Source organism: Streptomyces roseoverticillatus, assembly GCF_000719265.1.
Taxonomy (GTDB): domain Bacteria; phylum Actinomycetota; class Actinomycetes; order Streptomycetales; family Streptomycetaceae; genus Streptomyces; species Streptomyces roseoverticillatus.
The window spans coordinates 229936-334328 of record NZ_JOFL01000003.1; the positions used below are offsets into that span (position 1 = coordinate 229936).

The window sequence follows — 104393 nt, forward strand, 5'->3', positions numbered from 1 at the left end:
CAGCGCCATGGCGAACATCAAGGACGTCGCCGAGCGGGCAGGCGTCTCCGTCGCCACCGTCTCCCGCGTCCTCAACGGCCGCTCCCCCGTCGCCGGGACCCGCGAGCGGGTGCTGGCCGCCGTGGCCGAGCTCGGCTACCGGCCCGACGCCGTCGCCCGCGCCCTGCGCACCGCGCGCACCCGTACGCTCGGGCTCGTCATCAGCGACCTGCGCAACCCCTTCTTCACCGAGCTGGCCGACGCCGTCGAGCAGGAGGCCCGGCGGCTGGGCTACAGCCTGATCATCGGCAACGCCGGCGAGAGCACGCGGCAGCAGGACGACCACATCCGCACCCTCCTCGACCGGCGCATCGACGGCCTGCTGGTCAGCTCGGCGGGCACCGGTTCGGCGATGCTCCGCGAGGCCGCCGACGCCGGCACGCCGCTCGTGCTCCTGGACCGCACGGTGCCGGGCGTCGCCGCCCCGTGCGTCCGGGCGGAGGGCCGGGCCGCGCTGACGGAGCTCGCGGCGCACCTGGCGGCGCTGGGGCGGCGCCGGCCGGCCGTCATCGTCGCGCCGGCCGGGACACCCGTCGGGGACGAGCGCCTGGAGCTGTTCCGGGCGGCCCTCGCCGCCCACGGCATCGCCCTGCCGCCGGAGCGCGCCGGCGCCTCGCCGGACCTGCGCCCGGAGGGCGGCCGGCAGGTGATGCGGCGGCTGCTGGACCTCCCCGAGCCGCCGGACGCCGTCCTGGCCACCGACAACCTGATGGCGCTCGGCGCCCTGGACGAGGTGCGGGCGCGGGGGCTGCGCGTCCCCTCCGACGTCGCGCTCGTCGCCTTCGACGACGTGGCGTGGTTCGCCCACCTCGACCCGCCGCTCACGGCCGTCGCCCAGCCGACGCGCGCGCTGGGCGAGGCCGCCGTGCACACGCTGCTGGAGCGCGTCGAGGGGCGCGAGGCCCCGTCCGTGCTGCTCCCCGCCCGGCTCGTCAAGCGCCGCTCCTGCGGCGAACCGGCAACCGACTGACATCAGGAGAGGGGCAGCGCATGACCGGCGTCGACGACGACGTTCCGGACGGCCGCGAGCTACTGCGGGTCGAGGGCGTCACCAAGGCGTTCCCGGGCGTCCGCGCCCTGGACGGCGTCGACCTGAACCTGCGCGCGGGCGAGGTGCACGTCCTCCTCGGCGAGAACGGCGCCGGCAAGAGCACCCTCATCAAAATGCTCGCCGGCGTCCACCGGCCCGACACGGGCCGCGTCCTGGTGGCCGGCCGCGAGGTCGCCGTCCGTTCCGCGCAGGACGCGCAGCGGCTCGGCATCGCCACCATCCACCAGGAGTTCAACCTCGTGCCCGGCCTGACGGTCGCCGAGAACATCTTCCTGGGCCGCCAGCCGCGCACCCGCCTCGGGCTGATCGACAAGCGCACCATGCGGGCGCGGGCCGCGGAACTCCTGCGCCGCGTACGCCTGGACGTCTCCCCCGACGCCCCGGTCGCGGAGCTGGGCATCGCCCGCCTGCAGATGGTGGAGATCGCCAAGGCCCTGAGCCTCGGTGCCCGCGTCCTGATCATGGACGAGCCGACGGCGGTGCTCACCTCCGAGGAGGTGGGCACGCTCTTCGGCATCGTCCGCGAGCTGCGCGACAGCGGCGTCGGCATCGTCTTCATCACCCACCACCTGGAGGAGATCGCGGCGCTCGGGGACCGGGTGACGGTCCTGCGCGACGGCCGCTCGGTCGCCGAGGTGCCCGCCGGCACGGACGAGGACGAGCTGATCCGGCTGATGGTCGGCCGCGACATCGCCGAGCAGTACCCGCGCGAGCGGCCCGCGGAACCCGGCGCGCCGCTCCTGCGCGTGCGCGGGCTGACCCGCGAACCCGCCTTCCGCGACGTCGGCTTCGACGTCCGGGCCGGTGAGGTCGTGGGGCTCGCCGGCCTGGTCGGCGCGGGCCGCACGGAGGTGGCGCGGGCGCTGTTCGGCGTGGACCGCTACGACGCCGGGACCGTCGAGGTCAGCGGCGAGGAGCTGGCGCGCGGCGACGTACGAGCGGCGATGCGGGCCGGGCTCGGGCTCGTCCCCGAGGACCGCAAGGGCCAGGGCCTGCTGCTGGACGCCTCGCTGGGCGACAACCTCACCCTGGCCCGGCTGGAGCGGGACACCCGGGGCGGCTTCGTGGACCGGCGCGGCCCGCGGCGGGAGGCGGCAGCGGTCGCCGAGCGGCTGAAGGTGCGCATGAGCGGCCTGGAGCAGTCCGCGCGCACCCTCTCCGGCGGCAACCAGCAGAAGATCGTCATCGGCAAGTGGCTGCTGGCCGGGGCCCGGCTGCTGATCCTCGACGAGCCGACGCGCGGCATCGACGTCGGCGCGAAGGTCGAGATCTACCGGCTCGTCAACGAGCTGACGGCCGCGGGCCACGCCGTGCTGATGATCTCCAGCGATCTGCCCGAGGTGCTCGGCATGAGCGACCGGGTCCTGGTCATGGCCCAGGGCCGGATCGCCGGGGAACTGGCGGGTGAGCGGGCCACGCAGGACGCGGTGATGCAGCTGGCCCTGCGGCCGGCGAACGGCGGCAACACGTACGAAGTGAGCGCGATGGAGGGCTCCGATGTCGGCTGAGGTGCTGCGGGCGCCCGGGGGTAGCGCCCTCGGGCAGTGGTTCGCGAGGGCGGTGCTCCGCAACGGCCCGCTGGGCGGGCTGGTCGCCCTGGTCCTGGTGATGGCGGTGCTGTCCCGGGACTTCCTGAACGGGCAGAACCTCCTCAACGTGGGCGTGCAGGCGTCGGTGACGGCGATCCTGGCGTTCGGCGTCACGTTCGTGATCGTGTCGGCGGGCATCGACCTGTCCGTCGGCTCGGTCGCCGCCCTGTCGGCGACCGTCGTGGCGTGGTGCGCGACGACGGAGGGCCTGCCCGTCTGGCTGTCGGTGCTGCTCGGCCTGGCCGTGGGCGCGGCGGCGGGGCTGGTCTCCGGCGCCCTCGTCGCGTACGGGAGGCTGCCCGCGTTCATCGCCACCCTGGCGATGCTCTCGGTCGGCCGCGGCCTGGCCCTCGTGATCTCCGGCGGCTCACCCATCGCCTTTCCCTCCGCCCTCGGCGGGCTCGGCGACACGCTCGGCGGCCGGCTGCCCGTGCCCGTCCTCGTGCTGGCCGCCATGGGAGCGGTCGCGGCGCTGATCCTGGCCCGTACGTACACCGGCCGTGCGATGTTCGCGATCGGCGGCAACGAGGAGGCGGCCCGGCTGTCGGGGATCGACGTCCGGCGCCGCAAGCTCGTCATCTACGCGCTGTCGGGGCTGTTCGCCGCCGTGGCCGGCATCGTGCTGGCCGCCCGGCTGACGTCGGCGCAGCCGCAGGCCGCGGTCGGCTACGAGCTGGACGCCATCGCTGCCGTCGTGATCGGCGGGGCGAGCCTGTCGGGCGGCTCCGGCAAGGTGTCCGGCACGCTGATCGGTGCGCTGATCCTCGCGGTGCTGCGCAACGGGCTCAACCTGCTGAGCGTGTCGGCGTTCTGGCAGCAGGTGGCGACGGGCCTGGTCATCGCGCTGGCCGTGCTGCTGGACACGCTGCGCCGCCGGAGCGCACGATGAGGCGGCGGGTGCTCGCCGTGGCGGCCGCGCTGGCCGCGTCCCTGTCCCTGTCCGGCTGCGACCGCGGCGGGAACACCGACCTCGGGCTCGCCCTGTCGACGCTGAACAACCCGTTCTTCGTCGGCATCAAGGAGGGCGCACAGGCAGAGGCGGAGGCCCGCGGCCTGAAGATCAACATCACGGACGCGCAGAACGATCCCACCCAGCAGATCAACCAGATCGAGACGTTCACGAGCCAGAACGTCAAGGCCGCTGTCATCAATCCGGTCGACTCCGACGCCGCGGTACCGGCCGTGGGCGTGGCCAACCGGGCGAAGGTGCCGGTGATCTCCATCGACCGGGGCGTGAACGGCGGCCGGGTCGGCTCGACGATCGCCTCCGACAACACCGAGGGCGGCCGGCTGGCGGCCAGGACGCTCGCCGCGTCCCTCGGCGGCAAGGGGAAGGTCGCGTTCCTGGAGGGCCAGCCGGGGACGTCGGCGGCGCGCGAGCGCGGCAAGGGCTTCGAGGAGGGCATCAAGGCGTACCCGGGCATCGAGGTCGTGGCCCGCCAGCCCGCCGACTTCGACCGCACCAAGGGCATGGACGTGATGGCGAACATGCTCCAGGCGCACCGGGACGTCGCGGGCGTCTTCGCCGCGAACGACGAGATGGCGCTCGGCGCGGCCAAGGCCCTGGGCTCCGCATCGGGCAAGAGGGTGAAGGTCGTGGCCTTCGACGGCACGCCGGACGGGATCGCCGCCGTCCGGGCCGGGACGCTGACCGCGACCGTCGCCCAGCAGCCGCGGCTGCTGGGCCGGCAGGCGGTGGACTGGGCGGTGAAGGCGGCGCGGGGCGAGCGGCTGCCGGTCCGGGTGAAGGTGCCGGTCGTGCTGGTGACCAAGGAGAACGCGGACGGATTCGATGGGTGACGACAAGATGCGGGACGAGATGCGCGAGAAGACGTACGACGTACTGGTGGTGGGGTCCGCCAACGCGGACCTGACGGTCCGGGTGGAGCGGCGGCCCGGCGCGGGCGAGACCGTGCTGGGCACGGATCTGGTCGAGTCGGCGGGCGGCAAGGGCGCCAACCAGGCCGCCGCGGCGGCCCGCCTCGGCGCCCGGACGGCGCTGCTGGCCAAGGTCGGTGACGACGCGTTCGGCGAGCTGCTGCTGGCCGGGCAGCGCGAGGCCGGCACGGAGCTGCGGCACGTGCTGGTCGAGGCGGGCGCCCGGACGGGCACGGCGATGATCGTCGTCGGCCCGGACGGGGACAACAGCATCGTGGTCTCGCCGGGCGCGAACGCCCGGCTCCTGCCGGAGGACGTCGAGGCGGCGCGGGACGTCATCGCCGCCTCGGCCGTGGTCTCCCTGCAGCTGGAGATCCCGCCCGCGACCGTGCGGGCGGCCGCCGAGACCGCCCGCGACGCGGGCACGCGCGTCGTGGTCAACCCCTCGCCGGCGCCGGACCGGCTGGACACCGAGGTCCTCACGGCGGCCGACCCGCTGGTCGTCAACGAGCACGAGGCCCGGCACCTGACGCAGCTCGTCGACGGCACGCCGGACGCGTGGGCCCGCTCCCTGCGCGACCAGGGCGCCCGCTCGGTCGTGGTCACCCTCGGGGCCGAGGGGGCGCTCACCCTGGACGCGGGGGCCCGGGAGACGGTGGCGGTGCCCGGCATCGAGGCCGAGGCCGTCGACACCACGGGCGCCGGGGACGCCTTCACGGGTGCGCTCGCGGCCCGGCTGGCCGCCGGCGCCTCGCTGGCCGGGGCGGCGCGCTTCGCCGTACGGGTCGGCGCCGCGTCCGTGACCCGGCCGGGTGCGCAACCGTCGTACCCGACCCTGGCGGAACTGCCCCCGGAGCCGGGACAGTTCACCTGATTCCCGGCATGGAACCGTCACCCGCCGGGATGAACCGCCGTCCCCGGCGGGTGAAGTCTTCGTGACGGGAATTGTGCGGGCGCCATACGCCGGGTGGGGTGAACGCACCGGGAGTGGGGTACGTGGGTGCCCGACCCGTCCGTACGAGCCGGAGGTGCCCGATGCGTTTGATGCGCCGCCAAGCCGCCGCCGTGGCTGCTGCTGCCGCCGTGGCCGCCACTGCCGCCGCCGTCGCCCTGCCGTCACCGCAACCCGCCGCGGCCGACGGGGAGAAGACCCTCGCCTGGACCGCCGTCCACCGCACCGGGAGCCCGCCCGAACACCCCAGGGCGGGCGACACGTGGGCCGTCTACGCCGACCTGCAGGGCCCGTCCGGCGAGCCCGCCGGGGACGGCAGCGCCGTCTGCACGGTCGTCCTCACCCGGTACGAGGGCGTGGTCGCCCAGTGCCGGTACGTGCTGCGGGGGACGGACGGCACCCTGGTCCTGGAATCCATGGAGAACCGCTTCGGCCGCGGCCCGTACCGCACCGACGCGGCCGTCGTCGGCGGCACGGGAGCCTACGCGGGCGCCAAGGGCCAGGTGCAACTCACCGTCGAGAGCCGGCGCACGCTCTACCAGGTCCGCCTGAAATGACCCCGGCAAGGCCCTGAGACGACCCCGGCAAGGCCCTGACCGGCGCCCGTCCTACGCTCGTACGATGGACACCGCCGAGACCACCGGGGCCGCCGGGGCCGCAGACCCTGCCGCCCTCCCGCGCCCGTTCGACGCCGCGTTCTTCACCGATCCCTACCCGGTCTACGCGCGGCTGCGGGCGGCGGGTTCCGTGCACCGGATCGCGCTCCCCGACGGCTCGCCCGCCCGGCTCGTCACCCACGAGGCCGACGTGCGGGCCGCGCTCACCGACCCGCGGCTGTCGGTGAACAAGGCGCATTCGGGCAGCGGTTACAAAGGCTTTGCCCTGCCGCCCGCCCTCGACGCCAATCTGCTCAACATCGACCCGGCCGACCACCTGCGGCTGCGCCGCCTGGTGTCGAAGGGCTTCACTCCGCGCCGCGTCGAGGAGCTGCGCGGGCGCGTCCGGGCCACGGCGGACCGGCTCGCCGACGCCCTCGCCGGGCGCATCGCGGAGGAGGGCAGCGCCGACCTGGTCACGGAATTCGCCAATCCGCTGCCGCTGACCGTCATCGGCGACCTGCTCGGCGTGCCGGAGGCGGACCGGCGGCCGTTCTCCGCGGACGTGGGCACGATGTTCGCGCCCGAGCACCCCGCGCAGGTCGGTGAGGCCGTGGACCGCATCCACCGCTTCCTGCTGGACCTCGTCGCGGTGCGCCGGGCCGCGCCCGCGGACGACCTGCTGTCCGCGCTGATCGCCGCGCGCGACGACGGCGACCGGCTCGGCGAGGACGAACTCGTCTCCCTGGCCTTCCTGATCCTGATGGCGGGCAGCGAGAACGCCCAGCACCTGATCAGCGGCGGCCTGCTGACCCTGCTCGGCCACCCGGACCAGTTGGCCGAGGTGCGCGCGGACCCGTCACTGTGGCCCGGGGCCGTCGAGGAACTGCTGCGCCACGGCCACCCCAACCAGATGGCAGTCCGGCGCTTCCCGGTCGAGCCGGTCGAGCTCGGCGGCGTCCGCATACCGCCGGGCGACACCGTGCTGCTCTGCCTCGCCTCCGCCCACCGGGACCCGGACCGCTACCCGGACCCGGACCGCTTCGACATCCACCGCGAGGACAAGGCCCACCTGGCCCTCGGCCACGGCATGCACTACTGCCTCGGCGCGCCCCTCGCCCGCATGGAGATCCGCATCGCGCTCGCGGCCCTGCTGGACCGGCTGCCGGGCATCGCCCTCGCGGTCCCCGCCGGCGAGCTGCGGTGGCGGGCGTCGTTCCGGTCGCACGCGCTGACGGCGCTGCCGGTCACGGTCACGGGACGGCAGGAGGCGCCGGGACCGCCCGGGCGATGAGGAGGGCCACGTCGTCCTGGTCGTTGCCGGGGCGCAGGGACGTCAGGAGGAGGTCGCAGGTCGCCTCCAGGCCGGCGGGGGCGTCCTCCAGGACGGCGAGGAGGGCTTCGAGGCGGGCGTCGATGGCCTCGTCGCGGGTCTCCACCAGGCCGTCGGTGTAGAGGACGAGGCCGTCGCCGGGCGCGAGGTCGACGGCCGTGTTCTCGAAGGGGACGCCGCCGACGCCCAGCGGGGCCCCGGCGGGGAGGTCGACGAGGGCCGGGGGGCGGGCGGGGCGGAGGTGGACGGGTGGGAGGTGGCCGGCGTTGGCCACGCAGCAGCGGCCGCTCCGCGGGTCGTACACGGCGTACAGGCACGTCGCGATCATCTGGTCGAGACCACTGGCGGTGTGGTCGAGGTGGTGCAGCACCTGGGCCGGGTCGAGGCCGAGCTGGGAGAGGGTGCGGGCGGCGGTGCGCAGCTGTCCCATGGCGGCCGCGGCGTTGATGCCGCTGCCCATGACGTCGCCGACGACCAGGGCGCTCTTCTCGCCGTCCTGCGGGATGACGTCGAACCAGTCGCCGCCGACCCTGCTGGCGGCGCCGGCGGGCTGGTAGCGGAAGGCGATCTCCAGGCCGACGGGGTCCTGGGGCCGCTGGGGCAGCAGGGTGCGCTGGAGGGTGAGGGCGGTGGCGCGCTCGCGCTGGTACCAGCGGGCGTTGTCGATGGAGACCGCGGCGCGGGCGGCGAGCTCGGCGGCGAGGGCGGCGTCGTCCTCGTCGAAGGGGCGGGGGTTGCCGATGCGCTTGAGGTCGAGGGCGCCGAGCACCTCGCCGCGGGCGATGAGCGGCACGGCCATGTAGGAGTGCAGGCCGGCGCGGGCGAGCAGGCGGGCCGCGTCGGCGTCGCGGGCGATCTCCGGCAGGTCCTCGGCGTGCACGCGGGACACCCTGACCGGGCGGCCGGTGCGCACGCAGCGGGCGACGAGCCGGTCGTGGTCGTACTTGGCGATCCGGCCGGGCGGGTCGGCGGCCCGTACGGCGTCGGCGCAGGCCGCGGCCGTCGTGGCGTCCGTGCCGCGCGCGGCGGCGACGGCCAGGGCCCGGAAGACCGCGGCGCGGCCCGCCGGGGCGCCGGTGCGGTCGCCGTCGACGACGCTGTCGAGGACGTCGACGGCCGCGACGTCGGCGAGCCGTGGCACCACGACCTCGGCGAGCTCGCGCGCGGTCTGCTCCAGCTCCAGCGTGGTGCCGATCAGCACGGAGGCGTCGGCGATGAGCGCGGTGCGGCGGCGGGCCTCCTCGTTGGCGCGGTGGCGGTCGCTGACGTCGACGAGGGAGGTGGCGACTCCGAGGATCTGGCCGCCGGGGTCCTCCAGGCGGTAGTACGAGACGAGCTGGGCCTGCTCCTCGCCGGCGCCGCCGCCCTCGTGGCCGACGGCGAAGCGGTCGAGCAGCGGGGTGCCGGTGGCGAGGACCTCGCGCATGGCGGCCTCGATGGCGCCGGTGTCCGCGCGGGGCAGCACCTCGCGGACGGTGCGTCCGGTGCACTGCTCGGCGCGCAGGCCGTAGATGCGTTCGAGGGCGGGGTTGACCATGACGTAGCGCAGCGCGGTGTCGAGGACCGCGAGGCCGATCGGGGACTGGGTGACCAGGCCGAGGGAGAGGGCGAGGTCGCGCTCGACCTTGCGCAGGACCTCCCGGTCGGTGGCGATGCCGAGGGCGAAGAACTCGCCGTGCCGGTCCTCCAGGCGTACGTTGCGGAACTCGACGAGCCGGGTGCCGCCGTCCTTGTGCCGGGCGGGGAAGACCACGGCGAAGGTCTCGCCCTCGCCCATGACCTCGGCGAACAGCTGCAGCACCGCGTCGACGTCGTCCTCGGAGACCAGCAGCCGGGCGGCGTACTGGCCGAGCGCCTCGGCCGCGCTCCAGCCGAAGAGCTGCTCGGCCTGCGGGCTCCACAGCACGATCCGGCCCTCGCGGTCCAGCACTCCGGCGGCCACGCCCAGCACGTCCAGCAGGCTGCCGGGCACGTACGGCGCGCGGCCGGAGGTCTGCTGGACGGGGCGGGCCCCGAATGCGTCGGTCGCGCCCATCGAGGACCTCCTTCCGCCCGCCGCAGCGACTCCATGGTCTCTCCGAACCGGGCGGGTGCGCCTCCGCGGGCGGTCGGGCGACGGCCGTGACGGGGCGCGCTAAGGGAAGCGGAGGGTGAACCAGACGGTCTTGCCGTTGCCGGAGGCGTGGTGGCCCCACTGGGCGGCGATCTGCTCGACGAGCCACATGCCGCGCCCGTTCTCGCTGTCGGGCCCGGCCTCGCCGCAGCGGGGCAGGTAGCCGCCCGGGTCGGTGACCTGGGCGACGAGGTGGCCCTCGCCCCGGCTCAGGACGAGCTGGATGCCCTGGGGCGTCCCCGGCACGTGCACGACGGCGTTCGTGACGAGCTCGGAGAGCAGGAGGGCCGCGTCGTCGGCGAGCTCGTGCAGGCCCCACTCGGCCAGCAGCGCCCGGGAGAACCGGCGGGCGGCCGCGACGGAGCGCTCCGTCGCCGGGAGGGCGAGGGCCTGGGTGGCGCGGCCGGGCGGCCGGGTGCCGGGCGGCAGGCCGGGGTGGGGATGCCGCCGGGAGAGCGGGCCGTGCATGCACAGGGGGATGTGGGGGCCCCAGGGAGCGGGAAGCTTCCGCGGGGAGGCGGCCCAGAGGGCGATCGCCGGGTCGGTGGCGCTGGTGAAGGCGTCAGCCGAATGCAAGGGGCTCGCGGTGTCGCGGCTGGTCGCATACATGTGGCTCACGTGCAATCGGGATAGCGCTGAGGGGCGCTGGATGTGGTTCCCCCCACAGTCGCCTGCTTTTCGCCAGAGGTCTATACCCACTTGGTCACGGTGTCCGAGCGGAGTGCTATCACCGCAGGTGGGGGTCGGTGAGGGCGGCGCAAATTCGCGCCGCCCCGGTGAGCGGCGCCGCTACTTCCTCGGGCACTCCTTCCAGGCCAGGTGGTAGATGGTGTTGAGGTCACCGTCGGTGGAGTCCATCGTCATGAAGCTGGTGGTTCTGGACGGGTCGGAGCTGCCCGCGTTGACCCGGAGCTCCGTGTTGATGTTGAAGTTCCGCTTCTCGCCGCAGGGGGCCCAGACCAGCGCGGCCACGTCGACGCGGTCGGTGGCCTGCCAGTTGTCCGCGTAGTTGCCGCGGAAGGTGTGGCTGATGGGCGTGGTCACGGAGGACCCCTGGAAGTAGTACGAGGCCTTCTCCGTGCCGCTCGCCCCGGGCTCCAGCTTCGCGTAGCCGCGGTAGTCCGCGCTGGCGATGGCGTACGTGAAGCCCTGCGGGACGTGCACGATCAGGTTGAGCTGGCAGTTCTTGCGGAAGTCGGTCGGCTTGGACCCCACGCCCACCTGGGCGAGGTAGTCGCTGTAGGTGACCGTGAAGGCCGTGTTGTCGGGCGCGACGGCCACCGCGGCCGTGCCCGCGGGACAACCGGAGCCGTTGACCGTGGCGATCTCGATCACGATCTTGTCCGGGGGCGGATTGACGATGATCGACGCGTCGTACGTGGATATCGGTGAGGCGAACAGTGCCGCGAGCGCGGCTCCTGCGATAAGGCCACCGGGCATGGCTCTCCAATCGGTTGTCCTCGGAATGAGCGACTTTCATTTCGGCCGGGATCCCGGAGGACACCGGACCGGAATGGGTGGGAGCATGGTTCGGTTAGGACATGGACATGCCATGTCCTGCCTCCCAAGAACCCCTGGGGACGGGGAGCGTTCGAATGGTAGGAGGCGCCACCCGAGTGCGCCAGACTCCGCGTAGGACAACCGTTCCCCGGTTCCCGTCACCCGGCGGAAGCCCAGGTGGACGGGGGCGGCGGGCCGTCACAACCCCGCCGCGCCTGTAGACACTTGCTCAATACAGGGAAAACGGCGGCACCGGGCCGCACCCGGAACCGTGAATTCACCCCGATTTTCCCGGCGCCCGCCGGCGGCCACGGAAGCGTTCCGGAATTCGGGCGGGCGCCGGGCGTAACCCGGAAGGGCCTCAGGGCGTTCCCCTTAGCCCGGGAAAGGCCTGGCCGAGATGGACACAGAGCATGGAGATGAGAACCGCGGCCGTGATCACACCCAGGCACCCCAGCACATCGCGCAGGGTGCTCGCCAGCGGGCCCAGCCGCTCCGGCGCGGCCGGCAGCGGCGCGGGTGGGGCGGGCGGGGCGGCCTCGCGGTCCTCAGGTCTGGGCGGGCTGTGCATGGGGCGAACTCGTGCGCCGGGCCTTGGCGGTGGCCGCGGAGGGAGCGGGAGCCGGGCCGGGGGCGGCACCGGCGGCGGACTGCTGCGCACCCACGCCGTACTGGGCGGCCTGGAGCTCGTACATCGACCGGTACAGGCCGCCCTCGACGGCCATCAGCTCCTCGTGCGTGCCCTTACCCACCACCCGCCCGTGGTCGAGGACGTAGATGAGGTCGGCGGTGGCCGTCGCGGCGAGGCGGTGGGTGATCAGCAGGACGGTCGTGCCGTCGTCGGTCAGCGTCCGCAGCGACTGGAACGCCTCGGCCTCCGCGCGCGGGTCGAGGGCCGAGGTCGGTTCGTCGACGATCAGCAGGGGCGCGCGGCGGTAGCGCGCGCGGGCGCTGCCCAGGCGCTGCCACTGGCCGCCGGAGATCTGCGTGCCGCGCTCGAAGCCCTTGACCACGAGGCTGTCCCACTGGTGCGGCAGGGACGAGACGACGCCGGTGGCGCCGGACTCGGCGGCCGCGCGCTCGATGCGGGCCTGGTCCGGGGGCGTTCCGGGGCGGCCGATGTGCACGTTGGCGCGGGCGGTCATGGGCCAGCGGGGGAAGTCCTGGGAGAGGACGGCCACGTGGTCGAAGAGCTGGTCGCGGTCGGCGTCGCGGATCTCGACGCCGTTCCAGTACAGGTGCCCGGAGGTGGGCAGGTACAGCCCGGCCACCAGCTTGGACAGGGTGGTCTTGCCGGAGCCGTTCGCGCCGACCAGGGCGACGACCTTGCCGGGCGGGACGGTCAGGCTCACGTCGCTGAGCGCGGCCGCCGGGGCGCCGGGGTAGACGAAGGTGACCTTCTCCAGCCGGATCTCCTTCACGCCGCGCGGCAGCGGCGTGCCGCCCGCGGGGATGGCGTGGCGCTCGGCCTCCGTGCAGGCGCGCTCCAGGTCGCCGAGGTACATGGCCTCCTCGTAGAGGCGGTTGGTCTGGGTCACCAGCGCGGTGAGGCTCGCGCCCGCGGCCCGTACGGCGATGACCGCGGTGCCGGCGACGGCCAGCGGCATCCCGCCGGAGGCGAGCAGCAGCCACAGCACGCCGTAGACGGCGAGCGCGCCGCCCCCCGAGAGGGCGGACGCGGCGCTGCGCGTGACCGCTTCGGCGCGGGCGAGGCGCTGCTGCTCCTTCTCGACGGTGGCGGCCATGTCGTCGTAGGCGCCGACGAGCATGCGGCCGGCGCCGTGCACGCGGATCTCGGCGGCGGTGTCGTGGCCGGTGAGCGTGGAGGTGATGACGGAGATGGCTCGCCGGTGCTCGATCCAGGCGTGCCGGGAGGCGTACTGGCGCCGGGCGGTGACGACCGCGCCCCAGCCCTTGGGGGCCGCGACGAGGAGGAGCATGAAGACGAGCGAGGGGTGCAGCAGCGCGAGCACTCCGGCCGAAGCGGCCAGTCCCACGAGGGCGTTGACGACCGTGACGGACGAGCCGATCATCAGGCGGACCGAGTCGGTGCCGAAGCGGCCGGCGTCGAGGAGGCGGTGGAAGTCCTTGTCCTCCAGCACCGCGAGCTCGACGCGGACCGCGCCGCGGTAGAAGCGGGCGGTGCACACCCGCTCCACCTTCGGCTCCAGCTGTCCGGCGGCCGCCAGGGAGACCGCCGAGAGCAGGGCGGTGGCGGCGGCGACGGACGTGACCGCGAGCAGCGAGGGCAGGGCTTCGCGCAGCCGGGCGGGGGTGGGGCCGGCGGTGAAGAGGGCGGTCAGGGCCCGGTTGGCGGCGACCAGCCCGAAGGCGCGGGTGAGGCCCTGGCCCAGTTCGGCGCCGAGCAGCGTGCACAGCGCCCGGGGGTCCTCGTGCCAGGCGGCCCGGGCGACGGTGGCGACCATGGCGGGCAGCTGACGGGCCATCGCCCAGAAGGACAGCCGCAGCAGCGGCCGCTCGTGGGTGACGAAGGCCTTGTCGGGCCGCAAGGCACCGCCGAACAGCAGGAGTTCACTTTCGGACACGGGGAACGTGCGCGGCGGACGCCGCGCGGAGGGCGTCACCGTGGCTCCGGTGCGCGGTAGGCTCGCGGGCCGGTCGCGGGCGCGGCGGGTGGCGCGCCGTGTGACGCCGCGGGGGACGCGGGGCGGGACATGGAAGCCTCCTGAGGGCGGTGGGGCTGGCCGGCGGGTGCGGGCAGGGAGGCGCTGGTGCTTGGCGGCGAGACGCGTCGGTGAACCGATCCGCGCCAAGGGCATGGCCGAGGGGCACGCCGGGGCTGCGGTACGCGGCGGCGTGCCGTGGGAGTCGGACTGAGGGTGGTGGACGGGACCCCGGCGGACGGCTGCTCGTCCGGTGCCGTCGGGGTGTCCGCGGCTTTCCGGTGCCCGTTTCCGGACAGGTAGGACTCTAACCGCCCCGGCCCGCGGGAGAGTTCGCCAACCCACAGTTCCCCGCAGACTGTTCACTCGTTCAGGTATAAACAACCGCCGGTTCCCAGGAGTTGATAGAAGGCGAGCCCGGACCCCCGACGGGGTCCGGGCTCGTGAGCTCGGGGGGGGCGGGCGGTCAGTCCTCGTGCGCCGCGGAGGGGAGCCGGCGCAGGTTCAGGGGCGTGTGCTTCTTGAAGGCGTAGTCGAGCATCTTCGCGGCGTCCGGGTAGCGGTTCGCGGCGTCGTTGAGGATGACGCCGACGACGGTGCGGCCGCCGTTCCGCGCGGCGAACACCAGGCAGGGGCCCGCGGAGGAGGTGGTCCCGGTCTTGACGCCGGTGACGCCGCCGTACGAGCCGAGCAGCTTGTTGGTGTTGTACCAGGTGTAGAGCCGGTTGACGTTCTTGGCCTTCTGCTGGGTGTTCAGCGCGCTCGTGACCGTGCGGAAGGTGCTGTTACGCAGGGCGTGCAGGGAGAGCCTGGCCAGGTCCTGCGGGGTGGAGTAGTTCCGGCCCGCGGAGGAGATGCCGTCGAAGGAGTCGTAGTTGGTGCCGCTCAGCTTGAGCTGACGGGCCTTGGCGTTCATCTTGGCCACGAACGACTTCGTGCGGGCCTCTTCGCCGGGGCCGGTGCCGAAGGCGTCGGCGAGGGCGTAGGCGGCGTCGCAGCCGGAGGGGAGCATCAGCGCGTAGAGCAGCTGACGCGCGGTCAGTTTGTCGCCGGTGCGGAGGTCGGCCGTGCTCGCTTCGGTGCGCTGGACGTAGTCGCGGTAGGACTGCTTGATCTCGATCTGCCGGTCGAGGTCCATGCCCGGGGTGTCGAGGACGACCACCGCGGTCATGATCTTCGTGGTGCTGGCCATGGGCCGCCTGACCGTCGCCGCCTTGCCCCACAGGGAGCGCCCGGAGCGGGCGTCCATCAGGTAGGCGCCCTTCGCGCCGACCGAAGGGCCGGGTGCGGCCTGCGCGGCCGGTGCCGGGAGGGCGGCGGCGACCGCCGCGGCCGTCGCCGTCACCGTTGCCGCCAGGGGCGCTCCCCACGCTCCCCGGCGGCGGTCCTGCTCTCCCCCACGTCGCTGCATCAAGGCTCCATTCCTCGGGTGTCGGGTCGGGGCGAGCGGCATCGTCGCACCGGGCCGCGCGGGGGAAGAAATCCGAACCCCTCACGAGTGAACGGGACTTCAGAGGCTGACGGGACGCGCGGCGGTGGCTGTGGTACGAGGAAGAGCCCGTCCGGGTGACCCGGGCGGGCTCTTCCTCTCAGCGCGGCGATGCAGGGTGGCCGGTCGCGGGCCGCTGCTCAGCTCGCCGGCGCCGCCGTCCGTGCCTTCTCCCCCGGCGCCCCGGCCCGGGGGGCCAGGAGCCGCTCGGCGAAGTGGCCGAAGACGAGGCCGAATCCCGTCCACAGCAGGAGCTGCATGGCGAGGGCCGACAGGCGGAACTTCCAGAGCAGGCCCGCCGGGAAGTCGTCGGGCAGCTCGTTGACCGAGGGCAGGAACGCGTAGGCGAGGCCGACCGCGACCACGAAGGCCGCGCCCGCCGCGACGGTGGCGTTCCAGTTGCCCAGGCGGGGCGCGAGGCGCTTGCCGAGGATGACCGCGGCGACCGCCAGCAGGACGCTGAGCGCGATCATCAGGAAGTACAGCGCGGTGCGCTTGCCGATCGTGTCGGGGTCGCCGACGGACGGCGGGTTCGCCGGGTACTTCAGGAACGGCACGAGGTAGACGGCGACGAGCGCGCCCAGCGAGACCAGCGCGGCCGTGGCCCGGGGGCCGAAGCGGCCGATGCGGCCCAGCGCCACGCAGAACACCAGCGAGGCGATGCCGCCGAGGGCGACGCCGTACACGAGGATGCCGGTGGCCAGCCCGGCGGTGGACTGCATGGTGCGGCTGACCGGGTCCTCACCGCCGCCGTGGTCGTGGGGGCTGTGCGCCTCCTCGAAGGCGATGGCCGAGTCCACATGGGGCTCACCCAGCAGATAGGCGACGACGAGGGCCAGGACGCCGGCGGCGAGGCCCGCGAGCATGCCGCGGACGAGCAGGGCTCTGACGGAGATCGAGTTCACGGTGGTACCCCCGGCCGGTCGTCAGTGGCAGGGGAAACCGAGCAGGTGGCGCCCGTCGTGAACCCACTCGTGCACGTTCTCGCCGGAGATGACGGAGGTGGCGCCCTGCTCGGCACCGACGAAGTACAGCAGGACGAGCATGAGGATGCCGACGAAGAGCGCCCACGGGGCGATCTCCTTCAGCGAGATGGGCGCTACCGCGGGTATGGCGGTGGACGCAGCGGGGGCCGGAGCGGCGGACTGGGCCATGGCAGAACCTCCTGGGAAAACACGCGTCCCAATAATCGGGGCCTAGGACGACAGTGCGGGGTCTGACTTCCCTGCGGGCGTTCCGCCGGGTACACAGTGGCGCGACCGTGCCGGGTTCTCACCGGACTTCCGTCACACCGTCGTCATTGCCACGTGACCGTACCGCGCGCCGGTGGCCTGCGCCACGGCGTACGGATGCGCACCCCGGCGCGCGGCCCCGGCAGTGTCCGTGATCTGCTGATTCGCGGCGGACACCGCCCGTTGACAGGCCCGTCGGCCAAGGGAGATGACGACCACCATGACCGTCCGTGTGATGCTGATCTCACCCGCCGCAGTCGCCGCGCACGAGGCCCGGTTCGGGGGCGACGGCCCGCTCGACGCGGCGGCGCTGCGCCGTACGAGGGCGGCCGGACGGCTGCCCGCGGCGGGCCGGGTGCTGACCGCGCCGTCCCCCGGCTGCCGGGAGACGGCGGCGGTCCTCGGCGCGGATGCCGCCGAGGCCGAGCCCGCCCTCCGCGACCTCGACGCGGGCCGCTGGCGGGGCCGGGAGCTGATGGACCTCGGCGCCTGCGAACCGGAGGCGGTCGCCGCCTGGTTGACGGATCCGGGTGCGGCGCCGCACGGCGGCGAGTCGGTGCGGGACGTCATCGCCCGCGTCGGGAAGTGGCTGGACGGCCTGGAGGACGGCAGGATCCTGGCCGTCGCCGCCCCGGCGGTGATCCGGGCTGCGGTGGTCCACGGCCTGGCGCTGCCGGCGCAGTCGTTCTGGCGCCTCGACGTCCAGCCCCTGTCCCTGACCGAACTGACGGGCCGCGGCGGCCGCTGGAACCTGCGCTGCGGGGTTCCGCTGGCGCAAGGGCAGGAAGGAACCGAGGGCGATCGAGGTCACCCCACCTCGCCTGCGGGAACGCAAAGTTCTTAGGCTAGCCTTACCTTATGACTGTCTCGCAAGTGGGCCCCCCGGAGGTGCAGCCCGCCGGCCAACAGGCCCCGGCGGGGCGCGTGCACGGCAACCGGGCCGTCCTGACCGCCTCGGCCGCGCTCGTGCTGGCGGTCCTCGTGCTGTCCGCCCTGTCGCTGTCCGTCGGGGCGGGCGAGGTCGGGGCCGGGGACGTGCTGGACTACGTCCTCGGCCGGCACGGGGCGCGGGACAGCTCCCGCCTGTCGCTGGTCGTGGGCGACCTGCGCCTCCCCCGCACGCTCACCGCGCTGGCCGTCGGCGCCGCCCTCGGCACGGCCGGCTGCCTGCTGCAGGCCGTCACCCGCAACCCCCTGGCCGAGACGGGCCTCCTCGGCGTCAACGCGGGCGCGTCGCTCGGCGTCGTCGTCGGCATCGCCTTCCTCGGCGTGCACAGCGGCTACGGCTACCTGCTGTGGGCGTTCGGCGGCGCCGTCCTCGCCAGCGCCCTGGTGCTGCTCATCGCGAACCGCCGCGGCGGGGGCTCCCCGATGCGCCTGGTGCTCGCCGGGTCCGCGCTGGGAGCCACCTTCGGCGGCATCACCAGCGTGCTCATCGTGAACTCCGCGGAGACCTACGACCGCTTCCGCTTCTGGGTCCTCGGCTCGCTCGCGGGCGTCGAGGGCTTCACCAAGCTGACGAGCCTCGTGCCCGTCCTCGCCGCCGGCTTCGTCGTGGCGCTCCTCATCGCCCGCCCGCTCTCCGCCCTCGCCCTCGGCGACGACCTCGCCAAGGGGCTGGGGCACCGGCCCGGCGTCATCCGCGTCGTGGTGGCCGTGGCCGTGACCCTGCTCACCGCGGCGTCGGTGGCGCTTGTCGGCCCCATCTCCTTCCTCGGTCTGCTCGCCGGATTCCTCGCGCGGGCCGTCACCGGGCCCCGCCTGACGGCGCAGCTCGTGCTCGCCGGCCTCATCGGCGCGGGCGTGCTCACCGGCTCCGACGTCCTGGCCCGCGTGGTCTCCCGCCCGTTCGAGGCGCCCGTCTCCGTCATCATCGCGCTCTTCGGCGCCCCCGTCCTCATCGGCATCGTCCGCTCCCGGCGGATGGCCTCGATGGGCATGACCGACCCCGCCGCGGACGAGGGCCCGAAGGGCGGCCGGGCGGCCGCCGTCCGGCTGCCGCTGCCCCGCAAGGCAGAGGGCGGCGACAGCATCGTCGTCCGCACCGGCTCCCTGTCGCTGCTCGTGCACCGCCGCGCCGCCGTCGCCGCGTTCGCCCTCGCCGCCGTGCTCGTCGGCGCCGTCGTGCTGTCCGCGTACGCCGGGCAGAGCGAGATGAGCCTGGGCCGTACGTTCAGCGCCGTCTTCGGGTCGGGCGACCGCTTCGACGTCCTGCTCGTCCAGAAGTTCCGGCTCGGCCGGATCGTGGCCGGGCTGGCCGCGGGCGCGGCCCTCGGGCTCGCCGGCTGCCTGACGCAGACCCTCGCCCGCAACCGGCTCGCCACACCCGAGCTGCTCGGCGTCAACGACGGCGCCACCGCCGCCGTCCTGCTGTCGGCCACGCTCAGCGGCACGTTCGGCGCCTGGTGGGCCGGGCCGCTCGGCGCGCTCGCCGCCGTCCTCGTCGTCACCACGGTGTCCGGCGGCCTCGGGCAGCGCGGCTACCGCGTCCTCGTCGTCGGCCTCGCCATGTCGGCGCTCGCCTCTGCGGTCACCCAGGTCGTGCTCTCGTGGCGCTCGCTGAATTCGGCGAGCTCGCTGTACGTGTGGACGTCCGGCAGCCTCAACGGCCGCAGCTATTCGGTGGCCGTCCCCGTCCTCATCGGCCTCGCCGTGCTCGTGCCGCTCGCCCTCGTCGTCGCCCGCCACCTCAACGTGCTGCGGTTCGACGACTCCACCGCGGCGTCGCTCGGCGTCGCGCCGGGACGGGTGCGGCTGGTGTGCATGCTGCTCGCGGTCGGCCTCGCCGGCCTCGCGGTCGGCATCTGCGGCCCGGTCGGCTTCATCGCCCTCGCCTCGCCCGTGATCGCCGGCCGGCTGGCGGGGCCGCTGCGGGTGCCCGTCGTCGGCTCGATGCTCGTGGGCGCGGCGCTCGTCGTCCTCGCGGACACGGTCGGGCGCGTCGCGCTCGACGGGGCGGAGATTCCCGTCGGGATCGTCAGCACCGTTCTCGGCGGACCGTTCCTGCTGTGGGTGCTGCTGGGGAGGTCGGCTGCGACGCGGGTGTAGGCCCTGCGGGGCTCCTTCCCCACCCCGCCCCTTCCCGGCTGTATCGATGTGCGGCTCCGCCGCGTGAGGGGGCTCCGCCCCCGGACCACCCCGTATCGCACTGAACGCGCCCGGCCTCAATCGACGGCCGGGCTGAAACAGGGAGCCCCATGCCATTGCAGAGTCCCCTCCTCCGCGAGCTCGCCGCCGCCGTGCGGCACGGTGTGCCCGACGCCGCCGGCACCTTCTGGCGGCATGCCGCCACCAAGGGCACGCCCCTCGTCGAACCCGACCCCGAAGGCGACCCCGCCTGGCGGCTCGTCACCTTCCTCTGGCGCGACGACGCCGCCCGGCCCGCCACGGACGTGCTGGCCCTCCTCCACACGGTCACCGACAAGGACCGGCACGCGGGGGACCTCGCGCCGCACCTCATGGACAAGGTGGACGGCACGGACGTCTGGGCCATCAGCCACCGGCTGCGGGCCGACCACCGGGCCTCGTACCAGTTCTTCGTGGCCCACGGCCCGCGCGAGGAGACGCTGCGCGCGGACCGCGGCTCCTGGCTGCGCGTCCTGGACGCGGCGGTGCCCGACCCGCTCAGCACGCGCCCGCAGCTTCCCTCGCGCGACGGGCGCAACCCGTCCTCGGTGATGGAGCTCCCGGACGCGCCCGTCCAGGAGTGGGCCGCCCCGCGCCCGGGCGCGGCACGCGGCGAGCGGACCGAAGCCGTCGTCGACGGGCGGCGCGTCCACGTGCACCTGCCCGCCGGGCACCGGGCGGGCGGCGGCCCGTACCCCGTCGTCGTGCTGCTGGACGGCGAGATGTGGGGGCCGGTCCTGGACTTCGGCACCGCGCTCGACAACCTGTACGCGGACGAGCGCCTCCCGGAGGCCGTCACGCTGATGGTGGACACCATGGGCCGCGCGCGCCGCATGGAGGACCTCAGCTGCAGCGAGGAGTTCGTCGACTGGCTGGCGGACGTGCTGCTGCCGTGGGCCGCGCGGTCCTACGGGGCGGCGGACGACCCGGCGCGCACGGTCGTCGCGGGCCAGAGCGCGGGCGGGCTCACGGCCGCGTTCGCGGTCTTCCGCCGGCCGGAGCGGTTCGGCAACGCCCTGTCCCAGTCGGGCTCCTTCTGGTGGCCGGACGGCACGGAGTTCGACGACGGCAGCGAGTGGCTGACCCGGCAGTTCGCGGTGAGCGAGAAGCTGCCCGTCCGCCTCCGCGTGGAGGTTGGCCTGCAGGAGTGGATGCTCCTCCCGCAGAACCGGCACCTGCGCAACGTGCTGGAGGCCCGGGGCTACGACGTCGCCTACGGCGAGTTCAACGGAGGGCACGACTACGCGTGCTGGCGCGGGGGGCTCGCCGCGGGGCTGGCGGCCCTGCTGGCACCGAGGTAGGCCTGCCCGGCGGGTCACGACGCACGCGTCGTTGCGGCAGTCACGCATTCCGCCGGACCCTCACGTGGTACCGCCGTTGCGGCGGAAAGAAAAGCCCGCCGCAACGGCGGTACCACGACGCAGCCGTCCGGCGGTGCCGTCCCGGGCCGCAGCGCAGTCCGACGACGGCCCCGCCGGGCCGGCCCGTGCGTCAGGCCGCGGCCTGTATCTCCTCGTCCCGCGGCTCGTCGTCGAACGGCGGCGGGCCGGGCGCCTCCTTGGGCATCCGCAGCGCGGCGAACACGCCGAGGGCGACCAGCCCGGCCGTGACCAGGATCGCCGCCCGGTACGGGCCGGGGTCCGAGTCCTGGCCGTGGGAGCCGCCGGACGCGGCGATCACCGCGGCGGTCGCGGCGATGCCCAGCGCGCCGCCGAGCGTGCGCACGATGGTGAACAGGCCCATCGCCTGGCCCATGGCCGGCGGCGGGACGTCCGCGAACCCGGCGATCTGGACGGTCAGCACGGCCGTGCCGAGCACGAGGCCGACACAGAACATCAGCGCGCGCACCCCCCACGCGTGCTCCGCGACGCCCGGCACGGCCAGCGCGGCGAAGACGCCCGTGGCCAGCAGCAGGGCGGGCACGGCGAGCAGGCGCGGGCCCAGCTTCGGCATCAGCCGGTCGGCGACCTGGGAGGCCAGCATCAGGCCGAGCGCCTCGGGGAAGACGCTCAGGCCCGCGTCCAGGGCCGAGGCCCCGAGCGCCGCCTGGTAGAGCAGCGGGAACGCGAAGAGGACGCCCATGAGGCCGGCCGAGGTGACCAGGGCGAGCACCGTGGCCGAGGCGAACACCTTGTCGGCGAGCAACCGCAGCTCCAGGAGCGGGTTCTTCGCCCGGAGCAGGTGCACGCACCCGGCGACGAGCAGGATCAGCCCGAGCGGGCCGGCCACGGCGACGGACGGCGAGGTCCAGCCGTGCGCGGGGCCGAAACCCAGCGCGTAGGTGAGCAGGCCGAGCGCGGGGGTGGCGAGAAGGAAGCCCTTGAGGTCGAATCCGCCCTCCACGTCCTCCTTCTCCTCGCGCAGTCCCACCACGCCCAGCAGCACCGCTGCCGCGCCGATCGGCACGTTGACGAAGAACAGCCAGTGCCAGGAGAAGTGCTCGGTCAGGAAGCCGCCGAGCGGCGGGCCGAGGGCGGGCATCAGGGCCGTCGGCACGATGAGCACCTTCGACAGCTTCATCCGCTCGTGCGGCGGGAAGGCGCGAAAGAGCAGCGTCATGCCGACCGGGGTGAGCAGGCCGCCCGCGATCCCCTGCACGACGCGCGCGAGGACGAGCGCCGTGAGGCCCTGGGAGAGCCCGCAGGCGGCCGACGCCGCGGTGAAGACGGCGAGGGCGCCGAGGAAGACGCGCTTGGTGCCGAAGCGGTCGCCGAGCCAGCCCGCGACGGGCAGGGCGACGGCGAGCGCCACCAGGAAGGCCACCTCGACGGTGTTGGCGGCGGAGACCGGCTCGCCGAAGTCCCGGGCGATGGTGAGCAGCGCCGGGTTGACTATGGTCGAGTCGAGGCCGTTCATGCACATCGCCGCCGTGTACACGATCACGACGGCGATGCGCGGGTTCACGCCCTTCACCCCTGGGCCGCCGGGGTCAGATCGGTCCAGTGCTCGGTGATCCAGTCGAGGGCCTGCTGCCGCTCGCAGGGGCCGTGGACGGTGGTCCAGCCGTCCGGTACGGCGGCGAAACCCGGCCAGAGGCTGTGCCGGCCCTCGGCGTTGACGAGGACGAGAAAGGGTCCGTCGCCGTCGAAGGGGTTGGCGGGTGCGTCGCTCATGGGGTCAGTTCTCCAGGTTCTGCAGGCGGTCGGCGATGACGCTCGCGATGTGCGCGATCGGTTCGGGCAGGGTCATGTCCTTGTGCGAGCACTTGACGTTCGTGTTGTCGATGCGCCCGGTCACGTAGGGGGTCCAGGTGTCGGGGGTGAGCTCGTCGTCGATGGTGTCGACGGTGGCGCGGAAGAAGAGCACGTCGCCGTCGTAGACGCGGTGGTCGAAGGCGCGCACCAGGTGGTTGGTGTTGAGGTAGGTGCGGTTGAGGGCCTCGATGGTGGCGTCGTCGAGGCTGGCCAGCGGGGAGCCCTCGCGGCGCAGCACCTCGGTGACGTGGGCGAGTTCGAAGGGCTTGCCCTCCAGGCTGTCGGGGCCGTAGCCGCCCATGGCGAGGAGCGCTTCCAGGGCCTCGGCCTGGTCAGGCACGGGCAGCTCGCGGAAGCCCTCGGCGGGGTAGGCATCGAGGATGGCCAGCAGCTCGACCTCCTGGCCCAGGTCCTGCAGACGGGTGGCCATGGCCTGGGCGATGATGCCGCCGGTGGACCAGCCGAGCAGGCGGTACGGGCCTTCCTGCTGGACCTCGCGGAGCCGGTCGGCGTAGTGCGCGGCGAGCTCCTCCAGGGTCTGCGGCAGCGGCTGCGCCGCTGTGGCCGGGCCGACGCCCTGGGCCTGCAGGCCGTAGATGGGCACGTCGGCGGGGAGGTGGCGGATGAGGCCCGCGTAGCACCAGCTGAGGCCGCCGGCGGGGTGGACGCAGTACATCGGCGCCTTGTCGCCCTCGGCGGCCGGGCGCAGGGGCAGCAGGACGTCGAGGGCGTCCGTCTGCCGGGAGGCCTCGATCGCCGCGTCGAGGGCGGCGACGGTGGGCGCCTGGAAGATCGTGCCGATGCCGACGTCGGCGCCGAGGACGTCCTTGACGCGTCCGGCGAGGCGGACGGCGAGCAGGGAGTGGCCGCCGAGGTCGAAGAAGTTGTCGTCGACGCCGACCCGGGGCAGGCCCAGCACGTCGGCGAAGACCGCGCAGAGCTGTTCCTCGCGGGGGCCGCGGGGGGCGCGGCCCCCGGTGACGGCGGACGCGAGGTCCGGGGCGGGGAGGGCCTTGCGGTCGAGCTTGCCGTTGGCGGTGAGCGGCAGCCGGTCGAGGAGGACGACGGCCGAGGGCACCATGTGGGCGGGGAGCCCGCCGGCGGCGTGCTCGCGGAGCGCGGCCGGGGTGGTCTCGCGGGCGGGGACGGCGTAGGCGACGAGGCGCTTGTCGCCGGGGGTGTCCTCGCGGACGACGACGGCCGCGTCGGCGACGTCGGGGTGGTCGGCGAGGACGCCCTCGATCTCGCCGAGTTCGATGCGGAAGCCGCGGATCTTGACCTGGTGGTCGGCGCGGCCGAAGTAGTCGAGGTTGCCGTCGGGGCGCCGGCGTGCGAGGTCGCCCGAGCGGTACATGCGGGTGCCGCTCTCACCGAAGAGGGCGGCGTACGGGTCGGCGACGAAACGTTCCGCCGTGAGGGCGTGCCGGCCGAGGTAGCCGCGGGCCAGGCCCTCGCCTGCGACGTACATCTCGCCGGTGACACCGGGCGGCACGGGCTGCAGGTACGGGTCGAGGACGTAGACGCGCAGGTCGGGGATGTTGACGCCGATGGTGCTGGAGGCGCCGACGGCGGCCTTCTCCCGGTCAAGGGCGATGTACGAGACGTGCACGGTCGTCTCGGTGATGCCGTACATGTTGACGAGCGTCGGAGCATTCTCGGGGTGGCGCTCGTACCAGTCGGCGAGACGGGCCAGTTCCAATGCCTCGCCGCCGAAGACGACGTAGCGCAGGGCCAGTTCGCTGCCGGGGTTCTCCTTGTCGGCGGCCATCAGCTGGTAGAAGGCCGAGGGCGTCTGGTTGAGGACCGTGACGGACTCGGCGGCGAGCAGGCGCAGGAAGGCGGCCGGGTCGCGGCTGACGAGGTGGGGCACGACGACGAGGCGGCCGCCGTGCAGCAGGGCGCCCCACATCTCCCACACGGAGAAGTCGAAGGCGTAGGAGTGGAAGAGCGTCCAGACGTCGGTGTGGCCGAAGCCGAACCACTGGTCGGTGGCGGTGAAGAGCCGCACGACGTTGTGGTGGGTGACGGGGACGCCCTTGGGGCGGCCGGTGGAGCCGGAGGTGTAGATGACGTAGGCGACGTCGTCCGGGCGCACGGGCCGGACGCGCTCCTCCGGGGCGAGGTCGGCGGCCCCGTAGGCCTCGGCCTCGGTGCCGTCGACGAGGACGACCGGCAGGTCGTGCGCCGGGATGCGGGCGGCGGTCGCGGTGTCGGTGACGACGGCCGCGGGGGCGGCGTCGGCGAGCATGTAGGCGAGCCGGTCGGCCGGGTAGTCCGGGTCCATGGGGAGGTAGGCGGCGCCGCACTTGGCGACGGCCAGCAGGCCGGTGACCAGCTCCAGGGAGCGGGGCAGGGCGAGCGCGACGATGGAGCCGGGGCCGATGCCGCGGGCGGCCAGCAGCCGGGCGAGGCGGTTGGCGCGGGCGGACAGCTCCGCGTAGTCCAGCGACGCGCCGTCGCAGGTGACGGCCGTGCGGTCCGGGTGGCGGCGGGCGGCGTCCTCATAGAGCTCCACGAGGGTCTGCTTCGAGGGCGCGGGGGCCGGGGTGCCGGTGTTCCACCCGACCAGCAGCTGGTGGCGCTCGTCGTCGCCGAGCAGCGGCAGCAGGCCGACGGGCGTGCCGGGGTCGGCGGCGGCCGCGGCCAGCAGGCGGGCCAGGTGGGCGGAGAGGCGCTCGGCGGTGGCGCGGTCGAAGAGGTCGGTGCGGAACTCCAGGAAGCCGGCGATGCCGCCGCCGGGCTGCTCCCCCGCGTTCAGGGTGAGGTCGAACTTGGCGGTGCCGGACGGGGTGGCCGCCATCTCGGCGGTCAGGCCCGGGCCCATGGCGAAGGCGGCGTCCGGCAGGGACTGCCAGGCGAGCATCACCTGGAAGAGGGGGTGCCGGGCGAGCGAGCGCGGCGGGTTGAGCTCCTCGACGAGCCGGTCGAAGGGCAGGTCGCCGTGCTCGTACGCGCCGAGGGTGGCGGTGCGGACGCGCCCGAGGAGGGTGCGGAAGTCCGGGTCGCCGGACGTGTCCGCGCGCAGGACAAGGGTGTTGACGAAGAAGCCCACGAGCCCGGCGGTCGCGTCGTCGTCGCGCCCGGCCACGGGGGTGCCCAGCGGGATGTCGGTGCCGCAGCCGTAGCGGGTCAGGAGGGCCGCGAGGGCGGCCTGGACGACCATGAAGACGCTGGTGCCGGTGGTGCGGGCGAGCGCCTCGACGGCGGCGTGCGCGTCCGCGCCGAGGTGGAAGGGCACGGTGTCGCCCGCGTAGGCGGCCACGGCGGGGCGCGGCCGGTCGGTGGGGAGTTCGAGCTGGTCGGGCAGGCCGGCGAGGGCCTGCTTCCAGTGCTCCAGCTGGCGGGCGGCGAGCGCGGTGGGGGCGTCGGCGCTGCCGAGGAGCCGCTGCTGCCAGGCGGTGTGGTCGGCGTACTGGACGGGCAGGGGGGCGAGTTCGGGCGCGCGGCCGGCGGCGCGTGCGGTGTAGGCGGCGGCGAGGTCGCGGGCCAGCGGCGTGGTGGAGGCGCCGTCGCCGGCGATGTGGTGCAGGAGGAGGAGCAGGGTGTGCCGCTCGCCCCCGTCGCTGAAGAGCGTGACGCGCAGCGGGGGTTCGGCCGCGAGGTCGAAACAGTGCCGGACGGCGGCGGTGACGTCGGCCGTCAGCGGGGCGGTTTGCAGCTCGGGGTACGCCTCGTCCGGCGTGAGGATCCGCTGGTGGGGCTCGTTGTCAGTGGCGGGGTATACGGTCCGGAGTGTTTCGTGACGCTCGGTGAGGTCCCGGAGGGCGAGGCGGAGTGCGTCCTGGTCCAGGGGGCCGGTGAGGGTGAGGAGCAGGGGGATGTTGTACGTGGGGCTGGGGCCTTCGAGCCGGTGCATGAACCACAGCCGCTTCTGCGCCGGGGAGAGCGGCATCCGCTCGGTGCGGGGTGCGGGCACGAGGGCGGGGCGCTCGTCGGCGGCGGGGGCTGCGGAGGCGCTCTCCAGGAGGGCGGCGAGGGCCGCCGGGGTGGGGTTGCGGAAGACGTCGGCGAGGCCGAAGCCCTCGTCGAGGGCCTCGCGGATGCGGGCGGCGAGGCGGCCGGCGAGCAGCGAGTGGCCGCCCAGCGCGAAGAAGTCGGCGTCGGGGGACGCCGGGGCGTCCAGGCCGAGCACGTCCTGGAAGAGGCCGCAGAGCGCGGCTTCCCGCGGGGTGCGGGGCTCGCGGGCGGCCGGGCCCGCGGTGGGCTCCGGGTCGGGCAGGGCGCGGTGGTCGAGCTTGTCGTTGGCGGTGCGGGGCAGGGCGTCCAGGGCGAGGATCGCGGCGGGCACCATATGGGCGGGCAGCTGCCCGGCGAGGTGGGTGCGCAGGGCCTCGGTGTCGAGTTCCGCGGCGGACGTGTCCTCGGCGGGGACGGCGTAGCCGAGGAGGCGCTTGCCGTGCGCGGTGTCGCGGGCGATGACCGCCGCCTGAGAGACCGCGGGGTGGGCGGCCAGCGCGGCCTGGATCTCGCCGAGTTCGATGCGGAAGCCGCGGATCTTGACCTGGTCGTCGGCGCGGCCGAGGAATTCGAGGGTGCCGTCGGGGCGGCGGCGCACCAGGTCGCCGGTGCGGTACATGGCGGCGCCGGGGTCGCCGTGGAGGGCGCCGAAGGGGTCGGCGGTGAAGCGCTCGGCGGTGAGGTCGGGGCGGCCGAGGTAGCCGCGGGCCAGGCAGGCGCCGGCGATGTACAGCTCGCCGGTGACGCCGTCGGGCGCCGGGCGCAGCGAGTTGTCGAGGACGTAGGCGCGCGAGCCGCGGACGGGGCTGCCCTGCGGGGTGCCGTCCTCGCCGGGCAGCCAGTAGTAGGCGTCGACGGTGGTCTCTGTGGGGCCGTAGAGGTTGACGGGGCCCAGGCCCTCGGTGCCGGCGAGGCGGCGCCAGAGCGGGTCGGGCACGGTCTCGCCGCCCACGACGACGACGGCCGGGCGGTGCCGGCCCGGGTCCAGCAGGCCTTCGGCGAGGAGGGCTTCGGCGTAGGAGGGGGTCACGTCGAGGTAGTCGAGGCACTCGTCGTGGACGTAGGCGGCGAGGGCGGCGGGGTCGCGGTAGCCGGCGTCGTCGAGCAGGTGCAGCTCGTGTCCGTGGACGAGCCAGATCAGCGGGTCCCAGGAGGCGTCGAAGGCGAAGGAGGCGCTGTGGCCGATGCGCAGGCGGTCGCGGCCGGTGCGGGCGGTGGCGCGGGCGATGTGGTCGCTGCCGTGCCCGGCGTGGAGGTTGGCCAGCGAGGCGTGGGTGACGACGACGCCCTTGGGGCGTCCGGTGGAGCCGGAGGTGTGGATGATGTACGCGTCCTGGCGGAGCGCGGGCGCGGCCGGTGCGGTTGACGGCCGGGCGTCGGTGCGGGCGCGGGTCGCCGGGTCGTCGAGCAGCAGGACGGGCACGGCGTGCGGGGGCAGTCCGCGGACGGCGTCGGCGGTGCCGATGAGGCAGCCGGGGCGCGCGTCGTCGAGGACGGCGGTGAGGCGCTGGGCGGGGTGGCCGAGGTCGAGGGGCTGGCACACGCCGCCGGCCTTGAGGACGGCGAGGAGGGCCACGACGGTCGATGCGCTGCGGGGCAGGGCCAGGGCGACCGCGGTGCCGGGCGTGACGCCGGCGGCGGCGAGTTCGTGGGCGAGGCGGTTGGCTGCGGCTTCCAGCTCGGCGAAGGTGAGGGTCTCGCCGGCGCTGCGGACGGCGGTGGCGTCCGGGGTGCGGGCGGCCTGCGCGGTGAAGAGCTCGGGCAGGGTGTGCTCGGCGGGCGGCTCGCCGCGGCCGGCGGTGGCCCTGCGGATCGCGTCGGCATCCAGCAGGTCGAGGGTGCCGACGGGCCGCTCCGGGTCGTCCAGGAGGAGGGCGGTGAGCGCGTCGAGGTAGCGCAGGAAGGCTTGTTCGTGGGCGGCGAGGTCCTCGGCGGTGTAGCGGCCGGGGTTGGCGTCGAGGCCGAGGATCAGGGAGTCGCCGGGGCCGGGGACGACGGTGACGGCGAGGTCGTCGACGGGGCCGGCGGCGAGGTTGCGGACGGTGCCGGGCAGGCCCGCGAAGTCCAGGCCGCCGTCCTCGAACGGCTTGATGTTGACCATCGGCCCGAACAGCGGCCGGTCGCTGCCGGCGAGCCCGAGGTCGCGGCGCAGGTCCTCCAGGCGGTAGCGCTGGTGCCGGCCGGCGGCGCGCGCTTCGAGGACGACGCGGCGCACGAGTTCGGCGCCCGTGTCGTGGGGTCCGACGGCGAGGCGCAGCGGCATGACGTTGACGGTCATGGCGGGGGTGCGCAGGGCGGCGCGGCTGCGCCGGTTCTTCAGCGGCAGGCCCAGGAGCACGTCCTGGGCGCCGGATATGCGGTGCACGTAGCCGGCGGTGGCGGCCATGACGAGCTCGGCCCAGGTGGCGCCCTTGGCGGCGGCCGCCGCCTTCTCCAGGCGGGTGCGGGTGCCCTTGGGGAGCGCGGCGGTGCGGCGCAGGACCGTCGTCGCGGGGGCGACGGGGCGGGCGGAGAGGGAGGCGGGCTCGGGCCGGTCGGCGAGCCGGGTGCGCCAGAAGTCGCCGTCGGTGGTGTGCTGAGCGCTCGCGCGGTAGGCGGCTTCCTCGTCGGTGAGTTCGCGCAGGGGGGCGAAGTCCGTGGTGGCGGGCTCCTCGCCGGCGGCCAGCGCGGTGTAGACCTCGGCGACGCGGCGGCCGATGAGGGTCAGGGCGTACGCGTCGACGGCGAAGTGGTGGACGCGCTGGTACCACCAGTGCAGTTCGCCGTCGATGCGGAAGAGTGCCTGGGTGACGAGGGGGCCGCGGGTGAGGTCGACGGGGCGGTCGAGGTCGGCGCGCATCCACGCCTCGGCCTCGGCCCAGGGGTCACCGGAGGTGCGCAGGTCGATCCGGTGGAGCGTCAGTTCCCGGTCCTCGGCGAGGCGCTGGGCGGGGGCGGCACTGTCGTCGGCGGGGTCGGCCGGGACGGCGCGGAGGGAGAGGGTCTCCGCCTCGCCGGCGGTGCGGAGCAGGGCGCGCTCGAAGAGCTCCTCGTCCAGGGGGCCCCGGATCTCCACGCAGTCGCCCGTGTTGTAGACGGGGTTGTCAGGGGCGAGTTCCTGGGCGTACAGGATTCCGGCCTGGGCGGCGAGCAGGGGAAGCTCGGCCTGATCGGTCTCGGCCTCGTGGTGACGCATGGCGTGGGGACTCCCGTTGTAGGACAGCGATCTGGCCACACCGGTACCCCCCGGTATGTCAGCTTAGGTAAGCCTAAGCTATTTTTTGCCTATCCGTGAGAGTCTCCCACCCCAGCGTGCGGATCGAACAGGAGCATCGAACATGACCGCGGCCGACGGCCTCAAAACCGCCCTGCGCGAGCGCGTACTCGCCCATCGCGACGACCTCCTGTCGCTGAGCCGGCGCATCCACGCGCACCCCGAGACGGCCTTCGCCGAGCACCGCGCCGCCGGCTGGTGCGCCGATTTCCTGCGCGGGCACAGCTTCGACGTGACCGCGCCCGCGTACGGCCTCGACACCGCCTTCGCCGCCACGACGGGCTCGGGCCCGGTCACGGTGGCCGTCGTCTGCGAGTACGACGCCCTGCCCGGCCTCGGGCACGCCTGCGGCCACAACCTGATCGCCGCGGCCGGCCTCGGCGCCGCCCTGGCTCTCGCGCCGCACGCCGGCGAACTAGGCCTGACCGTACGGGTTCTGGGCACGCCCGCCGAGGAGCGCGGGGCGGGCAAGGCGCTGATGCTTCAGGCGGGCGCCTTCGACGGGGTCGACGCCGCGATGATGGTGCACCCGTGCCCGTTCGAGGTGGCCGAGTTCCGCTCGTTCGCGCTCGGCACGCTCTCCGTCGCGTACACCGGCAAGGCCGCCCACCCGAGCCTCAACCCGCACGAGGGCCGCAACGCCGCCGACGCGCTCACCGTCGCCCAGGTCGCCCTCGGGCTGCTGCGCCAGCAGTTGCCGGCGCAGTGGAAGGTGCACGGGGTGACGACGGGCGCGGGCACGGCGCCCAACCTGATCCCCGACCGGGCCACGGCCGAGTACGAGATCCGCGCCTCCGCCGCGGAGGACCTGCGGGAGCTGCGCGAGCGCGTCGAGGCGTGCTTCCGCGCGGGCGCCCTCGCCACGGGATGCGAGGTCGAACTGACCCGCCCCGAGCCGGACTACCTCGACTTCCGCACCGACGCGGAGCTCATCGCGCTCTGGCGGGACAACGCCCGCGCGCTGGGCCGGCCGGAGCCGCTGCAGCGGGAGCCCTTCGCCTGCACGGACATGGGCAACGTCTCGCACGCCGTGCCGTCGATCCATCCGGTGCTCGACATCACCGGGGGCGTCTGCGGGCCGCACGAGGCGGAGTTCGCCGACGCGGCGGTTTCGCCTCGCGGCGAGCGGGCGATTCTCGACGGGGCGGTCGGGATGGCGTGGACGGCGGCCGACTTCGCGGCGGCGCGCCGCGCCTGACCGCTTCGGGGCTCTGCCCCGGACCCCGGTCCTCAATCGCCGGACGGCTCTCTTTATTGCCTGTCCGGCGATTGAGGGCGAGGGGGTTACTTCCCCGACAGCGCCTTCGCGATGTCGTCCACGACGACGCCGCTGGCGATCGGGCCGCCGCGGGTCGACCAGACCGAACCGTCCACCGTCACGGCGTGGTTCTTCTTGACCGCGTTCAGGTCCTTGTAAGCGGGCTTCTCCTGGACGTCCTTGAGCGCCTTCTCACCGTCGGAGGTGAGGGTCGACAGGAACAGCCAGTCGCCGTCGATCTCGTTGATCTTCTCCAGGCTGAGCGCCGGGGTGTGGGCGTTGCCGTCCTTGTCCTGGTTCTTGGGCCGCTTGAGGCCCATGTCCAGGGCGACGCCGCTGGCGAACTGCTTCTTCTCCATCCAGCTGGGGCCGTCCGGGTTCCAGCGGACGATGCTGACCTCGGCACCCTTGTTGCCGCCCAGGCCCTCGCCGGCCTTCTTGGCCTTGGCCTCGTAGTCGCCGATGACCTTGTTGGCCTCGTTCATCTTGTTCAGGGCGTTGCCGATGCCCCGGAAGGAGAGCTTCCAGTCGTCGGTCGGGGCCATGGTGACCAGCGTGGCCGGGGTGATCTCGCGCAGCTGCTTCAGCATCTGCTCGTCCTGCATGTCACCGGCCAGGATGAGGTCGGGCTTGGCGGCGACGACCTTGTCCATCACCGGCTGCAGCAGATTGCCGACGACGTTGATGTCCTTGACCTTGTCGGCGAGGTAGGCCGGCGGCTTGCTCAGGCCCTGGCCGTTGGTGATGCCGACCGGCTTGACGCCGAGCGCCAGCACCGCGTCCAGGTCCTCCTGGGTGAGTGTCACGATGCGCTTGGGGCTGGCCGGGACCTTCACCGCGGTGCCGGTCGCGTCCTTGACGGTGCGGGTGCCGCCGCCCCCCTCGGCCGCGTTGCCGGACTCCTTGTCCGAGCCCTTGCCGGAGTCGGAGCCGCAGCCGGTGACCAGCAGCGCGGCCGCCCCCACGGCGGCGAGCACCTGCACCGCACGGCGCGGGGCGAAGGGGAGGAGGCGGGTGGGTGCGGTCATGGAAAGCTCCGGACGTGGCGAAGAAGGGAATGGAAAAGAAAGGACAAAGGGCGGCGGGAAGCGCAAGGAACCCCTCGCACGGACCCACAATAGACATTAGGTTAGCCTTACCTTAAAGCTCTCCCCCCGGGAGGGTCCACAAGAACCGGCGATCTTCTGGAAAGGCCTGCCCGTGGAGCTCCGCGTCGAACAGCTCGTCGCCGGTTACCCCGGCCACCGCGCCGTGGCAGGGGTCGACCTGACCATCCCCTCCGGCCAGGTCGTCGCGATCGTCGGGCCCAACGGCTGCGGCAAGTCGACGCTGCTGCGCTCCGTCGCGCGGCTCCACCAGCCCGAGTCGGGCCGGGTGTACGCGGGCGACGCCGACATCTGGCAGCTGAAGCAGCGCCAGGCCGCACACCGCATCGCCCTCCTCCCCCAGTCGCCGCTGGCCCCCGAGGCCGTCACCGTCGCCGGGCTCGTCCGCTACGGCCGCCACCCGCACCAGGGCCTGTTCCGCCAGTGGTCGCGCGACGACGAGCGGGCCGTCGCGGAGGCGCTGCGCGCCACCGGAGTCGCCGCGCTCGCCGACCGCCGGCTCGACCAGCTCTCCGGCGGCCAGCGGCAGCGCTGCTGGCTCGCGATGGTCCTCGCCCAGGAGACACCGGTCGTCCTCCTCGACGAGCCGACCAGCGCCCTCGACATCGGCCACGCCGTCGAGGTCCTCGACCTCGCGCGCGAGGTGGCCCTCGCCGGGCGCACGGTCGTGATGGTCCTGCACGACCTCGCGAGCGCCGCCCGATACGCCGACAGCATCGTCGCCATGAAGGACGGCCGCGTCGTCGCGCACGGCGCCCCGCGCGACGTCGTCGACACCGCCCTCGTGCGCGAGCTCTACGGCATCGACGCCGACATCCTGGAGGCGCCCGCCGACGGCTCCCCCGTCGTCGTCCCGGCCCGCCGCGCGCCGGTGGCGGCGGCCGCAGCCGTCTAGGCCGCAGGCGCCGGAGGCCCCGGAGGCCAGAAACCGGCCGGGCTCCGCGGCCGGGACCGCGAACCCCGCCGCCACCGGCCGAGCCGACGGCCTCCGCTCCGGGCCGGTCCGGTCGCCCCGAGCGACCAGCGCCACCGCTCCGGGACCGCACCGCCGCGGACGTGCGGTTCGAGGACCCCGCGCAGGCCCGTCACGAGCCCGCCGCGGGCCCGGCGGTCCGCAGCGGGGTGATCTGCTCGATGTCGTAGCGGACGCGCAGCGCCGCGATGGCCTCCTGGTCGACCGGCGGGCCCGCCTCCAGGATCTCGAAGAGCTCTTCGAAATAGCGCTCGTGATCGGGCGGCGGCGAGGCCTGGAAGAACATCCGCACCGGCTCGGACGTCGGGTTGGCGAAGGCGTGCGGGCAGCCCGGCGGGACGAGGATCACCGTGCCCGGAGTGGCCCGCGTGTACCGCCGGCCGGTGGCGGAGCGCCACTCCCGCCAGTTCTCCGGCGTCCGGACGAGCGGCTCGAAGGCGAGCACGTCCACTTCGCCCTCCAGGACGTAGAAGAGCTCCTCGCTGCGCGTGTGCAGGTGCGCGCCGACGTCGAAGCCGGGCGGGACGACGACCTCGAAGCTGGAGGCGGCGCGCGAGTGCTCCCCCGTGACCTTGAAGGTGACCTGCTGGGCGGGGGTGACGAGGGTGCGGCCGCCGCCGGGTGGCACGACGAGACCGTCCTGGGCGGAGATCAGGGTCATCGCGGCGGTCCCTTCCCGGCGGCGTGGCACGGCGTGACGGGCCACGTCGCCCGTCACGGAAGGAGATTTCCCGTTCGCACCGGACGGCATCCGTGCCCTCACCCGTACGGCTCATGCCTCGCGGGACAGCCGCTCCACGAGCCCGGGGTCGGGCTGGGGCACCTCGCCGAAGTCCGCGTCGTCGCCGTCGACCGTGAGGCGGTTGACGAGGCTCTCCAGCGCGGCGGGCAGATGGGGCGTCAGGCCGCTGTGCCACTGCACGAGGAGCTCGTGGCGGGCCGCGTCGGACAGCAGCTTGCGGCGGCTGTCCACCCGGGAGGCGGGCCGCGGCGGCTCCTGCGGGTCGTGGGCGGCCTGGGCGCGCCAGAACGCGGCGTCGCGGAACTCGCCGTTGCGGCGGTGCGAGAGGTGCAGGCAGTACGCGGCGGTCCGGCTGCCTCCGCCGGCGGCGAACTGCCACCAGAAGTCGGCGGCCCCGGTGTGCCCGGTGACGTGCAGCAGGCAGGCGAAGACGAGGGCGCCCTCGGGGTCGATGCCCCGGTCGTCCGCGAACCGCTCCAGGCTCGCCGCGGCCTCGACGGCGTTGATCACCAGCACGCAGGCGAGGTCGAGCTCATGGCCGGCCTCGTCGCGGGCGCTGGGGCCGTCGGCCAGGGCCGCCTTCCCGGGGCGGCGGCGGCCCGGCCGGCGCCGGCTCTCGAACTCCACGGCGATGGCGCGGGCGTCCGAGGTGAGCATGGCTTCGATGAGGTCACCCTCGGTGTCGTGGCTGCGCGGCATTACTTCCCCCTGCCGGAGTGCTGGACCTCTAATGCGGACAAGGCCGCGGAAACCTTGCGTTTGGCGTGGCCGACGAGGGAGCGCACGGCCGCCCGGTCGGCGCCGAGCAGGTCCGCGACCTGGCCCAGGCTGTAGCCGATCACCAGGTTGAGGACGAGTGCGTCGCACTGCCGCTCGGGCAGCCGCGCGATCGCCGCGTACAGCGCGATGCGGCTCTCCAGGAGCCGGAACCGCTGTGCGCGCTCCGGCCCCTCGGCGTGCGCGGCGCGGTGGAAGGCTGCCGTCGCCAGGGCCGTGCCGCGCCGGTGCCGGGCCAGCCAGCCGGCGACGTGCTCCTTCAGCAGCGACCAGGCGTAGGAGTCGGCGCAGGGCTGGCGCAGGGCGTGCGGCCACTGCACGCACAGCCGCTCGAAGGCCGCCTCCGTGATGTCCGCCGCGGCCTCGGCGTCCCCGGTGTGCAGGAAGGCGTAGGCGCCCCACCTGTGCTCGTGCAGTTCACGGAAGGCCGTGAAGGCGATCTCCATCCGGCGCTCGGCCGGGACCGCGGTCCCGGTGGGCGCGGGCGTCCGACCGCTGTCCGTCATGGGCGCCTCTCGCGTCGAGTTCCTCTGGTTCTTCTGCGTTGTTCCAATGAACCGGAAAAGCAGGCCCCGCCGTGCCGCAACCGCGCAAAAAGTCCGGCCCTCCGCACCGGGTGGGTTACCCCTCCGTGACCGGGGACAGGTATGGGGCAGCCGTAACGCGACGGGAAGGCAGAGAAGATGGGCGAGACCCGCGAGGATCCCGTGGTCGACCTCCGGCTGGACCGGGCCCATTCGGCCCGCATCTACGACTGGTTCCTGGGCGGGCGGACGAACTTCGCCGCCGACCGCGAGGCCGCCGGTCAGGTCCTCGCGGTCTTCCCGTCGGCCGGGGACGCGGCCCGGATGAACCGCGCGTTCGTGCACCGGGCCGCGCGCCACCTCGCGCGCGAGGGCCTGACCCAGTTCCTCGACATCGGCACCGGCATCCCCACCTCGCCCAACCTGCACGAGACCGTGCAGGAGGTGGTCCCTTCGGCCCGCGTCGTCTACACCGACAACGACCCGATCGTCCTCGCCCACGCCGCCGCGCTGCTGCGCGGCCGCCCGGAGGGGCGCACGGCCTACGTGGAGGCCGACGTCACCGACCCCGAAAGCGTGCTGCGGGCTCCGGAGTTGCTCACGACGCTCGACCTCGGCCGGCCGGTGGCCCTCACCCTCAACGCCCTGCTGCACTTCATCACCGACGACGGCCGGGACCGCGCCCACGCGGTCGTCGAGCGTCTCAAGGACGCGCTGCCCAGTGGCAGCGCGCTCGTCGTCACGCACGGCACCTCCGACTTCTCCCCGCTGGCGACGGGCCGGATCATGGACATCTACGCGCGGGCCGGGACGCCGCTCCAGTTGCGCGGCAAGGCCGAGTTCCACCGCTTCTTCGACGGCTGGGAGCTGGTGGACCCGGGCATCACCCTCGCCCACCGCTGGCGCCCGGACGAGCCCGAGGAGCCGGGCCGTCCGACGGCCGCGGAGGCCGTCTGTTACGCGGGGATCGCCCTCAAGCCGTAACGGACCGCGGGACGCCGCGCCCCGCTCATATCGCGTACTTCCAGACCGTGAGCATGAACGCGCCGTACCAGCAGCCGAACAGCGTCGCCGCGCACAGCACGGTCACGGCCGTACGGGTACGGGCGGCCGCCAGGGCGCGGGCCGCGGGGACGAGGAAGAGGACCGCGGGTATGAGCAGCCGCAGTTTGGAGTGCGAGTAGTTGCTCTGGGCCAGGGTGAGGACCACGATGCCCGTGCCGTACACGAGCAGCGGCGGCCAGGTGCCGCGGTGCCAGGTGAGCACGGTGGCGCAGAGGAGGGCGAGGAGGAGTACGGCGGTGCTCACCGAAACCCAGCCGTCGCCCCGGTGCAGCGTCTCGCCCAGGAAGTCGAGGAAGGCGGCGCCGTTGTCCCAGTGGGTGCCCCAGCCGGCCTCCTGGATGCGGAACCAGGCGCCGAAGTCGCCGACGCGCCGTCCGACCCACCACAGGTAGAGGGGCGTGCCGAGGCAGCCGAGGGCGACGGCCGCCAGGGGCCGCGGGCGAAGGCGGCGTTCGCGCAGCAGGTGCAGTCCGGCGGCGACGGCGAGCGCGGCGACCACGGCCGCGGCGGCGGGCCGGGTGAGGCCGGTGAGCAGGGCCAGGGCGCCGGCGGTGAGCCAGGCCTTGCGGTGCGCGGCCAGGAGCGTGCCGGCGGCCAGGGCGAGGAAGAGCGACTCGCTGTAGGACATGAGGAAGGACAGGGACATCGGCTGCGCCCCGGCGAGCAGCACGATCGCGATGAGGGCGGTGCGGGTCCCGTGGAGCGCGGCGAGCAGGCGGTGCACGGCGATCAGCGCGGCGATCAGCGCGAGGTGGGCCGCGACGATGCCGGAGGTGCCCCAGCCGAGGCCGGTGACGGCGTGGACGGCGCGGATCAGCATCGGGAACAGCGGGAAGAACGCGAGGTTGTTGCCGGTGAGGCTGCCGTCGCCGGCGTAGGAGTAGCCGTGCGGGTAGCCGTGTTGGGCGATGCTCACGTAGAGGTTGCCGTCCCAGGCGAGGAGGCGCTTGCGGAGGCCGGGCCCGTCCGGGTCGCTCATGGCGGCCAGGATCACGAGGTGGAGGACGGTGGTGACCGCGTACACGGCGAGCGCGGGCAGCGCCAAGCGGAAGATACGTTTCCCTCGCTGCTGCACGGACGGGGCCGACGGGTGCGGCGGGGCCGGTATCGCGCCGGGGCCGGCGGTGGAGGGGTCGGGGGCGAGTGCCGTCATGGGCGGTCATGCCATTTCGTCGGGGACGTACGGGAGTACGCGGTGCGGTGGTGCGGGGGCTGGGCCGTCACACGGCGGGGTAGTGCTCCGCGCGGGCGGCGGTGATCAGCGCGGAGACGTCCGTCCAGTCGAGGCCCTCCCGGCGGGCCCGGCCCATCCAGTCCGCGAGCTCGCCGCGCAGCGGGGAGTCGGCGAGGGGGCTGGGCCGCGCGGGGGCGGCGCTCACGAAGGTGCCGACGCCCGGCCGGGCCTCGACGAGCCCGAGGTGTTCGAGCTCGCGATAGGCCTTGAGCGTCGTGTTCGGGTTGAGTTTGGTGACGGCGGCGACGCGGGCGGCGGTGGGCAGCTGGTCCCCGGCGGTGAGGATGCCGAGGCGCAGCGCCTCCCGGACCTGCTGGACGATCTGCAGGTAGGCGGCCATGCCGCTCTGCCGGTCGATCCTGAACTCGACCATGGTGCGGCCCCCCCTCATCCCGTCCCTGCGTGCGGCGACCGTGCGGCGCGGGTCACAGCGGGCGCCGCCGGCCCCACCACAGGGTGAGGGCGAGGATCGCGAGGGCCGCGGCCAGCACGAGCGCCGCGTAGGTCCACTGCATGCCGGGCATCTGGTCGTACCCGAAGTATTCCAGGCGCTCGGCGACGATGCCCTTGTTGCTCCTGCACTCTGCAGGAGTGCTCTCGTTGAAGCACGTGCCGAAGCCGTGGAGCCCGCCGTGGGCGTCGACGGTCCAGTTGTCGTGGCGCACGGCGCCTTCGGGCAGCGCGGGCTGGCCCTCCTCGACGGGGTTGACGAGCACGCGGGGCTTCGCGAAACCGTGCGGGACGCAGGCGGACAGGACGATGTCCCAGGCGATGGTGAAGCCGAGGGTGAGCCCCATGGCGAGCAGGGTGCGGCGGACGGCCATGCCGAGCGCCGTGCCCACGGCGAGGTGGAGCAGGGCCACCGCCACGGGCACGGGGCCGGTCGTGAAGAAGACTTCGTCCGAGTTCCACTCGCCGGCGTTGAAGAGGTCGTGCGCAGGTTCCCACCAGGAGGTGAAGGCGGCCGAGAGGGCCGCGGAGCACACGATGGTGATCAGCACCGCCGTGCCGAGCTTGGCGGCGAGCCAGCGGCCGCGGGTGACCGACTGGGTGGTGACCAGCTGCACGGTGCCGCGCTCGCGGTCCCCGGAGATCAGCGGGGCGCCGAGGAAGACGCCCGCGGCGACGGGCACCAGCGACATCAGCCAGGCGCCGTTCTGGAACGCTTCGCCGTACGCCTGCCCGGAGGCCTCCACGAGTTTCAGGGGGCCGTGGGTGCGGGCGGGGCCGAGCCAGCCGAGCGTCACGTGGCGCTGCCAGAGCATGTGAATGCAGCCGGCCGCGGTCAGCATCAGGCAGGCCACGAAGGCGGTGCGGTGCTGCCGCCAGACCAGCCAGGGCAGGCCGCGCAGGATGCGGGGCGGCTGCTTGCCGGTCTGCGCGGCGAGGGGTTCCTCTACGGCCGTGCTCATGCCGTCACCTCTTCGTCTTCCTGTTCCGGGTCGTGCGGGCCGTCGGTGCGGGCCGCGTCGGTGAGCAAGGGGGGCGCGGCGGGCGAGCGCAGGTAGCCCAGCAGGACTTCTTCCAGGCCGGGTTCGATGATCTTCCAGTCGTCCTCGACCGGGCCGCGGGGCCGGATGAGGGCGGTGAACTGGCGGCCCGTGGTGCGGGATTCGACGACCGTGTGCCGGGCGATCGCCGCGGGGACGCCTTCGGTGAGGTGGACGCCGGTCACCAGCCGGTGGGCGGCGAGCAGTTCGTCGGTCTCGCCGGCGAGGCGGACCCGGCCGCCGGCGAGGACGAGGAGGTGGTCGCACATGGTCGCCACGTCGGCCAGCCGGTGGGAGGACATCACGACGGTGGTGCCCTGTTCGGCCGCCTCGGCCAGCAGGAGGCCGCCGAGCTCGTGGGCGGCGAGCGGGTCGAGGTCCGCCATCGGCTCGTCGAGGAGCAGGAGGCGGGGGCGCTTGCCGAAGGCCAGCGCGAGGGCCACGCGGGAGCGCTGCCCGCCGGAGAGGCTGCCGACGCGGGCGCCGAGGGGCAGCTTCCCGGACCGGACGATCCGCTCGGCCACCGCCTGGTCCCAGCGCGGGTTCAGCTCGCGGCCCATGCGGAGCGTCTCCTCGACCGTGAAGTACGGGAAGAGCGGCTTGTCCTGGGCGAGGTAGGCGGTGTCGGCGAGGCCCGCGGGGTCGGCGACCGGCGAGCCGAAGACCCGCAGGCTCCCCTCCGTCGGCCGGACGGTCCGTGCGGCCATGCCCAGCAGCGTGCTCTTGCCCGCGCCGTTGGGGCCGACGAGCCCGCACACCGCGCCGGCCGGGATCCGGACGGAGAGGTCCTGGACGGCCCTGCGCCGCCGGAAGCACTTGCCCAGCCCGCGCGCCTCGACGGCCCAGCGGCTCGCGCCGTCGGCTGTTGTCATCCCACCCCACCTGCCCCGCCTGCTAATTCACTAGTCAGCTAGTGGAATGAGCATATAGATCACCTCTGGAGTGTCAATATCCGGATCAAAAAGGGGCAAATAGGGAGATTACTGACCTAGAGCGCCGGGTCCGCGGCCTTCCGGCGGGCGCGGTGGGCGGCCGCCGTCGCGCGGTTGCCGCAGATCTGCGGCGAGCAGAAGCGCCGCGACAGGTTGCGGGAGGTGTCCACGAAGACCTCGGCGCAGCGGTTGCCCACGCACACGTGGAGCCGCTCCACGCCGGTCGTGGTGACCACGGTGAGCAGACCCATGGCGGCGTTGACCGCGTACTGGTCGATGACGGGGGCACCGGGCGCGGCGACGTGCAGGTGCCACGAGCCGTCGTGGTCGGTGTAGTGCGGGACGGCACCGCGGGCGGCGAGGAGGTCGTTGAGCAGGGCGACGGCCGTCGCCGCGTCCGGGGCGCCGAAGACCTCGCGCAGCACGGGCCGGAGCTCGCGCGCCGCGGCGAGGTCCGCCTCGGTGGGGGCGGCGGGCGGGCGGACGCCATGGGCGTCGAGCAGGGCGGACAAGGCCGCAACATCGGGCATCTTCTCCACATTGCGCACGATATTGTAGGTATTGACCAGGTCCTCAGCCAGGGTCACCGAACCGTCTGAGTAACTAGTAAACCTCACCATGACTCCGTACTATTGCTGCTCGTGGTCGCCACCGCATCACCTACGGCGGCGCTGTTTCCTGTTGCCCGCATGTTCGCGGAGGATGTCGATGGACTCGCAAGAGGCATTACCCGCCGAGGGGGCGGCGCCACCGCTGGAAACACCCGCCTCCGCCGCCGGATTCCGGGAGGAGGCACTCTACGGTCTGCGGGCCGCCGTGCCCCTGGCCGTCGCGGTCTTCGGATTCGCGGTCTCCTTCGGCATCGTGGCCCGCGCGGCGGGCATGGGCGTGCTGGCCCCCGTGGTGATGTCACTGACCACGTTCGCCGGGTCCGCGCAGTTCGCCGCCGCCTCGGTGCTCGGCACCGGGGGCGGGGTCGCCGCGGCGATCGTCGCGGCCGTCCTGCTCAACTCCCGCTACCTGCCCATCGGGATCAGCGTCGCCCCCGCCATGACCGGCGGCGTCCTCAAGCGCTTCCTCTCCGCCCAGCTCGTGGTGGACGAGTCCTGGGCCGTCGGCCACATCGGCAACGGCCGCTACTCCCGCGGCCGGCTGCTCGGCGCCGGCGTCCTCGTCTACGCGGCCTGGGTCGGCGGCACCGCCGTCGGCCTGCTCGGCGCCCACTACCTGGGCGATCCCGAGCGCTTCGGGCTCGACGTCGTCTCGCCCGTCCTGTTCATCGCCCTCCTCAAGGGCCAGATCACCAGCCGCAAGGCGCTCGCCGCCTCGATCCTGGGCGTGGCCATCGCCCTGGCGCTGGTCCCCTTCGCCTCACCGGGCGTACCGCTCATCGCCGCCACCGCCGCCTGCCTGCTGGGACTGAGGAAATGACCGGACTCTGGCTCGCCGTGCTCCTGGTCGGCGCCGTCTCCATGGCGCTCAAGGCGACCGGCCCCGTCCTCCTCGGCGGCGAGGAGCTGCCCGCGGCCATGCAGCGCGTCGTCACGCTCATGGCGCCCACCCTGCTGGCCGCCCTGATCGCCACCCAGATGTTCGGCCAGGGCAGGTCGCTCGTCATCGACGCCCGCGCCGTCGGGCTCGTCGTGGGCGCCTTCGGCGTCTGGCGCAAGTGGCCCACCCTGCTCGTGGTGGTGCTCGGCGCCGCGGCCACGGCCCTCACCCGGCTGGTGACCGGCTGACCCGGACCGCGGGCAGCCCCCGCAGCCACCCCAAAGTTCCCGGACTATCTCCCGCTCCCGACCGGAAGGAGGCACCCATGACACCCACGCCGCCCCCCGACAGCACCACCACGGCCGCACCGGCCGGCACGGCCGCCGGCACCACGGCACCGCTGCCCACCACGGCCCTGTGGGACGCGGGCGTCCGCCTGGGGGCCGCCGTCGAGCTGCCGCCCCTGCCGCTCGCACCGGTCGCGGCGGGCATGCGCTGCGCCGGGCCGCTGCGCCGCGTCGAGCACAGCGAGGGCGTGGTCTCGATCTTCGCCGGGATCGACGCGGCCGCCCCGGGCGACATCCTCCTCGTCGACAACTCCGGCCGCACGGACGAGGCCTGCGTGGGCGACCTCGTCGCCATCGAGGCCCTGCAGGCCGGCATCGCGGGCATCGTGGTGTGGGGCTGCCACCGCGACAGCGACGAACTGGCCGCCATCGGCCTGCCGGTCTTCAGCCTCGGCCCCTGCCCCGCCTCGCCCCGGCTCGGCCCCGCCCGCCCCGCACCGCCCGCCCTCCCCCGGATCGCCGGGCGGGACGGCGACGGCCTGGCGGCCGACACCGACGGCGTGCTCCTCGTCCCGGCCGCGGCCCGCGACGAGGTGGCGGCCCTCGCCGCGCGGATCGTCCGGGCCGAGCGGTCCCAGGCCCAACTGGCCCTGCAGGGCGTCAGCCTGCGCGAGCAGCTGAGCTGGGACCGCTTCCTGGAGCGGCGGCGCGCCGACCCCGGTTATGCGTTCCGCTCCCATCTGGCCCAGGTCGACGGGGCGCTGGAGTAGGAGGGCCCGGGGGCGTACGGGGGAAGGCCCCGCCGCAGCAGCAGGTGCCGGCGGGACCAGGGGTGGGGCTCCGGGATCCCGTCCCGGAAGCGCGACGAGAACGCGAGCACGGCGAGTCCGTTCACGTAACCGTTCAAGGAGGTCTCCTCAGCTCATGCCGTCGAGGCCGGTACAGGCACAGCGGGCTCCGGCCCGGTTCCCGGTGGACCCCCGCCGCCGGGGACCGGACCAGAGCCCGCTGCGCGGCGCCCCCGGCCGGGCCGGGGACGGTTCGCGGGACGGGCTACGGCCCGGCCGGCGGCAGATGGGTCCGCGCGAACTCCAGCTGCCGGCGGAACAGCGCCACCCGCTCCTCCACGCCGGTCACGCTGTGGCCCCCGTCGTGCACGTGCAGGCCGTGCGGGACGCCGCGCAGCGCGAGCCGCTCGGCGTAGTCCTTCGCCTGTCCGACGGGGCAGCGGGCGTCGTTGGCGCCGGCGAGGATGAGCACCGGCGCGCGGACGGCGTCGACGTAGGTCAGCGGCGAGGACTCCCGGTAGCGCTCAGGCACCTCCTCCGGCGTGCCGCCGAAGAGGCTGCGGTCGAGGGCCTTGATCTCCTCCATCGCGCCGTGGTGCGCCGCCGCGCAGTCGGCGACCGGCGCGCCGGCGAGCCCCAGCGCCCACTCCCCCGGCCGGGTGCCGAGCGCGAGCAGCGTGAGGTAGCCGCCCCACGACCAGCCCGCCACGACGAGCCGGGCGGGGTCGGCCACGCCGTGGTCGACCGTCCACTGCCGGACGGCGGACACGTCCTCCAGCTCGGTGAGGCCGACGCGGCGCCGCAGCGCCTCGGTCCACTCGCGCCCGTAGCCGGTGGAACCGCGGTAGTTGACGCGCACGACGGCGAAGCCGTGGTCGGTCCAGGCGGCGACGGCCGGGTCGAAGGCGTCCTCGTCCTGCTCGTCGGGGCCGCCGTGCAGCAGGAAGACGGTGGGGTACGGGCCCGGGCCCGCGGGCGTGTTCAGCAGGGCGTGGATGCGGCCGCCGGGGCCGTCCACCCACAGGTCGCGGGCATCGGCGGCCGGGGGCGGCGGCTGGTCCGGCAGGGGCAGCCGCGGGTCCTCCAGCAGGCCGCGGAACTCCGGCGGGCGGGCCGAGCTCGACCACAGCAGCCAGGCGTCGCCGCCGGGCCGGGTGCGCGCGTGGGCGATGACGCCGGCCGGGGTGCCGATCCGCTCCAGCCGCCCGCTGCCCAGGTCGTAGCGGTGGAGGGTGGAGCGCGCCTCGTGGTCGTGGACGACGAGCAGCGAGCCGGCGTCCTGGAACCACTGGACGGACACGTCGCCGGGCAGGCCGAGGCGCAGTTCGGTGCGCTCGCCGGTCCGCGGGTCGAAGAGGACGGGTTCCCAGCGGTCCTCGCGCTGGTGCTGCAGCAGCAGGCGCGGGTCGCCGCGCACGGGCGAGAAGCCGACGGCCTCCAGGCCGCCCTCGTCGTCGGCGAGGTCGGCCACGGTGGTGCCGTCGTCCGTGGTGAGGACGCGCACGCCCAGGTCCCAGAGGTCGCCGCGCTCGCTGTGCGCGATGACGGCCAGGTCGAGGGAGCGGGAGAGGTCGACGGCGTAGGCCGGTTCGTCGTGCCGGTAGAGGGGGCGGGCCGCGCCGCCGGGCAGGACGAGGTGGACGGCGGCGCCCTCTTCGGTCGAGCAGCCGAGCAGGACGTGCCCGTCGAGGCCGACGGCCAGGCCCGAGGGCCAGTACCGGCCGGTGGAGGGGACGGCCGGGGTGTCGGGGCCGCCGGTGAAGGGCTGGCGCATCCAGCAGCCGTACTCGTCGCCGTCGCCGTCGTCGAACCACCACACCGCTTCCCCGGAGGCCTCGATGGCGCACTGCTGGGTGCCGGCGGGCCGGTCGGTGACGCGGCGGAGGGTGCCGGCCGCGCGGTCCCAGGCGTACACCTGGGCGATGCCGGAGAGGTCGCTGACGAAGACGCAGCGGTCGGGCGCGCTCTTGGCCCAGGCCGGGAGGGTGTGGCGGGGGGCGCGGAAGCGCCGTTCCCATACGGGCCCGTCGGCGAGGTGCTGCCGGGGTGCGGTCGTGGTCATCGAGGGGGTTCCTCCCGTGGCTGCCTGAGGTGTACGCCCCCGCCCCTCGCGCAGCGATCGGCCGCCGGCGGTGGGCCGGGGCGGCCGGCGGGCGGCGTCGGTCGCCCGCCGCGTGGAGTGGTGGACCGTGCGTCAGTGGCAGCCGCAGCTCGCCGAGGTGACCCGGTTCATCCGGCGCCTGGGCCGCTCGCCGCCGCTCTCCGTGCCGGTTCCGGCCAGGGCTTCGGTGCCGCCGGGGGCCGTGACCGTGCTGGTGGAGCAGGCGAGCGTGAGCTGGTACGGGGTCTGCGGCAGGGCGCCCAGGACGATGTGGGCGGAGACGGCGGCCTTGCCGGCGGCCGCGGAGTTCGCCTCGGTGTTGAAGGGCAGCGGCTGCGTCCCGCTGCCGAGGCCGAACTCGATCCCGGAGACCAGCGCGTGGTCGGGGTGCTCGGCGAAGAGCCGCTCCAGCTCGGCCGCGGCCGTGCCGGAGCCGGTGGCGGCGGCCTTGAGGTCGGTGACCGCGCCGTTGTCCACGGTGAGCACGAGCGGGTAGTGCGAGAGCCCGGTCAGCTGCTCGTAGATCTCGTGCCGGCGGTCGGCGCTCGCGCTGCGGGCGCGGACGACGGGCCAGCCCTTGACGGTGATCTGCCCGGAGAGCGCGGTGCCGGTGACGTCGGTGGCGAGGCGCAGCCGGCCGGTGGGTGCGGTCCGCACGGCGCCCGGCTGGAAGAGGCCGGGGTCGGTGCGCGACCAGGTCGGCCTGTCGTAGGTGAGCTCGGCGACGGAGCCGGTGAGCGCCTCCGTGAGCCGCAGGCCGCCGGAGGCGGCGAGGGCCGAGGCGAGCCGGTCGGCGCGGGCCTGCACCTCTGCGGGGTCGGTCTTCTCCAGGGCCGCGAGGACGGTGCCGGTCTGGTCGAGGGCGAGCGGGCCCTGGCCGGCGCGGATCGCGGCGACGGTACGGCCGGGGCCGACGTCGGCGGCCGGGGCGGTGAGCAGGGCATCGGCGGTGGCGATCACGAGGACGTCGCAGTTGTCCGGCACCTCGGTGCGCAGGATGTCGCCCAGGGTACGGCCGGGGCCGGCCGTCACGACGGCGCTCTGCTCGTACCGGCTGCCGCCGTCGAGGCGGAAGAACCCGGCGAGCTCCTTTTCCAGGACCAGTACGAAGTGTGTGCGGCCGACCGGATACTGTCGGTAGGCCTCGGGGCGGACAATAATCATCGCGACACCACTCCCAGTTATGCGTGTTGCGTGTCGGCGAGGCGGGTCGAGTCAGCACCTCGACCCGCCTCGCGCCAGGGCTGTTGAATTCAGCCCGTCACCCGGGTTCAGCCCAGCAGGGTCCCGAGGTAGTTGCTGTTCTTGCGGACCTTGATGGTCTTCTTCATGGGAACTCACCTCCCGCCAATGGCGATTGTTCTCGGATGGACTGCTGGGCGATTAGCCCAGCAGGGTCCCCAGGTAGTTGCTGTTCTTGCGGACCTTGATGGTCTTCTTCACGGGAACTCACCACCCTCCATCGGCTCGGATCCGGCCGGGTACCGGGCGATTAGCCCAGCAGGGTCCCGAGGTAGTTGCTGTTCTTGCGCACCTTGATGGTCTTCTTCATGGGGAATCACCTCCCGTCGTCATGGATTTCGCGCTCCCGTCGCGTCCGCCGCCGGCCGCTCAGGCGGCCGGGGCGATGCGGACGCTCGGGGCGCCGCCTTTGTTGCCGAGCACCACTTCACCGCTCTCGGTGTAGACGGTGGTGTCGGGCGAGATGATGTCGAGGTGGTACTGGGTGAAGGGCGTGAGCCCCAGTCCCCAGTGCAGGCAGCCCTGGTCGCCGCCGTAGACCTCGTTCATCGCGTGGTTGCCCCGGACGATATCCAGGCTGGTGTTGAGGGCGTGGCCGATCTCCCAGACCAGGGTGTAGCGGGAGTCGATCTCGAACATCGCCTCGAAGACGTCGGCTACCGGAGCGCCGGCGGGGCGGTGCGGCCGGAGCGAGGTGATCGCTCCCTTCCGCACCTCGGCCACCACGGCCTCGTGCTCCAGCCCGGCCAGCTTGCCCTGGAGGCGGGCCTGGTCCTTGCGGAGGAAGGAGGGCGTGCCGTTGTGCAGGATCGGAAAGCCCCGGAAGGCGATGCTGCCTTCGAGCGGCAGGTGCAGCGATTCGTCGAACTCGACGATCTGCATGGGCAGGACGCTGATCTCACCCGAGGGCACGATCTGCTGCTCGCCCCATTCGAGGGGGCCGGCCTGCTGGTTCCAGACCAGGTCGTCGGCGAGGTGGTCGAGGACGGCGCGGGTGCCGTGCCGCTCGTCGACGTACACCAGGTGGTCGGTGGATTCCGCGAGCTCGAAGAACCGGTCGCTGAACTCGGCCTGCTCCCGGGCGGAGGTGCGCTCGATGACGCCCAGGAAGTGCCGGATGATGCCGAGGTCCGTCGGCGTCGAGTTGCACGCCATGCCCATCAGCTTGCGGCGCGGGCCGAGTGCTTCCTCGGACGGCGACTCGAAGAACCGGTAGGGCGAGATCACCAGCGAGTGCGAATTCTGCGGAACCGTTTCATCGGCGAGCATCTTCTCGAAGTCGTCGCCGGGCTTCAGGATGATCGTCCGGTACTCCGCGTAGGGGGCGTCCCTGACGATTTCGAATTCCTGCACCATCTCCTGATTGGTTATCAGGCAGAAGATGCTTCCATCGGCCGGGCCGAACTGACTGAATCGCGCCGGGTTGATCTTGATTGCCATAATCGGCGATACCCCCAGGTGGCTGATTACCTGGCCGCAAGAAAACAGCACCCGGCGAACCCCGCGCAATATGCCGGGGGGTAATGGCCGGAACATATGCGGGTTTGAGAAGCGAACCTGTCCGTTTTGCACGGCTGGTGACGCTTGACCGGCTCTGCAGGCCTCTTGCGGTAGATAAATCCACGAAATCCGGGGTCCAGGCCGCCCCGCGAACCGGCAAACAGACCGTATGCCCGCTTCACCCCTCACTTCTACAGCACCCCCCGCACCCCGCCCACCCCCGACCGGGGGAGGCGCGACAGCCTCCGAGGCAAACCGAAAAACCCTCCACCACACACTTTCGGCCATGATCCTCGGGGCAATTGCCGCCCCACCTGGCGTCAGGGGCCGGAATCATCGCCTCCACCCTTCTGTGATCTGAATCACCCCTCGCGCTGAAGCGTGGATTCCGGGCACAAAAATGCCGGGCGGTCGCGCGCAGTCGGGGGTGTCTGCGCGGACCGCCCGGCTCGTGTGCCGCGGTTGTCCTGTGAGCGTCAGGGCATTACGCGGCTGGCTTCTTGGGGCGGGGGATGAACAGGCAGGCGATGGCCGCCAGGGCCGTCGCGACGAGGACGAAGTCCCAGCCGTGGTCGAAGGCCGTCACGGCGGCGTCCGCGCCCTCCGGCGCGCCGATGAAGGCGACCAGCAGGGCCACGCCGAGCACGGAGCCGACCTGACGGGCCATCGTGACGACCGCCGAGCCCGTGGAGAAGCTCTGCGGGGGCAGTGCGGACACGGCGGCGCCGACCAGGGTCGGGACGACCATGCCGACCCCGATGCCGGTGAGCAGCATGCCCGGGAGCAGGCCCGCGGCGTACTCGTGGGCGGTGTCGAGCCGGTATACCCACCAGCCGATGCCGGCGCCGAAGAGCACGCTGCCGACCGCGGAGACCGCCGCCGCGCCGAACCTCTTGATGACAGGGCCCACGCCCATCGCGAAGGCAGGCACGAGGACCGGTCCGGGCGCGATGGCGAGACCCGTCTTCAGCGGCGACCAGTGCCACACGTTCTGGCACCAGAGCACGGCGGAGAGCAGCATCGCGCCGAAGGAGATCGCGAACAGGAGGTTCGCGAAGGTGGCCGGGCCGACCCCGGGAATCCTCAGCAGGCCCAGCGGCAGGACCGGCGAGGGGTGCCGGGCCGAGCTGGCGACGAAGGCGCCCAGGAGGACGACGGCGGCCAGCAGGGAGCCGAGCACCTTGCCCGAAGTCCAGCCCCAGTCCTCGCTCTTGACCAGGCCCAGCGCGAGGACCGCGATGCCCAGCGTGAGCAGGACCGCGCCCGCCAGGTCCAGCCGCGCGGCGGCGGGGCGGGCCGCGATGCGCGGCAGCACCCGGGCGCCCAGGAGGAGGGCGAAGACGCCGATCGGCAGGTTGACGAGGAAGACCCACCGCCAGTCGAGCTGCGTGAGGAGGCCGCCGATCACGGGGCCGAGCGCGGCGGCCAGGCCGCTGATCGCGGTCCAGCCGCGGACGGCCGGGATCCTCTTCTCGGGCGGCGCCGCGGCGAGCAGCAGGCCCAGTGAGGACGGGATGAGCATCGCCGCGCCGACCGCCTGGACGACACGGGCCCCGACCAGGAGCCAGACGCCCGGCGCGACGGCGCACAGCGCGGAGGCGACGGTGAAGACCGCGATGCCGAGCAGGTACGCGTTGCGGGGGCTGGTGCGGTCGGCGAGGCTGCCCGCCGGCACGAGCAGGGCGGCGAAGACCACCGCGTAGGCGTTCAGGATCCACGACAGCGATGCCAGGGAGGACCCGGAGAACTGGGTGCCGATGTCCGGCAGCGCGACGTTGACGATGAACATGTCGAGGTTCGACATCGCCACCCCGGCCACCACGACGGCGAACACCGGGCCGAAGGCGGGCTTCGTCACGCCGACCGCCTGTCCGGCGGCAGTCTGAGTCATCGCTCTCCTCGCTAGTGAGTTGGCTTTTCCAACTCACGTGAGCATACAGCGTTCCCCCGGGAGGCGGCGGTGTGATGTAGGCGTCACATCAACATGGCTGAGGGTTTGTCAGTTCATGACGGCCCGGTGGACGAGAACCCCCACGACCACGAGGACCAGGCCGGCGACCGGGACGAGGCAGCTGCCTCCCAGCAGCCACAGCGGCAGCCCCCACGGGTTCCGGGCCGTGGCCGCACGGCGGTCGGCGACCAGGGTCAGCAGGGCGGCGGGCACGATGGCGGCCGTCACGCCCAGCCACCCGTACAGGCAGGCCGCCGGATGCCCGGCGAGGGCGCCCGGGTGACCCGACACCACGAGCGCGGCCAGGACGGCGGCCGCGGCGACGGGCAGGGCGAGGACGGGCAGCGGTGCCGCCGTGCGGCGGGCCAGCGCGGCGGTGGGGATGACGAGGGCGGCGGCGAGGGCGGCGGACACGAGGGTCCAGAGGGCCAGGAAGAACGGGAGGAACACGATGCCGAGGGCTCCGCTGTCGTCCTCGGAGGGCGAGACCGGCTGCGCCGGCGCCCAGAGGATCAGGACGACGGCCGCGACGGCCGTCTCCGCGACCAGGGCGCTGGTCGCTGTGACGAAGGTGGACGGCGTCCAGAGGCTACGACGTGCGGTTTCTTGCTTCACGGGGCCATCATCGCGGGGGCTGCTTCACCGGTTCCCAATGCCCTGCACGTTCCTCCCGCCGCAACGGCGCTCAGCCACCGGAAACGCGACCGGCGGTGCCGCACCCACCTGAGGTGGGGACGGCACCGCCGGAAACCGCCGCGGGGGTTAAGCGCCGCCGCGGCGGAAGGAGGGTGCGGGGAACCCTCGGAGAGGCCTGTCAGCCCAGCTTCACCGGCAGCGTGGCGAAGCCTCGCTGGACCAGCTGGTCGCGGAACGTGGGCTCGGCGGCGAGCGCGAGGCCCGGGAAGCGCCGCAGCACCGCCGGCAGGGCGAGCTCCGCCTGCATGCGGGCGAGGCCCGCCCCGAGGCAGTAGTGCGCGCCGCCGCTGAGGGTCAGCGCGTGGTTGCCCTTGCGGTACGGGTTGAACGTGCCGGGGTCGGCGTACTGCCGCGGGTCGCGGTTGCCCGCGGCGATCAGGAGCGTGACCTTCGTGCCCGCGGTCAGCGGGACGCCGAAGAAGTCGATGTCCTGGACGGCCATGCGGTTGAGGGCCTGCGCCGCGGGGTCGAAGCGCAGCACTTCCTCCACGTAGCCCGGCGCGAGGGAGTCGTCCTCGCGGAGGGCGTCGGCGTGCTCCGGGTGCTCGATCGCGAGCCGCAGCGCGTTGCCGATGAGGTCCATCGGGGCCTCGGTGCCGGCGACGAGCAGCAGCATGAAGTTCGCGACGAGCTCTTCCTGGCTGATGCCGCCCGTCGTGTCCAGCTGCCGGACGAGCTCGCTGACGAGGTCGTCGCCGGGCTCGGCCCGCCGCTTCGCGACCAGGTCCCCGAAGTAGACGGCCAGTTCCTCCATGGCGGCGTCGCCGGGCAGGAGCTGCGCGAGGTCCTGGATGGGCTCCAGCGCGGTGGTGATGGCGCCGATGTGGCCCCGGAACCCCGCCTGCTCCTCCTCGGGTATGCCCAGCAGCTCGCCCATGATCGCCATCGGCACGCGGAAGGCGAACTCGGCCATGAAGTCGACGGGGTCGCCGCCCTCGCCGAGGGTGGCCAGCCGGTCCACCAGGCCGCCGACCAGCCGCTCCACCGCCGGCTGCAGCGCCGCGATCCGGCGCGGCGTGAAGCCGACGCTGAAGAAGCGCCGGTAGCGGTCGTGGTCGGGGTTGTTGCTGAAGAGCATGTTCTTGGTGAGCCACACCCAGGAGGAGTGCTCGCGCCAGCCGGGCATCATCGTGTCCTGCACGGCCCCGTCGGTCGACAGGAGGGCGGGTTCCCGCAGCGCCCTGGCGCACTCGGCGTGCCCGGTGACCACCAGCTGGCCGGGGCCGAGCGGCAGCAGCGGCCCGTAGGAGCGCAGCGCCTCGTAGAGCGGGTAGGGGTCCCGCTTGCCGGCCGGGCTCAGCAGCGTCATCATCGCCCGGCCGGGATCCATCACCGGTGTGGTCATGTCACTTCTCCTAGAGGTCTACAGCGGTTCTACAGCGGTGCCATGACGAAGTCGGCCTTGGTGGTGCCGCAGTCCGGGCACTCCCAGTCGTCCGGGATCTCCTCCCAGGGCGTGCCGGGTGCGATCCCCTCCTCCGGCAGTCCGAGGGACTCGTAGTAGACCCAGCCGCAGACGAGGCACATCCATGCCCTTTTCCCGACGTCTTCGCTCACGGGATGGTCTCTCCAGTTCTCGTTCCGTGTTCGGCGACGAACGCGGAGATGGCGCTTTTCACTTCGGGGGACATGAGGATCCCCATGTGGCCGCGGCCCGGGGCCTGCTGGAGCCGTACGTCCTTCAGGCCGGCGGCAATGGCCTCGGCCTCGCAGTACGGGACGACGGGGTCCCCGGGGTCGTGGAGGGCCAGCACCGGGATGTCGAGCTCACGGCCGAGGCCGACGACGTCCCAGTGGCTGACGGGCACCCCGTTGCGGCGGTGCAGTTCGCGGTAGATGCGGTCGACGATCGCCCGCGAGAGCATCAGCTCACCCCTGGACCACCGCTCCAGCACGGCGGTGAGCGTGCAGGTGGGGGCCACGAGCGTGATGCAGTCGACGTCCGGCCGCTCCTCCATCGCCACCGCTCCGACGGCGGCGATGGAGCCCAGCGAGTGGGCGACGATCACCTTCGCGCCGCCGAGCGAGTCGAGCGCGGCACGGACGGCGGCGGTGTACTGGGTCATGGTCGCCTGTGTGCCGCGGTGCACGCCGTGGGCCGGGGCGTCGAACGCGGCGACGCGGTAGCCGAGTTCGCGCAGCGGGGCGATCAGCGAGTACATGCTGCTGCTGTCGGCTCCCCAGCCGTGCACGAGGAGCGCGGTGGGCCGGTCGTCGTCGCCCCACAGGTAGCCGCCGTGCACGTCGGGGTTGCCGAGGATGTCGAAGCCGCGGGCTCCGAGCGGCAGGACGTTGTCGGGCTGCGTGCCGAGGGCGCGGGTCCGGCTGAAGACGTCGGTGGCCCAGCGGCCGCCGGGGCCCGGGGCGAGGGCACCGGCGGCCGCGTGGGCGAGCCTTCTCAGGAAGAGGGGCGTCATGAGGGCGTCTTCACCGTCACCGGCTTGGCGTCCGCCGGGGCGATCCGGGTGCGGTTGAAGTCAGTGTAGAAGCCCGACTCCGTGTCGTAGAAGTGCAGCCGCCGGATGATGGTGCTCAGCTGGCGGACCTTCACGCGCTCCTCCCGCACCATGCCCGGGTAGGCGTCCTTCAGGGCGCGCTGCGCCTTCTGCAGGTTGTAGAAGGGGACGACCGGGGCGACGTGGTGGGCCGTGTGGATGGAGATGTTGTGCGTGAGGAACAGCAGCCACTTCGGGTACACGAAGTCGGTGGTCACCAGCAGCCGGCTGGCGTTGCGCGTCCAGTGCTCGTTGGTCAGGTACGGGATGTCGCTGGAGCTGTGGTGCATCAGCGTCGTGGCGCTGAACCAGGCGTGGGTCGCGAGCCACGGGGCGACGAAGTAGATCAGGAAGCCGGTGAAGCCGGTGAACCAGATCAGCGGCACGAAGTAGGCGGCCATGACGGCCAGGACGAAGACCATCGACCGGCGCACGTCGCGGCGCGCCTCGCGCTTGGGGAAGTAGCTCGGCCGGAAGCCGGACTCGCGCCAGTAGTTGATGGTGCCGCCCCAGAACGCCCAGGTGCGCGTCCCGTGGTAGATGACCTTCTCGTGCAGCGGCATCCGGTCGTAGAGCGCGGCCGGGACCGGGCGCCAGTCGGTGTCCAGCTCCAGGTTGTTGGTGTGGCTGTGGTGCAGGTTGTGCACGTGCCGCCAGGCGTGGAACGGGTAGATCAGCGGCAGCAGCGAGACGTGCCCGATCGCGAAGTTGAACTTGCGCGAGCGGGAGAAGGAGCCGTGACCGCAGTCGTGCGCGATGCAGTGCAGGCCCCAGCCGCCCAGGCCGGCGACGATCCACAGCGGGATCCACAGCAGCCAGTGCGGTGAGAACGCGATGCCGACGAGGGCGCCGATGTACAGCACCCAGCTGACGGCGAAGCCGAGCAGGCCGCGGCCCACTCTCGGTTCGAAGAACTCCCTCGGGATGGCCCCCGCGAGCCTTTCGCCCTCGATCTGCTCCGACTTGCGCTTGAAGTCCTCGAACGCCCGGTCCGGAGCGGACGGAAAGTTGTATGCCCCCATCGTCGTGGTTCCCTTCAGCCGGTCCGGCGGGACAGCCTGAGTTCCTGCGCCAGATAGCCGCTCAGGTCGTCGATGGTCTGGTGCTCGTAGAGCAGGCCGGGCGAGAGGCGGCGCTCGACGACCTTCTCCAGGGCGCCGGAGACCTGGACGGCGACGCGCGAGTCGAGCCCGTAGGACTCGAACGACTTCTGCGTGTCGATGTCGGCGGCCGGCACCTCGATCCGCTGGGCCAGGTGCTCGACGAGCCACTGGCGCAGGGAGTCCTCCGTGAGCGGGCCCTGGATCTGCTGGGCGTCCTTCTTGCGTCCGAACATGGTGGTTACGCTCCTGCTGGTGTGCGAGGGTGAAAGCTCTTGCGCTCGTGCGTTCTTGCGGGTGAAGCACTGCTGTGGGGGCAGCGGCGGTTACGCGGCCTGCTTCATGGCGCGCTTCCGCTCGATGGTGGCCTGGTCCGGTTCCCTCAGGTCCCAGACGACGCCGGCCTTGCCCAGGCCGAAGAGGAGCCAGCCGCTCAGATCCGGCTCCCACCAGGTCACGCCGTGGCGGTACGAGCCCGGGAAGGCGTGGTGGTTGTTCTGCAGGCCCTCGCCGAAGGTGAAGGCGGCGACGGGCCAGTTGTTGGCGCTGCGGTCCTTGTTGTCGAAGGGCCGGCTGCCGATCGCGTGGCAGATGGAGCCGACGCACCAGGCGGCCTGGTTGGCCACGAAGATGCGGGCGAATCCGCCGAAGACCAGGCCGGTCAGCAGCGACATCGGGGTCTGCTCGACGGCGAAGCCGACGACGGCCGGGATCAGCAGGCCGGTGAGGACCCAGGCCGGGTAGGTGCGGCTGTACCACATCAGCCGGCGGTCGCGCAGGACGTCGGGGGCGAAGACGCTCCACTTCGAGGTCTCGTCGCTGAGCATCCAGGGCATGTGCGCGTACCACAGGCCGCGCAGCCGGGCCTTGAGGCTCCAGCCGTGCAGGTTGGGCGAGTGCGGGTCGCCCTCGCGGTCGCTGAAGCGGTGGTGGCGGCGGTGCGTGGTGACCCAGAACATCAGCGGGCCCTGGGCCCCCATGGATCCGGTGATCATCATGACGGCCTCGAACGCGGGCGAGGTCTTGAACGCCTTGTGCGAGAGGTAGCGGTGGAAGCCGATGGTGATGCCGCCCATGTGCACGAAGTACATGACGACGAACAGGACCAGGTCGGTGGTGGTGAAGTTGCCGGTCCACAGGAACCAGGCCGCGGCGGCGGTGCCGATCAGCGGCAGCGTCATCGTGGTGAGCGCGGAGAAGCGCTTGATACGGGCGCTGGCGGGATCGAGCTTGACGATCGCCGACGCGAGCGGGTCGGCGGTAACGGAAGACACGGGGCCGCTCCCTTTCTACTCGGAGTTCTGCGCAGGCCGTGCGCGCTTGGGATAGCGCACGTTGGTGACCAGACCCAGGACGTCCAGCAGCCGGATGAAGCCGCCGGCGATGTCGATCTGCCAGAAGGTGTGCCGGTTGTGGGCCAGCGCGGGCTGGGCGTGGTGGTTGTTGTGCCATGAGCCGCCGACCGAGAAGGGCGCGAGCGTCGCGACGTTGCGGCTGTTGTCCCGGGTGCGGTGGGGCCTGCTGCCCAGCGTGTGCCCGATCGAGTTGACGCTCCAGGTCACGTGGTCGAGCAGGAAGATCCGGGCGAGACCGCCCCAGAGCAGGCCGCCGGCCGCGCCGCGGAGGCTACCGCCGGTCAGCGCCCAGCCCAGCACGGCGGGCAGCGCGAGTCCGGCCAGGACCCAGACGAAGTAGTACTCGTTGATCTTCATCACGAGCCGGTTCTTCATCAGGTCCGGAACGTAACGGCTCCAGTTCTGCCGGCGGACGGTGAACAGCCAGCCGACGTGGCCGTGCCACAGGCCGCGCAGCCGCGGGAACCGGCGCCCGTCCTGCATCGGGCGGGGCGAGTGCGGGTCGCCGTCGCGGTCGGTGAACGCGTGGTGCTGGCGGTGGGTCGCCACCCAGAAGACCACGGGGCCCTGTGCGGCCATGCTGCCGGCGATGCCCCAGAAGGCGGTCACGCCCGGCTTGGCCGCGAAGGACAGGTGCGAGAAGAAGCGGTGGAAGCCGCCCTCGACGCCCAGGGAGGTCAGCAGGTACATCCCGATGAGCAGGCCGAGGTCGGTGCCGGTGAAGCCGTAGTGGTACGCGAAGACCACCGCTCCGGCGAAGCCCAGGGTGGGCACGCCGACCGTGAGGTAGGCGAGCCGGCGGGCCGAGGCGTCGGTGTCGGTCGCGGCCTGCTGCTGCGGGGCCGTGGCCGGGCGGGCCGTCCGCGGGGCACCGGACGCGGCGGTCCGGGCGGACTCAGGCGAAGTCGTCATGGTGGGCTCCCGTCACCGCACGGCCTGCGGCGTGTCGTCGGCGACCGGGGACAGCGTCTTCAGCGTCCCCTGGAGGTAGGCCTTGCGGGTCGCGTCCCGGCGGACCTTGCCGCTGGTGGTCATGGGGATCGCGCCGACGGGCCCGAAGTGCACGGCGGCGGGCCGGACTCCGTGCTCGGCCGTCACCGCGGCGATCACCGCGTCCAGCACGGCCGCCCCCTCCGCGGCCAGCCGGCGGGCGGTGCCGCGGTATTCGGCGGCCACCACGAGCTGCTCGCCCTGCTCGCCGGGGACGGAGAAGGCGGCGCAGCCGCGGACCTGCTCGTGGGCCTGGCGGACGGTGAGCTCGATGTCCTGCGGGTAGAGGTTGCGGCCCGCGATGACGACGAGGTCCTTGAGCCTGCCGGTGACGAACAGCTCGCCGTCGAGCAGGAATCCGAGGTCGCCGGTGCGCAGGTGGCTGCGCCCGTCGTCGCCGGCCGTGCGCGCGGTGAACGTGGCGGCGGTGAGGTCCGGCCTGCCGAGGTAGCCCCGGGCCACGTTGGGCCCGCTGACCCAGATCTCGCCGACCCGGCCGGCCGGGACCGGACGCAGGGTCTTCGGATCGACCACGGTGACCTCGTGGCCGTCGGCGACGGTGCCGCAGCTGACGATGTGCGCGACCTGCCCGGGCTCCCCGGACGCATCTCCGGAGCGGCGCACGATGCCGTTCTCCAGGGCTTCCTTGTCGAGCCGTTCGGTGCGCAGCGGGGTGCCCGTGGGCTTTCCCGACACATAGAGCGTCGCCTCGGCCAGGCCGTAGCAGGGAATGAGGGACGTCTCGTCATAACCGCGGGGTCCGAATCGCTCGCGGAACTTGTCGAGGGTCACCCGGGAGACGGGCTCGGAGCCGCAGAAAACCTGGCGCAGGGTGCTCAGGTCGAGGGTTTCCAGCTCGTCGTCGGTGATGCCCGACGTACACATGTCGAAAGCGAAGTTGGGCCCGACGGAAATGGTGACCTTGTGGTCGGTGATCGCCTTGAGCCAGCGGTAGGGCTGCTGCACGAAGTGTGCGGGCGACATCAGCACCAGCGGCCAGCCGCCGTGCACCGCGAGCATGATCGTGCCCATGAGGCCCATGTCGTGGTACGGCGGGAGCCAGGTGCAGCCGACGCGGTCGGCCTCGTACCCCATGTTGTGTTCCAGGGCGCGGCAGTTGCTCACCAGGTTTTCGTGGGTGAGCACGATTCCCTTGGGGTCGCCGGTGGAACCCGAGGTGTACTGCAGGAGTGCCGGGTCGGAAACGGCGTCGGGTATCACCCGGCCGGGGGCGGGTGCGAGGAAGTACTGGTCGTCGACGAACAGCCATTCCGGCGCCCGTACCGTGGCGGGGAGTTCCGCCGCGAATTGCGCGACGCGGCTCTCCAGCCGCCGGTCGGCAATGATCACGTCCGGTGCGCTGTCCACGACGATGGAGGCGAAGCGGGCCACCGCGCGTTTCCCGGTGGGCGGGAAGGACGGCACGGCGGTGGCGCCGGCGCGGAATATCCCGAACAGGGCGGCGACGTAAGCCAGCCCGGGATCCAGGGCCAGCACCACGCGGCACCCGGTGAGTTCGCGGTCCAGCAGGTCCGCGGCAATGCGGCCGGCGTGTTCGTACACGTCGTGGTAGGTCCAGTCGACGGCCTCGTCGCTGGTACCGTCGGCAAGAAAGCGGAATGCCAGGCGCCGGGGCCCGGCCGCCCGTTCCTGGAGAATGCCCGGCAACCCTGGCGATGCGGGATGGGCCCGCCCCGCTATGTGGTCCACAACGCCCCCGTGAGTTCAGTTCTGGGCGCGGGCCGCCGGCACACCGGCGTCCTCACCGGTGCGCGGCCCGCGTCATGATGTGCTCCGTACCTGCGGCTGTCGCCCTTGTCAGCCGGTACGGACGATGCGGAGCTGCTGTGCGGAGCCCAGGTGGGCGCCGTCCCTGCCCCAGGCGTCGATCTCCTCGTCGACCCAGCCCTCGGCGGTGGCCGAGCGGGTCCGTGCGCGCAGCAGGATCCACGGCGAGGACGCCTGCTCAAGGTTGCTGCCGGGCCGCACCGTGAGTTCCACGGTCGGCACCAACGCTAGCGTCGACAGTACCGCCGCGTAGGACGGCGCGAGGGAATCCATCAGGAACACGAATCGCCGCACATCCGGAGGCTGTTCGTCCTCCAGGATCCTGATCCACGCGATCAGTTCGGGCTCGGCGCCGCCCGCGTACGGCCGGCTGGGGCCGACCGGGCGGATCTCCAGATAGGTGGAGATGGCGACGAACTCGGGCGGAATGACGAAGACCTCGCACTCCTCCGGGGCCGGGGCCTTCGGAGCGGCCGGGGCGAACGTCTGCCATTCGGCCGGCTGCGGATTTCCGAAGACGGCCGATCCTGCTACGTGAATACCCTTCTCGGTGACCGCTTCGGCACCGAGTGTAGTGAGCGTGCGCCCGGCGCGGATCAGCGAGGTCTCCAGGCGGAAATCATCGCCGATCGGCCGCAGAAAACGCGCCGTTGCGCTCTGCAGCCGGAGGCCGGGTGAGATCTTCTGTGCGGCGTCCTGCATGGCGGAAGCCATGAGCGCGAGCGTCAGGCCGCCGTGAAAGCCGCCGAAGCCGTGCAGATGACTTCCGGCGGCGATCCCGGTGCCGGTCGGCCCGTCCAGGAGCGCCACCGGGGAAAGCGGTGAAGCAGTGCTGGTCATACCCCCTCCGACCCGGTGACCGACAGGGCGGCATCGTCGCGGATGAGGTGCGGATTAGTGTGGTGGTGCTCGGTTCCTGGCAACGCGCCATTCAATGTTCCGAGTTGGATCACATGGGTGACCGTAGAAGGGCCGTGCGTCACCAAGCAAGCGAAAAATTTTGTGACCCGCATCACCATGGATTTGAATCATGGACGCGGCGTGACGTTCAACACTGACACTCTGCGCCGTAGTGGGTTGCGTCGTCCAACCCACCCGGAGATAGTCTCGCCGCCGACACGTTCAGAAGTGGCTTGGGGGGGCCTGTATGCGCGGATTGACGCCGCGAACCGCCGTGAACGGCGCGGGAATTCTGGGGATCGGCGCGTACCGTCCGCACCGCGTGGTGGGCAATGCGGAAGTAGCGGCCCGCACCGGCCGTACCGCCGAGTGGATTGAGCGCCGGACGGGCATCGTCGAGCGCCGGTATGCCGCCGCGGACGAATCGGTGATCGATATGGCGGTGGAGGCCGCGCGGAAGGCCGCGGCCGACGCGGGCATCGCCCCCGGAAAGATCGGCGCGGTCGTCCTGGCCTCCATGTCGCATCTGCAGCAGAGCCCGGGCGGTGCCGCGGAGATCGCCGGCCGGCTCGGAATCCGCGCCGCCGCTTTTGATCTCAACGCCGCCTGCGCGGGGTTCTGTTACGGCCTGGCCGTCGCCGCGGCCATGGTGCGCGACGGCTCCGCGCGCTACGTCCTGGTGGTCGGCTCCGACAAGATGACGGACATCGTCGCGCCGGACGACCCGGCGGCGGCGATCCTCTTCGCGGACGGGGCGGGCGCCGCGATCGTCGGCCCGCAGGGCGGCGAGGGGATCGGCCCCGTCGTCTGGGGCTCCGACGGCAGCCGCGCCGGGCTCATCGCGCACGACGCCTCCTGGGACGCGTTCCGGGACGACCCGGCGCGGTCGTGGCCGGTCATGCGGATGGCCGGGCCCGAGGTGTTCCGCTGGGCCATCGAGGAGATGCCGGCGGTCGCCCGCGAGGCGCTGGACGCCGCCGGGGTCACGGCCGGCGACCTCGACGCCTTCGTTCCGCACCAGGCGAACCTGCGCATGATCGAGACCGTCACCCAGCGGCTCGGCCTGCCCGGGCACGTGACGGTGGCCCGCGACGTGGTGCACAGCGGCAACACCTCCGCCGCCTCGGTGCCGCTCGCCGTGGCCCGCCTCAAGGAGCTGGGCGCCGTCGGCAGCGGCGGGCTCGCCCTCCTCCTCGGCTTCGGCGCGGGGCTCACCTGGGGCGCCCAGGTCGTCCGGCTGCCCTGAGCGGCCGCACGGCCGCCGGCCCTGCCCCACCCCGCCCTCAATACGGGAACACCCTTGCGGATGCCTGGCCCGAACGATGCATTCCGGCCAGCCGAACCGGTAATCGGCCTAGTGTCGAAACCAGGCTCATCCCCGTACGAAGGCAGGACACCACCATGACCCCCAGCCCGCCGTTCGCGCACTTCGGCCCCGAAGTGCTGCAGACCGCTTTGGGCGCGCTCCCGGCGCGCGCCGTCGAGGAGTTCACGGGTTCGTGGGACGACCTGCCGGCGGATGCCCACCTCGGCACCGACACGCCGTACCGCTTCCGCCGCTACGGCCGCTTCCGGATCCACCCCGACCGGCTGGAGCGGCTGCCGCACACCGCGTTCTTCCAGGAGAAGTCGGTCAACAAGGTGCACGGCGGCGTGGAGCGGCTGTTCGCGCCGCTCGCCGGCGTGGTCGCGGGCGGCGCGGTGCTGCGGACGGTCGTGCACACGCTCCGCCGCCGTCTCCCCGGCCCGCGGGCCGGGATGGACGCCTGCGGGGTGCACCAGATACGCGTCACGGCCACGCCCCGCACCGAGGGCCACCCGGCACCGGAGGGCATCCACCAGGACGGGCACTGCTACGTGGCCCAGGTGCTGATCCGGCGCGAGGACGTCCGGGGCGCGGAGTCCTGCCTGTACGACCTGCGCCGCCGCCCGGTGCACCGGGCCCTGCTCGCGGCCCCGCTGGAGACGATCGTCCTCGACGACCGCCGCCTGCTGCACGGCGTCTCACCGGTGCGGCCTGCGCCGGGGGCCGCGTCCGGCGTGCGGGACATGATGCTGGTCGACTTCTTCACTGATGAGGACAGTTCACTGACGGGCAGCTCATCGCAGGGCGGTTCCACGCCGGGCCGTTCCTTGCCGAGGTGAGGCCTGCTCTTGCGCCGCTTTTCCGCCGCCGCGCCGCGGCAGCCGCCCTGGGCGCCCCGCTCCCTGCGGGCTACGATCCGTGAACAGGCAGTCCTTCCCGGCCGACCGGCCCCCGGACCGACCCTGGAGCTCCCATGACGCTGCTGCTCCCCCGGCCGGGCTCCGGCCCGGGCCCTGTTCTCCGCCGCGGGACGGGGCGGGCGGGGTGAGCCTGCGGTTCGACGCGGACAGCGTCGTCCTCGACGTCGAAGGCACGACGAGCGCCACGGAGTTCGTCGTGGACATCCTCTACCCGTACTCGCGGCGCCGCTTCGGGTCCCTGCTGACCGAGCGGGCCGGCGAGCCCGCGGTCCGGCACGCCGCCGAGCAGGTCCGCGCGCTCGTCGGGGAGCCGGCCGCGGACGCCCCGCGCATCGAGCAGGTCCTCAACGCCTGGCTGGACGAGGACCGCAAGGCGACGCCGCTGAAGACGCTGCAGGGCATCGTGTGGTCGGAGGGGTTCGCCCGCGGCGAGCTGGTCGCGCACTTCTACGAGGACGTGGTGCCCGCGCTGCGGCGGTGGCACGCGCGCGGGGTGCGGCTGCACGTGTACTCGTCCGGTTCGGTGGCGGCGCAGCGCGCGTGGTTCGGGCACAGCGCGCAGGGAGATCTGCTGCCGCTGGTCGAGGGGTTGTACGACACGGAGAACGCCGGGCCGAAGCAGTCGCCGGGCTCGTACGAAGCGATCAGCCGGGCCATCGGCGCGCCGCCGGACCGCACGCTGTTCCTGTCGGACCGGCCCGCGGAGCTGGACGCGGCGCGGGCGGCGGGCTGGCTCACGGCCGGGGTGCGGCGTCCGGGCGAGCCGTACTACGCGCAGGGCACGGGCGGTCATCCGGAGGCCGGGTCGTTCGCGGGCATCGAGGTCGCGAGGGCGGGGAGCGGGCCGTGACGGCCGGTGCCGGCGGGGACGCCCACGCGCTGGGGCAGGCGGCGACGGTGCTGGCCGCGGAGGCGGCGCGGTTCGCGTCGTTCGGCTGGATGCGCGGCACGTCGGGGAACCTGTCGGTGGTCACCGGCCGGGAGCCGCTGCGGCTCGCGGTCACGGCGAGCGGCATCGACAAGGGCGAGCTCACGGCGGCGGACGTGGTGCTGGTCGACGGCGAGGGCACGGCCGTACGGGGCGGCCGGCCGTCGGCGGAGGCGGCGCTGCACGCCCGGGTGGTGCGGCTGACCGGTGCGGGCGCGGTCGTCCACGTGCACACGGTCGCGTCGGTGGCGATGGCCCGGCGCCGGCCGGCGGGCATCGCCCTGCGGGGCCTGGAGATGCTGAAGGGCCTCGGGCTGCCGGCCGACGGCCCGGCCGTGGTCCTGCCGGTGATCTCCAACAGCCAGGACATGCGGGTGCTGGGCGACCGGCTCGCGGCCGCCCGCGAGCCGGGCATGCCGGCGGTGGTCGTGGCGGGGCACGGCCTGTACGTGTGGGGTGCGGATCCGCGCGAGGCGCGGCACCGGACCGAGGTCGTGGAGTGGCTGCTGGAGCTGGCGCTCCTGGAGCCCCCCGGCCCGGACGACGGCCGCTGACCCCTCGCGCGCGAGCTCCCTACGCGGGCGGGCGCTGCGCGAGGCGGGGCAGGTGGAGGCCGAAGTGCAGGGCCCCCATCCGCACCGCGAACACGAGGGACGCCGCGACGGCGGCGGCAGCCGCCGGGTCGGTGCCGAGGCGGTCCAGGACCAGGTAGCAGACCGCGCCGAGCAGCGCCGCGGTGGCGTAGACCTCCTCGCGCAGCAGCAGCGGCGGGAACTCTCCGCACAGCACGTCGCGGATCACCTCGCCGGTCACGCCCGTGAGCACGGCGAGGATGACGGCGGCGAAGGGGGTGACGCCGGCGTCGATCGCGGCCCGCGCGCCGATCACGGTGACGACGGCGAGGCCGACGGCGTCGACGGTCATCAGGGAGCGGTGCGGCAGTTCGCGGTAGCGCAGGAAGACCATGGTCGCCACGGCCGTGACCGCGATGACCGTGAGCAGGAGCCCGTCGTGGGTCCAGTACAGGGGGTGACGGCCGAGGATCAGGTCGCGCAGGGTGCCGCCGGAGATGGCGGCGGCGAAGGCGAGGACCAGCCCGCCGAAGGGGTCGAGCCGGGCGCGGTGGGCGGCCAGCACGCCACTGGCCGCGAAGGCGGCGATCCCGGTCAGGTAGAGCACGTGGAGCATCGCTCCAGCCAAGCACCCGCGGCTCCCCCGCCGCCTCGGCCGATCGGCCGGAGCCGCCTCGGCCGAAGGGACGAGCCCCCGGCCGCTGCGCGGCGTTCGTCACTCGGCGGTGCGGGCGACGACGTCTTCGATCCGGGGCGAGCGGTTGACGTGCAGGACGCCGACCTCGCTGTAGCGGCCGGTGTCGTTGCTCCAGTCCAGGTTGCCGCGCATGCAGGCGCGGTTGGCGTCGAGGAAGAGCCGGGTGTTCTCGCGCTGTTCGGGGGTGAGGCCGAAGACGTCGCAGAGCCGGTCGGCCTCGGCCTCCAGCTGCAGGAAGCGGGCGGTGCGGCGGTGGATCTTGCGCTGGACGTGGACGATGGCCTCCGCGCGCGAGCAGCCGTTCTCCATGCCGAGCAGCAGCACGGCATTGTTGAGCTCCCCGTTGGCCAGGTCCTTCTCCAGGGAGTGCAGGTCGTTGGTGAGAGTGACGACCTCGGCCGTGATGGCGCGGGCCTCCAGGACGGCCATGCTCTGGTGGATCTCGGGGGGCGCCTCGAAGTGGCCGCAGCGCTCGGAGACGTCGACGACGACCTCGCTGCCGATGCCGAGGCGGCGCAGCTTCATGTACGAGTCCATGCCGAGGACCGTGCCGCTGCGGCGGTTGACGGCCTCCGACACGTAGGTGAGGAAGTACTCCTCCCAGTGCCGTACGGAACGGGCGCGCCAGGCGGCGGACATGCCCAGCTGGGCCTGCTGCCACAGCTCGGTCCAGACGCGCGCGAGCGGGAAGGAGGGGGCGACGTCCGCGGCGCCCGGCTCCTGGCGGGCGAGGGCCGCCATCTCGTGGCAGATCTCGTAGGTGGCGGCGGGGTCCTCGCCCAGGCCGCTGTCGAAGAGATCGTCGAAAAAGAAGAAGAAGCTCTGTACGGCGAGCCCGAACGTCAGCTCGTTGACGCTCACTCCGGGCAGGAAGCCGGCGGCGAGCCGCTCGATCCGCCAGGTCCGGTACCGCTCGACGTTGTGCGGGCTGCTGAGCAGGCCGGTGGAGACCAGCCAGTGTTCGTTACGCGCCCGCGCCACCTCAACGTAGGGGTTCAGCCGCTTGGGGAAAGGAATGTCCAGGGCGATGTCCTGTGGCATCGAGGCCAGCCTCCTTCAGGGCCGTGCTGAGCCGATCTCGATCCTTCCGCGGTACCTGCCCCTGCCTACGGAACGCCTGCTCCGCCTCTGCGTTCCCGGCCCGGGCATGGCAGAGTGCTGCCCTCCCGGCACTGCCATTAAAACGACAACCATATCTCCCGTGGTTGCATTGGGGCCGCCGGGCGCATTCTCCGCCCACTGCATAGGACACGGGCCTTAGTCCGCACGCCAAGCGCCCCGCGAGCCCGGGGCAGGGCTTCACGGGGCGCGAGGGCGAGGGGTGCCGGAACGGCTTCCCGGGTGGCCGGAAAGCGGCACCGTCACGTCAATGCTGTCACTTCAGGGCACTGTTGTCCCTGCCGTCACTTGAGAGCGGGTTCGCCTCTGTCATCACTTGAGGGCGCTGCGCTTCTGCCACTGCTCCCAGCTCTCCTGCCAGACCTCCAGGCCGTTGCCGGGGTCGGTGACCTTGGTGCTGGCGGTGTTCTTGACCTCGACGGTGGAGCCGATGGGGAGGAAGTCGTAGGCCCGCTTGGCGTCGGAGGTGGTCATGCCGAAGCAGCCGTGGCTGTTGTTCTCCACGCCGATGGAGTTGTTCCACGGAGCGGAGTGCAGGAAGGTGCCGGAGGCGGTGAGGTGCGTGACCCACTTCGCGTCCAGCATCCACTCGTTGCCGTGGCCGATGGTGGCGGAGTCCATGACCTCGTCGGCGTTCTTGCTGCGGACGGTGTGGACGCCGCCGCGGGTGGGGTCCGCCGGGGAGCCGGCCGAGCCCTTGATGGTGCCGACGGCCTTGCCGTCCTCGTACATGGTGAGGGTGTGCGAGGGGACGTCGATGACGGCCTTGTGGTCGGCGCCTATGGTGAAGCCGAAGTCGTAGTTGCGCGCGAACACGCCGCCCTCGCCGGAGTCGACGCCGGCCAGCAGGCCCTTGACGGAGACCTTGGTGCCGCTGGGCCAGTAGGTCTTGGGCCGCCAGTCGATGCGGTCCTGGCCGGACCAGTCCTTCACCCAGCCCCAGGCGCCCTCCACCTTCGGCTCGGAGGTGACGGTCAGGGACTTCTCGATCTCGGCGCGCTTGCTCTTGTCCACGGCGTGGTCGAAGAGGATCGAGACGGGCATGCCCGTGCCCACGGTCTGCCCGTCGGAGGGGGTGTTGGCGAGCTTGTTGACGCTGGTCGCCGCCTGCGTGGTGAAGGTCGCGCTCGCGGCGGCCTCCTTGCCCTTGCCCTCCTTGCCGCCCTTGGCCTTGGAGCGCACGGTGTAGGTCGTCTGCGGGCCGGCCTTTCCGTCGGAGGTCCAGGTGGCGCCGTCCTCGGCGATCCGGCCCGGGACCTTGTTGCCCTTGGTGTCCTTGACCTCGACCTCCGTCAGCCGGCCGCCCTCGGCGCGGACGGATATCGGGGAGCCGAACTTCACGTCCTTGCCGTCCCCCGGCGTGACGGTGATCTTCGGCTCGGCTCCCGCATCGGTACTGGCCGCGCCCGACCCTCCCGAACAGGCGCTGAGCACCAGCGAGCCCACGAGAGCTGCGGATGCCCACAGGGCGGAGCGACGACCCGGTCCGAGGTGCACGGTGAGACGACCTTTCTGGCTATCTGTACGTTTCTTCCTTCGCTCGTACAGATGATCCACACGTCCGTACGGTTGCAGCGGGAAAAGAAACTTTTGTGCATCGGAACGAACCGGAACGCCCGGGCGCCCCCGCCGTCCTCACGGACAACGGTGGCCCCGGGCGCGGCGGATCGGGCGCGGCGGATCAGACCGACGGGTCGTCGCCGACGCTGACCGCCTTGTTCTCGCCGTCGACGAAGACCACGCGCGGCTTGAGGGCGCGGGCCTCGTCGTCCGTGACCGACGCGTAGGCGATGATGATCACGATGTCGCCGGGGGCCACGAGCCGGGCCGCGGCGCCGTTGATGCAGACCACGCCCGAGCCGCGCTCGCCCTTGATGACGTAGGTCTCCAGCCGGGAGCCGTTGTTGACGTCGACGATGTGGACCTGCTCGCCGGGCAGCAGGTCGGCCTGCTCCATCAGCACGGGGTCGAGGGTCAGCGAACCGACGTAGTTGAGGTCGGCCCCGGTGACGGTCGCGCGATGGATCTTGGACTTGAGCATGGTGCGGAACATGGAGAACTCCTGGTGTGTCGGCTCCCTGCCTGCGCCTGCAGGTCAAGGGCTGTCTCCGCACCTTACAACGGGGCCCGCGCCGGCCGGGCTCCCCGGGTTTCCGAGACGGGCGCGGGGGGCGTGACGGGCGGGGCCGGGCTGCTTCGCCGCTCCGGTTTCGGGCGCTGCTCCACGTATCAAATGAGTGAAAGTGCAAGGCAGTTCACTATTCGCCGCGGAGCCGGAAATGCCTCATGTTCCGGCCCGGGCCGCACGGGCCGGAAAACCCCCGGCACCGTGCAGGAGTGACCATGGAGCCCTTCGCCCCGCCGCCCGCCGCCCCGCACGAACCCGTCGCCGTCGTGGGCGCGGCCTGCCGCCTCCCCGGCGGCATCACCGGCCTCGACGGCCTGTGGACGGCCCTCGCCGAGGAAAGAGACCTGATCAGCGCGGGCCCGCCGGAGGGCCGGGTGGACCCGGCCCGCTTCCTGGACCCCGACCCGGAACGCCGCGGCAAGGCGTACACGATGGCCGGCGGCTATCTCGGGGACGTCTCCGGCTTCGACCCCGAGTACTTCGGCATCTCGCCGCGCGAGGCCACGCACATGGACCCGCAGCAGCGGATGCTGCTGGAGATGACGGCCGAGGCGCTGGACGACGCGGCCGTCGACGCGGCGGGCCTCGCCGGCTCCGACACGGCCGTCTTCGTCGGCATCAGCGACATGTCGTACGGCGGGCTGCAGATGGCCCGCCCCGAGGAGATCACCGCGTACGCGATGAGCGGTTCCGCCCTGTCGATCGCGGCGAACCGGCTGTCGTACGTCTTCGACCTGCGCGGCCCCAGCATCGCCGTGGACACCGCCTGTTCCTCCTCGCTCATCGCCGTGCACCAGGCCTGCGAGACGCTGCGCTCGGGGCGCAGCCGGGTCGCCCTCGCGGGCGGCGCGAACCTGCTCCTCAGCCCGCACCACTTCATCGGCTTCTCGCGCGCCCTGATGCTCTCGCCGCGCGGGCGCTGCGCGACGTTCTCCGCCGGGGCCGACGGCTACGTCCGGGCCGAGGGCGGCGGGATGGTGGTGCTGAAACGGCTCTCCGACGCGCTGGCGGACGGCGACCGGGTGCAGGCCGTCATCACGGCCAGCGGCGCCAACTGCGACGGCAACACCTCCGGGATGACCGTGCCGAGCACGGAGATGCAGCAGCGCCTGCTGCACGAGGTGTACGAGCAGGCCGGGACCGGCCCCGACCAGGTGCTCTACTTCGAGGCCCACGGCACGGGCACGCCGGTGGGCGACCCCCTGGAGTGCCGGGCGGTCGGCGAGGCGCTGGGCCTGCGGCGGACGAACGGGCCGCTGCCCATCGGCTCGGTGAAGACCAACATGGGCCACGCGGAGCCCGCTTCGGGGATGGCGGGCCTGTTCAAGGGGATGCTGGTGCTGCGGCACGGCCGGATCCCGGCCTCGCTGCACGGCGAACCCCTCAACCCGCAGATCGACTTCGCCGGGCTGAACCTCTCCCCGGTCGGCAGCATGCGGCCCGTGGCGGCCTGCGGTGACGGCGGTGCGGTGGGGGTGAACAGCTTCGGCTTCGGCGGCGCGAACGCGCACGTGGTGCTGGGCGCGGCACCGCCGCGGCAGCGTACGGCGCCGCCCGCGCGGCGGGGGCCGCTGCCGATCGTGGTGTCCGCGCGCACCCTCAAGGCGCTGTCGGAGACGGCCCGCGCGGTCGCGGGGCGGCTGGACGGCGCCGACGGCCGGGAGTTCTACGACGTGTGCTGGACCGCGTCCCGCCGGCGGACGCGGCACCCGCACCGCGCGGCCGTCCTGGCCGACGGCCCGGACGAGGCGGCGGCCCAGCTGAGGGCCCTCGCGGCGGACGAGAACGCGCTGGCGGCCGCCTCGGTGCACGCCGAGCGCCCGCCCACGGGCGGCGTGGCGTTCGTCTTCTGCGGCAACGGCACGCAGTGGGCCGGCATGGGCGCGGCCCTGATGGCGCAGGAGCCGGCGTTCCGCAGGGCGGTCGAAGAGGCGGACCACCATCTGGAACCGCTGCTGGGCTGGTCGGTGGCGGAGCTCTTGGCGGCGGGGGCGCGGGACGCGTCCCGCGGGGAGGCGGACACGGAGGCCGGTTCCGCCCCGGCCGCAGACGCAGGGAGTGTGCCCCGCGGGCAAGCGCGTACGGAGAACGGCTCCGCCCCGGCCGCCGCAGACGCGGAGAACGCGCCCCGCACGGAGACAGACACGGAGAGCGTGCCCCGCGGGGAAGCACGTACGGAGAACGGCTCCGCCCCGGCCGCCGGCGCAGAGAGCGCGCTCCGCGCGGAGGCGGACACCGCAAACGGCTCCGCCCCGGCCGCCGCAGACGCGGGGAACGGGTCTGCCCCGGCTGCCTGCGTAGCGAGCGCGCCTGGGGCAGCCACCGGCGTGGCATGCACGCCCGGCGCAACCGCAGTCGCCGCAGTCGCCGCGGACGCGGCCGACGCGGCGAACTCGGCGAACTCGGCCCGCGGGCGCGAGGCCGACCACGCCGGCCGCATGGCCGACACCGCCTTCGCCCAGCCCGCGCTCTTCGCCTTCCAGCTGGGGCTCGTCGCGCTGCTGCGTGAGTACGGGGCCGTCCCCGCCGCCGTGCTGGGACACAGCGTCGGCGAGGTCGCGGCGGCGTACGTCTGCGGGGCGCTGGACCTGGCGGACGCGGCGCGCGTGGTCGCCGAGCGCAGCCGGGCGCAGGCCGGGACGGCCGGGACGGGGCGGATGGCCGCGGTCGGGCTGAGCGAGCAGGAGGCGGCGGAGGCGATCGCCGGGTACGGCGGGCGGCTGGAGGTCGCCGCGGTGAACAGCGCCCGGGACGTGACGGTGTCCGGGGAGCCCGGCGCGCTGAGGGACCTGGCCGGCGAACTGGCCGGGCGGGACGTGCCGTTCCGCGAGCTCGACGTGGACCACGGCTTCCACAGCGCGGCGATGGACGTGATCGAGGAGCCGCTGCGGGCGGGGCTGGCCGGGCTCGTCTCCCGCGAGCCGCGCCTGCCGATGTACTCCACGGTGACGGGCGAGCGCGTCGTCGGCGGGCAGCTGGACGCCGCGTACTGGTGGCACAACGCCCGCCGGCCGGTGCGGTTCGCGGACGCGGTGGCGCGGGCGGCAGGGGCGGGGCTCGCGGCGGTGGTGGAGATCGCCCCGCACCCGGGCCTGTCCGGCGCGCTGAACCGTATCGCCGCCGATACCCCGGGCGGCCCGTTCCCCGTCGTCTCCCCCGTTACCCGGGACCGGCGCGACGGCGCGGCCGTACGCCGGGCCGCCCTGCGGCTGCTGGCGGCAGGGGACGCGAGCGGCACGGACCGCTGGTTCCCGCGGCCCGGCGCGGTCACCGGTCTGCCTCCCTACCCGTGGCAGCGGGAGCCGTACTGGCACGGCACTCCGGAACACTGGATCCGCACCAGTGGCGACGGCGTGCTGGTGCACCCGCTGCTGGGCGAGCGCGCCCCCGTGCTGGAGCCCACCTGGCACGCGCCCGTCGAGCGCGCCCGTACCCCGTGGCTGGCCGACCACCGCGTCGCCGGGGCCGTGGTCATGCCGGCCACGGGGTTCGTGGAGCTGGCGCTGGCCGCCGGGCGGGAGGCGCTCGGCGGCCCGGCCGAGGCCGGCGACCTGGAGATCACCCGCGCGCTGCCGCTGACGTGGGACGCGGCGATGGACGTCCGCCTGCAGACGTCGCTGTCGGACGAGGACGGCATCGTGCGCGTCGCCAGCCGCACGGGCGACACGGGCGGCTGGCGGCTGCACGCCCGCGGCCGGGTACGGCGTCTGGCGGCCGCGCGGCCCGGCCCGGTGAACGTGACGGAGGTGCGCGAGCGGATGACGGGCCGTGTCACCGGCGAGGAGCACTACGCCGCGGTGGCCGCGGCCGGCCTGGAGTACGGCCCGGCGTTCCGGGTGCTGCGCGAGCTGCACACCGGCTACGGCGAGGTCCTCGCCGCGTACCACTGCGACCCGCCGGACGACGGCTACGGCGGGTACGTGGTCCACCCGGCGCTGCTCGACGGGGCGTTGCAGGCGGGGGCGCCGCTGCTGGTGGACGCGGAGACCGGTTTCCTGCCGTCGGCGGTGGACAGCGTCCGCGTGTGGGCGCAGCCGCCGGTGGACGGGCTGGTGCACGTGCGGCAGCGCTCGCGCAGCTCGCGGGAGGTGGTGTGGGACATCACGGTCGCGGGCGAGGACGGCGCGCCCGCGCTGGAGCTGACCGGCTGCCGCCTGCAGCGGCTGCCTCTGCCGGCCGGGGACCGCGGCGAGACGTACGTCTCGGTGCTGCGCGCGGCGCCGCTGCGCGGTCAGCCCGTGCCGGCGTGGGTGCCGCCGTCGCCGGGCGAGCTGGCCGCGGCGGCGGAGGAGGAACTGGAGCGGTTGCGGAAGGGCCCGTTGATCGAACGGTACGGGGAGGCCCACACCTTCCTGCGGCGTCTCACAGGGATCAGCGCGGTCAGGGTGTTCACGCAACTGCTGCCGGGCCAGGAGGACATCACGCTCGGCGGGCTCTTCGCGGCGGGGCTGCTCCCGCAGCACGAGAAGCTGGTGCGGCTGCTGGCGCGCATGGCGGAGGAGGAAGGGCTGCTGGAGCCCGCCGGGGAGGGCTGGCGACTGCTGCGGACGGGCGAGGCACCCGGCGCGCGCGAGGTCTCCCGGCTCGCCGACTACCTCCCGGCACAGGCCCTCAACCTGCGCTTCGCCAGGCACCTGCCGGATCTCCTGTGCGGGCGGCGGGACCCGCTGGAGCTGCTGTTCCAGGACAGCGGCCCGGAGCTGATCCAGCAGTACTACGACATCAACCCTCCGTGCGCGTTCCACAACCGGATGGCCGCCGAGCTGCTGGGCAAGCTGCTCCGCGCCTGGCCCGCCGGCAGGCCGCTGCGCGTCCTGGAGGTGGGCGCGGGTACGGGCGGGCTGGCCGCGCGCCTCATCCCGCTGCTGGACGACCGCGTCCGGTACGTGTTCAGCGACGTCTCCGCCGCGTTCTTCCCTCCGGCCCAGGCACGGTTCGGCGACCACCCCTGCGTGACGTACGGCGTCTTCGACCTGGACGCCGAGCCGGAGGACCAGGGCTTCGCCGAAGGCTCCTTCGACGTCGTCGTCGCCGGGTTCGCCCTGCACACGGCCACCGACCTGCGGGCGGCGCTGCGGCGGCTGGCGCGGGTCACCGCCCCGGGGGGCCATCTGCTGGCACTGGAACTCCACGCCCCGGAGGCCGTGGCGCTGCTGTTCGCCACGCTGGGCGACTTCTGGGAGACGCTCGACCCCGGGCTCCGTCCCGGCAGCGTCGTGCTGCCCCGCGAGCAGTGGCCGGGCGTGCTGACCGGGTGCGGCTACCAGGACGTGGTCCAGCTGGGCGCCGCGCAAGCACCCGCGAGCGAGCACTTCTCGGTTCTCCTCGCCCGTACTCCGGCGGCGGACGACGCCCCTCCGGTCGTCGTCCCCGCGGGGCCGCCCGCCCGGGACTCCTGGGTCCTCGTCGCCGAGGACGCCGCCGAGGGCGCGCTGGGCGCGCAGGTGGCGGCGGAGCTCGCCGCCGCGGGCTGCTCGGCGGCACGCGTCGTGCCCCTGCCGGAGGGACCGGAAAAGTGGTCGGAGCTGTTCCGGCAGGCACCGTCCGCGGCGGTGGTGCTGATGCTGGGCTCCGCCGCGGACCTGGCCGCCGAGGGCGACCCCGGCGCCTGTACGGAGCTGGCCGTACGACGGGCCTCCGCGCTGCGGTCCCTGGCCCTCGCCGTGGCCGGGCAGACGCCGCAGGAGACGGCGAAGCGCCACGTCGTCCTGGTCACCCACCCCAGCGGGGCCCTGCCCGCCCCGGAACGGCCGCTCTTCCCCGGCCATGCCGCCGCGTGGGGCGTGGCCCGTACGCTCGCCAGTGAGTCACCGCTGACGCTGGAGGTGCGGCGCGTCTCCCTCGACCACGGGCCCGAGCCGGCCGAGGACGCGGCACGGCTGGCCCGCGAGCTCCTCGCCGCCCGGCCCGAGGGCGGACAGGACGCGGACGGCGAGGGGTCCGGGGAGGCCGAGGAGGAGGTCGTCCTGACCCGGGGCGGCCGGTTCGTCCACCGCCTGGAGCCGGCCGCACCGCCCACGGAGACCGCCGGGCCCGGCAGCGAGGTCCGCTACCGGCTGCACGTGCAGGACCAAGGCCTGGCCTACGGGCTGCGCTGGACCGAGACGGCCGTCACGGAACCGGGAACCGGGGAGGTGGTGGTCGCGATGCGCGCCGCGGCGCTCAACTACCGCGACGTGATGGTCGCGACGGGGCTGCTGCCGCCGGTGGCCGAGGACGGCGTCTCGTCGGAGCTGTACCTCGGCCTGGAAGGCGCCGGTGTGGTCACCGCCGTGGGCGAGGGGGTCACGGACCTGGCGGCGGGCGACCGGGTGTTCGGCCTGCTCCCCGGGGCCTTCGCCTCCCATGTGCGGCTCCCGGCCATCGCCGTGCGCCCGGTCCCGGACGGCATGTCCTTCGCCGAGGCGACGACCCTGCCGGCGGTGTTCTTCACCGTCCAGCACGGTCTCAAGCACCTCGCCCGCCTCCAGCCGGGCGAGACGCTCCTCGTCCACGGCGCCGCCGGGGGCGTCGGCCTGGCCGCGGCGCAGTACGCCGATCTCGTCGGTGCCCGGGTCATCGCCACGGCGGGCAGCCCCGCCAAGCGGGACCTGGCGCTCGTCCTCGGGGCCGAACTGGCCCTGGACTCACGCACCCACGCCTTCGCCGAAGCGATCCGCGCGCACACGGGCGGGCGGGGCGTCGACGTCGTGCTCAACTCGCTCAGCGGCGAAGCGGCGGCGCGCACCCGCGAACTCCTGGCACCCTGCGGACGGTTCATCGAGATCGGCAAGCGGGACGTGCTGACCAACCAGCGGATGCTGCAGAAGGCGCTGGCCCCCAACACCACGCTCTGCGTCGTGGACGCCGCCAACCTGGTCTGGCAGGCCCCCGACCACGTCGAGGCGGTGTTCGACGAGGTCCTGGCGCACGTCCACGCCGGCGACTACGTGCCGCTGCCCCACCTGGCCTACCCCGCCCACCGCGTCGAGGAGGCGTTCCGGCTCCTGCAGCACTCCAAGCACATGGGCAAGATCGTGATCACGTTCGACGAGCCCGTTCCCGTCCACCGCACTCCTCGTCCCCCGCGGCCCGCGGACGACGGGACCTGGCTCGTCACCGGGGGCCTGGGCGGCTTCGGCGGAGCGACCGCCCGCCGCCTCGCCGCGCGCGGCGTCCGCACGCTGGACCTCGTCAGCCGCCGGGGCGAGGACGCCCCCGAGGCCGGGGAACTGCTCGCCGCCCTGCGCGGGCAGGGCGCCGACGTGCGGGCACACGCCGTCGACATCAGCGACGCGGAGGCGGTGCGGGAGCTGCTGGCGGGCCTCGAAGCGGACGGCCGGCCGGTGCGGGGCGTCGTGCACGCCGCCATGCACCTCGACGACGACGCGCTGACGGAGCTCACCGACGAGCGCGTCCGCGCCGTCCTCGCCCCCAAGTGGGCGGGTGCCCTGCTCCTGGACGAGCTGTGCCCGCAGGCGGAGTTCATCGTCTACTCCTCGGTCGGCGCAGCGTTCGGGGTCCCGCACCAGGCCTCCTACGTGGCGGCCAACCTGGCCATGGAGGCTCTCGTACGGGCGCGCCGGGCGGCCGGCCGTCCCGGCCTGGCCGTGGGCTGGGGCGCCATCGACCGCGTCGGCTATGTCGCCCGCAACGAGCTGGTCCCCGTGCTCAGCGCCGGCGGTGTCGCACCCCTCGGTCCGGAAGAAGCCCTGGACGCGCTGGAGGAGTTGCTCGACCGGGGGACGGACTGGGCCGCGTTCGCCCGCCTCGACTGGGGCAGGCTCGCCGTGGTCGCCCCGTCGGTGAGCAGCTCCCGGTTCGCCGCCGTCCTGCCGCTCACGGTCGAGGGCGCCACCTGGCGCCTGGAAGAGCTCCTCGAACAACTCGCCGGCGCGAGCCACGAAGAGGCCTTCGTCATCGTCGAGGACCTCATCACGTCCATGGTCGCCGACACCCTGCACATGCCCCCGGAGGAGGTCGACCGGCACCGGCCGCTGCAGCAGTACGGCATGGACTCGCTCATGGGCATGGAAATGCTCGCCAAGTTCCGCAAGCACCTCAACCAGGAGGTGCCGGTCATGGAACTGCTGCACTCCGACGGGTCCATCCACGGCATCACCGAGACCGTCCTGCCCCACCTCCTCAAGCAGGCCCGCTCCGGCACCCTGCCCGAGGGGCTGCCCTCCCTGCCCGGCGCGCTGCCCGGCACGCTCCCCCTCAGGGCCGCGGCCCCCGGGAGGAGCGGGGCGTGACCGTCGTCCTCACCGGCGCCACGGGCTTCCTCGGCTCCCGGCTGCTGCGGGCCCTGCTCGCCGGCGGCCGGTCCGTGGCGGCCCTCGGCCGCGACGGCGCCGGGCGGCCCCTGGCCGCCCGGCTGGAGGCCGCGCTGCGGGCCTGCGGCGCCGGCGACGGCGAACTCGCCGCCGCGCGCGAACGGCTGACGGCCGTGCCCGTCGACCTCACCGGACCCGGGCTGGGCCTGAAGCCCGCGGACCACGACCGCCTCGCCGGGGAAGCCGAAGCGGTCTGGCACTGCGCCGCCGCCCTGTCCCTGATCGACACCGAGGAAAGCCTCGCCCCCGTCAACATCACCGGCACCCGCCGGCTCACCGAACTCGCCGACCGCTCCCCCGCCCACGTCCCCCTGCTGTACTTCAGCACCGCCTACGTGGCCACCGGCCCGGACACCGGGCCCGCGAACGGGCAGCGCCTGCCCTCCGCCCTCGAAGCCGTCACCGGCTACGAGAGGACCAAGCGGCGGGCCGAGGCCGTCGTACGGGACTGGGCCACGAGCCGGCAGCGGCCCGCCCTGATCCTGCGCCCGAGCCTCCTGGCCACCGACCGGCCGCTGCCCGCCGACGCCGCACAGCAGCCCTTGTCCACGCTCGGCACCGGTCTGACCGACCTGATCGGACAGGCCCCGCCGCTGCTGCGGCGCATCGTCCTGCACCGGCGGCCCGGGCTGCCCCGCGTCCGCCTGCGCCTCCTGGGCGACCCGGCCTCCCACATGAACATCGTCCCCGTCGAGTACGTCGTCGACGCCGTGCTGCGCCTGGCCGCCCTGCACCATCCGCCGGGCGCTTCCACGTACCACCTGGTCCACCCCGTGGAGACGCCCGCTCCCCTGCTGGTCGACGCCGTGGGCGCACTCGTCCCCGGCGTCGAGCTGGTGCTGCAGCCCGCGGTCGACCGTCCCAACCTCATCGAGCGGGAGATCAACCCGATGCTGGCGAACTTCCTCCGCCGGGACTGGCGCAGCCGGGCCGACGGCCACCCCCCGTTGCACGAGGTGCTGCCCGGCCTGGCCGCGCCCGCGCCCATCGACCTCGCCTACCTGAAGGCGGCCATGAACTTCCTCGTCGCCGCCACCACTTGAGAAGGAGCCGGGCATGAACCCACCCGAGGGCAAAACCTCCTGGAAGAAGGCAGCCGTCGTCGCCGTACCGGCGCTGACGGCCGTCGTCGTCCTGGCCGTCGGCATGGCGGAGGGCGTGCTGGCGTCGTCGTTCGCCGTCTCGGGTGCGGCGTTCCAGGTGTCGTCGGGCAAGCTGACGAGCAAGGGCCTCGCCTCGTACGTCCAGGTCGACCGGTCCGCGGACGGCGCGGGCCACCCGGTCGCGCTGCTCGGCATCGGCGACGCGACGCTCTCCGACATCTGCCAGTCCGCCCAGGTCGGCACGCCGCTCGGCACGGTGGTGTTCAAGCTGACGGCCGGCGGCAGGGCGGGGGAGGTCAGGGCGAGCAATCTGGTCCTCGACAGCGAGGACCTGGTCGGGGACGCCGCCTTCGGTCAGGTGCAGATCGGCCGGGACGCCTCCACGCTGGACACCGTGCCCGGGATGCGGGGCGAGGCCGGGCAGTTCGGGCTGCAGGCCTCGGAGGTGTCGGTGTCCAGGGTCCAGTCGCACGCCCGGTCCGCCACCGGGGGCGACTTCAAGCTCAAGGGACTGTCGCTGGACGTGAACCTGAACGGCAAGGCGTGTTTCTGACCCGGCGGCGGGCCCGGTTCCCGGCCTGGCGGCCGACCAGGTTTCCGGCCTGGCGGCGGACCCGGCCGTTCTGGGCCGGCGCGCTGCTCGTCCTCGCCGGCGCCGAGATCGCCGCCGTGCCGCTGGCACCCGTGTCGGTCCTGGTCGGCCTGGGGCTCGGGGGCATCGCCGCGCTCGGCATCGGGGCCGCGCTCGTCGCGGCGGGCCTGTTCCTGTGGTTCCTGCCGCACACCCGGCACTACGTCGGGATGCACGCGGTGATCCTGTCGGTGCTGTCCTTCGCGGTGACGAACCTGGGCGGGTTCTTCGCCGGCATGCTGCTGGGGATCGCGGGCGGCGCGATGGGCTTCGCGTGGACCCCGGAACGGCCGCGGGAAGAACCCCCGGAGCAGCCTTCACAGCCCGGCGAACCGCTGGGGCACCCGCCGCAGAAGGCCCTGGCGATCGGCCTCCCCTTCGTGCTCCTCGCGGCGACCGCCCTCCCCGCGCCCGGCCCTCCCCCGCGGGCCCCCGGCCCCGTGATCGCCCCGCGCACGCCGCCGACCGTGACCACGACCCGCTTCGCCCCGGACGGCTTCACGCTCGCCCGCGTCGCCGAGGTGCCGACCGCCGGCGGCCCGCGCAGGGCGATGGTGCTGACCATGCGGGCGGCGTCCCTGCGGGACTACCGGCTGCGGACGCGGGACGGCGGCGGCGCCGAACTGGCCCTGTCGGCCGACGAGCTGAGGCTCGGCGGGCAGGTGACGCTGTACCTCACCCGCCTCACCGGCTGCGTCCAGGGCGCCCTCTGCCTCACGTTCACGCCGGACCGGCTGCCCGTTCCGCCGGTTGCGCCGCCGTTCGTCTTCATGACGGACGTGACGGCGGAGCAGGCGCTGGTGACGAGCGGCACCATCGGTGCCGACGGCCTGGTCCTCAGGCCCGGCCGTTCCCCTGCTCCCCCTCCGGCCGCTCCCCCACCGGTCGCTCCCCCACCGCCGTGAGCGCCTCGGTGAGCCACTCCGTCCAGAAGGCCTCCAGGCCGATGCCGCCGCGCAGCACCGCGTGGCGCAGCCGGTCCTCCTCGCTGTCGCGCTCCGGCGGGAAGTCGCGTTCCTCGATCGCCCGGTACTCGGCCAGCTGGCGCCGGTGCAGGTCCAGGTGGCGCCGCAGCTCCTCCGCCAGGCCGGCCGTGCCCACGACGGCCGCGGCGCGCATGCGCAGCAGGAGGGGTTCGCGGACGGGCCGGGGGTCGTCGGCCTCGGCGACCCACGAGGTGAGCGCGGCCCGGCCGGCGGGCAGGACCTCGTACTCCTTCTTCTGCCCGCGCGCCGGGGCGGCGGCGGGCAGGGCCCGGATCAGGCCGGCCTGTTCGAGCTTGCCCAGCTCCCGGTAGATCTGCTGGTGCGTGGCGGACCAGAAGTAGCCGATCGACTTGTCGAAGCGGCGGGCGAGCTCCAGCCCGGAGGAGGGCTTTTCGAGGAGCGCGGTGAGGATCGCGTGCGGGAGGGACATGCCCGCATCCTAAGGACCGGACGGGAGCGCCGGACGGGGATGCGGGCGGCCGTGCGTCAGATCTCCGCGGCGAGCTCCGTTCCCTGGCGTACGGCGCGCTTGGCGTCGAGTTCGGCGGCGACGTCGGCGCCGCCGATGACGTGGACGCTGTGCCCGGCCGCACGCAGCTCCTCGTACAGGTCGCGGCGCGGCTCCTGACCGGTGCAGAGGACGACCGTGTCGACGGGCAGGACGGTGGGCGTGCCGTCGACGGTGATGTGCAGGCCCGCGTCGTCGATGCGGTCGTACGTGACGCCGGCGGTCATGGTGACGCCGCGGTGCTTGAGCTCGGTGCGGTGGATCCAGCCGGTGGTCTTGCCGAGCCCGGCGCCGACCTTGGTGGCCTTGCGCTGGAGGAGGTGCACGGTGCGGGGCGGCGCGGGCCGGTCGGCCTCGCCGAGGCCGCCGGGCGCGCGGTAGCCGGTGTCGACGCCCCAGCGGCGGAAGTACGTCTCGGGGTCGAGGCTCGCGCCGTCGCCGCTGTCGGTGAGGTACGCGGCGACGTCGAAGCCGATGCCGCCGGCACCGACGACGGCGACGCGCTCGCCGGCCTCGGCGCCGTCGCGCAGGACGTCGAGGTAGCCGAGCACGCTGGGGTGGCCGGTGCCGGGGATGTCCGGGGTGCGGGGGGTGACGCCGGTGGCGAGGACGATCTCGTCGTACGCGGCGGCCGTGAGGTCAGCGGCGGTCACGGGGGTGGACAGGCGGACGTCGACGCCGTGGAGGGAGAGCTGCGTGCGGTAGTAGCGCAGAGTCTCCTCGAACTCCTCCTTGCCGGGGATGCGCTTGGCGACGTTGAGCTGCCCGCCGATCTCGGGGGCCGCGTCGTAGAGCGTGACGGCGTGGCCGCGCTCGGCGGCGGAGACCGCGAAGGCGAGGCCCGCGGGGCCCGCGCCGACGACGCCGATGCGCTTGCGGCGGCGGGTGGGGGCGAGGACGAGCTCGGTCTCGTGGCAGGCGCGCGGGTTGACCAGGCAGGACGTGATCCTGCCGCTGAAGGTGTGGTCGAGGCAGGCCTGGTTGCAGCCGATGCAGGTGTTGATCTCGTCCGCCCGGCCGGCGCCCGCCTTGGCGACGAAGTCGGGGTCGGCGAGGAAGGGCCGGGCCAGGGACACCAGGTCGGCGTGGCCGTCGGCGAGGAGCCGCTCGGCGAGCTCGGGGGTGTTGATGCGGTTGGTGGTGACCAGGGGGACGGACACGGAGCCCATGAGCTTCTTCGTCACCCAGGCGTACGCGCCGCGCGGCACCGACGTGGCGATGGTCGGGATCCGGGCCTCGTGCCAGCCGATGCCGGTGTTGATGATCGTGGCGCCGGCGGCCTCGATCTCCTTGGCGAGGGTGATCACCTCGGCCAGGGAGGATCCTTGGGGCACGAGGTCGAGCATCGACAGCCGGTAGATCAGGATGAAGCCGGGGCCGAGGCGCTCGCGGGTGCGCCGGACGATCTCCAGGGGGAAGCGGATCCGGTTCTCGTACGGGCCTCCCCAGCGGTCGGTGCGCCGGTTGGTCGCGGCCGCGATGAACTCGTTGATCAGGTAGCCCTCGGAGCCCATGATCTCGACGCCGTCGTACCCGGCATCCCGGGCGAGCTCGGCGGTCCGCACGAAGTCCTCGATGGTCTCCTCGACCTCGTCGCCGGTGAGGGCGTGCGGGACGTACGGGCTGATGGGCGCCTGGATCGCGCTGGGGGCGACGAGGCCGGCGTGGTGGGCGTACCGCCCGAAGTGGAGGATCTGCAACGCGATCCGGCCGCCCTCGCGGTGGACGGCGGCGGTCACGGCCTTGTGCTCCTCGGCCTCGGCCGCGGTGGTCAGCTTGGCGCCGCCCGCCCAGGGGCGTCCCCGCTCGTTGGGGGCGATGCCGCCGGTGACGATCAGCCCGGCGCCGCCGCGGGCCCTGGCGGCGTAGAAGGCGGCCATCCGCGCGAAGCCGTGCTCGGCCTCCTCCAGCCCGACGTGCATCGATCCCATGATCACGCGGTTGGGGAGGGTGGTGAACCCGAGGTCGAGCGGGCTCATGAGGTGCGGATACGGGCTCATCGGGGGCCTTTCTCACAGTGCGGTCGTACCAGTTCTAGAGCCCCCGGGCCGCTTTTGCAACCAGTTGCATAAGGTCCTGCACCGTTTCAAGATCAACTACAACTTTACCAATCCTTGGTGTTGTTGACCCAATCCATGCACGAGCCTCAAGATCACCCCCCGGAATCACTGGTTCCGCCCCATGGAACCCGTGGTTCCCTCACGTGAGTTGAGAGGCAGGAGATCACTTTGAACAAGCAGGCAATGCGCAACGGCGCCAGACTGGCGGCTCTTTCGGCGGCCGCACTCGGGCTGATGGCGGCCATGGCCGCCCCGGCCGCCGCCGACGACCAGCCCACGCGCAAGCAGCTCATAGCCGACTGCTCGTCCGGCGAGGGGAAGTGCAGCTTCAACGACCCCGTGCTCGGCAAGGCGTTCCTCGGCGAGTTCCGCCAGGTGTCCAACTCGCTCTACAACTGCAGCAGCTCGGACGCCACGCAGTCGATGGGCTGGTCCGACTCGGTGGGGTCGTCGGACTCCGTCGGCGTCTCCGTCACGGCCGGCGGCAAGATCGCGGGCATCGTGGACGTCAGCGTGACCGCGAACTACGGCCACACCTGGTCGAGCAACCACGAAGAGAACAGCTCGCTGAACATGACGGTGAAGCCCGGCGAGGTCGGCTGGATCTCCCGCGCCCAGGTCATGCAGACCGTCTCGGGCACGTGGCAGACCCACTACGACAGCCCGAAGTGGGGCCACTACTACTGGTACGTGCCGGACACCATCACCGGCCCGGCCGCCAACGGCACGGACGGCAAGAGCAACGCGGTGGTCGTCAAGTCCCGCAAGATGACCGCCGAGGAGAAGGCGTCCTGTTCCGCCGGCAGCAAGTCGGGCCGGGCGTTCGTCGCCAAGCGCTGACGCGCCGGCCCGTGACCCCGTGCGGCGGCGGAGTGCTCCCGCCGCCGCACGGGGCGTCCCGGATCACCAGGCCCGGATCACCAGGTGACGGGCATCCCCGCGGGCATGATGGCCATGCGGTTGGGCACCCACGGGACCTCGTCCGCCGGCACCGCGAGGCGCAGGCCCGGCAGGTGGTCCAGCAGGGCCTGGAACGCCGTCTCGGACTGGCGGCGGACCAGGTGCGCGCCCGGGCAGTGGTGCCGCCCGTAGCCGAAGCGCAGGTGCGGGTTGGGCGACCGGGTGGGGTCGAAGTCCCCGGCGTCGTCGAAGACGCCGGGGTCGAAGTTGACGGCGTCGAGGGAGAGCAGGATCAGGTCCCCCTCCTTGACGGCCGCCGTGCCGAGCTTGTCGTCCTGCGTGACGAAGCGCGGGATGGCGTTGCCGAGGACGACGCTGCAGCGCAGCAGTTCCTCGACGCACCGGGGCATGAGCTCCGGCTGGGCGCGCAGGGTGTCCATGAGCTCCGGGCGCCGGAGGAGGTTGAGGGCCGCGACGCCGAGGAAGCTCGCGAAGTCCTCGTAGCTGGTGACCCAGAGCATGGCCGCGATGTTCGAGAACTGCTTCTCGTCGAGCGCCTGCTGCCGGCCGTCGAGCTCCTCGCGGTCGTTGAGGTCGGCGAGGCGGTCCAGGAGGCCGCGGGGCTCGGCCGGGCGGGCGGCGGTGTACTCCTGCATGTAGACGCGGAGCTCCTCCCAGTTCCGGGCGAGCTCCTCGTCGGTGGCCGTCTTCATGGTCAGGTCGAGGTCGGCGCGGACGGCCAGCCAGTGCCGGTCCTCGAAGGGCAGGCCCAGCAGGCGGCACATGCACTGGGCGGCGACCCATTCGGCGAAGTGGTGCTGGAGGTCGCCGGGGGCGCCCTCGCGGACCATGGCGTCCAGGCCCTGGACGGTGATCCCGGCGACCCAGTCGGCCGGCAGGTCGGGCTGCTTGCGGCCGAGCGCCTTCAGGACCTCGTCGCGCAGCCCGGCGCGCTGCAGGTGGTTCATGGCGTCCAGCAGCTCGGGCGCGAGGATCGGGGCGTCCTGGGTCGGGCCGCCGGGGACGCCCAGCACCGACCGGGCGAACTTGCGCTCCCGCAGCACCTGCTGGGCGAGCTCGTAACCGGTGACCAGCCAGGCCTCGCCGCCCGCGTTGGTGCGGACCCTGGCCACGGGGCACCGGCTCCGGAGGTCGTGGAGTTCGGGGGCGAGCCGGTCGCCCCGGTCGCTGAAGGGGTAGTGCGGCAGGGCCTGTTCGGGTGCGGACACGGTGCGCGGAACCTTTCGGGGAGCGGGCGGGGCGGGGGTCACCAGCGGACCGGCAGCCGGGCCGGGGCGCGCAGCGGCGTGGTCTCGTCCCAGGGCAGGGAGTCCGCCGGCTCGGCGAGCTCCAGGGCCGGCAGCTTCTCCAGCAGCACCCGCAGGGCGACGGACAGCTGGAGCCGGGTGAGATGGGCCCCGGTGCAGTAGTGGGGCCCGTAGCCGAACGCGGTGTGCGCGTTGGGCGAACGGGTCAGGTCGAGCCGGTCGGGGTCGGGGAACGCGTCCGGGTCGCGGTTGGCGGAGGCGATCACCGGCAGGACCGCGTCGCCGGCGCGGATCCGCTGCCCGTGCAGCGTGAAGTCCTCCAGGGCGACGAGGACGTTGATGGCGTTCATCAGCGGGACGTGCCGCAGCAGTTCCTCCACCGCGGTGTCGATGCCGTCCGGGTCGTCGCGCAGCCGGCGGAGCTGCCCGGGGTGGGTGAGCAGCGCCAGCAGGGCGTTCGCGGTGTGCTGGATGTTGGTCTTGTAGCCCGCCATGAGCATGGTGACGACGAAGCTGACGACGTCGTCGCGGGTGAGGTCGCCGCCCTCCCGGCGGCTCTCGGCGAGGAGGAGGCTCACGTAGTCCTCTCCGTCCTCTCCGTCCTCTCCGTCCTCCCTGCTCTCCTTCTCCTTGCGGTCGATCAGGCCGGACGCGTAGTCCTGGAGGGCGTAGAGCGCCGCGAGGATCTCCTCCATGGGCAGGCCGGCGGCGCTGAGCAGGGTGAGGGTGTGCGGCAGGTAGAGGTCGCGGTCCTCGTGCGGCAGGCCGACCGTCTCGCACAGGACCCGCAGCGGCAGGGGCTCGGTGAAGGACGCGACGAGGTCGCCCGTCCGGTCGCCGGAGCCGCGCACCATGGTGTCGATCAGCTCCTCCGCCACGGCCCGGATCCGCGGGGCCATGAACTCCAGCCGGCGGCGGGTGAAGAGCGGGGAGACGGCGCGGCGGACGCGGGTGTGGTGCTCGCCGGTCATCTCCAGGAAGGTGGGCAGGCACGGCGGCGGGGCGTCGGCGTCCTCGCGGGGCGGCCAGGCGGAGAGCAGGGGCCGGGTGAGCCGGGGGTCGGCGAAGGCGGCGCGCACGTCCTCGTGGCGGCTGATGAGCCAGCCGGTCTCGCCGTTGGGCATGAGCGCCTTGACGACGGGCTGCTCGGTGCGCAGGCGCGCGTAGGCGCAGGGCGGGCCGGGGTCGGCGGGGTCGAAGGCCGGGACGGGCATGAGGGCGCCGGTGGCGCCCGTTCCTTCGACGGCTGTCGTGTCGGTCATGTCATGCCTCCTCGGCGGCCGCGCGTGCGGGCCGGGCGATGTAGCCGGAGGTGAAGAAGTACTCCAGGTAGCGGTCGAGGAGGGCGGCGTCGACCGGCGGGCACTCCAGCCCGCTGCCGGCCAGCGCCTCCTCGGCGTTGCGCCGCCCCAGGGCCGGGAAGACGCCGTTGAGGTACATCTCCTTCACGGAGATGTCGGCCTTGTTGCTCCGGTCGACGCACAGGGAGACGAACGGGGCCGTGGGGCTGGTGGGGTTGCGGGCGACGTGGCGGACGAGTTCGCCGACCCACTGCCCGTACGGCAGCGTCCGCAGCTCGAAGCCGGCCGCCCGCATGCGGTCGAGGACGTCGGCCAGCGTGGCCGGGCGGGGGTTGGTGACGTGGTGGACCCGCCCCGTGGCCGGGCGCCGCGTGGCGATGTGGACCACGGCCTCGGCGAGGTGGTCGACGGGCACGAAGTCCATCGGGAGGTCGATGTCGGGCGCCAGGCCCGTCTCGGCGATGGTCTTGAACAGCGAGCAGATGGCCGTCTCGGTGTTGCAGGCGCCGTGCTGCCGGTCGCCGGTGACCTCGTACGGCCGGTACACGGCCGTCGGCAGGCCCTGGTCCGCCGCGCTGCGCAGCACCCCTTCGGCCACCCACTTGCTCTCCGCGTAGCCCATGGTGAGCCCGTCGGCGTGGTCCAGCGGCAGGTCCTCGTCGACCGTGCGCACGCCGGCCGTGCCGAAGCCCGCGACGACGGCGACGGTCGACAGGAAGTGGACGGGGACGCGCCGGGGCGCGGCGAGCCGGACGATCTCGCGGGTGCCGTCGACGTTGGCCGGGCGCAGGGCCTCGTACGGGTAGAGGAAGTTGACGCGGGCGGCGTTGTGGACGATCAGGTCCAGGGAGCGCGACAGCTCGGCGGCGTGTCCGGGGGCCAGCCCGAGGCCGGGGGCGGCCAGGTCGGCGGGGAAGCACCGTACGCGCTGCCAGGCCGCGGCGTCGGGGCGCAGGCCGTAGCGCAGGAGGCCGGCCTTCACGCGCCGCTCGGCGTGCGCGGGGCTCGACGCCCGGACGGGGCAGTGGACGAGGGCGGTGGTGGCGCGCAGCAGCCGGTCGAGGAGGAAGGCGCCGACGAACCCGGTGGCGCCGGTGAGCAGCACGTGCTCCGGCCGGCCGGGGCGGGGGGCCGGGCCTTCGGCGGGCGGGAGGACGAAGCCGAGCTCGGTCTCGCGGCGGAAGTCGACGGCGTCGGCGGGTGAGGCCCGGCGCGCGGCGCCGGTACGTACTTCGCGCACGGATTCGACGAAGCCCGCCAGTGTGGGTGCCGCGAGCAGGGCCCTGACCAGGGTGGAGCCGAGTCCTGCGTCGAGCTGGAGCACGGCCAGGGTGCGGGTGACGGCTTCGGCGGCCAGGAGGGAGTCGCCGCCGAGGGCGAAGAAGTCGTCCTCGGGCGCGGGGCGGACGCGCAGCACGAGCTGCCACACCTCGGCGAGCGCGTCGAGGAGGCCGGCGACGCCGGGGTCAGTGGGCGGCTGTGTGCCGTCAGGGGTTTCGGCGGCCCCGGGGGACGCGTCCGCCGCCAGCCGGCTGCGGTCGATCTTGCCGCCGCTCGTCACGGGGAAGGACTCCCTGGCCACGAGCGCGGGGACGGCCTGGGCGGGCAGCCACTGCGCGCAGTACGCGCGTAACGCCGGGAGCGGCAGGGCCCGGCCGGGTTCCGCCGGGGTCACGTAGGCGGTCAGGGTGTCGGCCTCAATCTCGACGGCGGCCTCGCCGACGTCGGGGTGGGCGCGCAGCCGGGCCTCGACCTCGTCGAGTTCGATGCGGTGGCCGCGCAGCTTCACCTGGCGGTCCAGCCGGCCGCGGTACTCCAGGGTGCCGTCGGCGGTCCGTACGGCCCGGTCGCCCGTGCGGTACAGGAGGCCGTGGGGCTCGGCGGCCGGCATGCGCACGAACCGTGCGGCGGTCAGCTCCGGGTCCCCCGGGTAGCCGAGGGCCAGGCCGTCCCCTCCGACGTACAGCTCGCCCTCCTCGCCCGGCGCCGCGGCGGAGCCGTCGGGGCGCAGGACGTGGCAGGTGGAGGCGCCGAAGGGGCGGCCTATGGGGACGCTGGTGGCGTCGGCGGGCAGGGTGCGCAGGATGTGGGCCGTGGAGACCACGGAGTTCTCGGTGGGCCCGTAGAAGTTGACGACCGTGGTGTCGGGGCAGGCCTCCAGGACGGCGCGGGCGAGGGCGGGGTCCATGGCCTCCCCGCCGGCCGAGACGAAGCGGAGCCGCTTGAGCGCGCGGGGCCGGTTCCGCGCGACGAGGTGGAAGACGCTGGTGGTCAGGTAGGCCACGGTGACGCCGTGCGCGTGGAACACCTCCTCCAGCGCCGCGGGGGACAGCAGTTCCTCGCGGTCGGCGAGAACGAGGCAGGCGCCGGTGAGGAGCGCGCCCCAGATCTCGATGGTGGACGCGTCGGAGGAGAGCCCGTAGGCGTGCAGGACCCCGTCGCCGGGGGCGGGCGGCGGCAGTTCGGGCTCGGAGAGCACCAGGCGGACGACGCCGCGGTGCGGTATCGCCACGGGCTTGGGCCGGCCGGTGGACCCGGACGTGAACATCACGTAGGCGCAGTCGGTGGCGGTCGCGGGGACGGGGGCGGTCGCGGGGACGGAGGCCGCGGCGGTGGGTGCGCTCAGGGGCACCGCTTCCGCCTCGACGGCGTCGACCTCGATCCAGGTCAGCAGCCCGCGTATGCGGCGTCCGCTGCCGGGGAGGACGGCGGCGGCCCGCAGCCCGGCGTCCTCGGCCATGGCCCGCAGCCGGGCCGGCGGGAGCTCCTCGTCGAGCGGCACGTAGGCGCAGCCGGCCTTGAGGATGCCGAGGAAGGCGACGAGCGCCTCCAGGGAGCGGCTTCCGCAGACGCCCACCGGCGACCCGGGCTCGATGCCGTGGGCGAGCAGGCGGGCGGCGAAGGCGTCGGACCGGGCGGCGAGCTGACCGTAGGTCAGGGTGCGGTCGTGGTGCCGGGCCGCGAGGTCGTGCGGCCGCTGGGCCGCCTGTGCCGTGAACAGTTCAGCGAGGCCGCGCTCCCTGGGATAGCCGTGCGGGGTAAGGGGAGCGGGGTGCGCCGGGACGTGCAGGTCTGCCATGAGTACGCGCTCACTTCCGAAGAGGGTTCGATCGCTGCGGGCCCGTCAGATCTCACGGCTCTCACCCGTCCCGGTCGATCCGGTCGGCCTCGGAGAACTCGGCGGCGAACGCGGCGAAGTTGGCGGTGCGCCAGCGCTGGGGGCGCATCCGGAACGTGATGTCGTCGGCGAGCTGGCCGGCGGTGGACTTCAGGTAGGCGCGGGCCTCTTCGGGGTCGAGGTAGCGGTGGGCGATGGCGTCGCGCTCGCCCGGGTCCACGGGGTCGTTGACCTCGGTGACCGGGCCCTCCACGCTCACGTACCGGTAGGGCGGGTTCTCGTCCTGGACGCAGAGGCTGAACCGGCCCGCCGCGCGCAGCAGCCGCGCCTTGACGGTCTCCCGGCCGGTCTGCACGACGATGTCGCCGCCGGGCTCGTAGCGGTACCAGACGGGCACGATCAGCGGCGCGCGGTCGTCACCGTCGGCGACGCCCAGCACGCCGACGTGGAGGCCGGCAAGGAAACGTTCGCGTTCTTCTCCGGGCATCGCAGGCACCATGAAGGGCTCCCTCTCTCATGGGATCAAGGCTGGTTTTCCGCGGGCAGCCTCAGCGCACCGGTGTGGTCGGTGCGGCTGGTGTGGTCCGCGTGCCGCGCTCCTGCCCGGTACTGCACAGGCCTCCACACAAGGCACCGTGCAGCCGCACAGGAACGCGCACCTCCGCAGCCGTCTACGCGCGGATACCTTGTATCTCACCTGCCGCCGGGCGCCCGGCAGATCGCAAACCGGCCATGAACGAATTCGAGCCGGGCCCGGTGCCCCGCCCCCGGTCCCGGCGTGGCACATCACCGGACATTCCAGTCACGGGCATGGGCTCGCCTGTGACCCGTGCGACAGGTCTGCTGAAGCGGCGGAGGCTTCTACGAGGCGGCCCGTCCGGCTTCCACGAGGCGGCCCACCGGGCTTCGTCACCGCCGCGTCCCTACTACCGGCCACGTGATGACCGTTCGTCGACCACGTGCTCGCCGTCGCCGTACCGGCCGGTCCGGGCGGCGACGCGTGGTGCGCGTCACTCTCCTCCCGGCGGCGACGCCTGGTGCACGTCACTCGCCTCCCACGCGGCGGCACTCGACCGGAATGCGTCTGACGGGCGGCGCCGGACCGGCCGGGGCCGGCCACGGCGCGCGTCCGCCACCGGGCACGGGCCCGGCCGCCAGGTCGCCACCCAGGAGGCGGGCCCGTTCCCGCAGGCCCGCTGCGGCCGGCCAGCGCCGTGATGTCGGTCGGGCGGCCGGCGCGCCGAGGGCGCGGCGTCGTCCGCCCGCGGCCTTCTGAGCACGCCGACGGCGTGCCGCACCTCGTCCAGGGCCCGCACGCTCAGCCGAACTTGCCCAGAACGGCTGCGGCGGTGGCAGCGCTGACAACGGCGGTCGCGGTGCGCCGGAGCGCCTTGCTCTTCATCTCAATGTCCACGACTCGATCTCGCCCGGGGGCAGTTGGCCGGACAACTGCCATCCAGCAGCGTGCCGAGTGAGAGGGAGGAGCGAGGGATCGCGGGGGAGACAGGAGCCGGGTATCGCACATTCATACGACACCCCGACCGCGCCATTCGGGTGACACACCCCCCGGGTGGGGCATAGCAGGCCCCAAAAAGGTCATATGTCCATGATGTCTAGATACGATATGTAGCATGGTCAAGCCCGGACAGCCGCGACCCCGTCGCTCCCAGGGCCGGTGGTCCCCAGTTCAGCTGTCACCGGTGATCCTGACCGTGGTCATCGCCAGCCTGGCGTACGCCACTCCCCCGGACATGGCCTTCAGCCGCATCCTGCCCGCGGCCCCCGCGCTCGCCGCCGCCATGTGGCCCGTGCTCCCCACGGTGCTGCTGGGAACTGTCTGCTTTTTGCTCATGATCGGCCTCAGCCTCGTGTTCCCGGGCCTGGGAGCGTGGTACACGGTGGCCGGCATCGTCGCGGTCACCGTGGCCGCCGCGTACGGAAGCCACGTCCGCCTCCAGCGCGAACAGTCCCTCTTCCAGGTCAGGCTCGTCGCCGACGCGGCGCAGCAGGTCGTCCTGAGCCCGATGCCGCGCCGCTTCGGCGCCATCGAGATCGAGTCGCTGTACCTCGCGGCCGCGGCCGAGGCCCGCATCGGCGGCGACTTCTACGAGGTGGCCGACACGCCGCACGGGGTCCGGCTGCTCATCGGCGACGTACGAGGCAAGGGCCTGCCCGCCGTGGGGACGGCCGCGGCGGTCGTCAACTCCTTCCGCGAGGCGGCCTACGACGAACCCGACCTGGCCGGCATCGCCCGCCGCCTGGAAGCCAGCAGCACCCGCTACAACGCCGCGTTCCCCCCGGATGACCTGGCCGAGCGCTTCTCCACCGCCGTCCTCGTCGAGATCCCGCACGAGGACAGCAGCATCATCAGGATCCTCAACTGCGGACACCCTCCGCCGCTCCTCCTGAACCGCGAGGGCCTCCGCGTCCTGAGCCCCACCGACCCCGCACCGCTGCTCAACCTCGCGGGCCTGATCGGCGATTGCTACAGCACCGACACCTTCGCTTTCACCCCCGAAGACCAGCTGCTCCTCTACACCGACGGCGTCACCGAGGCCCGCGACCGCAACGGCGACTTCTTCCCCCTGGCCGACTGGATGCGCCACCAGACCCCGGAACGCCCACGCGAACTCCTCGACGGCCTCCACCGCGACCTGCTCACCCACAGCAGCGGAGGCCTCGACGACGACATCGCGGCACTGGCGGTGCGCTTCCGCGGCGCCCCGGACAACGGAAAGGCCGTTCCCTCAATTCGAGGAAACGGCCTCTGACCTGCGATGTTCGCTGGTCGGGACGGCGGGATTTGAACCCACGACCCCTTGACCCCCAGTCAAGTGCGCTACCAAACTGCGCCACGTCCCGGTGCTTGTCCGGCTCGGGCTCTCGCCCTTGCCGACCGCGCATGAGAACAATACCGCACTTCAGCGGGTGATCGCGCACGCCTTTCAGCGCATCGATCATCCCTAAATGTCTTATTTAGCTCATTTATTCGATATGCGTCAGTCCTCTTCCTCCCCCACGCGGTGTTGACCACCCTCCCGGCCCCCGTGGGACCATCGGGCCTTCGGACGTCGCTCGCGACGCGGGCAACTCCCCCGCCCCAGGAGGACAGTTGGCAACCTCGGACGCCCCGATTCCCCCTTCCGCCCTCTCTCGGTCTTCCGCCCTCTCCCGGCGCAGGTTCCTGCAGGCCGCGGCCGGTACCGCGGCGGTGGCCGGGGTCGCGGGGGCGTTGCCCGGGGCCGTGGCCGTGGCGGCGCCCGTAGAAAACCAAACGCTGTCGTTCACGGCTGCCACCAATGGCGCGGCCAGTCTCGCGCCCGCCGGGGACCGGCTGGTCGCCGAGGTGCAGAACGTGCTGTGGTCGGTGCCCCGCAAGGGCGGGGAGGCCGTCGCGATCACTCCGGCCGATCTCGAGCCGACCCGGCCGGTGCACTCGCCGGACGGTCGGCAGCTCGCCGTCTGCGCGTACCGGGGCGGTGGCTTCCACATCTGGACGCTGCGGCCCGACGGCAGCGGGCTGCGGCAGGTCACGGACGGGCCGTGGGACGACCGCGGGCCCGCCTGGTCGCCCGACGGCACGCGGATCGCCTTCGCCTCCGAGCGTGGCGGCGACCCCGTGGTCGGGAGCCCGTACCGGGTGTGGGTGGCGGACGTGCGGACGGGCGCGCTGACGCAGGTCACCGGGGTGAGCGGGCAGGAGGGGCCGCTGCAGGACGGGGCGTGGGAGGACTTCGACCCGGTGTGGTCGCCGGACGGCGCGCGGCTGCTGTTCGTCCGCGGGCGCCTCGCCGGGACCGCGCTGGAGGCCCGTACGGTCGCGTCCGTGCCCGCCGGCGGGCACGGGCCGGTGCGGGTCGAGCACACCGAGGCCGCGGCCGGGCAGATCATGACGCCGGCGGTCGCCCCTGACGGACGCCTCGCCTATCTCCGTACGACTCCCGCCCCCGCGGCCGGCTGCACGCTCGTGGTGGACGGCGAGCCGGTGGCGATCGACGGGGACGTCGAGCCCGTGCCGCCGCGCTGGACCCGGTCCGGCGAGCTGCTGCTCACCGTCAGCGGGACGTTCCGGGTCGTCCGCCCGCAGGCGCCGCGCGACGCTGAGGTCGTCCCCTTCTCGGGCCGGCTCACGATTCCCCGGCCGCGCTACCGCACCAAGCGGTACGACCTCGACGCGGGCGGCGTGCACGCGGTCCGTTCGCTGCACTTCCCCGCCCTCTCGCCCGACGGCCGCCGGGTCGCGTTCGGCGCGCTCAACGCGCTCTGGGTGGCCGACGTGGCGGGCGGGCGGCCGCCGCGCCGGGTCGTCAAGGCCGACCCGGCCCGCTATCCCTTCGGGCCCACGTGGAGCCCCGGCGGGCGGTCCCTCGTGTACGCGGGCGACAGCGGCGGCCTGCTCGCCGCGCGCCGTCACGACCTCGCGTCCGGCACGGACACCGTGCTGGCCGAGGGCGGCCGCGCGTACCCCGTCCTGTCGCCCGACGGCAGGAGACTGGCCGCCCTCGACCTGGCCGGGAACCTCCTCGTGCGCGACCTCGCCGCCGGTACGGACCGGGTCCTGGCGGCCGCCCTGGGCGGCGGCGGGCTGCCGGGGCGGCCGAGCTGGTCGCCGGACGGCCGCTACGTCGCCCTCTGCGACCGCAACCGGCTGAACCAGCGGTTCCGCGAGGGGTACAACCTCATCCGCGTGATCGACACGACCAGCGGCGGCGCCCGGCTGCACGCGCTCGCCCCGCACGTCTCGCTCAGCGACCGCTACGGCTCAGGGCCCGTCTGGTCGCCCGACGGGCGGCACATGGCGGTGATCGCCGAGTCCGCGCTGTGGCTGCTGCCCGTACGGCCCGACGGCACCCCGGACGGCGAGCCCCGCCGGCTGACGGACGAGGCCGCCGAGGACCCCTCCTGGGCGGCGGACTCCCGCACGCTCCTCTACCTCTCCGCGGGCCGCCTGCGGCTGCTGGACGTCCACAGCGGCTCCGCCCGCACCGTCCGCGTCCCCCTCGACTACCGGCGCCCGGTGCCCGCCGGCACCGTCGTGCACGCCGGCCGCTTCTGGGACGGCACGGGCGACACGGTGCGCGAGGACGTCGACCTGGTGATCCGCGACGGCCGGGTAGCCGCCGTCGAGCCGCACCGGGCGCGGCGCGCGGCCGCCCGCACCGTCGACGCGTCGTCCGGCACGGTGATCCCCGGGCTCTGGGACACCCACACCCACCCGTACCAGAACACCTACGGCGGCCGGCAGACCGCGCTGCAGCTGGCCTACGGGATCACCACCGCGGTCTCCTTCGGCGGCGGCGCCCACGAGCAGGCCCGCATCCGCGAGGCCGTGGCCGCCGGCGAGCTCGCGGGGCCGCGGCTGCTGGCCACCGGGGAGCTCCTCGACGGGGCCCGCGTCGCGTACAGCATGGGCCGCGCGCACCGCACCCGCGAGGGGCTGCGCCGGTCGCTGTCCCGCGCCGAGGCCCTCGACTGGGACTTCGTGAAGACCTACGTCCGCGCACCCGGCTGGCTGATGGAGGAGGCGGCCCGCTTCGCGCACGACCGGCTCGGGGTGCGTGCCGGCAGCCACCTCCTGTCGCCGGGCGTCCAGCTCGGACAGGACCTGACGACGCATCTGCAGGCCACGCAGCGGCTGGAGTTCGGGCACGCGACGACCGCGTCGGGGCGCGCGTACCAGGACGTGGAGGAGATCTACACCCGCGGGGACTTCCACCTCGTCGCCACGATCTTCACGTCCGTACCGCTGCTCGGCGAGGCGCCGGCGCTGGCGCAGGACCCGCGGGTGACGCGGATGATGCCGCCGTGGGACGTCGAGGTCGTCCGCCGGACCGCGGCCGCCCCGCCCACCGCCGACCAGCTGGCGACCCTGGAGCGCGAGACCGGCGTCTACCGCCGGGTGCTCGCGGGCGGCGGCCTCGTCGCGCTGGGGACCGACGCGCCCCTGGTGCCCGTGGGTCTCTCGCTGCACCTGGGGCTGCGCGCGCTCCACCGGTACGGGCTGTCCCCGGCGCAGGCGCTGCGGACGGCGACGGTGCTGCCGGCGCGGGTCTTCGGCGCGGACCGCGACCTGGGCACGCTGGAGCCCGGCAAGCTCGCGGACGTGACGGTGGTGGACGGCGACCCGTTCACGGACTTCGACGCGCTGGTGCGGACGGTTTCGGTGCTGCGGGGCGGGGTGCCGTTCGATCAGGCGGGCCTGATCGACGCGTACGAGCCGGTGGGCGCGGCGGGCGCGCCTTCGGCGCCGCCCGGGGTGCGGGCCGCGGAGGCGTGGCTCGCCGTGAGCCGCCAGCTCCGCCGGGACTCCTGCTGCGACATGGAACTCCATGGGGTGTGACGGTGGGCGCGCCGGACGCTCGGGGCCGCGAGGAGACGGCCGGTTCGGCACCGCCGGAAACGTTCCGGGGGCTGAGCACCGTCGCGGCGGAAGAACATGGCGTCCGGCGCCTTTCCTCCCGCCGCAACGGCGAGCAAGGTCCCGCGGCCACACCGGCGGTGCCGAACCCGCCCCGGGCCCCCGCGCTCACGCCCGCAGTGACACCTCCGGTGCCGCCGCCGGCGTCTCGGGCCGCTCGGGCGCTGCCTCCGTCGGCTGGACGGACAGCGCCCGCCACCACGGGTCGGCCGGGAGAACGCCCGTCGGCTCGAAGGGCTGACCGGGGCGCGGCGTCGCGACGCGCGCGCCGTGGCGCCGGGCCGCCGCGACGGAGCCCTCGGCCGGCTCCTCCCATGGGTGCGGCGCGAGGTTGAACGTACCCCAGTGGATGGGCAGGAACACACCGTGCGCGGCGTCGCCCTGCAGGTCGGCGTGGGCCTGCAGGCCCTCCTCGGGCGTCATATGAATGTCCGGCCAAAATTCCGAATATGCCCCGATTTGCACCATCGTGGCGTCGAACGGGCCGTACTGCGCGCCGATGTCCTTGAAGCCGGAGAAGTACCCCGTGTCACCGCTGTGGAAGATGCGGTGCGCGGGACCGGCCACCACCCATGAGGCCCAGAGCGTGTGCTGGGTATTGCGCAGCGCGCGGCCGCAGAAGTGGCGGGCGGGGGTCGCGGTGAAGGTGAGGCCGGCGACTTGGGCCTGCTCGTGCCAGTCGAGCTCGGTGATCCGGTCCGCGGGCACGCCCCAGTGCTCCAGGTGGGCGCCGACGCCGAGCGGTACGACGAACTGCGCGCCGGTGCCGCGGGCGAGGGCGCGGACGGTCGGCATGTCCAGGTGGTCGTAGTGGTCGTGGGAGATGACCACGGCGTTGAGCGGCCCGGTCTCGCGCAGCGGCACGGGCACCGGGTGCAGCCGCTTCGGGCCCGCGAAGGCGAAGGGCGAGCAGCGCTCGGACCAGACGGGGTCGAAGAGCACCCGGGCGCCGTCGATCTCGGCGAGGACGCTGGAGTGCCCCATCCAGGTCAGCCGCAGCCCCGACGCGGCGGGGACGGCCAGGTCGGCCACGGTGGTCGGGTGGACCGGCACGCTGCCGGCGGGCGCCCGGCGGGCGCGCTCCTCCGCGCGGAAGTACGTGGGCAGGAACTTCAGCATCGCGCCGGAGGGTGTGCGCTGCGCGCCGACGGGGTTGGTGAAGACGCCGTCGGCGAAGTTCGGTGACCGCCGGATGCGCGCCATCCGCTCCCCGGACGGGTCGGCGCCGAACGCGGCGGGGCGCAGGGCGTCGAGCGGTGAGCTGCTGAGGCGGAAGCCGGTCACGGCACCTCCAGGGCGAAAGCGGCCAGATCACCTGCCATTATCTGCCCCGGACCGGCGGGCGCCCGGGCGGCCCCCGGCCGACGGCCCGGGGGGCCTTTCGGGGAGCGCCGGTGGGCTCTCCGGCTGCCGCCGCCCGGGCTCACCCCCGTGATATGAGCCCGGACGCGCGGCCGGCGCACTGCCGGGGACCCACTGTGCAGGGTCGTGCCCCCACCCGCACGTGATTTTTTACGGTGCCGGACGTTCCGTTTTGCGGTGCCGTCCCTTCCGTCCTTCCGTCTTCCGGGCGCTCACAGCCCGCTGACCCGGAGGGTGATGTTCAGCCGGCCGGTGAGCCCGAGCGCGGAGGGCCCGGTGCCGGGGTGGGTGCGGGGCACGCCGTGGAAGGCCGCACGGGAGGGCCCGCCGAAGACGAACAGGTCACCGCTGCGCAGCTCGACGTCGGTCCACGGGCGGTTGCGGGTGCTGGTGTTGCCGAAGCGGAAGACGCAGCTGTCGCCGAGGCTGAGGGAGACGACGGGTGCCGTGGCCCGCTCGTCGCTGTCCCGGTGCATGCCCATCGTCGCACCGCCCTCGTAGAAATTGACCAGAGCGATGTCGTACGCGGCAGGGGCGGGAGTGGTCTCCGGGGGCTCCTTGCCGTACGCGTCGGTGACGGCTTGCGCGGCCATCCGTCCCAGCCAGCCGGGGAACGGCTTGACCGGCGCGCCGTCCCCGTCCACGACCGTGCGGGCGTAGCCGTACGGGTACCAGTGCCAGCCCAGGCAGACCATGCGGACGGACATCTGCCCGCCGCTCGGCATGCGCACGGTCCGCAGCCCGGCGGGCGGCCGCGCCCAGGTGCGGCAGGCGGCGAGCAGGCGCCGCTGGGCGGCGAGGTCCAGCCAGCCGGGGACGTGGACGGCTCCGGGCGCGATCTCGGCCCGGGGGCGGGGGAAAAGCTCGTCGTCCATGGCGTCAGCGTAGGCCGGGCCGCTCCGGACACCCGATCACTCAGTGTGACCACCATCACATGTCGAACAGTGCGCGGCGATGTCACACATCCACCGGTCCCGTCCGTCGTATGGGCAAAGGCGCACCCACTGCGACGGAGGAACCAGCCATGGCCAGGATCTCGCTCACCCCGGACCGCACCCCGCTCATCCGGATCATGGAGTGGTACAGCAGGCGCACCTACGGCAAGGTGCTGGAGCCGCTGATGGCCCTCGCCCACAACCGGCGCGTGCTGCTCACGACGTCCCGCTTCGAGCTGTCGGTGGGCCGGTGGAAGAAGCTCGACCCGCAGCTGAAGGCGCTGGCCGAGATGGCGTCGGCGGCGGCCATCGGCTGCTCGTGGTGCATGGACTTCGGCTACTGGCTCAGCCGCGGGCACGGGCTGCCGCACGAGAAGCTGCAGGACGTCCCGGTGTGGCGCGACAGCCGCGCCTACGCCCCGCTGGAGCGGGACGTCATGGCGTACGCGGAGGCGATGACGGCCACCCCGCCGACCGTCGAGGACGACCTGGCGGAGCGGCTGCGGCAGCGCCTGGGCGACGCCGCGTTCGTCGAGCTGACCTCGATGATCGCGGTGGAGAACCTCCGCTCGCGCACCAACGCGGCGCTGGGCCTGCACAGCCAGGGCTTCAAGGACAGCTGTGACATACCGGCCGCCCCGGCCCGCCCGCAGGCGGACCGGACGCCGGCGGACCACTAGCCTCCGCGGACCACCAGCCCTCGCGGGCCGCCGGCCTCCGCGGGCCCATCAGCCCCCGCGAGCCGGACCACTACCCCTTGCGGCCCACTCCCCCGTAGAAGATCGTGTCGTTGAGCTCCTCGGGGCCCGGTACCGGCCCGTCCGGCCGCCAGAGCGGCACCCGGACCAGGCCCGGGTCCAGGAGGTCGAAGGCGCCGAAGAGCGGCTCGACGGCGGCGCGGTCGCGCAGGTTGAGGCCCGCGGTGGCGTTCTTGTACGTGCCGACGACGCTGTCGCGGGCCTTCACGTCGGTGTGGCCGTCCGCGTAGCCCTCGTACGGTTCGGCCGTGGCGTGGGAGAGCACGAGGTGGCTGCCGGCGGGAAGGGCGTCCGCGAAGGCGGCGACGATGCCCGCCGGGTCCTCCTCGTCGGTGACGAAGTGGAGGACGGCCACCAGCAGCAGGGCCACCGGCTCGCCGAAGTCGATCAGCTCGCGCACCTCGGGGCGGGAGAGGATCGCCTCCGGGTCGCGCACGTCGCCGAGGACGAAGCCCGCCTGCCCGGTGCCGGTGAGCTTCGCGCCCGCGTGCGTGGCGACGATGGGGTCGTTGTCGACGTAGGCCACCCGCACGTCCGGGGCGATCTCCCGCGCCACCTCGTGGGTGTTGGGCGAGGTGGGGATGCCCGTGCCGATGTCGATGATCTGCCGGACGCCGCCGCGGACGACTTCCCGCACGGCCCGCTGCAGGAAGGCCCGGTTGGCCCGGGCGGAGAGCCGCACCTGGGGGTGCGCCCGGATGACGTGCTCGGCGGCCTGCCGGTCGACCTCGTAGTTGTCCCAGCCGCCGAGGTAGTAGTCGTACATCCGGGCCGGGTGCGGCCGGCTGGTGTCGATGTCCTCGGCGGCGAAGCCCTGCTGGTTCATCCGGTGCTCCGATCCCATGTCATGCCCGTGGTGCCATTGGCGTGGTTCATGCGCGTGGTGTCAGCGTGCGTGGTGTCAGCGTGCGTGCGCGGCTTACTCGCAGGCGGCGCCGGAGCCGGCGAGCAGGAAGTCCGCCGCGCCCGCCTTGGCGCCGTTGATGAAGCTCTCCATCTCGTGACGCGTGTAGATCAAGGCGGGGCCCCCGGGGTCGGTGGACTGGCGCAGGGCGATCCGGCCGTCGCCCAGCAGCAGTGCCTCGACGCACGAGCCCCCGTTGCCGCCGCTCCACGGCTTGCTCCACCCCTCGGTGCCGAGGTCGGTGGCGGGCATGCCGTTGTAGATGCGATCCATGGTTCAGATCTCCTTACGAATCCCGCCCAGGACGGCCTCGGTGGTCTGTGCCGGCGCGGCCTGCGCGCACATCCGGTCCAGCGCCTCCAGGAAGGCCGAGACGTCCTCGCGCTGGTCGAAGTACGAGGCGCCGACGAGGTTTTCGGCGTACGCGATGTCCGGAAGCTCCGGGAGCGGGAACCGGAAGATGTGGAACGGTCCGTACATCGCCGGGTGCGGCCCGGCGGCGAACGGCATGACCTGCAGCCGTACGTTGGGCATGGCGGTGGCCTCGGCGAGCCGGGAGACCTGCTCGCGCATGATGTCCGGCCCGCCGATGGGCCGGCGGAGCACGGTCTCGTCCATCACCACCCACAGCAGCGGCGCGCCCTCGCGGGTGAGCAGCGACTGGCGCTCCCGGCGGACGGCGACCGCGCGCTCGATGTCGGCTTCGGGGGCGTGCGGCTGGCCGGCGCGGAGCACGGCGCGTGCGTAGCGCTCGGTCTGCAGCAACCCCGGGACGTAGTGCGGTTCGTAGGCCCGGATGAGGTTGGCCTCGCCCTCCAGGCTGACGAACGCGCTGAACCACTCGGGCAGGACGTCCCGGAAGCGGTGCCACCAGCCGGGGCGGTTCGCCTCGCGCGCGAGGTCGAGGAAGCCGTCGACCTCGGCGGGGTCGGTGACGCCGTAGACGCGCAGCAGCTTCTCCACGTAGGGGAGCTTCAGGCCGACTTCGGCCTTCTCCATCCTGCGGACGGTGGCGTGCGTGACGTCCAGGGCGCGGCCCGCCTGCTCGTAGCTGAGGCCGGCCTTCTCCCGCAGGTCGTGCAGCCGCTTGCCGAGGACGACCCGCAGAACGGTCGGGGCGCCCGCCGGACGCGCTTCCGCCACTGTTCCTCCCCCTCCGTGCCCACCGACCGTCAGCTGACCGTCAGATGCTTGTCATATGCCCGCAGTCTGTCACGCACGCCCCCGGAGCCAACAGACTGCTCTGACGATTCTGCAATTTACAGATTGAACCTTGCCACACCTCGGCGGTATCGCATATAGTTACGGCGTGGTCCCCTCCCATGACGCACCTTCGCTCGGGCGCTTCGGCTGTTCCATGGCCGCGCGTCTGCAGGACGCCTTCCACTTCCCGGCTCGCGGCGCCTCGGTGGCAGCCGCCCGAAAACGGGTCCTCGCGCAACTGCGGGAATGGGGCATCGACGAAGTGGCGTGCGACGACGCCCAGTTGGTGGTTTCCGAGCTCTTCACCAACGCCGTCCGGCACACGGACAGCGCGAACGTCAGCTGTCAGCTGAGGGTGCTCGGCGCGCATCTGCGCATAGAGGTGGCCGACCAGGGCCGCACGCCGACGGAGCCGCGGGTGCGGTGCAGCGGGGCGGACGAGGAGAGCGGCCGTGGGCTGCTGCTCGTGGGCGCGCTGTCCCAGGCCTGGGGGGTCCGGCCCGACGACAGCGGCCGGGGCCGCGTCGTCTGGGCCGATCTGGCTGCCGGGCGGCTCACCCCTTGAAGCCTTCTCTCGTGAAGCCCTCCCCCTGAAGACTCACCCCGGCGCCCTCCCCCCGGAGGCGGTGCTACAGCGGCAGCAGGTCCGGCCGCTTGGGCTCCACGTGGTCTCCCGAGGACTCGCCGCGCAGCCGGCGGCCGATCCACGGCACCAGGTGCTCGCGCGCCCAGTGGATGTTGTCGCGCCGCACCTCGGCGGGCGAGCGGTGGTCCTCGTCCGGCCAGGCCTGGTCCGGGTCGGCCGGCACCTCCAGGCCGAGCACCTGGGCGGCCCGCAGGGCGACCCGCGTGTGCCCGTCGGGCGAGAGGTGGAGCCGGTCGTCGCTCCAGGCCCTGCGGTCCTGCACCGAGCGCAGCGACCACAGGTCCAGGACCGGGCACCCGTGCCGGTCCGCGATGGCGCGGACGTGGGCGGTGTACGTCGCGATCTTGCCCCGCAGGTGCCGCAGCACGGGCATCCCGCGGGTGTCGAAGCCGGTGCACAGCAGCACGGTGCCCACGGAGGAGGCCAGCTCGGCGACGGCCTTCTCGTAGCGCTCGGCCACATCGTCCGGGTCGCTGCCCGGGCGCAGGATGTCGTTGCCGCCCGCGCAGAAGGTCACGAGCTCGGGGCCGAGCTCCTTCGCCCGGGGCACCTGCTCCGCGACGATCTGGTCCAGGAGACGGCCGCGGACGGCGAGGTTGGCGTAGCGGAAGTCGTGCTCGGGGCGCTGGTCGGCGAGGAGTACGGCGAGTCGGTCGGCCCAGCCGATGAAGGTGTCGTCCGGCCCTGGGTCGCCGACGCCTTCGGTGAAGCTGTCCCCGACGGCTGCGTACGACCCGATCGCGCTCTTGCTGAATGAATTCGAATCGTCTGCCACGTCAGTACATCTTTCCTCCCCCGGAGTGACCTACGCCACCGTAACCAGGGGTTGACGTGCCGTGATGTATCCCACCCCGGCGAACTCCCCGCAAGCGGAATACGTCGGCGCGGCTACCGCACGGAGCGGATTGCCCGTACAACCGGTGTCGTAAGGTCGTTGAGCCGCCTCGCCGACGACCAGCGCCGGCAGCCGAGACCCAGGGAGTGCCCGTGACGCAGACGCCGCATGTGCCGTCCACCGAGCCCGAGCTGGCGGGGGTGCGCAACTTCCGCGATCTGGGCGGCCTGCCCGCCGCGGACGGCCGGCGGGTGCGGCACGGCGTCCTCTACCGCAGCGGCCACCTTGCCCACGCCACCGAGGAGGACGCCCGCTTCCTCGGCACCCTCGGCCTGCACACGGTCTTCGACTTCCGCAACGACGCCGACATCGCGCTCGACGGCCCGGACGTCGAACTCACCGGCGTCCGCAACGTGAACCTGCCGCTCAACGACCCGGCCCACGGCGCCGAGTTCTGGAACATGGTGCGCGCCCGCAACCTCGCGCACCTGCGCAGCGTGCTGGCCGACGGCAGAGCGGCGGACCGGATGGCCGAGACGTACCGCGAGGTCATCACGGGCCGGACGGCCGAGCTCGGCCACGTCCTGCGCTCCCTCGCCGAGGACGGCGTGCCCGCGCTCATGCACTGCGCGGCCGGGAAGGACCGCGCCGGGCTGTCCGTCGCGGTCACCCTGCTCGCCCTCGGCGTCGCGCGCGACGTCATCGAGGCCGACTACCTGGAGTCGAACGCCCCGCACCGGCGCTACCGCATGCGGCGGGCACCGGAGGCGACCGGGCCCGAGGACCGGGAGATCGCGGAGCTGCTCTCGCCGATGTTCGAGGCGCGCGCCACGTACCTCCACGCCGCGTTCGACGAGATGGACGCGACGTGGGGCTCGGCCGACCGTTACCTGGCCGACGGACTCGGACTCGGCCCGGCGGCCCGGCGGCGATTGCAGGACCGGCTCCTCGCGGACTGACACGGGGCTCTGCCCCGGACCCCCGTCCTCAGACTCCCCCGGCTACCGCTGGGAGGTGCCCCCGGACAGGCCGGTTCTTGCCCGGCTCAGCGGTTCGCCACCGCCTGCTTCACCAGCGTCCGCCCGAAGTCCCAGAGCAGCCCGCCCCCGCCGTGGGCGTCGTCCATCACCGCGGTGAAGGCGTCCACGAAGCGGTCCACCTCGCGCTCCCCGATGATCAGCGGCGGGATCAGCTTGATCACCTCCAGGTGGTCGCCGGAGACCTGGGTGAGGATGCGGTGCTTCTGCAGCAGCGGCACCACGACCATCTGCGCGAACAGGCCCTTGCGGGCCGCCTGCAGCATCGCCCAGCGGCTGCGCAGCCCCAGCGAGGACGGCTTGCCGAACTCGATGCCGATCATCAGGCCCCGGCCGCGGACGTCGTGCAGCAGCTCGTACTTGCCGGTGAGCGCCGCGAGCCGGGTGCGCAGCAGGTCGCCCGTGCGCCGGGCGTTCGCGACGACCTGCTCGTCCTCCAGGACCGAGAGCACCGCGAGCCCGGCCGCCATCGCCTGCGCGTTGGAGCCGAAGCTCGCGGAGTGCACGAGCACCCGGTCCATGGACGAATAGACCTTCTTGAAGATCCAGTCCTTGCCGAGGGTCGCCCCCACGGGCACGTAGCCCCCGGACAGCGCCTTGGCCACGCACACCAAGTCCGGCTCGACGCCCTCCTCGTGCTGGTAGGCGAAGAAGTCGCCGGTGCGGCCGACGCCGGTCTGCACCTCGTCCGCGATGAGCAGCGCCTTGTGCCGGTGCAGCAGTTCCTGGGCGGCGCGCAGGAAGCCGGGGGGCGTCTCGTGGACGCCCTTGCCCTGGATGGGCTCGACGACGAAGGCCGCGACGTCGCCGCGGGCCAGCTCCCGCTCCAGCGCCGCGAGGTCGCCGAGCGGGATCGCCGTGTCGGGCAGCAGGGGCGCGAAGCCGTCCCGGAAGCCGTCCTCGCCGTTGACGGAGAGCGAGCCGGTGGTCAGGCCGTGGAAGGCGTGGCTGCAGTAGAGGACCCGCGGTCTGCCCGTCGCGTACCGCGCGAACTTCAGGGCCGTCTCCACCGCCTCGGTGCCGCTGTTGCCGAAGAACACCCGGTCCAGGTGGGGCGCGTACGACAGCAGCTTCTCGGCGAGCAGGCCGGGCAGCGGCTGGCAGTCGAAGCGGGTCAGGTCGGCGAGCGAGGCGTCGAGAACGTCGTGCAGCGCCTTGCGGACGACGGGGTGGTGGCGGCCGACGCCCATCACCCCGAAGCCCGCGAGCATGTCGAGGTAGTCCTGCCCGTCAGCGTCCCAGAAGTAGGCGCCCTCGGCCCGCTCGTAGACCTTGTCGAAGCCGATGGTGTGCAGCATGCGCGGCAGCTGGTGGTTGAGGTGCCGGGCGTGCAGGTCGTACCGCTCGGCGCCGCGCTCCGCGAGGAGCCGGGTCAGGTCGAAGCCCTTGCCGCTCCCGGCGGCGGGACGGTCGGCCGGGCCGGCGGTGTCGGTCGTGTCGGCTGTCATGCGTCGTCGTTCTCCTTGCCGGCCGCGGGGGCGCCCGCGGCTTCCTTACGGGCCGGGGCTCCGTTACGGGCCGGGGTGTCCTTACGAGCCGGGGCTCCCTTACGGGCCGGGGTCTCCTTCCCGGCCGAGGCGCCGCTACCGCCCGCGGCTTCGCTACGGGCCAGCGCGGCGCTGATCCGGCCGGCGATCTCGGCCGGGGTGAGCCCGAGGTCCGCCAGGACCTCGCTGCGCTTGGCGTGCGGCAGGAACTGCTCGGGGATGCCGAAGGTGCGCAGCGGCACGTCGACGTCGGCGTCGCGCAGCGCCTGCCCGACGGCCCAGCCGACGCCGCCGGTGCGGCTGTTGTCCTCGACGACCGCGACGAGGCGGTGCCGGCCCGCGAGCCGCACCAGCGCGGGGTCGACGGGCTTGACCCAGCGGGGGTCGACGACGGTGCACGGCACGCCGCGGTCGGCGAGGAGCGCGGCGGCCTCCAGGCACACGCCGGCCATGGCGCCGACGGAGACGAGCAGGACCTGCGGCTCCGCGCCGTCCGCGGGCAGACCGATGACGTCCGTGCCGCCCTCGCGGGCGAGGGCCGGGACGGGCTCGCCGACGTTCTCCTTCGGGAAGCGGATCACGGTGGGCGCGTCGTCGACGTCCACGGCCTCGCGGAGCTGGGCGCGCAGTTGGTCGGCGTCGCGCGGGGCGGCGATCCGCAGGCCGGGCACGACCTGCAGGACCGACATGTCCCACATGCCGTTGTGGCTGGGCCCGTCGGTGCCGGTCACGCCGGCCCGGTCGAGGACGAACGTCACGCCGCACTTGTGCAGGGCGACGTCCATCAGCACCTGGTCGAAGGCCCGGTTGAGGAATGTGGCGTAGACGGCGAAGACCGGGTGCAGGCCGCCGGTGGCCAGCCCTGCCGCGGAGGTGGCGCCGTGCTGCTCGGCGATGCCGACGTCCCAGACGCGGTCGGGGAAGGCCTCCGCGAACCGGGTCAGGCCCACGGGGTGCAGCATGGCGGCGGTGATCGCGACCACGTCCGGCCGCTCCTTGCCGATCCGCAGCATCTCGTCGCCGAACACCGAGGTCCAGGACCGGCCGGCCGAGGGAACCAGCGGCCGGGACGTGAGCGGGTCGATCACGCCGACGGTGTGGAAGCGGTCCGCGTCGTCCTCCAGGGCGGGCGGGTAGCCCCGCCCCTTCTCCGTGCGGCAGTGGACGAGGACGGGGCCGTGGAAGCGCTTGGCCCGCCGCAGCGCGGACTCGACGGCGGCGACGTCGTGCCCGTCTATCGGGCCGAGGTACTTAAGGCCCAGGTCCTCGAACATGCCCTGCGGGGCGAACGCGTCCTTGAAGCCCTTCTTGGCGCCGTGCAGGGACTCGTAGAGCGGCTTGCCGATGGCGGGCAGGCCCTGGATCGCGTCCTTGCCCCAGGACAGGAAGCGTTCGTAGCCGTCGGTCGTGCGGAGCGTGGCGAGGTGGTCGGCGAGGCCGCCGATGGTGGGGGCGTAGCTGCGCTCGTTGTCATTGACGACGATGATCAGCTGCCGGTCCCTGGCCGCGGCTATGTTGTTGAGCGCCTCCCAGGCCATGCCGCCGGTCAGGGCCCCGTCGCCGATGACGGCGACGACGTGGCGGTTCCAGCGGCCGAGGACCTGGTTGGCCTTGGCGAGGCCGTCGGCCCAGCCGAGGACGGTGGAGGCGTGGCTGTTCTCGATGACGTCGTGCTCGGACTCCTCGCGCGAGGGGTAGCCGGACAGGCCGCCCTTGCCGCGCAGCTTGGAGAAGTCCTGGCGGCCGGTGAGCAGTTTGTGGACGTACGACTGGTGGCCGGTGTCCCACAGGATGCGATCGGCCGGGGAGTCGAACGAGCGGTGCAGGGCGATGGTGAGCTCCACCACGCCCAGGTTGGGGCCGAGGTGGCCGCCGGTGCGGGCGACGGCGTGGATGAGGAAGTGGCGGATCTCCTCCGCCAGTTCGGTCAGCTCCTCGGCGTCCAGGGTCTTCAGGTCGCGCGGACTGCGGATGTTCTCGAGCAACGACACGCGGGCCCCCTCCTCGTCTTGCGGCCTGGGCCGGGGCGGCCGCTCGGTCGCTCTTCCTACGGTGGCGGGTCGCCGGTTCAGGCGACGGTGACGTGCGGTGCCCCGCCGGGGGCGCCGTCCACCGCCATGACTTCGGCGATCTTCATTGCTTCCTCGATGAGGGTCTCCACGATCTTCGACTCCGGCACGGTCTTGATGACCTCGCCCTTGACGAAGATCTGCCCCTTGCCATTGCCCGAGGCCACC

79 protein-coding genes, 1 tRNA gene and 2 pseudogenes are annotated in these 104393 nt (G+C 73.5%); 29 read left to right on the forward strand and 53 right to left on the reverse strand.

Features of this window, described 5'->3' with window-relative positions; translation table 11 throughout:
- The first annotated feature begins 7 nt into the window (after positions 1-7).
- From IF61_RS0104840 to IF61_RS0104870, 6 genes and pseudogenes are all read left to right on the forward strand, one after another.
- Complete coding sequence (locus tag IF61_RS0104840) at positions 8-1009, forward strand: LacI family DNA-binding transcriptional regulator (RefSeq protein WP_030364970.1); 1002 nt, start codon at positions 8-10, stop codon at positions 1007-1009.
- 20 nt (positions 1010-1029) lie between these two features.
- Entirely contained in the window at positions 1030-2598 is a 1569-nt protein-coding gene (locus IF61_RS0104845) for a sugar ABC transporter ATP-binding protein (protein ID WP_030364971.1), read from the forward strand.
- A pseudogene (locus tag IF61_RS36815) lies at positions 2588-4479 on the forward strand (ABC transporter permease/substrate-binding protein). The gene IF61_RS0104845 and the pseudogene IF61_RS36815 overlap by 11 nt, the downstream one beginning before the upstream one ends.
- A complete protein-coding gene (locus IF61_RS0104860; protein ID WP_397945297.1) occupies positions 4472-5431 on the forward strand; it encodes a ribokinase in 960 nt (319 codons plus the stop codon). The pseudogene IF61_RS36815 and the gene IF61_RS0104860 overlap by 8 nt, the downstream one beginning before the upstream one ends.
- A gap of 170 nt (positions 5432-5601) precedes the next feature.
- On the forward strand, positions 5602-6066 hold the full coding sequence (locus IF61_RS0104865; protein ID WP_030364975.1) for a hypothetical protein: 465 nt from the start codon (positions 5602-5604) through the stop codon (positions 6064-6066).
- Positions 6067-6130: 64 nt separating this feature from the next.
- Positions 6131-7399: a cytochrome P450 family protein gene (locus tag IF61_RS0104870; protein ID WP_052392398.1), complete on the forward strand. Its 1269-nt coding sequence runs from the start codon at positions 6131-6133 to the stop codon at positions 7397-7399.
- Here IF61_RS0104870 and IF61_RS0104875 read toward each other — a convergent pair.
- From IF61_RS0104875 to IF61_RS0104910, 7 genes are all read right to left on the reverse strand, one after another.
- The gene (locus tag IF61_RS0104875) at positions 7359-9473 is read right to left on the reverse strand and encodes a SpoIIE family protein phosphatase (RefSeq protein WP_030364977.1); all 2115 of its coding nucleotides are present in this window, start codon (positions 9471-9473) and stop codon (positions 7359-7361) included. The two genes, IF61_RS0104870 and IF61_RS0104875, sit on opposite strands and share 41 nt — an antisense overlap.
- 99 nt (positions 9474-9572) lie before the next feature.
- The gene (locus IF61_RS32015; RefSeq protein ID WP_052392399.1) at positions 9573-10160 is read right to left on the reverse strand and encodes an ATP-binding protein; all 588 of its coding nucleotides are present in this window, start codon (positions 10158-10160) and stop codon (positions 9573-9575) included.
- 180 nt (positions 10161-10340) lie between these two features.
- Positions 10341-10991 carry a DUF4360 domain-containing protein gene (locus tag IF61_RS0104885; protein ID WP_030364979.1) on the reverse strand — a complete coding sequence of 217 codons (651 nt, stop codon included), beginning with the start codon at positions 10989-10991 and terminating at the stop codon, positions 10341-10343.
- Between the two features lie 608 nt (positions 10992-11599).
- On the reverse strand, positions 11600-13597 hold the full coding sequence (locus IF61_RS0104895; protein WP_030364981.1) for an ABC transporter ATP-binding protein: 1998 nt from the start codon (positions 13595-13597) through the stop codon (positions 11600-11602).
- A gap of 544 nt (positions 13598-14141) precedes the next feature.
- Complete coding sequence (locus IF61_RS0104900) at positions 14142-15086, reverse strand: D-alanyl-D-alanine carboxypeptidase family protein (RefSeq protein ID WP_078659966.1); 945 nt, start codon at positions 15084-15086, stop codon at positions 14142-14144.
- A gap of 218 nt (positions 15087-15304) precedes the next feature.
- On the reverse strand, positions 15305-16069 hold the full coding sequence (locus IF61_RS0104905; RefSeq protein WP_030364983.1) for a CbtA family protein: 765 nt from the start codon (positions 16067-16069) through the stop codon (positions 15305-15307).
- 21 nt (positions 16070-16090) lie between these two features.
- Positions 16091-16318, reverse strand: coding sequence for a CbtB domain-containing protein (locus IF61_RS0104910; protein ID WP_030364984.1), 228 nt, complete (start codon positions 16316-16318; stop codon positions 16091-16093).
- A 298-nt stretch (positions 16319-16616) separates the two neighbouring features.
- Between IF61_RS0104910 and IF61_RS0104920 the strand changes: the two genes are divergently transcribed.
- The 3 genes from IF61_RS0104920 (at position 16617) to fes (ending at position 20823) form a co-directional block, all read left to right on the forward strand.
- The gene (locus IF61_RS0104920; RefSeq protein WP_030364985.1) at positions 16617-17240 is read left to right on the forward strand and encodes a histidine phosphatase family protein; all 624 of its coding nucleotides are present in this window, start codon (positions 16617-16619) and stop codon (positions 17238-17240) included.
- A gap of 14 nt (positions 17241-17254) precedes the next feature.
- Positions 17255-19444: a Fe(3+)-hydroxamate ABC transporter permease FhuB gene (gene fhuB / locus IF61_RS0104925; protein ID WP_052392400.1), complete on the forward strand. Its 2190-nt coding sequence runs from the start codon at positions 17255-17257 to the stop codon at positions 19442-19444.
- 149 nt (positions 19445-19593) lie between these two features.
- Positions 19594-20823, forward strand: coding sequence for an enterochelin esterase (gene fes, locus IF61_RS0104930; protein ID WP_043187773.1), 1230 nt, complete (start codon positions 19594-19596; stop codon positions 20821-20823).
- A gap of 190 nt (positions 20824-21013) precedes the next feature.
- On the opposite strand, the gene IF61_RS0104935 is transcribed toward fes, so the two are convergent.
- From IF61_RS0104935 to IF61_RS0104945, 3 genes are read right to left on the reverse strand one after another with little or no spacing between them, the layout of a single operon-like run.
- Complete coding sequence (locus tag IF61_RS0104935; protein WP_281178028.1) at positions 21014-22426, reverse strand: DHA2 family efflux MFS transporter permease subunit; 1413 nt, start codon at positions 22424-22426, stop codon at positions 21014-21016.
- 5 nt (positions 22427-22431) lie between these two features.
- A complete protein-coding gene (locus tag IF61_RS0104940; RefSeq protein WP_030364989.1) occupies positions 22432-22635 on the reverse strand; it encodes an MbtH family protein in 204 nt (67 codons plus the stop codon).
- A gap of 4 nt (positions 22636-22639) precedes the next feature.
- Positions 22640-29848, reverse strand: a complete 7209-nt coding sequence (locus IF61_RS0104945; RefSeq protein WP_052392402.1) for an amino acid adenylation domain-containing protein — start codon at positions 29846-29848, stop codon at positions 22640-22642.
- Between the two features lie 142 nt (positions 29849-29990).
- Here IF61_RS0104945 and IF61_RS0104950 point away from each other — a divergent pair, with 142 nt between their 5' ends.
- Positions 29991-31124, forward strand: coding sequence for a M20 family metallopeptidase (locus tag IF61_RS0104950; RefSeq protein WP_043187776.1), 1134 nt, complete (start codon positions 29991-29993; stop codon positions 31122-31124).
- A gap of 86 nt (positions 31125-31210) precedes the next feature.
- Here the strand turns inward: IF61_RS0104950 and IF61_RS0104955 are convergent, their stop codons facing one another.
- Entirely contained in the window at positions 31211-32212 is a 1002-nt protein-coding gene (locus IF61_RS0104955) for an ABC transporter substrate-binding protein (RefSeq protein WP_030364992.1), read from the reverse strand.
- A gap of 172 nt (positions 32213-32384) precedes the next feature.
- Here IF61_RS0104955 and IF61_RS0104960 point away from each other — a divergent pair, with 172 nt between their 5' ends.
- On the forward strand, positions 32385-33185 hold the full coding sequence (locus tag IF61_RS0104960; RefSeq protein ID WP_030364993.1) for an ABC transporter ATP-binding protein: 801 nt from the start codon (positions 32385-32387) through the stop codon (positions 33183-33185).
- 190 nt (positions 33186-33375) lie between these two features.
- Here the strand turns inward: IF61_RS0104960 and IF61_RS0104965 are convergent, their stop codons facing one another.
- The 3 genes from IF61_RS0104965 to IF61_RS35020 all read right to left on the reverse strand — a co-directional run bounded on the left by IF61_RS0104965 (position 33376) and on the right by IF61_RS35020 (position 35288).
- Positions 33376-33924 carry a cupin domain-containing protein gene (locus IF61_RS0104965; protein WP_030364994.1) on the reverse strand — a complete coding sequence of 183 codons (549 nt, stop codon included), beginning with the start codon at positions 33922-33924 and terminating at the stop codon, positions 33376-33378.
- A 111-nt stretch (positions 33925-34035) separates the two neighbouring features.
- Positions 34036-34704: a hypothetical protein gene (locus IF61_RS0104970; protein ID WP_052392403.1), complete on the reverse strand. Its 669-nt coding sequence runs from the start codon at positions 34702-34704 to the stop codon at positions 34036-34038.
- Positions 34704-35288, reverse strand: a complete 585-nt coding sequence (locus IF61_RS35020) for a sigma-70 family RNA polymerase sigma factor (RefSeq protein ID WP_245684398.1) — start codon at positions 35286-35288, stop codon at positions 34704-34706. Before IF61_RS35020 ends, IF61_RS0104970 begins: the two co-directional genes overlap by 1 nt.
- 177 nt (positions 35289-35465) lie before the next feature.
- On the opposite strand from IF61_RS35020, the gene IF61_RS0104980 reads away from it, so the two are divergent.
- On the forward strand, positions 35466-36290 hold the full coding sequence (locus IF61_RS0104980) for an SAM-dependent methyltransferase (RefSeq protein ID WP_030364997.1): 825 nt from the start codon (positions 35466-35468) through the stop codon (positions 36288-36290).
- Positions 36291-36315: 25 nt separating this feature from the next.
- On the opposite strand, the gene IF61_RS0104985 is transcribed toward IF61_RS0104980, so the two are convergent.
- The 5 genes from IF61_RS0104985 to IF61_RS0105005 form a co-directional block, all read right to left on the reverse strand.
- Positions 36316-37524: a hypothetical protein gene (locus tag IF61_RS0104985; protein ID WP_245684399.1), complete on the reverse strand. Its 1209-nt coding sequence runs from the start codon at positions 37522-37524 to the stop codon at positions 36316-36318.
- Between the two features lie 67 nt (positions 37525-37591).
- Entirely contained in the window at positions 37592-37978 is a 387-nt protein-coding gene (locus IF61_RS0104990; protein ID WP_030364999.1) for a GntR family transcriptional regulator, read from the reverse strand.
- A 52-nt stretch (positions 37979-38030) separates the two neighbouring features.
- Positions 38031-39017: an ABC-2 transporter permease gene (locus IF61_RS0104995; protein WP_030365000.1), complete on the reverse strand. Its 987-nt coding sequence runs from the start codon at positions 39015-39017 to the stop codon at positions 38031-38033.
- On the reverse strand, positions 39014-39967 hold the full coding sequence (locus tag IF61_RS0105000) for an ABC transporter ATP-binding protein (protein ID WP_030365001.1): 954 nt from the start codon (positions 39965-39967) through the stop codon (positions 39014-39016). Before IF61_RS0105000 ends, IF61_RS0104995 begins: the two co-directional genes overlap by 4 nt.
- A 116-nt stretch (positions 39968-40083) precedes the next feature.
- Positions 40084-40647, reverse strand: a complete 564-nt coding sequence (locus tag IF61_RS0105005; protein WP_078659967.1) for a CGNR zinc finger domain-containing protein — start codon at positions 40645-40647, stop codon at positions 40084-40086.
- Positions 40648-40735: 88 nt separating this feature from the next.
- On the opposite strand from IF61_RS0105005, the gene IF61_RS0105010 reads away from it, so the two are divergent.
- The 3 genes from IF61_RS0105010 to IF61_RS0105020 all read left to right on the forward strand — a co-directional run bounded on the left by IF61_RS0105010 (position 40736) and on the right by IF61_RS0105020 (position 42575).
- Positions 40736-41458, forward strand: a complete 723-nt coding sequence (locus IF61_RS0105010; protein ID WP_157848543.1) for an AzlC family ABC transporter permease — start codon at positions 40736-40738, stop codon at positions 41456-41458.
- Positions 41455-41766: an AzlD domain-containing protein gene (locus tag IF61_RS0105015; RefSeq protein WP_030365004.1), complete on the forward strand. Its 312-nt coding sequence runs from the start codon at positions 41455-41457 to the stop codon at positions 41764-41766. Before IF61_RS0105010 ends, IF61_RS0105015 begins: the two co-directional genes overlap by 4 nt.
- A 77-nt stretch (positions 41767-41843) precedes the next feature.
- Positions 41844-42575 carry an RraA family protein gene (locus IF61_RS0105020; RefSeq protein WP_052392404.1) on the forward strand — a complete coding sequence of 244 codons (732 nt, stop codon included), beginning with the start codon at positions 41844-41846 and terminating at the stop codon, positions 42573-42575.
- A gap of 283 nt (positions 42576-42858) precedes the next feature.
- Here the strand turns inward: IF61_RS0105020 and IF61_RS0105025 are convergent, their stop codons facing one another.
- From IF61_RS0105025 to IF61_RS0105090, 14 genes are all read right to left on the reverse strand, one after another.
- The gene (locus IF61_RS0105025) at positions 42859-44655 is read right to left on the reverse strand and encodes a prolyl oligopeptidase family serine peptidase (RefSeq protein ID WP_030365006.1); all 1797 of its coding nucleotides are present in this window, start codon (positions 44653-44655) and stop codon (positions 42859-42861) included.
- A 132-nt stretch (positions 44656-44787) separates the two neighbouring features.
- Positions 44788-45858 (reverse strand): hypothetical protein, encoded by a 1071-nt coding sequence (locus IF61_RS0105030; RefSeq protein WP_030365007.1) that lies wholly within the window; start codon positions 45856-45858, stop codon positions 44788-44790.
- Positions 45859-46305: 447 nt separating this feature from the next.
- Positions 46306-47292 (reverse strand): hypothetical protein, encoded by a 987-nt coding sequence (locus tag IF61_RS0105035; RefSeq protein ID WP_245684400.1) that lies wholly within the window; start codon positions 47290-47292, stop codon positions 46306-46308.
- 628 nt (positions 47293-47920) lie between these two features.
- Positions 47921-49327, reverse strand: a complete 1407-nt coding sequence (locus IF61_RS0105040; protein WP_030365009.1) for an MFS transporter — start codon at positions 49325-49327, stop codon at positions 47921-47923.
- A 108-nt stretch (positions 49328-49435) separates the two neighbouring features.
- Positions 49436-50002, reverse strand: a complete 567-nt coding sequence (locus IF61_RS0105045) for a hypothetical protein (protein ID WP_030365010.1) — start codon at positions 50000-50002, stop codon at positions 49436-49438.
- Positions 50003-50201: 199 nt separating this feature from the next.
- Positions 50202-51428, reverse strand: coding sequence for a cytochrome P450 (locus IF61_RS0105050; protein ID WP_030365011.1), 1227 nt, complete (start codon positions 51426-51428; stop codon positions 50202-50204).
- Between the two features lie 29 nt (positions 51429-51457).
- Positions 51458-51640 (reverse strand): rubredoxin, encoded by a 183-nt coding sequence (locus IF61_RS0105055; protein WP_372504645.1) that lies wholly within the window; start codon positions 51638-51640, stop codon positions 51458-51460.
- Positions 51637-52500, reverse strand: coding sequence for an alpha/beta fold hydrolase (locus tag IF61_RS0105060; protein ID WP_030365013.1), 864 nt, complete (start codon positions 52498-52500; stop codon positions 51637-51639). Before IF61_RS0105060 ends, IF61_RS0105055 begins: the two co-directional genes overlap by 4 nt.
- A complete protein-coding gene (locus IF61_RS0105065; protein WP_030365014.1) occupies positions 52497-53600 on the reverse strand; it encodes a fatty acid desaturase in 1104 nt (367 codons plus the stop codon). The genes IF61_RS0105060 and IF61_RS0105065 overlap by 4 nt, the downstream gene beginning before the upstream one ends.
- A gap of 14 nt (positions 53601-53614) precedes the next feature.
- Positions 53615-53914 (reverse strand): acyl carrier protein, encoded by a 300-nt coding sequence (locus tag IF61_RS0105070; protein ID WP_030365015.1) that lies wholly within the window; start codon positions 53912-53914, stop codon positions 53615-53617.
- A 90-nt stretch (positions 53915-54004) separates the two neighbouring features.
- Positions 54005-54952, reverse strand: a complete 948-nt coding sequence (locus tag IF61_RS0105075; protein ID WP_030365016.1) for an acyl-CoA desaturase — start codon at positions 54950-54952, stop codon at positions 54005-54007.
- Between the two features lie 15 nt (positions 54953-54967).
- The gene (locus IF61_RS0105080) at positions 54968-55945 is read right to left on the reverse strand and encodes an acyl-CoA desaturase (protein ID WP_030365017.1); all 978 of its coding nucleotides are present in this window, start codon (positions 55943-55945) and stop codon (positions 54968-54970) included.
- A 12-nt stretch (positions 55946-55957) separates the two neighbouring features.
- On the reverse strand, positions 55958-57691 hold the full coding sequence (locus tag IF61_RS0105085; protein WP_245684401.1) for a fatty acyl-AMP ligase: 1734 nt from the start codon (positions 57689-57691) through the stop codon (positions 55958-55960).
- Between the two features lie 150 nt (positions 57692-57841).
- The gene (locus tag IF61_RS0105090) at positions 57842-58651 is read right to left on the reverse strand and encodes a thioesterase family protein (protein WP_245684402.1); all 810 of its coding nucleotides are present in this window, start codon (positions 58649-58651) and stop codon (positions 57842-57844) included.
- 307 nt (positions 58652-58958) lie between these two features.
- On the opposite strand from IF61_RS0105090, the gene IF61_RS0105095 reads away from it, so the two are divergent.
- The 4 genes from IF61_RS0105095 to mtnB all read left to right on the forward strand — a co-directional run bounded on the left by IF61_RS0105095 (position 58959) and on the right by mtnB (position 62419).
- On the forward strand, positions 58959-59957 hold the full coding sequence (locus IF61_RS0105095; protein ID WP_052392405.1) for a beta-ketoacyl-ACP synthase 3: 999 nt from the start codon (positions 58959-58961) through the stop codon (positions 59955-59957).
- A gap of 155 nt (positions 59958-60112) precedes the next feature.
- Positions 60113-60856, forward strand: a complete 744-nt coding sequence (locus IF61_RS0105100) for a 2OG-Fe dioxygenase family protein (RefSeq protein ID WP_052392406.1) — start codon at positions 60113-60115, stop codon at positions 60854-60856.
- Positions 60857-61061: 205 nt separating this feature from the next.
- On the forward strand, positions 61062-61787 hold the full coding sequence (mtnC, locus tag IF61_RS0105105) for an acireductone synthase (protein ID WP_030365022.1): 726 nt from the start codon (positions 61062-61064) through the stop codon (positions 61785-61787).
- On the forward strand, positions 61784-62419 hold the full coding sequence (gene mtnB, locus IF61_RS0105110; protein WP_078659969.1) for a methylthioribulose 1-phosphate dehydratase: 636 nt from the start codon (positions 61784-61786) through the stop codon (positions 62417-62419). Before mtnC ends, mtnB begins: the two co-directional genes overlap by 4 nt.
- A 19-nt stretch (positions 62420-62438) precedes the next feature.
- On the opposite strand, the gene IF61_RS0105115 is transcribed toward mtnB, so the two are convergent.
- The 4 genes from IF61_RS0105115 to panD form a co-directional block, all read right to left on the reverse strand.
- Positions 62439-63065 (reverse strand): TRIC cation channel family protein, encoded by a 627-nt coding sequence (locus tag IF61_RS0105115; protein WP_043187784.1) that lies wholly within the window; start codon positions 63063-63065, stop codon positions 62439-62441.
- 87 nt (positions 63066-63152) lie between these two features.
- Positions 63153-64175 (reverse strand): terpene synthase family protein, encoded by a 1023-nt coding sequence (locus IF61_RS0105120; RefSeq protein ID WP_030365025.1) that lies wholly within the window; start codon positions 64173-64175, stop codon positions 63153-63155.
- Between the two features lie 390 nt (positions 64176-64565).
- Entirely contained in the window at positions 64566-65750 is a 1185-nt protein-coding gene (locus IF61_RS0105125; protein WP_030365026.1) for a L,D-transpeptidase, read from the reverse strand.
- 184 nt (positions 65751-65934) lie between these two features.
- The gene (panD, locus tag IF61_RS0105130) at positions 65935-66306 is read right to left on the reverse strand and encodes an aspartate 1-decarboxylase (protein ID WP_043187787.1); all 372 of its coding nucleotides are present in this window, start codon (positions 66304-66306) and stop codon (positions 65935-65937) included.
- 290 nt (positions 66307-66596) lie between these two features.
- Here panD and IF61_RS0105135 point away from each other — a divergent pair, with 290 nt between their 5' ends.
- From IF61_RS0105135 to IF61_RS0105150, 4 genes are read left to right on the forward strand one after another with little or no spacing between them, the layout of a single operon-like run.
- On the forward strand, positions 66597-74615 hold the full coding sequence (locus IF61_RS0105135) for a type I polyketide synthase (RefSeq protein WP_052392407.1): 8019 nt from the start codon (positions 66597-66599) through the stop codon (positions 74613-74615).
- Positions 74612-75739, forward strand: coding sequence for an SDR family oxidoreductase (locus tag IF61_RS0105140; protein WP_052392408.1), 1128 nt, complete (start codon positions 74612-74614; stop codon positions 75737-75739). Before IF61_RS0105135 ends, IF61_RS0105140 begins: the two co-directional genes overlap by 4 nt.
- A 13-nt stretch (positions 75740-75752) precedes the next feature.
- Complete coding sequence (locus IF61_RS0105145) at positions 75753-76352, forward strand: DUF6230 family protein (protein ID WP_030365030.1); 600 nt, start codon at positions 75753-75755, stop codon at positions 76350-76352.
- Positions 76343-77335 (forward strand): DUF6114 domain-containing protein, encoded by a 993-nt coding sequence (locus IF61_RS0105150; RefSeq protein WP_052392409.1) that lies wholly within the window; start codon positions 76343-76345, stop codon positions 77333-77335. Before IF61_RS0105145 ends, IF61_RS0105150 begins: the two co-directional genes overlap by 10 nt.
- Here IF61_RS0105150 and IF61_RS0105155 read toward each other — a convergent pair.
- Together IF61_RS0105155 and IF61_RS0105160 are read right to left on the reverse strand one after the other, a co-directional pair.
- On the reverse strand, positions 77268-77846 hold the full coding sequence (locus tag IF61_RS0105155; protein ID WP_030365032.1) for a PadR family transcriptional regulator: 579 nt from the start codon (positions 77844-77846) through the stop codon (positions 77268-77270). The two genes, IF61_RS0105150 and IF61_RS0105155, sit on opposite strands and share 68 nt — an antisense overlap.
- A gap of 56 nt (positions 77847-77902) precedes the next feature.
- Complete coding sequence (locus tag IF61_RS0105160) at positions 77903-79924, reverse strand: oxidoreductase (protein WP_030365033.1); 2022 nt, start codon at positions 79922-79924, stop codon at positions 77903-77905.
- 228 nt (positions 79925-80152) lie between these two features.
- On the opposite strand from IF61_RS0105160, the gene IF61_RS0105165 reads away from it, so the two are divergent.
- On the forward strand, positions 80153-80824 hold the full coding sequence (locus IF61_RS0105165; RefSeq protein ID WP_245684403.1) for a hypothetical protein: 672 nt from the start codon (positions 80153-80155) through the stop codon (positions 80822-80824).
- 77 nt (positions 80825-80901) lie between these two features.
- Here the strand turns inward: IF61_RS0105165 and IF61_RS0105170 are convergent, their stop codons facing one another.
- The 4 genes from IF61_RS0105170 to IF61_RS0105185 form a co-directional block, all read right to left on the reverse strand.
- Positions 80902-82113 (reverse strand): cytochrome P450, encoded by a 1212-nt coding sequence (locus tag IF61_RS0105170; RefSeq protein ID WP_030365035.1) that lies wholly within the window; start codon positions 82111-82113, stop codon positions 80902-80904.
- 38 nt (positions 82114-82151) lie between these two features.
- Entirely contained in the window at positions 82152-83414 is a 1263-nt protein-coding gene (locus IF61_RS0105175; RefSeq protein ID WP_030365036.1) for a cytochrome P450 family protein, read from the reverse strand.
- 1 nt (position 83415) lies between these two features.
- Positions 83416-86532 (reverse strand): amino acid adenylation domain-containing protein, encoded by a 3117-nt coding sequence (locus IF61_RS0105180; protein ID WP_052392410.1) that lies wholly within the window; start codon positions 86530-86532, stop codon positions 83416-83418.
- Positions 86533-86593: 61 nt separating this feature from the next.
- Positions 86594-87058: a pyridoxamine 5'-phosphate oxidase family protein gene (locus IF61_RS0105185; RefSeq protein WP_245684404.1), complete on the reverse strand. Its 465-nt coding sequence runs from the start codon at positions 87056-87058 to the stop codon at positions 86594-86596.
- Between the two features lie 1144 nt (positions 87059-88202).
- Between IF61_RS0105185 and IF61_RS0105195 the strand changes: the two genes are divergently transcribed.
- Entirely contained in the window at positions 88203-89342 is a 1140-nt protein-coding gene (locus IF61_RS0105195) for a PP2C family protein-serine/threonine phosphatase (RefSeq protein ID WP_052392411.1), read from the forward strand.
- Positions 89343-89356: 14 nt separating this feature from the next.
- Here IF61_RS0105195 and IF61_RS0105200 read toward each other — a convergent pair.
- Positions 89357-89433 (reverse strand) — tRNA-Pro (locus tag IF61_RS0105200).
- Between the two features lie 250 nt (positions 89434-89683).
- Between IF61_RS0105200 and IF61_RS0105205 the strand changes: the two genes are divergently transcribed.
- Entirely contained in the window at positions 89684-92911 is a 3228-nt protein-coding gene (locus IF61_RS0105205; protein ID WP_052392412.1) for an amidohydrolase family protein, read from the forward strand.
- A 186-nt stretch (positions 92912-93097) separates the two neighbouring features.
- On the opposite strand, the gene IF61_RS0105210 is transcribed toward IF61_RS0105205, so the two are convergent.
- Together IF61_RS0105210 and IF61_RS0105215 are read right to left on the reverse strand one after the other, a co-directional pair.
- The gene (locus IF61_RS0105210; protein WP_030365041.1) at positions 93098-94273 is read right to left on the reverse strand and encodes an MBL fold metallo-hydrolase; all 1176 of its coding nucleotides are present in this window, start codon (positions 94271-94273) and stop codon (positions 93098-93100) included.
- A gap of 290 nt (positions 94274-94563) precedes the next feature.
- On the reverse strand, positions 94564-95226 hold the full coding sequence (locus tag IF61_RS0105215; RefSeq protein WP_030365042.1) for an alpha-ketoglutarate-dependent dioxygenase AlkB family protein: 663 nt from the start codon (positions 95224-95226) through the stop codon (positions 94564-94566).
- A gap of 149 nt (positions 95227-95375) precedes the next feature.
- Here IF61_RS0105215 and IF61_RS0105220 point away from each other — a divergent pair, with 149 nt between their 5' ends.
- Complete coding sequence (locus IF61_RS0105220) at positions 95376-95966, forward strand: carboxymuconolactone decarboxylase family protein (RefSeq protein ID WP_043187792.1); 591 nt, start codon at positions 95376-95378, stop codon at positions 95964-95966.
- Between the two features lie 70 nt (positions 95967-96036).
- On the opposite strand, the gene IF61_RS0105225 is transcribed toward IF61_RS0105220, so the two are convergent.
- The 3 genes from IF61_RS0105225 to IF61_RS0105235 form a co-directional block, all read right to left on the reverse strand.
- Positions 96037-96888: an SAM-dependent methyltransferase gene (locus IF61_RS0105225; protein ID WP_245684405.1), complete on the reverse strand. Its 852-nt coding sequence runs from the start codon at positions 96886-96888 to the stop codon at positions 96037-96039.
- A gap of 75 nt (positions 96889-96963) precedes the next feature.
- Positions 96964-97221: a DUF397 domain-containing protein gene (locus IF61_RS0105230; protein ID WP_030365045.1), complete on the reverse strand. Its 258-nt coding sequence runs from the start codon at positions 97219-97221 to the stop codon at positions 96964-96966.
- Positions 97222-97224: 3 nt separating this feature from the next.
- Complete coding sequence (locus tag IF61_RS0105235) at positions 97225-98091, reverse strand: helix-turn-helix domain-containing protein (RefSeq protein ID WP_030365046.1); 867 nt, start codon at positions 98089-98091, stop codon at positions 97225-97227.
- A 166-nt stretch (positions 98092-98257) separates the two neighbouring features.
- On the opposite strand from IF61_RS0105235, the gene IF61_RS0105240 reads away from it, so the two are divergent.
- Positions 98258-98716, forward strand: a complete 459-nt coding sequence (locus IF61_RS0105240) for an ATP-binding protein (protein ID WP_245684406.1) — start codon at positions 98258-98260, stop codon at positions 98714-98716.
- Positions 98717-98780: 64 nt separating this feature from the next.
- On the opposite strand, the gene IF61_RS0105245 is transcribed toward IF61_RS0105240, so the two are convergent.
- Complete coding sequence (locus IF61_RS0105245) at positions 98781-99572, reverse strand: SGNH/GDSL hydrolase family protein (protein ID WP_030365048.1); 792 nt, start codon at positions 99570-99572, stop codon at positions 98781-98783.
- Between the two features lie 212 nt (positions 99573-99784).
- On the opposite strand from IF61_RS0105245, the gene IF61_RS0105250 reads away from it, so the two are divergent.
- Positions 99785-100591 (forward strand): tyrosine-protein phosphatase, encoded by an 807-nt coding sequence (locus IF61_RS0105250; RefSeq protein WP_030365049.1) that lies wholly within the window; start codon positions 99785-99787, stop codon positions 100589-100591.
- Between the two features lie 86 nt (positions 100592-100677).
- Here the strand turns inward: IF61_RS0105250 and IF61_RS0105255 are convergent, their stop codons facing one another.
- From IF61_RS0105255 to IF61_RS0105265, 3 genes and pseudogenes are all read right to left on the reverse strand, one after another.
- Positions 100678-102117, reverse strand: a complete 1440-nt coding sequence (locus tag IF61_RS0105255) for an aspartate aminotransferase family protein (protein WP_052392413.1) — start codon at positions 102115-102117, stop codon at positions 100678-100680.
- A complete protein-coding gene (gene dxs, locus IF61_RS0105260; protein ID WP_030365051.1) occupies positions 102114-104147 on the reverse strand; it encodes a 1-deoxy-D-xylulose-5-phosphate synthase in 2034 nt (677 codons plus the stop codon). Before dxs ends, IF61_RS0105255 begins: the two co-directional genes overlap by 4 nt.
- A gap of 77 nt (positions 104148-104224) precedes the next feature.
- Positions 104225-104393, reverse strand: a pseudogene (locus tag IF61_RS0105265) (flavodoxin-dependent (E)-4-hydroxy-3-methylbut-2-enyl-diphosphate synthase); the annotation flags it as partial.

Coding starts and splice junctions, on each gene's coding strand:
- IF61_RS0104840 (WP_030364970.1), top strand. CDS start 8: ATGGCGAACATCAAGGACGTCGCCGAGCGGGCAGGCGTCTCCGTCGCC.
- IF61_RS0104845 (WP_030364971.1), top strand. CDS start 1,030: ATGACCGGCGTCGACGACGACGTTCCGGACGGCCGCGAGCTACTGCGG.
- IF61_RS0104860 (WP_397945297.1), top strand. CDS start 4,472: ATGGGTGACGACAAGATGCGGGACGAGATGCGCGAGAAGACGTACGAC.
- IF61_RS0104865 (WP_030364975.1), top strand. CDS start 5,602: ATGCGCCGCCAAGCCGCCGCCGTGGCTGCTGCTGCCGCCGTGGCCGCC.
- IF61_RS0104870 (WP_052392398.1), top strand. CDS start 6,131: ATGGACACCGCCGAGACCACCGGGGCCGCCGGGGCCGCAGACCCTGCC.
- IF61_RS0104875 (WP_030364977.1), bottom strand. CDS start 9,473: ATGGGCGCGACCGACGCATTCGGGGCCCGCCCCGTCCAGCAGACCTCC.
- IF61_RS32015 (WP_052392399.1), bottom strand. CDS start 10,160: ATGTATGCGACCAGCCGCGACACCGCGAGCCCCTTGCATTCGGCTGAC.
- IF61_RS0104885 (WP_030364979.1), bottom strand. CDS start 10,991: ATGCCCGGTGGCCTTATCGCAGGAGCCGCGCTCGCGGCACTGTTCGCC.
- IF61_RS0104900 (WP_078659966.1), bottom strand. CDS start 15,086: ATGCAGCGACGTGGGGGAGAGCAGGACCGCCGCCGGGGAGCGTGGGGA.
- IF61_RS0104910 (WP_030364984.1), bottom strand. CDS start 16,318: ATGGCCCAGTCCGCCGCTCCGGCCCCCGCTGCGTCCACCGCCATACCC.
- IF61_RS0104920 (WP_030364985.1), top strand. CDS start 16,617: ATGACCGTCCGTGTGATGCTGATCTCACCCGCCGCAGTCGCCGCGCAC.
- fhuB (WP_052392400.1), top strand. CDS start 17,255: ATGACTGTCTCGCAAGTGGGCCCCCCGGAGGTGCAGCCCGCCGGCCAA.
- fes (WP_043187773.1), top strand. CDS start 19,594: ATGCCATTGCAGAGTCCCCTCCTCCGCGAGCTCGCCGCCGCCGTGCGG.
- IF61_RS0104940 (WP_030364989.1), bottom strand. CDS start 22,635: ATGAGCGACGCACCCGCCAACCCCTTCGACGGCGACGGACCCTTTCTC.
- IF61_RS0104945 (WP_052392402.1), bottom strand. CDS start 29,848: ATGCGTCACCACGAGGCCGAGACCGATCAGGCCGAGCTTCCCCTGCTC.
- IF61_RS0104950 (WP_043187776.1), top strand. CDS start 29,991: ATGACCGCGGCCGACGGCCTCAAAACCGCCCTGCGCGAGCGCGTACTC.
- IF61_RS0104955 (WP_030364992.1), bottom strand. CDS start 32,212: ATGACCGCACCCACCCGCCTCCTCCCCTTCGCCCCGCGCCGTGCGGTG.
- IF61_RS0104965 (WP_030364994.1), bottom strand. CDS start 33,924: ATGACCCTGATCTCCGCCCAGGACGGTCTCGTCGTGCCACCCGGCGGC.
- IF61_RS0104970 (WP_052392403.1), bottom strand. CDS start 34,704: ATGCCGCGCAGCCACGACACCGAGGGTGACCTCATCGAAGCCATGCTC.
- IF61_RS35020 (WP_245684398.1), bottom strand. CDS start 35,288: ATGACGGACAGCGGTCGGACGCCCGCGCCCACCGGGACCGCGGTCCCG.
- IF61_RS0104980 (WP_030364997.1), top strand. CDS start 35,466: ATGGGCGAGACCCGCGAGGATCCCGTGGTCGACCTCCGGCTGGACCGG.
- IF61_RS0104985 (WP_245684399.1), bottom strand. CDS start 37,524: ATGACGGCACTCGCCCCCGACCCCTCCACCGCCGGCCCCGGCGCGATA.
- IF61_RS0104990 (WP_030364999.1), bottom strand. CDS start 37,978: ATGGTCGAGTTCAGGATCGACCGGCAGAGCGGCATGGCCGCCTACCTG.
- IF61_RS0104995 (WP_030365000.1), bottom strand. CDS start 39,017: ATGAGCACGGCCGTAGAGGAACCCCTCGCCGCGCAGACCGGCAAGCAG.
- IF61_RS0105000 (WP_030365001.1), bottom strand. CDS start 39,967: ATGACAACAGCCGACGGCGCGAGCCGCTGGGCCGTCGAGGCGCGCGGG.
- IF61_RS0105005 (WP_078659967.1), bottom strand. CDS start 40,647: ATGGTGAGGTTTACTAGTTACTCAGACGGTTCGGTGACCCTGGCTGAG.
- IF61_RS0105010 (WP_157848543.1), top strand. CDS start 40,736: ATGGACTCGCAAGAGGCATTACCCGCCGAGGGGGCGGCGCCACCGCTG.
- IF61_RS0105015 (WP_030365004.1), top strand. CDS start 41,455: ATGACCGGACTCTGGCTCGCCGTGCTCCTGGTCGGCGCCGTCTCCATG.
- IF61_RS0105020 (WP_052392404.1), top strand. CDS start 41,844: ATGACACCCACGCCGCCCCCCGACAGCACCACCACGGCCGCACCGGCC.
- IF61_RS0105025 (WP_030365006.1), bottom strand. CDS start 44,655: ATGACCACGACCGCACCCCGGCAGCACCTCGCCGACGGGCCCGTATGG.
- IF61_RS0105030 (WP_030365007.1), bottom strand. CDS start 45,858: ATGATTATTGTCCGCCCCGAGGCCTACCGACAGTATCCGGTCGGCCGC.
- IF61_RS0105035 (WP_245684400.1), bottom strand. CDS start 47,292: ATGGTGCAGGAATTCGAAATCGTCAGGGACGCCCCCTACGCGGAGTAC.
- IF61_RS0105040 (WP_030365009.1), bottom strand. CDS start 49,327: ATGACTCAGACTGCCGCCGGACAGGCGGTCGGCGTGACGAAGCCCGCC.
- IF61_RS0105050 (WP_030365011.1), bottom strand. CDS start 51,428: ATGACCACACCGGTGATGGATCCCGGCCGGGCGATGATGACGCTGCTG.
- IF61_RS0105060 (WP_030365013.1), bottom strand. CDS start 52,500: ATGACGCCCCTCTTCCTGAGAAGGCTCGCCCACGCGGCCGCCGGTGCC.
- IF61_RS0105065 (WP_030365014.1), bottom strand. CDS start 53,600: ATGGGGGCATACAACTTTCCGTCCGCTCCGGACCGGGCGTTCGAGGAC.
- IF61_RS0105070 (WP_030365015.1), bottom strand. CDS start 53,914: ATGTTCGGACGCAAGAAGGACGCCCAGCAGATCCAGGGCCCGCTCACG.
- IF61_RS0105080 (WP_030365017.1), bottom strand. CDS start 55,945: ATGACGACTTCGCCTGAGTCCGCCCGGACCGCCGCGTCCGGTGCCCCG.
- IF61_RS0105090 (WP_245684402.1), bottom strand. CDS start 58,651: ATGACCAGCACTGCTTCACCGCTTTCCCCGGTGGCGCTCCTGGACGGG.
- IF61_RS0105095 (WP_052392405.1), top strand. CDS start 58,959: ATGCGCGGATTGACGCCGCGAACCGCCGTGAACGGCGCGGGAATTCTG.
- IF61_RS0105100 (WP_052392406.1), top strand. CDS start 60,113: ATGACCCCCAGCCCGCCGTTCGCGCACTTCGGCCCCGAAGTGCTGCAG.
- IF61_RS0105120 (WP_030365025.1), bottom strand. CDS start 64,175: ATGCCACAGGACATCGCCCTGGACATTCCTTTCCCCAAGCGGCTGAAC.
- panD (WP_043187787.1), bottom strand. CDS start 66,306: ATGTTCCGCACCATGCTCAAGTCCAAGATCCATCGCGCGACCGTCACC.
- IF61_RS0105135 (WP_052392407.1), top strand. CDS start 66,597: ATGGAGCCCTTCGCCCCGCCGCCCGCCGCCCCGCACGAACCCGTCGCC.
- IF61_RS0105145 (WP_030365030.1), top strand. CDS start 75,753: ATGAACCCACCCGAGGGCAAAACCTCCTGGAAGAAGGCAGCCGTCGTC.
- IF61_RS0105155 (WP_030365032.1), bottom strand. CDS start 77,846: ATGTCCCTCCCGCACGCGATCCTCACCGCGCTCCTCGAAAAGCCCTCC.
- IF61_RS0105160 (WP_030365033.1), bottom strand. CDS start 79,924: ATGAGCCCGTATCCGCACCTCATGAGCCCGCTCGACCTCGGGTTCACC.
- IF61_RS0105175 (WP_030365036.1), bottom strand. CDS start 83,414: ATGACCGACACGACAGCCGTCGAAGGAACGGGCGCCACCGGCGCCCTC.
- IF61_RS0105180 (WP_052392410.1), bottom strand. CDS start 86,532: ATGGCAGACCTGCACGTCCCGGCGCACCCCGCTCCCCTTACCCCGCAC.
- IF61_RS0105185 (WP_245684404.1), bottom strand. CDS start 87,058: ATGCCCGGAGAAGAACGCGAACGTTTCCTTGCCGGCCTCCACGTCGGC.
- IF61_RS0105195 (WP_052392411.1), top strand. CDS start 88,203: ATGGTCAAGCCCGGACAGCCGCGACCCCGTCGCTCCCAGGGCCGGTGG.
- IF61_RS0105215 (WP_030365042.1), bottom strand. CDS start 95,226: ATGGACGACGAGCTTTTCCCCCGCCCCCGGGCCGAGATCGCGCCCGGA.
- IF61_RS0105220 (WP_043187792.1), top strand. CDS start 95,376: ATGGCCAGGATCTCGCTCACCCCGGACCGCACCCCGCTCATCCGGATC.
- IF61_RS0105225 (WP_245684405.1), bottom strand. CDS start 96,888: ATGGGATCGGAGCACCGGATGAACCAGCAGGGCTTCGCCGCCGAGGAC.
- IF61_RS0105230 (WP_030365045.1), bottom strand. CDS start 97,221: ATGGATCGCATCTACAACGGCATGCCCGCCACCGACCTCGGCACCGAG.
- IF61_RS0105255 (WP_052392413.1), bottom strand. CDS start 102,117: ATGACAGCCGACACGACCGACACCGCCGGCCCGGCCGACCGTCCCGCC.